A 112,988-nucleotide genomic window follows, 5' to 3' on the forward strand; every position below is an offset into this window, starting at 1 on the left:
AGCGCCACCCCCGTCCCGCCGGCCATGGGCTGACGGCCGGTGCTGGCCCGCCTGGGCTGGGTCCTGCGCGGATTCCAGCGACGCCTGTGGTTTCGCGCCACGCTGTTCTCGGTCGCCGGCGTGGCCACCGCCCTCCTCGCCCTGCTCCTGCGGGACCATATCCCGGCGACGCTGCCGGCCAAGGTCGGCGCCGATGCCGTCGACAAGATCCTCACCATCATCGCCAGCAGCATGCTGGCGGTGACCACCTTTTCGCTGAGCACCATGGTGACGGCCTACAACGCCGCCGCCAGCAGCGTGACGCCCCGTGCCTATCCGCTGCTGCTGGAAGACAGCACCACGCAGAACGCCCTGGCCACCTTTCTCGGCTCCTTCCTGTTCAGCCTGGTCGGCATCATCGCCTTGAGCACCGGCCTCTACGGCGACAACGGCCGGGTGGTGCTCTTTGCCGTGACCCTGGTGGTGATCCTGCTGATCGTCTTCACCCTGCTGCGCTGGATCGACCATCTGTCGCGACTGGGCCAACTGGATGCCACCAGCGACAGCATCGAAGACGCCGCCACACACAGTCTGCAGCGCTGGCTGACCCACCCCTACCTGGGCGGGGTGGCGGCGCCCGTCGATGAGCCCGCCAGTGGCCGCCCGGTCATGGCCGACCGCACCGGTTATCTGCAACGGGTGGACATGCCGCTGCTGGCGGACCTCTGCGGCGACCAGGGTCGCCTGCGCCTGGCCGCCCTGCCCGGGGCCTTCCTCGATCCGGCGCAGCCGTTGCTCTGGGTCGAGGGCTTGCCTGCGGAAAAGGACGAGCGCCTGCGCGCCGCCTTCACCCTGGATGCCCGCCGGGTACACGACCAGGATCCGCGCTTCGGCCTGACGGTACTGGGCGAGATCGCCACCGGGGCACTGGTGCCCTCCCGCAGCGACTCGGGTACCGCCATCGCCATCCTCGGTCGCGCGCAACGCCTGCTGACCGCCCTCACCGAAAGACGCGAGCCGGTCGAGCCCCGCTATCCGCGGATCGAAGTGCCGGACCTGTCGCTGGACGATCTGTTCGACGACTTCTTCCTGCCGGTGGGGCGCGATGCGGCGCCGCTGGTGGAAGTGGGCATGCGCCTGCAGAAAGCCCTCGCGCGCCTGGCGGTCCAGGGTGATGCGCGGATCAGGCGCGAGTGCCTGCGGCATTCACGCCTGGCATTGGCCCGGGCCGAGGCCACACTCGGGCAGGCCGAAGACCGCTTCATCCTCCAGCAACTGGCCGCGGACGTCGAACGCCTCTGCACAGCGCGCTAGCAGTACATGGCTAGCGCGACCAAGCCGGATCGGTGGTGAAGGCGATGGTCAGCCAGCGGTCCGGCCCCTCGCCGCCGATGGCCTCGCCGATCTGGTCACGGATGGCGTCCCATTCGTCCAGGGTCTTGGCCGGCCACCCCAGGGGCACGATGAAGTACAGCTCGATCTGCCGCGCCCGTCCGACCTTGGCCACATAGGCGCGATAGTCGAGAAAGCCGAAGCGCGTGACCATGCCCCGGGCGACTTCATCGACCTGCTGCTTGAGCGCCGGCGGGGTCACCATGAGGATCTCGCTGAAGGCCTGCCAGACCAGCTTCAGCGGTATCGGAATGATCAGCACGCAGATGATCGACAGCACCAGGGGATCGATGTAGGGCGTGATCCAGGCATAGGCCGTCCCCTGGGCCAGGGCGCCGACCAGGAAGGCCACCACCAGGGCGGCCGAGATGCTGCCCGACATGATCCAGCTCTTGATGTCGAGCCTGAGGAAGTCCGACTGGATGTCGCGGTTCAGCCGGTGCACGAGGGCGGCGAAACCGAAGCAGCTCAGGGCCGCGACCAGCGCATAGAGCAGCGCCATGCCGAACGCCAGGGCCTTGCCGCCACTCATCAGGCTGATGATCGAGTTGACCAGCGCATAACAGGCCACGATGCACAGCACGCTGCCGTTCAGGGCCAGGACCATGGGTTCGAGGTGCCAGAAACCCATGTTGAAGCGCTCGGCCAGCCGCCGATCGCCCTCCGGTTCCTGCGCATGCCGGTGGATCAGCATGGCCACCAGCAGCGCCACGCCGCTCATGAAGGCGTCGGTCAGTGAATAGAAGCCGTCGAAGACGATGGCATAGGAGCCGGACAGCACTCCGAAGGCGATACCCACGACCGCCAGCAGCACCGTGACGGCAATGGAAAAGCGCAGCACCGTGCGCTCGTTGCTCAGGCGTTTCAACATGCTCGACTCCGGTTGCCGATCGCCGCCAGGCATGGCGAAGAGGTTCAATTCAGGCCAAGGATAGAGGTCGCCAGGCCAACCTGCATGGGCGATCCGGCAAGGCCTCCATGCGCGGGCGCAATCAGAAGCCGGCAGGCTTCGGGTGTACACTGCACCGGTGCTTTTTTCTCCCGGGAGCTCTGGCAGCCGCCGCCCCCGGACCGCGGAATCCTCAACGGCGACCCACCATGATCGAAGTTACCGAACGCTCCATCGCCGAGTTGCGTCGCGCACTCGAAACCGGCCAGACCACTGCGGTGCAACTGGTCGAGGCCTACCTGGCCCGGATCGACGCCTACGACCCGCCCGCCAGCGCCACGGCGCTCAACGCCGTGGTGGTGCGCAACCCCGAGGCCCTGGCCGAAGCCGCCGCGTCCGACCGTCGCCGCGCCCGCGGCGAGACCCTGGGACCGCTGGACGGCATCCCCTACACCGCCAAGGACAGCTACCTGGTCAAGGGCCTCACTGCCGCCTCCGGCAGTCCGGCCTTCAAGGACCTGGTCGCCCAGCGCGACGCCTTCACCGTCGAACGGCTGCGCGCCGCCGGCGCCATCTGCCTGGGCAAGACCAACATGCCGCCCATGGCCAACGGCGGCATGCAGCGCGGCGTCTATGGCCGCGCGGAAAGTCCTTACAACGCCGGCTACCTGACCGCACCCTTCGCCTCCGGCTCCTCCAATGGCGCCGGCACCGCCACCGCGGCCAGCTTCGCCGCCTTCGGCCTGGCCGAGGAGACCTGGTCCAGCGGGCGCGGCCCCGCGTCCAACAACGGCCTGTGCGCCTACACCCCCTCGCGCGGGGTCATCTCGGTGCGTGGCAACTGGCCGCTGACACCGACCATGGACGTGGTGGTGCCCTATGCCCGCACCATGGCCGATCTGCTGGAAGTGCTCGACGTGGTGGTGGCGGACGATCCCGACACCTCCGGCGACCTCTGGCGCCTGCAACCCTGGGTGCCGCTGCCGCCGGCCTCGGCGGTACGCCCGGCGTCCTATCCGGCCCTGGCGGCCGGTCCCAATGCCCTGGCCGGCAAGCGCCTGGGCGTGCCGCGCATGTTCATCAACCAGGACCCGGACGCCGGCACCAGCGAGCATCCCGGCATCGGCGGTCCCACCGGTCAGCGCATCCAGACCCGCGACTCGGTCATTGCCCTCTGGGAACAGGCCCGCGCGGCGCTGGAAGCCGCCGGCGCCAGCGTGATCGAGGTGGACTTCCCGCTGGTCTCCAATTGCGAAGGCGACCGCCCCGGCGCGCCCACGGTGTTCAACCGCGGGATCGTCCCCAGCGAGTTTCTCCATGACGAACTCTGGGACCTGTCCGCCTGGGGCTTCGACACCTTCCTGCGCGACAACAACGATCCCAGGCTCAATCGCCTGGTGGACGTCGAAGGCGAGCTGATCTTTCCCCACGAGCCCGGCACCCTGCCCAATCGGGAAGGCGACCTGGCCGCCGGCATGGCCGAATACGTGCGCATGGCCGAACGGGGCCTCAAGACCCTGGAGCAGATCACCAGCCTCCCCGACGGCCTGCGCGGCCTGGAACGGACACGCCAGCTGGACCTAGAAGACTGGCTGCAGGCCCAGGGCCTGGACGCCGTGCTCTTTCCCACCGTGGCCGACGTGGCGCCGGCAGATGCCGAGATCAACCCGGCCTCGGCCGACATCGCCTGGAGCAATGGCGTCTGGGTAGCCAACGGCAACCTCGCCATCCGCCACCTGGGCGTACCGACCGTGACCGTGCCGATGGGCGTGATGGCCGACATCGGCATGCCGGTGGGCCTGACCTTCGCCGGTCGCGCCTATGACGACACCAACCTGCTCCGCCTGGCCGCCGCCTATGAGGCAACCGGCTCCAAGCGTCAAATACCACCGCGGACGCCACCGCTGGTGGGGTGAGCGGAGATGGCGTGGACGCTGACCGCCCGGCTTCATCCGGCGACCGTCCGGCTCGTGACCTCTAACGTCAAGGCGCGCTAACCGGAGTGTCCAATCGCGCGCCGGTTATGCGGCCGCTGGCAGACCTCTCGCCCGCCACGCCCACCGGTGAACGACAGGCCCCCTGATGCCACCCTGTGCGATCACGGCGCAAGACGCCTGGCTCAGGCGACGCCTCGGCCAGGCGGCCGCTGGCCGTCCCACAGCGTCATCGCCATTGCGATGGCGCCCTCGATGACCGGCAATGCCACGCCATCCCGCGCCATGGGTGAGATGCCCAGCAGAAAGCCTTCGAACAGCGTCGCCAGGGCATGAGCGTCGGTGCCTTGCGCAAGGTCGCCGCGGGCGATGCCGCGCCCGACGCAGGCCAGCAGACCGGCGCGGATCCGGGCGCGGGCCTCGCGCAGGGGCAGCGGCAGGCTGGAGTCTTCATCCGCATAGGAGCCCAGGGTGCCGAGCGCCACCAGGCAACCCTTGGGCAGGCGCTCATCGCATTGCATCCGCGCGGAGCGCGACAGGGCCGCGGCGATCGCCTCCCGCGGGGCCAGGGTCTCGTCGAACAGCGGATCGTTCACCCGGCCATGGGTTTCCATGTAGCGGGCGACCACCTCCTTGAACAGCGCCTCCTTCGAACCGAAGGCCGCATAGAAGCTGGGCGCGGTGATACCGCCGCCGATTGCCGCCTTGAGCCGACTCAGGGAGGTCGCCTCATAGCCATAGCGCCAGAACAGCAGCAGCGCGTCATCGATTGCCTGGGTCCGGTCGAAGGACCGCGGACGCCCTAGCTGAGCCACAGCCATACTCCTCGTCAGATTCGATTTTTATACTAGACGATACAGAATTAATTGACCAGCCAGAGCATCTGCTGCTTAGATATGTACCGATCGATACATATCTAAGGAGCCTACCCGTGACCGCGACCTCCGATCCTGAACGCCTGCCAGTCGCCGCGCTGCTGGCGCTGGCCATGACCGGTTTCATCTGCATCATGACCGAGACCCTGCCAGCCGGCCTGCTCCCCGAGATCGCCCAGGGGCTCCAGGTTTCCCCTGCCCTGGCCGGGCAGACGGTGACCGCCTATGCCGCCGGCTCGCTGACCGCCGCCATCCCCCTCACCCTGGCAACGGCGCGCTGGCGCCGCCGTCGGGTGCTGCTGGCGACCATCCTGGGCTTTCTGCTGTTCAACACCCTGACCGCACTCTCCTCCAGCTATGCGCTGACCCTGGTCGCCCGCTTCGCCGCCGGGGCCGCAGCCGGCCTGGCCTGGAGTCTGCTGGCCGGCTATGCCTGGCGTCTGGTAGTGCCGCGCCTGCAAGGCCGGGCGATGGCCATCGCCATGATCGGCACGCCGGTTGCCCTGTCACTGGGCGTACCCCTGGGGACCTGGCTCGGTGGTCTGCTGGGCTGGCGGCTGGCCTTCGCCTGCATGTCCGCCCTCACCCTGGGCCTGATCGTCTGGGTCCTGGCCAAGGTGCCCGACTATCCGGGGCAGACCGAAGGCCAGCGCCTGCCACTGCGCGAGGTATTCGCCACGCCCGGCATTCGCGCCATCCTCGGCGTGGTCTTTACCTGGATGCTGGCCCACAACCTGCTCTACACCTATATCGCGCCCTTCGTCGCCCAGGCCGGCCTGGGCGATCAGGTCGACCGGGTGCTGCTGACCTTCGGGGTGGCCTCGCTGGCGGGGATCTGGATCACCGGGCGGATCGTCGATCACAGCCTGCGGCGGGCCGTGCTGGTGAGTATTGCCGGCTTCGCCGCGATCGCGCTGCTGCTGGGGCTCAATCGTGACTCGTCGCTGCTGCAGTACCTGGGCGTCTTCGGTTGGGGCCTGACCTTTGGCGGCGCGGCCACCCTGCTGCAGACCGCCCTGGCGGATACCGCCGGGAGTGGTGCCGATGCGGCCCTGGCGATGAACGTGGTGACCTGGAACAGTGCCATCGCCGGGGGCGGCATCCTCGGCGGGCTGTTGCTGGACGGCATCGGCCCCCAGGCCCTGAGTTGGGCCGTGGTGGCGCTAGCCCTGGGCGCCCTGGCCATCGCCACCAGTGCCCGACGCCACGGCTTTCCCGCCGGCACCCGAGCGAGCGGTTCAGCGGTTATGGGTCACTGAGCCTGGGGCGGGTGCCCTGCCCGCTCCCATTCAGCCCTGGTGCGGGACCGCCTCCAGTGTCACGCCCTGGAAGAACGCCGGCGCACGCCAGCGGGCGAACAGCATCAGCGCCAGACCCAGCCCCAGGATCACCACGGCGATGATGAACACCAGGCCGATGCCGCCGAGGTGGGAGCCGCTGCCGAAGTCCGGCGACAGGCTGGCGAGGGCGGTCTGCCAGAAGATCACCGAAAGGATGAGGGCGCCGAGCAGCGGACAGAGGCCGCGCAGCAGTGCATGGCGCAGGCTGGCGAACAGGCTGCGGCGGAAATACCAGACGCAGGCGTAGGCGGTCAGCGAGTAGTAGAAGCAGATCATCATGCCCAGGGCGGTGATGGTGTCGGCCAGGACGTTGTCGCTGAGGATGCGCATGACCACATAGAAGCCGCCGGTGGCGATGCCGGCGGCAACGGTGGCATAGCGCGGCGTGCGCGATCTCGGGCAAATGTGGGCGAAGCGCCGCGACACCGCGCCGTAGTACCCCATCGCCAGCAGGGTGCGGGCCGGGGAGATGAAGGTGGACTGCAGCGAGGCGGCGGTACTGGCCAGCACCGCGATGGACATCAGGATCGCCAGCGGCCCCATCACCGGTCCGGCCAGGTGGGCGAAGACGTTTTCCTGGATCTCCGGATTGCCCAGGCCCAGGCCGGCTTCGCTGATGCCGGCGAATTGCAGGGTCGCCGCGGCGGTGAAGAGGTACAGCAGCAGGATCAAGAGCACCGTGACCGTGGCCGCCCGCCCTGGCACCTTCTGGCTGCCCACCGACTCTTCGCTCACCGTGAGGCAGACATCCCAGCCCCAGAAGATGAAGATCGACAGCGACAGCCCCGCGGCGAAGGCGGAAAAGGATTCGACGTTGAAGGGATTGAACCATTCCGGGTGGAAGACCACCGGCGCCGCCTCCGGCGCGGCGCTGAAGGCCGCCAGGGAAAAGCCGATCAGCACCAGCAGCTGCAGGGCGACCAGACCGTACTGGACGCTCATGGTCATGCCGATGCCGCGGCAGCTGATCCAGACCGCGATGGCGATGAACACGCAGCAGGTGACGATGTTCACCAGCAGGTGCTGCGACAGCGTGGCCAACTCCGCCCGCCCGCTGAGCTGGGCGAGGAACAGGTAGAAGAAGTCCACCGCCACGCCAGCGAGGTTGGAGAGGACGATGGTGGTGGCCGTCACCAGCCCCCAGCCACCGATCCAGCCGATCATGGGTCCGAAGGCGCGGGTGGACCAGGTAAAGGAGGTGCCGCTGTCCGGATCGACGGCGTTCAGCTCGCGATACCCCAGGGCCACCAGCAGCATCGGCAGGAAACCGACGATGAAGACGGCGGGCAGATAGACGCCCACCTCGCGCACGGTGGGCCCCAGGGCACCGGTCAGGGTGTAGACGGGGGCAATGGTGGAAATGCCCAGCACCACGCAGGCGAGCAAACCCAGGGAGCCGGCAGCCAGGCCCTTGGCGGACGGATCGGCCAGGGCTGCCGGCCCGGCGGTATCCGAGCCGCCGGCCGGCGTGCCCTTGCGCTGTTCAGTCATAGGTCTCTGCCCGGCGGTTGGAATTGTTATTCAGAGTCCGGCGTAGGCGGCAAGGTGCCTAGCGCGCGGCGGCATGGCGCTGGCAGGCGTCGCGAAAGGCGTCCAACAGCGCCAGGGATTCGGGGTTGTCGCGGAAATTCCACTCGGGATGCCACTGCACGCCGACGACGAAGCCCGGGGCGTCGGCCAGGGAGACCCCTTCCACCAGGCCATCCGGCGCCTGGGCCTCGATACGCAGCCCGGGCGCCAGGCGCGCGATGCCCTGGCTGTGCAGCGAATTCACCTGGAAGCTGGCCGGCAGGCCGAGGCGTTCGAACACCCCACCGGGCGGCACCGCGACCGGATGGGTGGGCGCGTACTGCTCGGCGAGCAGCTCGCTCTGGGGCTCGCGATGGTCGTCATGCCCGGGCAGGTCCTGCACCCGCTGGTGCAGGCTGCCGCCGAGGGCCACGTTCAGCTCCTGGAAGCCGCGGCAGATGCAGAACACCGGGATGCCGCGGTCGATGGCCAGGCGCAGCAGCGGCAGGGTGTAGGCGTCGCGGGCGGCATCGTGCTGGGTGCCGGCGAGACTCGCCGGTCCCTGGTAGTGATGGGGCTCGACGTTGGAAGGCGAGCCGGTGAACAGCAGGCCGTCCAGGTGCGCCAGCAGCGCCTGCGGGTCGCTCGGCACGCTGCGCGCCGGCAGCACCACCGGCACACCGGCATGACCCGCCGCCTCGACGTACTTGTCGCCAACGGTATGGGAATCGTATTTGCCGAGCGTCTGCCGGCACGCCGTCACGCCGATCAGGGGCATAGGGGACATGGCTTATCTCCAGAGAACCCGCCGGTACGCGGCGGGCGGACAGGGTCAGATACCGAGGCGATCGCGCAGCTGGTAGTAGGTCGCGCCCAGTGCGGTGAAGGGCACGCGCAGGAGCTGCCCGCCCGGGAAGGGATAGTGCGGCAGGCCGGCGAAGGCATCGAAGCGCTCGGCCTGGCCGCGCAGGGCCTCGGCCAGCACCTTGCCCGCCAGGTGGGTATAGGTGACGCCGTGACCGCTGCAGCCCTGGGAGTAGTAGATGTTGTTGCCGAGGCGGCCCACCTGGGGCAGGCGCGACAGCGTCAGCAGGAAGTTGCCGGTCCAGGTGAAGTCGATCTTCACGCCCTTGAGCTGCGGGAAGGTCTGCAGCATCTTCGGCCGGATGATCGCCTCGATGTCCGCCGGATCTCGCGCGCCATAGACCACGCCACCGCCGTAGATCAGCCGGCGATCGGCGCTGAGGCGGAAGTAGTCGAGCAGGTAGTTGCAGTCCTCCACGCAATAGTCCTGGGGCAGCAGGCTACGCGCCATGTCCTCGGACAGCGGCTCGGTGGTGAGCACCTGGGTGCCGCAGGGCATGGACTTGGCGGCCAGCTCCGGCACCAGTCCGCCCAGGTAGGCGTTGCCGGCCACCACCACGAAGCGCGCCTTCACCTGGCCATTGGCGGTATGCACCACCGGATTGGCGCCACGGTCGATACGGACTGCCGCGCTCTGCTCGTAAATCTTGCCGCCCAGGGACGCCACGGCCGCCGCCTCGCCCAGGGCCAGGTTGAGCGGATGGATATGGCCGCCGCTCATGTCCAGCAAGCCGCCCAGATAGCGATCGGTTCCGACCACCTTGCCGATGGCGGCCTTGTCGAGCAGTTGCAACTGGGTATGGCCGTAGCGCTCCCAGAGCCTCTGCTGGGCTTCCAGGTGACCGAGCTGCTTGCCGGTCAGGGCGGCGAACACGCCGCCGTCCTTGAGATCGCACTGGATGTCGTAGCGGGCGATGCGCTCGCGAATGATGCGCCCGCCTTCGAAGGCCATCTCGCCCAGCAGTTGCGCCTGCCTGGGCGGCAACTGGCGCTCGATGGTATCGATGTCGCGGCTGTAGCTGTTGACGATCTGGCCGCCATTGCGCCCGGAGGCGCCGAAGCCGACCCGCGCCGCTTCCAGCACCGTCACGCTGAAGCCGTGCTCCAGCAGGAACAGCGCGGTGGAAAGCCCGGTGTAACCGGCGCCGATGACGCAGACGTCGCTGTCGACACTGTCTTGCAGCGCCGGGTATTCGGTGTGGAGGTTGCGCGAAGCCGCGTAGTAACTGTCGACGTGTTGTTGCATGGTGAGAGTCCTCTGCCTGCGGCTCCGGCGCGAACGCCCGGGCCGCCTCGCCTGTTCAGAGCTTGATCCAGGTCGCCTTGAGTTCGGTGTATTTGTCGAAGGCGTGCAGCGACTTGTCGCGTCCGTTGCCGGATTGCTTGAAGCCACCGAAGGGCGCCGTCATGTCGCCGCCATCATACTGGTTGACCCAGACACTGCCCGCACGCAAGGCGCGGGCCACGCGATGGGCGCGGGAAAGGTCACTGGTCCAGACGGCGGCGGCCAGCCCATAGGGGGTGTCGTTGGCAATGCGCACGGCCTCTTCTTCGTCATCGAAGTCGATCACCGCGAGCACCGGGCCGAAGATCTCTTCCCGGGCGATGCGCATGACATTGTCCACCCCGTCGAAGATGGTCGGGGTCACGTAGCTGCCGCCGGTTTCGCTCAGGGCCCGCGCGCCGCCGCTCACCAGTCGCGCACCCTCGGCGCGGCCGGCTTCGATGAAGCCCAGCACGGTGCGCAGATGGCCCTCGTCCACCAGGGCGCCGACGCGGGTGTCGGGATTCAGGGCATGACCCGGCGCCCACGCCTGCAGCGCCTCCGCCACCAGTGCCAGGAAGCGCGCTTTAATCGAGCGCTCGACCAGCAGCCGCGACCCGGCGATGCACACCTCGCCCTGATTGAAGGCGATGGCTGCCGCGGCCGCTTCGGCCGCTGCCCTCAGGTCCGGGGCGTCGGCAAAGACGATGTTGGGACTCTTGCCGCCCGCCTCCAGCCAGACGCGCTTCATGTTCGACTCGCCGGCATAGACCAGCAGCTGCTTGGCGATGCGGGTGGAACCGGTAAAGACCAGGGTGTCGACGTCCGGATGCAGCGCCAGCGCCTGGCCGACGGTGTGACCGTAGCCGGGCAGCACGTTGAACACCCCCGCCGGGATGCCGGCCTCCAGCGCCAGGGCGGCGATACGGATGGCGGTCAGCGGCGATTTCTCGGACGGCTTGAGGACCACCGAATTGCCGGTGGCCAGCGCCGGCCCGAGCTTCCAGCAAGCCATCATCAGGGGGAAATTCCAGGGCACGATGGCCGCGACCACGCCTACCGGTTCGCGGGTCACCAGGCCCAGCTGGTCGCGCGGGGTGGGCGCCACCTCGTCATAGACCTTGTCAATGGCCTCGGCGCTCCAGCGCAGGGCGTTGGCTGCCGCCGGCACGTCGATGGCAAGCGAGTCGCTGATCGGCTTGCCCATGTCGAGGGTTTCCAGCAGGGCCAGCTCCTCGGCATGGGCCAGCAGTAGCTCGGCGAAGGCGATCAGCACCCGCTTGCGCTGCGCCGGCGCCTGATGTGCCCAGTCGCCCCGGGCGAAACTCGCCCGGGCGGCTCGTACGGCCAGTTCGGCATCCTCGGCCATGCAACTGGCCACCCGCGCCAGGTGGCGACCATCCACCGGACTCAGGTCGTCGAAGGTCGCACCGCCCAGGGCGGCCTGGTAGCGGCCGTCAATGAAGGCACGGGCTTCGACGGTCAATGCCTGGGTGCGTTGCTCCCAGTCCTGTTGCGTCAGCACGGTCATGATCACGCCTCCTAGACGGTATGCAGATACCAGTTGTATTCGAGATCGGAGATGGTGGTCTCGAACTCCTCCAGCTCGGCCTCCTTGCAGGCGACGAAGATGTCGATGTACTCGGGGCTGATGTACTGATTCATCACCGCGCTGTCGTCCAGCCGGCGCAAGGCATCGCGCAGGTTGTTCGGCAGGCTCTGTTCGAGCTGTTCGTAGGAGTTGCCGCTGACCGGAGCGCAGGGCTCCAGGCCCTGGGTCATGCCGTGATGAATGCCGGCGAGGATCGAGGCCATCATCAGATAGGGATTGGCATCGGCCCCGGCGACGCGGTGTTCGATGCGGATCGCCTCGCTACTGCCAGTGGGCACACGCACCGCCACGGTACGGTTGTCCAGGCCCCAGCTCGGGGCGTTGGGCACATAGAACTGGGCACCGAAGCGGCGGTAGGAATTGACGTTCGGACAGAGGAAGGCCATCGACGCCGGCAGGGTTTCCAGGATGCCGGCGATGGCATGGCGCAGCGGCGCATGGCGCTCGGGATCATCGGTGGCGAAAATATTCTGCCCGGTCTGCTTGTCCAGCAGCGAGATGTGTACGTGCAGACCGTTGCCGGCCTGACCGGGATAGGGCTTGGCCATGAAGGTGGAATCCATCTCATGGTCGTAGGCGATGTTCTTGATCAGCCGCTTCAGCAGCACCGCATGGTCGCAGGCCTTGATGGCGTCTTCGACGTGATGCAGGTTGACCTCGAATTGCGCCGGCGCGGATTCCTTGACGATGGCATCGGCCGGCAGCCCCTGCTCCTTGGCGCCTTCGAGCATGTCCTGCAGGCAATCCACATACTCGTCCAGGTCATCGATCAGATAGACCTGGGTGGAGACCGGTCGCTTGCCGGAGATCGGCGAGCGCGGCGGCTGCGGCCGGCCGTTCACGTTCTCCTGGTCGATCAGGTAGAACTCCAGTTCGAAGGCGGCGCAGATGGTCAGGCCCAGGTCGTCGAATTTCTTCACCACCCGCCGCAGCACCTCGCGCGGATCGGCGAAGAACGGCGAGCCGTCCTGCTCGTGCATGGTCATCAGCAGTTGCGCGGTCGGGCGCTTCTGCCAGGGCTCGTAGCTCAGGGTGCCGGGGATAGGAAAGCAGGTGCGATCGGCATCGCCGATGTGCAGGCCCAGGCCGGTGCTTTCCACCGTGGAGCCGTTGATGTCCAGGGCGAACAGCGAGGCCGGCAGATTGATGCCGCGCTCATAGACCTTGGACAGACTGGCCCGCTCGACGCGCTTGCCCCGGATGACGCCGTTCATGTCGGTGATCAACAGATCGACGTACTGGATTTCCGGGTGCTCCTTGAGAAAGCCGTTGGCTTCGGTGAGCTGGACGACGCGGGGGGATATCGAATTCATGGGAGGCATCCTTGACGCTGGCCCGCTTGGTTGTGCTTGCTCGTGCGGGTCTGGCAGCGTGGCTGTGGGCGGTGGTTGCTGCAGGCGCCGACCCTCTTTGCCAAGGTCCGCCCTTCCACCTGATTGCCCTCGACGGGCTGGGCCAGTATAAATTGGCATGAGCGCAACCCATATCGGCGAATCGGCAAAGGAAGAATGCACGGATGCAATATCAGATAGGCCATGCCGATCTCAAGCTGATCCTCGCCCTGGTGCGCGGCCGGACCCTGGCCAGGGCTGCCGAGCAGTTGCAGGTGGACGTCTCCACGGTCTTTCGCGCTATCCGCAAGCTCGAAGCCAATCTGCAGGTCGCGCTGTTCGACAAGACCCGCCGCGGCTACACCCCGACCCAGAGCGCCAAGGCCCTCGCCGAACAGGCCGAGCGCGCCGAACAGGCGCTGGAGGCGGCACGCATCGCCCTCACCCAGGGCGAGAACGTCATCAGCGGCACGGTCCGCCTGACCTGCACCGATGCCGTGCTGCGCAGCCTGCTCCTGCCGGGGCTCGCCGAGCTCATGCCGCGCTATCCGGCGGTCGCCCTGGAAGTCGCCACCTCCAACACCTTCGCCAGCCTGAGCCGGCGGGATGCGGACATCGCCCTGCGCCTGTCCAACGCCCCGCCGGAACACCTGATCGGCCGCCGGCTCGGTCGCAGCTCCTACTTCGTCTGCGGTCACGAGCGCTATCGCGCCGGTTACGGCCAGTTGGCCACCGAACTGCCCTGGATCGCCCCGGACGACTCCCTGGCCGATCACGTCTCGGTCACCTGGTTGCGCCAGGCCTACCCCAGCCTCACCCCGCGCTATCGCTGCAGCAGCATGTCCTCGGTCGGCAGCCTGGTCGGCGCCGGTCTCGGGGTGGCCGCCCTCCCCGACTTCATGATCAGCAGTCTGGACGGCGTCGAGCGCCTGGGTCCGGCGCTGCCCGGTTGCGACACCGATATCTGGCTGCTGACCCGCCCGGACAATCTGTCGCTGCGCTCGGTGCAGATCCTCTTCGATGAGCTGGCGAATCTGTTGAAAGCCCGGATAGCGGATGTTTGCCAGGCCTGACGCGAAGCGCTGGTTCGTTGATCGAAGAAGTCCTGCCCCTGAACCCTTCACCGTCTGGGTGCTATCAACGTCGAGCCTGGCTTGGGGTTTCGCCGAATCATTCACGATGGTTCCGCAGAAAGGGTGACTAGCACCCACCACCCTGTTCGCTGGCTATCCGCGGTGCTGCGTCAACCCCTGGAAGCAGCATTCTGACGCACGTCGTCGGCGACGAACCACCTCAACAAACCCGCTTGCCAGACGATATCGAGGGTCATGGTGGTCAGTTAACACGGAGACAAGGATGAGCAACCGCCTCGCCATACCCGACAATCCCGACCGCGATTGCCTGTTGAACATTCACCGGTTGCTGACGCGGAGAATCGATCAGCTCCGCGAAGTGGATATGGGCAGCCCGGAATTGCAGGACATCCTCTTTCAATTTGAAGCCCTGACGGCAGAAACCATCCAGCTGGTCGAGGAAGTCGCCGTAAGACTGGCGACCGAGCCGCATTAGCGGGCAGCGGCCGCAGTGTTCCAGGGCGACGAACTGTCCGGCGCGATCCCGGACAACCCGAGCGACGATAGCCGGCTCTGCCGCGCCCGAGTGTCAGCGGCCGCGGCAGACCCCGGTACTCCCCCGCACCACCAGTTCGAAGGGCAGCACCACCTCCCGGGTGGTGGGCGCCGCGCCGCTGAGGATCTCCAGCAGCAGGGCGACGGCACGCTGGCCGAAGGCCTCCGCCGGTTGGGCGATGGTGGTCAGCGGGGGATCGCTGTAGGCGGCGAAGGCGATGTCGTCGAAGCCCGCCAGCGACAGGTCCTCGGGCACTCGCAGGCCCGCGCCGCGAAGGCTTTGCAGGGCGCCGATCGCCATCTCGTCGCTGCAGCAGAACAGCGCGGTGGGCCGCTCCGGTAGCGCCAGCAGCGTCTTGGTCGCGGCGGCGCCGGCGGCCAGGGTGAAATCGCCCGGGTGCAGCAGATCCGGGTCCGGCGGGATGCCGGCCCGGGTGAGCGCCTCCTGGTAACCGGCCAGGCGCTCCAGGGTCAGCGGGCTGTCTTCCGGCCCCTTGATCAGGGCGATGCGTCTGTGACCGAGCGCCAGCAGGTGTTCGGTCAGGCTGCGGGCGGCGGCGCGATTGTCCAGCCGCACCTTGGGCCAGGTGTGCTCGGCGAGCACCTCGCAGGCATTCACCACCGGCGGTGCGTCGGCATCACCGGCGAAGGGATCGAAGGCGCGCAACTGGATCACCCCATCCGCCTGCCTCGCATAGACCAGTTCGGCGTACTCGCGCTCGCGGGCCTCGTCCCCCGCGGTATCGCACAGCAGCACCCGGTACCCCGCCGCCTGGGCCGCCTGCTGGATGCCGGCGATAACGCGGGCGAAGAAGCTGTTGGCGATCAGCGGCACCAGCACCACCAGGTTGCCAGTGCGGCGCGAGCGAAACTGCACCGCCATCCCGTTGGGCCGGTAGTTGGCCGCGGTCACGGCGGCCTGCACCCGTTCGCGGGTCGCTGGCGCCACCACCTCGGGATTCTTCAGGGTGCGCGACACGGTAGCGACCGATACCCCGGCCAGTTCGGCGACCCGGCGGATGTTGGACATGCGGCCTCGGTGAGCGTGGGAAAGGTTGTCACTGTGCGCAAAGCCCTGCGTGCGGGCAAGCCGTACGTCCGCCGGGCGCTTGACTAACGACCGCCACGGGCTCCAAATAACCGCAGATGTAACCGGTTACACTCAACACAACAATAAACCGAGGGTAAGAGGATGCAGGCGGAAACCGGCGGCAAGGTCCGCTACGGCATGATCGGGGGCGGCCAGGGCGCCTTCATCGGCGCGGCCCACCGGCGCGCAGCCGCCCTGGATGGCGCGCTCGAACTGGTCTGCGGCACCTTCAGTCGTGATCCCGCCAACAACGGCGCGACTGGACGGGAACTCGGTCTGGCGCCCGCGCGGGTCCATGCCTCCTGGCAGACCCTGCTGGCCGATGAAGCCCGGCTACCCCCCGAGCAGCGGGTCGAGTTGCTGGTGATCGTCACGCCCAACGACCTCCATGTGCCCATCGCCCAGGCAGCCCTGACCGCCGGCTTCCACGTCTTCTCGGAAAAACCCGCAGGCATCTCGCTGGCCGAGGTACAGCGCCTGGCGGACATGCTGGACGCCCTGCCCCTGCGCTACGCCCTGGCCCACAGCTACCTCGGCTATCCGCTGGTATGGGAGGCCCGCGAGCGGGTCGCCCGCGGAGAGCTGGGCGCCCTGCGCAAGATCCATGTGGAATACCCCCAGGGCTGGCTCGCCCAGGACCTGGCCGCCACCGGCAATCGGCAGGCGGCCTGGCGCGACGATCCGGCCGCCTCCGGCCCGGGCGGTTGCCTGGGCGACATCGGCACCCATGCCTTCAGCCTCGCCGAATTCATCGGCGGCCAGCCCATCACCCGTCTCAGTGCCCAGCTGCGCAGCCACCTGCCCGGTCGGCGGCTGGACGACGATGTCATGGTGCTGTTCGAAACCGCCGCGGGCGCCAGCGGCAGCCTGTTGGCCAGTCAGGTCTGCATCGGCGAGGAAAATGGCCTGCGCATCCGCCTCTACGGTGAGCGCGGCAGTCTGGAATGGCGGCAGCAGGAACCCAACAGCCTGCTGCAGCGCAGCCTCGACCAACCGCCACAGGACCTGCGCGCCGGCCTCGGTCTGCCCTGGCTGAGTGCCGGCACCCAGCAGCGCCTGCGCCTGCCCGCCGGGCACCCGGAGGGCTATCTCGAAGCCCTGGCCAATCTCTATCGCCAGCTGGCCGCGGCCATTCGCGATCCCGCCGATCCCGCGGCAGGCCTGCCTGGCATCCATACGGGCTGGCGCGGGCTGGCCTTTATCGAAACCGCCCTGGCCAGCCATCGGCGCCAGGGCGCCTGGACCCCCTTACCGACCCCAGGAGCCTGAACATGGCCGCCAACGCTCGTCCCGGCCTCAAGGGCCCGGCGATCTTTCTCGCCCAGTTTCTCGATGACCAGCCGCCTTTCGACACCCTGCCCAACCTGGCGCGCTGGGCGGCGGACCTCGGCTACCGGGGCATCCAGCTGCCGACGCTGGGCCCGCAGTGCCCGAATCTGGAGCGCGCCGCCGCCAGCCAGGACTACTGCGACGAACTGCTCGGGCAGTGCGCCGACGCCGGAGTGGCCATCAGCGAACTCTCCACCCACCTGCAGGGACAACTGGTCGCCGTGCATCCGGCCTTCAGCGAGGCTTTCGACGCCTTTGCCCCGCCGGCACTGCGCGGCCGCCCGGAAGAGCGCCAGGCCTGGGCAGTCAAGCAACTCAAGCTGGCCGCCAAGGCCAGCCGCCGCCTCGGTCTCAAGGCGGTGGCGAGCTTTTCCGGCGCCCTGCTCTGGCCCTATGTCTATCCCTGGCCGCAGCGTCCGGCGGGCCTGGTGGACGAAGGCTTCGCCGAGCTGGCCCGTCGCTGGCGCCCCATCCTCGACGTCTACGGCGAAGAAGGCATCGACCTCTGCTTCGAATTGCACCCCGGCGAGGACCTCCACGATGGCGCCACCTTCGAGCGCTTCCTGGCGGCGGTCAACGACCATCCCCGGGCGCGGATCCTCTATGACCCCAGCCATTTCGTCCTGCAGCGGCTGGACTACCTGGGCTTCATCGATCGCTATCACGCGCGCATCGGCATGTTCCATGTCAAGGATGCGGAATTCCGTCCCGATGCGCGCAGCGGCGTCTATGGCGGCTACCAGGACTGGGCCCAGCGGCCGGGGCGCTTCCGCTCCCTGGGCGACGGCCAGGTCGATTTCGGCGCCATCTTCAGCAAGCTCACCCAGTACGGCTTCGACGGCTGGGCGGTGCTGGAATGGGAGTGCTGCCTCAAGGACGCGGCCCAGGGCGCGGCCGAAGGGGCGCCCTTCATCCAGCGTCACCTGATCCAGCCGGCCACCCGCGCCTTCGACGACTTCGCCGGCAGCGAGGCCGATCCGGCGCGCAATCGGCGAATGCTCGGCCTGGAGTAAGGACCCCCTCGTTTTTTCGTCATATAACCCACAACAAGGAAACGACGATGAACGCACTTTCGCTACGCCTGAGCACCCTGATGTTCCTGCAGTTCTTCATCTGGGGCAGCTGGTTCGTCACCCTGGCGACCTTTCTCGGCAACACCCTGGGCGCCAATGGCGGCCAGATCGGCCAGGCCTTCGCCACCCAGTCCTGGGGCGCGATCCTGGCGCCCTTCGTGATCGGCCTGATCGCCGATCGCTACTTCAACGCCGAGCGTATCCTCGGCCTGCTGCACCTGGCCGGTGCGGTGCTGCTCTACCAGCTCTATGCGGCGGCCGATTTCACCACCTTCTATCCGCTGGTGCTGGCCTACATGCTCTGCTACATGCCGACCCTGGCGCTGGCCAATTCCGTGGCCTTCCGCCACCTGGCCGATCCGGCCCGGCAATTCGCCAGGATCCGCGTCTGGGGCACCCTGGGCTGGATCGCCGCGGGCCTCGCGATCAGCTTCGTCTTCGCCTGGGACAGCCGCAGCGGCATCGCCGCCGGCGCCCTGCGCAACACCTTCCTGCTCGGCGCCGCGGCCTCCCTCCTCCTCGGCCTCTACAGCTTCAGCCTGCCGCGCACCGCGCCGCTGCCGGCCACCCGCGGCGGACTCGGCGCGATGCTCGGCCTGGACGCCCTGCGCCTGCTCAAGGACCGCAGCTTCGCGGTGTTCTTTGCCGCCTCGGTGCTGATCTGCATTCCGCTCGCCTTCTACTACCAGAACGCCAACCTCTTTCTCGCCGAGCTGGGGGTGGCCAATCCCACCGGCATGATGACCCTCGGCCAGGTGTCCGAGGTGGGCTTCATGCTGCTCCTGCCGCTGTTCATCCGCCGCTTCGGCCTCAAGCGCACCCTGCTGGTGGGGATGCTGGCCTGGGCGGTGCGCTATGGCTGCTTCGCCCTGGGTGCCCAGGGTGATGCTCTCGCCTACCTGCTGCTGGGCATCGCCCTGCATGGGATCTGCTACGACTTCTTCTTCGTCTCCGGGCAGATCTATACCGACGCCAAGGCCGGCGCGGCAGACAAGAGTGCGGCCCAGGGCCTGATCACCCTGGCCACCTACGGCGTGGGCATGCTGGTCGGCTTTCGGGTGGCCGGGATGGTCTCGGATCACTATGCCAGCGCCGCCGGCCACGACTGGCAGGGCATCTGGCTGTTCCCGGCGGTGTTCTCCCTGGGCGTGCTGCTGGCCTTTCTAGTCAGCTTCCGCGACGCCCGCCCGGCGCGTGCCGGCGCGGCTGCGCCCGTGCGCTAGGACCTCTCGGTCGGTGGCCTGGCCTGGCCTGGCCTGGCCTGAATAGCGTCGGGCCACCCAAAGCGCCTTTCCCCAGATACTTCAGCTGGACCTATGGACCAGACGTTGCGCCTGTTGGTCTGCCCTTTCCGTTTCCCTCCCGCACCAGTCTCTCCACCAAGCCACGCCCTGCTGAACGCCTGGTCCGTCCGTCACCCATCACCGACCCTGCGCACTGACGTCTTTACCAACCCGTTCGGATATCTGGCAAGACCAATTCTAAAAAATCAAATTGGTCTTGCCAGGCATCCGAACGGGGGTGTAGCTTTCCCTGCCATGGATCTCACATAGGGCAACGACCCTAGAACAACAAAAAGAGAGAGCACCATGCTGGATACCCCATCGCCCCGCGGCGAAGGTGGCGGCCCCGTACCGGCCGCGCCCGCGCCCTGCCTGACGCTCGAAAACATTTCCAAGCGCTTTCCCGGCGTCGTGGCCCTCGACGACGTCAGCCTCAGCCTCTACCCGGGTGAAGTCCACGCCATCTGCGGCGAGAACGGCGCCGGCAAGTCCACCCTGATGAAGATCGTCAGCGGCCAGCAACCGCCGGACGAGGGGCGGATCCGCTATCTCGGCGAAGAGCGGCACTTCAAGTCCGTGTCGGAAGCCGAGCATGTCGGCATCGCCATCATTCACCAGGAACTCAACCTGGTGCCCCACCTCACGGTGGCGGAAAACATCTTCCTGGCCCGCGAGCCGGTGCGCTTCGGCCTGATCGACAGACGCAAGATGCAGGCGGACACCGAAGCCTGCCTGGCCCGCCTGGGCGTGGCCATCAGCCCCCGCGCCCCGGTGGCCAAGCTGTCGGTGGCCCAGCAGCAGATGGTGGAGATCGCCAAGGCGCTGTCGCTGGACGCCCGGGTGCTCATCCTCGACGAACCGACCTCCTCGCTGACCGAAAGCGAGACCCAGGCGCTGTTCAAGGTCATCCAGGACCTCAAGGCGCGCGGCGTCGGCATGCTCTACATCTCCCACCGGCTGGACGAGATGCGCCACATCGTCGACCGGGTGACCATCCTGCGCGACGGTCGCTACGTCTCCACCCAGCGCTTTGCCGACACCAGTGTCGACGCCATAGTGGCGGGCATGGTCGGGCGCTCCCTCGACGAGAAATTTCCGCCGCGCACCTCGGCGCCCACCGGCGAGGTGCTGCTGCGGGCGCAAGGCCTGAGCCGCAAGGGGGTCTTTCAGGACATCAGCTTCGAATTGCGCCGCGGTGAGATCCTCGGCTTCGCCGGCCTCATGGGCGCCGGGCGCACCGAGATCGCCCGGGCGATCTTTGGCGCCGATCGGCTGGATGCCGGCGAGGTGGAGATCAATGGCCGCGCGGTCACTATCCGCAGTCCGCGCGACGGCATCGACCAGGGCATCGCCTACCTGTCCGAAGACCGCAAGAAGGACGGCCTGGCGGTCAAGATGACCCTGGCGCACAACCTGACCCTGGCCAATCTGGATGCCCTCTGCGGGCCGCTGGGCTTCATCCGCTTCAAAGAGGAGGCGCGGGTCGCCCAGGACTACGTGCGGCGGCTGGACATCCGCACGCCCTCGATCGACAAGGTCACCCGCTACCTCTCGGGCGGCAACCAGCAAAAGATCATCATCGGCAAATGGCTGTTCCGGGACGCCCGGATCATGTTCTTCGACGAGCCCACCCGGGGCATCGACGTCGGCGCCAAGTACGCCATCTACGAAATGATGGACCAGTTGGCGGCCCAGGGCATCGGTGTCGTCCTGATCAGTTCGGAGTTGCCGGAATTGCTGGGCATGAGCGATCGGATCCTGGTCTTTCACGAAGGTCGCCTGACCGGTGACGTCGAGACCCGGGCCACCTCCCAGGACCAGATCATGCACTACGCCTCCGGCTGCACGTCGCACTGACGGCAGCTCGCCACGCGTGTCGAGCGAGACAGAGAAATGACCGAAAAACAAAAAGAATTTCTGCAGAAGTTTGGCGCCCTGGTCAGCCTGCTGGCCCTGATCGCGGTGTTTTCCTCCATGAGCAGTGCCTTCCTCAGCATGGGCAACGGCATGAGCGTGGCCTTGCAGGTCACCTCCATCGCCTTTCTCGGCCTCGGTGCGACGGCGGTGATCATCACCGGCGGCATCGACCTCTCGGTGGGCTCGGTGCTGGCCCTGGCCGGCGTGGCCAACGCCATGGCGGTCAAGGCCGGCGCGTCCATCGAGGTGGGCATCCTGGTCGGCCTGATCGTCGGCGGGATCTGCGGCGCGATCAACGGCCTGTTCGTGACCCTGGTCAAGCTGCCGCCCTTCATCGCCACCCTGGGCATGATGCTGGTGGCCCGCGGCCTGGCGCTGCGACTGACCGATGCCCAGCCCATCTCCGGCCTCGGCGCGGCCTTTGGCGTGCTCGGCAACGGTACCCTGGGCCGCATCGAACGCATCGGCGACGACGGCTTTCCCAACGTGATCTTTCCGGGCATCCCCTACCCGGTGATCATCATGATCGTCCTGGCCATCGCCCTGTGGCTGGTGCTCAGCCGCACCCGCCTGGGCCGCCACATCTATGCCGTGGGCTCGAACGCCGAAGCGGCCCGGCTCTCCGGGGTCAAGGTGCGTGCGGTCACTCTCTTCACCTATGTGCTGTCCGGCGTGCTGGCCGGCCTGACCGGCGCGGTGCTGATGTCGCGCCTGGTCACCGCCCAGCCGAACGAAGGGGTGATGTACGAACTGGATGCCATCGCCAGCGCGGTGATCGGCGGCACCTCGCTCTCCGGTGGCATCGGCAGCGTGTCGGGCACCCTGATCGGCGCCTTCACCATCGGCGTGCTGCGCAACGGCCTCAACATGCTCGGCGTCTCCAGCTTCACCCAGCAGATCATCATCGGCCTGGTGATCCTGCTGACCGTCTGTATCGACCAGCTCCGCAACCGCAAGAAGTGAACCCTCGATAACAACAACAAGGAACGACCGATGAAAAACTTCAAGAAAGTGGTCCTGGGTGTCGCCCTCTCCGCCGCGACCTCCCTGGCGCTGGCCGGTAACGGCGAGATCGCCGTCATCGTCAAGAGTGCCAACTCCAACTACTGGCAGAACGTGCAGAAGGGCGTGCAGGAGACGGCCAAGCAACACACCAGCTACAAGGTCACCTTCCAGGGACCGGCCTCGGAATCGGCGATCGCCGACGAGGTGAACATGGTGGTCAATGCCGTCAACCGCGGCGTCTCGGGCATCGTGCTGGCACCGTCCGACCCGGACGCCCTGGTGCCGGCCATCAAGCAGGCCTGGGAAGCCCATATCCCGGTGGTGCTGATCGACTCCTCGGTGGCGGAGAGCGGCGCGCCCTACTACCAGTCCTTTCTCTCCACCGACAACAACAAGGCCGGTGAGCTGTCCGCCCAGCGCATGATCGAGAAGGTCGGCAAGACCGGCAAGATCGCCATCATGTCCTATGTGCCGGGCACCGGCTCGGAAACGGGCCGGGTCGGCGGCTTCCGCAAATACCTGGAGCAGCATTCGCAGCTGACCGTGGTGGGCCCCTTCTATTCCCAGTCGCAGATGGCCAACGCCCTCAACCAGACCACCGACGTCCTGGCCTCCAATCCCGACCTCAAGGGCATCTACGGCGCCAACGAACCCACCGCGGTCGGCATGGCCCGGGCCATCGCCCAGTCCGGCAAGGCCGGCAAGGCCGGCAAGCTGCAGGCCATCGGCTTCGACGGCAACGAAGACCTGCAGGGCTTCGTGCGCGACGGCACCCTGGACGCCATCGTGGTGCAGAGTTCCTATCGCATGGGCCTGGAATCGGTCGCCACGGTGATCAAGGTCATCGAGAAGCAGAAGGTGCCCAAGTTCATCGATACCGGCGTCCTGCTCATCGACAAGGCCAACCTGGACAGCCCTGACGCACGCAACGTGCTCTATTGAGCGGAGGCCTGGCGATGAATCTCTCCGAACGGCGTCCCCTGGCGAAAAGCCCGCTGGCCCTGCCGGTGATCGGGCTCGGCTGCTCCCAGCTGGGCGGACTGTACCGGGACATGCCCCTGCAGCAGGCCGTCGACACCCTGGCCGGCGCCTGGCGGCAGGGCATCCGCTATTTCGATACGGCGCCCTTCTATGGCTATGGCCGCTCGGAGCATCGCCTCGGGGCCTTTCTCGACGAATTGCCGCGGGATGACGTCGTGCTCAGCAGCAAGGTGGGCCGGCTGCTCGCGCCCAACGGCAGCGAGCGCGCCAACGACGACGGCTGGGCCCGGCCACTGCCCTTCAAGCCGGTCTACGACTACAGCTACGACGCCATCCTCAGGTCCCATGAAGACAGCCTGCAGCGACTGGGGCTGGCGCGGATCGACATCCTCTATGTGCACGACATCGGCCGCCGCACCCATGGCGAGCGGCATGACCTGCACTGGCAGGCGCTGACCCGCGGCGGCGGTTTCCGCGCGCTGGAGGAGTTGCGCAGCGGAGGCCAGATCCAGGCCATCGGCCTGGGCGTCAACGAATGGGAGGTCGTGGTCGACAGCCTCGACGAGTGCCCGCTGGACTGCACCCTGCTGGCCGGTCGCTACACCCTGCTGGAGCAGGAGAGCCTGAGACCCCTGCTCGATCGCTGCCTGGCCCAGGGCCACGCCATCGTCGCCGGCGGGGTGTTCAACTCCGGGATCCTAGCCGGTGGCCAGCACTTCGACTATGGCGCCGCGCCGCCAGCGGTGGTGGCCAAGGTGCGGGCCCTGCAGGCTGTCTGCGCCGATTTCGCGATCCCGCTGGCCGCCGCGGCCCTGCAATTTCCCCTGGCGCATCCGGCGGTCGCCTCCGCGGTCATCGGCGCGCGCAGCGCCGAGCAGGTGGCCAGCAACCTGGCCTGGCTGCAGACGCCCATTCCGGCGGAATTCTGGAGCACCCTCAAGCAGCGCGGCCTGCTGGACGCCGATGCCCCCGTGGCAGGAGCCCCGGCATGAAATTGCACAGCCCTTGCCGCCCCGCTCCCGGGCGCCGGACGCTGACTGCCATTCCCGGCGCGCGCCGCACCATGAATCCAATGTGCATCCCGAGCGATGCGGAGTCTTCCTATGCTGACCGTCATCTGTGAAAAACCCGGCCTGCTGGTCTCCCGCGATACCCCCAAGCCCGCCCGTGGCGCAGGCGAAACCCTGATCCGTATCCGCCGGGTCGGCGTCTGCGGGACCGACCTGCACATCTACGAAGGCAACCAGCCCTATCTGGAATACCCACGGGTGATGGGCCACGAGATTTCCGGCGTCGTCGAGGAAACCGACGACAGCGGGCGCCTGCAGGCGGGGGACATCGTCTACGTGGTGCCCTATCTGTCCTGTGGCCAGTGCATCGCCTGCCGCCAGGGCAAGACCAACTGCTGCACCAAAATCGCGGTCCTGGGCGTGCATCGCGACGGCGCCCTGACCGAATACCTCAGTCTGCCCGACCGCTTCGTCTTCAAGGCCGAAGGCCTCACCCTCGACCAGGCGGCCATGGTGGAATTTCTCGCCATCGGCGCCCATGCCGTGCGCCGTTCGGGCCTGGGCCAGGCACAGCGCGTGCTGGTGGTGGGCGCCGGGCCCATCGGTATGGCGGCGGCGATCTTCGCCGGTATCGCCGGGGCCCAGGTCACCGTCCTGGACACCCGCAGCGATCGCCTGGAATTCTGTCGCCAGCACCTGCAGGTCGCGGCCACGGTCACCGTCGGTGACGGCGACAAGGACGAACTGGCGCGGCTGACCGATGGCGACTTCTTCGACGTGGTGTTCGACGCCACCGGCAACGCCCGCGCGATCGAGCGGGGTTTCGAATTCGTCGCCCATGCCGGCAGCTATGTGCTGATCTCGGTGGTCAAGGATCACATCCGCTTCGCCGATCCCGAGTTCCACAAGCGCGAGACCACCCTGCTGGGCAGTCGCAACGCCACCGCCGAGGATTTTCAGCACGTCGAGCGCTGCCTGCGCGAGGGCCTGATCCCGGACGCGGCACTCAATACCCACCGCCTGCAACTGGCCGAGCTGCCCAACCGTTTCGCCGAGCTGCTGGACCCGGCCCGGGGCGTTGTCAAAGCCATCGTCGAAATCTGAACGGTCTGATCGGCCGCCACCGGCCGAGGAGCGAGAACATGACACGCTACTGTCTGCTGCTGGACCTGCGGGACGACCCCGCGCTCATCGCCGAATACGAACGCCAGCACGCGGCGGTCTGGCCCGAGGTCATCGCCCACCTGCGCGAAGCCGGCGTCGCCAACATGACCATCTGGCGCCTCGGCTGTCGGCTGACCATGCTGCTCGAAGCCGGGCCGGGCTTCTCCTTCGACCGCCTGCACCAGCTGGAACAGCGCAATCCCAGAATCCAGGAATGGGAAACCCTGATGGCGCGCTATCAGCTGTCCTCGCCCGAGGCGGGATCGGAGAAATGGCAGCTGGCGACCCCGCTGTTCGAGCTGGCCGCCCTGCCCTGAGCCGCTGGCGCCGAACCGGGTAGCCCATGAGATACTGAAGCCCTTGAAGATGCAGGTTTCATCGATGACGCTGCCCACTGCCACCACCGAAAGAAAGCTCTACCAGAAGATCGCGGATCGCCTGCGCCAGCATATCCGCGAGGGCGCCATCGAAGCCGGTACCCGCCTGCCGCCGGAGCGCGACCTGGCGCTGTTGCTGGGCGTCTCCCGGCCGTCGCTGCGCGAAGCCCTGATCGCCCTGGAAATCGAAGGCAGCATCGAGGTCCGCCAGGGCTCCGGGATCTATGTGAACGCCGCGCTGCTGAACAATGGCGCCCGGACCTCCACCCTTGGCGAAAGTCCTTCGGAGTTGATGCACGCCCGGGCCATGATCGAGGGCGCGACCATCGTGCTGGCCTGTTCCCTGGGTGGCAAGGCCGATTACCGCTACCTGGCGAAGTGCATCCAGAACATGAGCGACAAGATCGCCCAGGGGCTTTCGCCCATGGAGGACGATCGCAAGTTCCACTGCCGCCTGGCCAGGATGAGCGGCAACTCCACCCTGGTGCGCATCATCACCTCGCTGTTCGACGAGCGTCACAGCCCCCTCTCCACCCACGTCGCCGAGCAGACCGAAAGCCAGAAGACCTGGGGCGTCGCCGTGGCCGAACACGAAGCCATCCTGCGTGCGGTGGAAGCCCGCGACCTGATCGGTGCCCAGACAGCCATGCGCCACCACCTGCTCTGTTCGGAAGCGCGCTGGCTCGAGGGCTTCGCCTCCAGCGAGGATTGAGGACCGTAGGCCGCCAGACATCCTCACCCCAGCAACAGCCGAATGGCCCGCTCGATCCGCTCCGCCGCCTGAGCCCGCAGTGCCCTGGGATCATCGCCCAGCAGCGCCCGCAACTGATGCGGCGCGAAGACCAGATCGATGAATCCCTCGAGCAGCCGCTCGACATCGTCCGGCTGATCCGGGCCCGCCTCGATGGCCTGTCGCACCCGCAGGCGACCCGCCTCCCAGCCGATCCGGGTCGCCTCGGCCGCTACTGCCGGAAAGCGATCGGCCGTGGCGATCACCAGGCGCATCATCGCCAGGGTTTCCGGCCGCGAGGCGTGCTCCAGCATGTCCTGACCGGCCAGCCGCAGACGCTCCGCGAGCGGCAGGCCGGAGGGCACGGGTTCGAGCTGCGGCAGGGTTGCCGAATGACGGCGGATCACCGCCTCGAACAGCTGATCCTTGTTGGCGAAGCGCGTATAGAGGCTGGCCTTGCCCGCACCGGCCAGCCGCGCCACCGCCTCGCAGGAGGTCCCGGCAAAGCCCTGGGCGAGGAAGAGTTCGAAGGCAGCGTCCAGCAGGCGGCGATCGACAGCGCCGGCCTCTTCGCGCCGGGGTCGCCCGCCGCGTGGTTTGGTCATTTCGGTCATGGGCGAACCTTAAGCGGATTGACAGCGCCTGTAAACTGAACGATAACGTTCAGTTATTCGACTGCGCCCTTCCTTGCGAGGCTCTCCATGACCGATCTCATCCAGCCCTTTCCCATCCACGTACCCCAAGCCCAGCTCGATGAGCTGGCGGCAAGACTCCGGCTTACACGCTGGCCCGACCGCGAGACCGTCCACGATGGCAGTCAGGGGCCGCAACGGGAGCGCCTGCAGGCCCTGGTGGAGCGCTGGCGCGGCGGGTACGACTGGCGGGCGGCCGAGACCCTGCTGAACGGCTGGGGCAGCAGCCGCACCGAGATCGACGGCCTCGGCATCCACTTTCTGCATGTGCGCTCTCCCGAACCGACGGCTACACCCCTGCTGCTCACCCACGGTTGGCCAGGCTCTGTGCTGGAGTTTCGCGACGTGATAGGGCCGCTGAGCGATCCAGTCGCCCATGGCGGTGAAGCCGCGGACGCCTTTCACCTGGTCATTCCCGCGCTACCCGGCTTCGGCTTCTCGAATCAGCCCAGCGAGCCCGGCTGGGGAGTGAGCCGCACCGCCCTGGCCTGGATCGAACTCATGCGCCGACTCGGCTACGGCGATCACTGGCTGGCCCAGGGCGGCGACTGGGGCGCCGCGGTGACCACCGCCCTGGCCCATATGCGCCCGGCGGGCCTGGCCGGCGTGCACCTGAACATGGTGATGTTCCAGCCCACTGCCGAGGAGGTCGCGGCGGCCACGCCGGACGAGCAGCGGATGCTCGCCGACGCCGCCCGCTACGAGCGTGAATACTCGGGCTACATGAAGGTGCAGACCACCCGCCCGCAATCGGTGGGCTTCGCCCTGGCCGATTCGCCGGTAGGCCTGGCGGCCTGGATCTACGCCCTGTTCCAGGACGTCTCGGACAGCGCGGGCGAACCGGAGTGCGTCCTGCCGCTGGATCATCTGCTCGATGACATCATGCTCTACTGGCTGCCCAATGCCGGCGCCAGTTCGGCGCGTTTCTACTGGGAGGCCAGGCGCGAGATGGCGAACGGCATGGCCAGCGCGTTGCTGCCCCTGCCCGCGGGCGTCAGCATGTTCCCTGGCGAGCAATTGCGGCTGTCGCGCCGCTGGGCCGAGCGGCGCTTCGCCGATCTGCGGTTCTTCGCGGAAGCCGATCGGGGTGGGCACTTCGCGGCGATGGAGAATCCGCGAGAATTCGTCGGTCACCTGCGGGAGGCCTTCCGGACGATGCGCTGAGGGCGCGCTCCATTGACTGCAAGCAGGGGATCTCGCGCATTGTCGCTACCTCACCCCAGGGGCACCGACAGACTCGATGCCCTTGAAGCCTAGGGCGCTGTCCTAAGGCTTTTCCTCTGCGCATGAAATGAGCACACCCGCGCTCAAGATCATCAACATTCCACCCCAGGTAAAGAGGTCTGGGATCTCCTGGAATAATAGATATCCCCATAGACAGGCGAAGACCAGATAGGCGTAGTCGAAGGTACCGACCAGCGCCGCCGGGGCGATCTGATAGGCTCTGGCGGTGGCCGTATTGATGAAGACCAAAGCCACGGCGTAGCAGACGATGAAGGCCATCTCCTCGCGACCAAGTGGCTGCCAGGGAGACAATAGAAAATCGGCCTGAGCAGCCACCGCCTTACTGACCGCGAGCGAGGCCAGACCTCCCAGGCAGGCCGCTACCAAAAAGGCGATATTCAATCCCAGGGCCAATACCAAAGGGTGTTCGTTGCGGCAGTGTCGACGCGTGACCACCATTGCGAGCGCGTAGAACAGCGCACCAATGACCGGTAGCAGCGTGGCAGGAGAAAAGGCGTCCGCGCCTGGGCGTAGTACCAGGGCCACGCCGGCAAAGCCGACGCCTACCGCAGACCAACCCAGCCTGGACAGGGACTCACCGCCATAGCAGGCCGCTAGAAGCGCGATGAAAATGGGGGTCGTATAGATAGCGACGGCCGCTACTGACAGAGGAATGAAAGGAAGCGCAGCGTAATAGCTGATCCACATCAGCAAGAGCAGAATACTTCTGGCCATCACCCAGCGGATCGAGCCTATCCCTAGGCGACCGGCCTTGAAGCGGCCGATCGCCCAGAAGCCAATCGCGGGCACCGAAAGGCAGGCTACTGCAAGAAAAAGCTGCCAAAGCGGTAGTCGAGCACTAAAGTATTTGACCGCAGCATCCACCAGGGACAGGACAAAAACCGCCGCGACGATCAGGCTGATTCCCTGGCGGACGCGGTCGTTGCCGACATCCTTTTGTGCCATCCGTAAGACCTCTCTCTGAAGCCGCGCCGCTAAGAAGCATCGCGTTCCAGAGATGCCTCATAGTGACTCGGGTCGCCCCTGGACACCATCAGTGGCGCACTATGAAAGTCCTTGTCTTTACCGTCGTTGCTGTCACAGCAAGGTACTTCCAGTGTATCCCGAGGGTGCCACGCCATGTTGGCGTGGGTGGCGGAGCGGTAGCTGCCGCGAGTGCTAGGCATTGCGCGCCATGACCGCATAGAGCCCACCCTGTTTCATCAACTCTTCATGGGTGCCCTGCTCCACCAGTTGCCCGGCCTGGATGACCAGAATCCGATCCGCCTGCCTGACGGTGCTGAGGCGATGGGCGATCGAAATCAGGGTCCGCGGCCCCTCCAGCGAGGCCAGGGCCGCGGCCATCGCCGCCTGGGTGCTGCTGTCCAGGGCGCTGGTCGCTTCATCCAGGAGAATGATCGGTGGATCACGCAGCAGCATACGCGCCAGGGACAGACGCTGGCGCTCGCCACCGGACAGCTGATAACCCCGGTCACCGACCCCGGCCCCCAGCCCCTCGGGAAGCCTGCGCACCGTGGCATCCAGTTGCGCCCTTTCCAGCGCCCACCAGAGTTCCGCCTCGCTCGCGTCGGGCCTGGCGAAGCGCAGGTTGGCCTCGATGCTGGCGTTGAGCAGGAATGTATCCTGGGTCACGATGCCGACCAGGCTGGCCAGCGTCGCGAAGCTCAGCTCGCGGCTATCGATGCCGTCGTAGCGGATACACCCCTGATCGGCGTCGTACAGGCGCGCGAGGAGATAGGAGATGGTGGTCTTGCCAGAGCCGGTGGGGCCGACCAGCGCCGTGTGCTTTCCGGCCGGTATCTCGAACGTCAGATCCTTGAGTACGGCGCGGTCGCCATAGGCGAAGCTGACGTTCTCGAAACGGATGCCCTGCTGGAAATCCTGCCGCGCAAGAGTCGTCGGTGAGCTCGCCTCGACGACCGTCGCCGGCGTATCCAGATAGCTGAACACCCGCGCCAGCAAGGCGCGTCCCTTGGCGAATTCGATCCGCGTCTCAAAGATCTCCAGCAGCGGCCAGAGCAATTGCTCCTGCAAGGCGATAAAGGCCACCAGGGTGCCAATGGACACCTGCAGCCCCAGGCCGATGAACAGACCGCCGCCCAGGAAGGTCAGCGCCGGCAGCAGATCCAGCGCCAGGAAGACGAGCGCGAATTCCCATTGTCCCGCCGTGCTGGCCTGGGTTTCCAGGCGCGCCAGCTGCGCGGAGTCACGCTGAAAGCGCTGCACGAGATAGTGCACGCGGCCCAGGGTACGCGACAGGATGATGCCGCCGGCCGACAGGGACTCGGCGATGTTGGCGGAAAGGTCCGCCACCTGCTCCTGTTGCCGGTAGGTCACCCGCTCCCGCAGCTGGGCGACGCGGCCATTGATCCAGACCAGCAAGGGAATGACGGCGAAGGAGACACCCGCCAGGCGCCAGTCCAGCAGCAGCATCGCCACCAGGGTCGCCGCCACGACGCTCAGGTGCTTCGCCAGATCCGTGGCGGAGTGGGTCAACAGCGTCTGCAGACCGGCGATGTCGCTGGACAGGCGCGCCTGCACTTCGCCCGCGCGGGTACCGGCGAAAAACGCCAGCGAGAGGTTTTGCAGGTGGCCGTACAGGCGGGTCCGCAGGTCGTGCATGACGCTCTGGCCCACCCGAATCGCGACATAGGTCTGGGTCAGGTTGGCGATGGCATTGAACAGCGCCACCCCGACCAGACCGGCGGCCAGATAGACCAGCAGCGTCAGGTCCTTCGCCGGCAAGGCATCGTCGACGATGCTGCGGATCAGGAAGGGACTGGTCACGCCGCTGATCCCGGCGACCGCGATCAGCAACACCACCAGCACCAGTGCGGCCCGGTGCGGAGCCAGTAGTTCGAGAATCCGCGCGAAGGTGACATGACGCCTGGCCAGGTCACCATAGTCGTCGAGGGTCTCGGTTTCAGCCGGCGATCGTGGGGAAGAAGAGGAACTGGACATTTGTTTGCTTTCAGGTCGGTCAGAGGAAGGAACGGACTCAGGTCCGCGTCATCGGGTGCCAAGGAGGCCTTGAGCTGCTGCTGGTCAGGACACGAGGGCGTCGGTCAGCCGGATGTCGAAGCGCGCACCGCCTCTTTCGCTTTGCGCCAGCGCCAGCTGCCCGCCCTGCTTCTCTATGGCGCGACGGCTGATCGACAGCCCCAGGCCAAAGCCGCCGGTGGCGCGATCCCGACTGCGATCCAGGCGATAGAAGGGCTCGAACACCCGCTCCCGCTCGCCCGGCGGAATACCCTCGCCATCGTCCTCGACGGTGATCAGCAGGGTGTCGGCGTCGCGGCCAACGGTCAGCCAGACCCCTCGCTGGCAATCGCGCAGAGCATTGCCAATCAGGTTCTGCAACGCGCGCGCCGTGAGTCTAGGTGCCAAGAGGGCTTGCTCGGGCGCAGCGGCCATGTCCAGGCTCAGAGTGACGCCACGCCGTTCCTGTTCCTCGCTGAAATCCGCCAGGACACTGTCCAAGAAGGCACCGAGCTTGAGCGCCTGACGCTCGGGTGCCTGCTGACTGGACTGCAGGCGGGCGTAGGAAAGCAGCTCGTTCACCAGCGCATCCAGTTCGCGCACGTGGCGAATCTGCTGCTCCAGCTGTCGCTGTGTTTCAGCGGGCAGCGGGTCGGCCTGCATTAGGGCCAGGCCGAATTCCAGACGGGACAGTGGCGTGCGCAGCTCATGGGAGACCGCATTGAGCAGGTCGCGCTGCTGGACAATCAGGGTTTCGAGATCCTGGGCCATGTCATCGAAGGCCCGCGCCAGCTGGCCGATGTCCGAGCGCGGCGAGATCGCGGTACGCTCCTGCAGATGCCCCTTGCCCAGGCGCGCCGCCGTGCGCCTGAGCCGCTCCAGATCACGCCAGTGCGGCCGCAGCCAGACATACAGACAGATGAGCAGCGCCGCACCGATCAGGGCGTTCATGGCCCAATAGGTCAGGGCTATGTCGGTCGGAACCTCGGCGAAGCCGACCCAGAGGACGTGCCCGCCCTGCAGGGGGATCAGGGCCACGCTGGGATCGCCATCGTCGGTCAGGCGGACGCGCCGTTCGCCTTTGGCCAGACGGTGGCGCTCGGCGCTCGTCAACTGGGGATCGCTCTGCAGCCCCAGTTGCAAGGTGACGGGCGCGATGTCGGCGTTCAGCTCAGCCAGCAGCGCCGGCCAGTGGGCGAATGGCGTTTCCACGAAGGTCCGCTCCACCAGCTTCAGCGGGCCATTCATCTGCTCCAGACTGACGCGGCTATAGCGATCACTGAACATCTGCTGCAGGGCTTCCGGGACCAGATAGCTGGCTGCGCCATAGGTCACCAGCAGCACGCAATAGAGCCTTATCAGGATCTTGAGCATCTAGCAGGACTCGACGCCGCGGCGCGGTCGTCCCTGCGGGTCACATCCGGACCGTTTTGCCAGCCTGAACGACGGCCAGCACGAGCCGTGGCCCGCGCCTTCCTGGCGCGGGCCAGGCAAGGTCACGAACGCGTATCGGCGACGCTGGTCGGTGGCCACCGGCGCGGCAGGGGTGATGACGTTTTCGACGCTGAAAAAGAGTTTCACAGATAGGTCCCGGGACAAGGAGGCGGCGAGCATAACGGAGCGCCAAGCCCTCAAGGTCAGCCCTTAACACTCTTTCACAAGAGACCTACAGACCTTTACAAGGCCGCCCAGGCGGGCCCTCTACCATGGCGTTCTCCACGAGGACGTCCGATGTTCCACTACCCACTCTTCCCTTCCTGCCAACCCGGAAAAAAGCGGATCCAGATGCCATCACGCACCTTGGCTCGGCCCCGCTGCCCATCCCTGTCCCTGGGCAAACGGCCCGCGGCAGGCAGGCTCGTCATGACAGGAGTGACCGTCATGGCCCTGAGTGTCCTGCTCGCGGGTTGCTCCCTGGCACCCCGCCATGAACGACCGCAGCCGCCGGTCCCGGAGCGCTATCCCGTGCTGACGGCGTCCGCGGACCTGTCGCCTCACCGCCAAAGCCTGTTCGCCGATCCGCACCTGCACGCCTTGATCGATCAGGCCCTGGACGGAAATCGGGATCTGCGGCTGGTCGCGCTGGATATCCAGGAAGCGCGCGCCCGCTATCGCATCAGCCGTGCCGACCTCATGTTCGAACTGGGTGCCACCGCCAGCCGGACGCGGGAACGGACCGGGAGCCTGGATAGCGCCTCGCGCACCGATCAGCAGCGAAGCGGCAGCCAGACGGCCAACAGATACAGCGTCGGGTTGGGTACGAATGCCTACGAACTCGATCTGTTCGGCCGGCTGGGGAATCTGCGCGATGCGGCCCTGGACGAGTACCTGGCCCAACGCGATACGCGCAGCGCGGTGGAGCTGTCACTGATCGCCGAGGTGGCGACGGCCTATCTGAATCAGCGCGCCCTGGATGAGAGACTGCTCGTGAGTCGCAGCACTCTGGAAAGTCGCCAGCGAGGCCTCGCCCTGATGGAACAGCGCCATGCCGCCGGGGTGAGTTCGGCGCTGGACCTGGCCCAGGCTCAAACGGCGCTAGAGACCACCGAAGCCGATCTCGCCGTCCTGGAACGGAATCGGGCACAGGCGGACAACAGCCTGCGCCTGCTGCTCGGCGGAGAGCCGCGCGGCGACCTGCCCGCGCCCTTGCCGCTCGCGCGCCAGGGTCTCGACCTGCCCGTCCCGGCGGGCTTGCCCTCTGACCTGCTGCAACGCCGTCCGGACATTCGCGCGGCCGAATACCGCCTGCGGGCGGCCAACGCCAACATCGGCGCCGCTCGGGCTGCCTTCTTCCCGCGCATCACCCTGACGGCCAGCGCCGGCTACCTGAGTTCCGACCTGAACGGCCTGTTCAACCCCGGCAATCAGGTGTGGAGCTTCGTCCCCCAATTGCAGGTACCGCTATTCGACGGCGGTCGTAACCGCGCCAACCTGGACCTGGCGGAGGTGCGGCGCGATCAGGATATCGCTCGCTACGAGAAGAGCATCCAGGTCGCCTTTCGCGAGGTGGCCGATCAACTCGTCGCCGAGGCGCCCCTGAGACGGCAGCTCGCGGCCCAGCAGCGCCTGCATGACATCACCGCGCGCAGTGTCGAGCTGGCGAGCGAGCGCTATCGGCAGGGGCTCGACAACTACCTGAATCTGCTCGACAGCCAGCGCAGCCTCTACCAGGCCGATAACGCCCTGATCGAAATCCGGCTGCAGCTGATGATCGCCCACGTCGACCTGTTCCGGGCACTGGGCGGCGAATGGGAGCGGAGCGGCGAAGCGGATCTTCCCGCTCCACCCGCTGCGACCCCGTCGCCCATGGCCTCGCGTTAACACTTGTTTACCGGCCTTCATGAGGTTTTACACGGGCCGTTCTACCGATCGATATCCTGATTCACAGGCGCCATCCACCGAGCGCGCGCACACAAGAGGAGACGCTAGTGAGGCACGTCGTAAAAAGCATCGGCTTCATCGCCATGATACTGGGCGTGGCGGCCGTACTCGTGGGGTGGCTCATAGACCCTACCGTCTCCTTGAACAACGGCATCAAGCTGGTTTCGATAAAGCGCGAGTTCCTGCAAACCGACTTCTTTCTCTGGGGCGCCATGTTGTTTGCCGCCGGCTTCAATGGCTATTCACTGCATACCGATCTCTGAGACCGACGCGACCTTTCCTTGCGTCGATCCACGGGAATACGTCTCCGCTCCCAGGACATTTCACGAGCCTTGGCCATGCGCTCCTTCAGCGTCTCGATGATTTTGCTGCTGGCCTGCCTGTCCACCGTGCTCGGCCTGGTCGACCTCGACGAGGCCGACGTGATACGGATCGCCATCTATAGAGGTCCGGCCACGTACGAGGGTTGTGCCGAGGCGGTAAAGGATGCCATCGAACGGCTTGGGTCGGCCTACCAGGTTGATTTCCTCGGCCCGGACGAACGCCTGGATGTTTCCAGCGCAAACCTGCAGCGCTACGAAGCCTACGTCCAGCCGGGGGGTGGTCAGGACATACCGGCCGCCCTGGCCAGTCTGGGCAAGGACAGGATCGCTGCCATACGCGCCTATGTCGCCCAGGGCGGTCAGTATCTCGGAATCTGCATGGGCGCCTACCTCGCGGATGCCGACAATCTCGGCCTGCTCGATGCCGAGCTGGATTCGGAGGTTGGCCGCCCGGGCTTTCCGGTCACCTCCATAGACGACAGCGTGGTGCTCCTGAGGTGGGGCGGTCGTGAAGATCAGGTGTTCTTCCAAGATGGCCCCTATCTACCGTCTGGATCGGGCGACGGTTTTCGCGTGATCGCCAGCTATGGCAATGGTGACATCGCTGCGGCGCGCTACCGGTTTGGCGCAGGCGTCGTGGTCTTGAGCGGCCCCCATCCCGAAGCCGATGAGTCCTGGTTTCAGGAGGCGCACCTGTCCATGAGCCGGTTTCCCAGAGGCGAGCCGTTCAGGACCCTGTTCGATGCCCTCGACTTCTGACAGCCACCACAGGCCCTCACGGGCAGGCTGAGCCAGGATTGCCAACAGTTGCCTTTCTGTCCGTCTCCCGGCACGGTGATCCGCCCACTCGATCGGGACGCTCACCTTGACCCCTACCCTGCACATCGCCGCCGCCATCCTCCTGAACGACCGCCAGCAGGTGCTGCTGGTGCGCAAGCGGGGCACCACCGCCTTCATGCAACCGGGCGGCAAGGTAGACCCGGGGGAGCAACCCCTGGAGGCGCTGATCCGCGAGCTGGAGGAAGAGCTTGGCCTGGTCATCACGACAGAGGCTGCGACCTTTCTCGGCAACTACCAGGCGCCGGCCGCCAATGAACCCGGTTTCAGGGTCGATTGCGCGCTGTATCAGGTAGCCATGGGCGCGGAAGTCCAGGCGGTGCCTGCCGCCGAAATCGAAGAGGCGGTGTGGGTAGCCGTAGACGAACCCGGCGATCTGCCGCTGGCGCCCCTGACCCGCGACGTGATTCTTCCACTGCTGGGGAGGCGACTGATGCACCCTTAGCGAGCAGCCCTGCGCCTTGGCCCCGAATTTCAGCTTTGCCAGGCCGGGCCAGGCCGCCTGAAGCATCGGGCGNGGCCCGGCCAGCGTCAGACCTTGGGCAAGGGCCGCCATCCCCCGCCCGTACACACCTCGAGGCAAGCCGGCAGGCCATCCAGACGCAGCAGGTGCAACCAGCCGTTGCGCACCAGATCGCGCACTACGGACTGGTTGGCGATCACCTGATCGATCATCGCGCGCGGCGCCTCGATCACCACGTGCAACCGTAGCGGACGATGCATCCACTGCTGGCCGTCGTGCAGCGACTGACGCGCCAGCCCGATGCGCAGGTCGCCGCCGTTGCCTTCGAACACGCCGATATGGCCGCCCACCACGTTGTGCAGCAACTTGTTGCCGCTGCCAAAGCGCAGGTTGTCGGTGGTCGAGGTGAAGTACTGCAGGTTGATCCAGTGCGCCACCACCATGGGCGCCGTCATGATCAGCTCCAGCACCCTGCCCTCCCGGTCTTGCCGCCAGTCGTAGTCGTGCAGGAAGACGCGACCCTCCAGGTCCACCGCGCGGGTGCGCGCCCGCGGCGCGGCGATGAAGGCGGCATTGCCGGCGAGGCCCCATTCCGGCCGGGTCTGCGCCCAGTCCCGAGCGCGCCGGCGCAGCTGCCCGAGCAATCTGTCCGGCTGTTCCGGCAGCGGTGCCAGGCCCAGTTTGCCAGCCCGCTGCCGCCGCACCTCGGCGCTGGCGCTGTCCAGCGCCAGCTGCAGGCGCTGCCAGCCGGGCTGGAGCTCTGCGGGAAGCCCCTCGTACCCGAAGACCCGGACCTCATCCGTCGTGGTGTTGTGCAGCCCGGCCAGCACCTGGGAGTGCGGCGGCAGGTCGAGGCCGCGCACCCGCAGCCCGTCACGCACCTCGGGTTCGTTGAGCAGGCCGGCAAGTAGCCGCGCATTGATCTCGCCGCTCTGGCCACAGCAGGCACCGCAGTCCAGACCCGCTGCCTGAGGATTATTGGCGCTCTGGCTGCCGTGGCCGAGCAGCACCAACAGGGACGGCACCGGCCCGTTGAGCCCCATGGCCCTGAGAATGCGCTCGGCCAGGTCGACCTGCTGCAGCCGGGACATCGCCGGTAGCTGTGGTTGCAGCTGTTGCCGTTCCTGACGGCGCCAGGCGCTGAGTTCAGGCGAAGGCGCGCCACCGGCCAGGCCATAGGTCCGTCCCAGCAGCGCCCCGGCGTAGCCCAGCCCGACGCTTTCCACCAGGGTGAAGGTCGAGGCCGGCAGCCGCTCGAACAGCCGCCAGCGGCCCTGCCGTGCCAGGCGCCCCTGACGCAGCTGTGCCAGCTGCCGATCCCGCGTGGCATCGCCACTGCCGTCACTGACCTGCAGCTGCGGCGCGAGCAGGCCCGGCAACTGCGGGCGCGTGGCATCGGTACCCAGCGGCGTATAGGCGATGGGCAGCCCGAAGAAGCCGGCGAAACCGCCAGTTTCCAGTGCCGGACACGTTTGCTCCAGGGCGCGCCTGAGGGGCTCGGAACGTACGTCGATACAGAAGAACAGCTTGGCCAGCGGCGCCGGTGGCAAGGCTGCCGGGATGCTCTGGCACAGCGCCTGCTGCAGGTGTTCCTGCCAGGCCAGCTCGTCCGCGCGCTGCCAGAGCTGCAGGGCCTGCCAGTTGGCCGAAGGCATCCGCTGCAAGCCCTTCTCCCAGGCCGCCCGCCAAATGTTCCAGCGGCTCTCGGCATCGCGCCGGCGATCATCCACCAGCCATTCCCAGGCCGCGCGGATAGCCAGCAGCTCCAGCAACGTCTGGTCGTCCTCGCCCTGCAGCCGGGCCTGCCAGCGCCGATAGGCGCACCAGGAGGCCCAGCCCAAATTGCGCAGCAGCAGGCAGTCGAACCAGGCCGCCCATTCTGGCGCTGGCAGTCCCAGGTGTTCGACCGCTGCCTCCAGGGCCGCTTCGGGTTGCGCCGGCAACGCTGCGATCCGCTGATGCAGATCCCGGCAGCCACTGAGGACGCTCAGGCCCTGGTCGGCCAGCAGGCTGGCGCGCCAGGTCTGATAGAGCCCGCCACCCTCTGCCGGACGCCAATCCGCCTGCTCGTGATCGAACCAGGCAGCGCAGCTCTGACCGATCTGGTGGGTGATCAGCGCCGGCCAGCCCGGAAGCGGGATCCCCGGCTCTGCCAAGTCTTCCAGCAGCGGCAGACCGTGGCCGACCTCCACGGGGGCGTCCAGTACCTCCAGCAGCCTTACCGGCTTGCAGGATTCCCCCTGCTCGGCCAGCGCCTGCTGCAGATGGCGCTCGGCGATGCGACCGTCCTGCCAGGCCTGGCGATAGTCGGCGGCGTCCAGGGTCAGGCGGCTGCCGGCGCGCTGCCAGAGCTGCGCGGCCACGCTCTGCCAGGCCTGATCGCGCCGCTCCCACAGCGGGTTGACGGCGATCATGCGATCCAGCGGCCAGGTCGGCGCGATGCGCGCGCAGGCCTGGCGGGCCGCCTCGTGCAGCGCCTGGTGCTTGGGGCTGGAAAGCGTTTCGAAGGCAGTCATGGGCGGTCTCCAAGGGTTGCGCTCAGGGGCTGGGGCACACGCGCCGGCCACAGGCGAAAGGTCAGGCGGGTGAAGTGCTCATCCAGGTAGAAGCCGGCAAAGGCCAGCGGGTAGAGCCGTTGCGCCAGGGCGCCGCGCGGCCGGGCCAGCAGCAGGCCCTGCAGCAGGTAGAGCCCGACCAGCATGACCATCGCCACCAGGGCCAGCGGCAGCGGCGCCGCAGCGAGGTGCTGGCCGAGGATCCAGCCGGCCGCCTGATGCCACAGCAGGTAAGCGCCGAGCAGCAGGCCGAACATGAGCAAGCCATGGGCTGGCTGGTCGCGGCGCAGGATCCAGGGCGCCAGGCCGATCGCCAGCAGCGTCAGGGCCACCAGGGGCAACGCATGACCGGGCAGCAGCCAGGCGCAAAGCCCTTGCAGCAGCGCCAGCATCAGCGCGGCCACCAGCAGTGCGCGCAACAGCCCGCCCGGGTCGAGCGCCGCGGCCTGCGGCTGCAGGGCATGCTGGCGGGCGTGGGCGACCGTTTCACCCGCGGCCAGGAAGGCATGGGCCTTGTAGAGCGAGTGGGCCAGCAGGTGCACCAGCGCCAGTTCGTACAACCCCAGCCCGCATTCCAGCAGCATCAGGCCCATCTGCGCGCAGGTCGACCAGGCCAGGCGGACCTTGATGCTGATCCGGGTCATCATCACCAGGGCCGCGAGGACCGCGGTCAGGCCGCCGACCAGCACCAGCAGGCTCTGCGCCGGAACCGCGGCGGAAAACAGCGGTGCGAAGCGCAGCAGCACGAAGCCGCCCAGGTTGACCACCCCGGCATGCAGCAGGGCCGAGACCGGCGTGGGAGCCTCCATCACCTGGATCAGCCAGCCATGCACCGGCAACTGGGCCGATTTCAGGATCACCGTCAGCGCCAGCAGCAGCGCCGCGCCCTGCAGCTCCCAACCGAGCGCACCCCCCGCCTGCACCTGGGCGTTCACGGCGGCAAGGATCAGCGCGAGCTGGCTGCTACCGCCGGCCTGCACCAGCAGCAGGGTCGCCAGCAGCAGGCTGACATCGGCGAGGCGGCTGGCGAGGAATTTCTTGTGGGCCGCGACGACGGCCTGCGGGCGCTCGCGGTAGAAGGTCAGCAGCTGGTGCAGGCACAGGCTGGAGAGGATCCAGGCCCCGGTAATCAACAGCAGGTTACCGCTGGTGACCACCGTCGCCACCGCCGCCAGGGTGGCCAGCAGGGCGAGCACGTAGCGCCGCTGCCCTGCTTCCCCCTCCAGATAGCGCCGGGAATACTCGATGATCACCAGCGCCAGCAGGCTGATGATTCCGGCCATCGCCAGGCCGAGGCGATCAGGATCCTGGGTGCCGACGAGCGCCTGTAGCCAGGCCGCCAGCACCAGCAAGACACCCAGATAACCCGCGACCCGCGCAGGTATCCAGAGTTGGCTCGGTGAAGCGAGGAACACCGCGGGCAACAGCGCCAGGGCATAGACCCAGGGCAATAGTGGGGCGAGGGAAAACAGCAGGCCAGACATCGTGCACACTCCATGAACACCAGATAGCGACAGTGTCCGGATGTGTACGAATTATTTAAAATAGATTGATCAGAACCTAACGTTCACTTTTGAAGAACGAAGCATGCGCCGACTCAATTTCCATCACCTGCACTACTTCTGGGCCGTCGCCAAGGAAGGCAATCTCACCCGCGCCGCCGAGGCGCTGCATGTCTCCCAGTCCGCCCTCTCCACCCAGATCCGCGTGCTGGAAGACCAGCTTGGCCATCCCCTGTTCATCCGCTCCGGACGGAGCCTGCGGCTGACCGAAGCAGGGCAGCTGGTGCTGGACTACGCCGACACGATCTTCGCCCTGGGCAGCGAGTTGCAGGACACCTTGCAGAACACCCAGGAAGCCAACCAGACACTGCGCATCGGCTCCGTGGCGACCCTCTCGCGCAACTTCCAGGAAAACCTGCTGCGCCCCTTCCTCGGTCGTGAAGACCTGGTGCTGACCCTCGAATCCGGCAGCGTGGACGAATTACTGGAGCGCCTGGCCCTGCACAAGCTGGACGTGGTGCTGACCAACCAGGCGGTGAGCGCCGACAGCCAGCGCACCTGGCAATGCCGCCTGCTCCATCGCCAGCCGGTGTGCCTGATCGGCCCGCCGCGCCAGGACAGTCGCCCCTTCGACCTCCACCGGGACCTGCAACAGGCCCGCCTGATCGTGCCCGGGCGCAGCAGCGACGTGCGCAGCCAGTTCGACGTCTATTGCAGCGGCCAGGGGCTGACGCCGCGCATCTGCGCCGAGGTCGACGACATGGCCCTGCTGCGTCTGCTGGCCCGCGACTCCGGCGACCTGGCCCTGCTGCCCGCCGTGGTGGTGCAGGACGAACTGCGCAGCGGCGCCCTGCAGCTCTACGCCGAAGTCCCCGAGATCGCCGAACGCTTCTATGCGGTGACGCTGCAGCGGCAATTTCGCCTGAGTATTCTGGAGGAGTTGCTGGGGCGGGCGGCGGTGACGGATGCCGTCTTGGCGCCGGAGCCGCTGGAAGCTGCGCCAGGAGACCCTGCCTGACCCCGCCATTGCGGCGGAGTCAGTCAGCTGTGCAAAGCGGAAGCACTAGCCGCATTGGGCGTTGAAGCCCTGCCTCATGCGCGACGCCGTCGCGCTCGCAAGCCCGGCATCAGCCCAGCGTGACGGGCCGCGGTGCCAGTACCGACTGCCGTTTGGTATTGGCGACCGCAGGCGCCGTTTCCGGCATTCGCAGCGCACAGAAGGTGGAAATGACGCCAAGCGAACTGAACAGGAGCGCAGGTCCCATCCAGCCCACCACCGCGAACAGCCCGGTCGCGAGGAACGGCAGCAGGCCTGCGATCATGGAGGCCCCGTTGTAGCCCAGGGAAATACCCGAGGTACGCACATTGGGCGGGAATTGCTCGGTGAACCAGCTGGCTTCGACGGCGAAGATCGGATCGTGACTAAGCAGCAGGGACAGCGCCACTGCCACGATTACCATGACGAAGACTCCACTGTTGATCAGCAGGAACAGGGGTATGCCGAATGCAATGGTGAACAGCGATCCCAGCAGGAACACCGGCTTGCGCCCGATCCGATCGCTCAGGGCACCAAACAGCAGGTGGCTGAGCAGGCCGAGTGCCGACCCGATCATGGTCCCCCAGAGCACGTTTTCCTTGGTCGCGACCCCCGCTAGCAAGACGTAGGAGAGCATGAAGCTGGTCGCCAGGTAGTAGCCCCCGGTCTCGGCGAGCCGCAGGCCGATGATCTGCAGGATCTTTCTCCAGTCGCTGCGGATAACTTCGAGCGCTGGCTGTTTCACCAGCTTGTTCTCCGCCTTCATCTTTTCGAATTCCGGGGATTCGCTGACCCCCATGCGGATGTACATGCCCACGCCGACCATCACCACCGACGCCAGGAACGGCGCACGCCAGACCCAGTCGCCCTCGAACAGCGCGCCGGATGCCAGGAAGGCGCCATTGGCCATCAACAGGCCCAGCGGAATACCGATCTGCGGTACGGCGCCAAAGAAGCCTCTCCGGTGCGGCGGGGCATGCTCGCAGGCCATCAGCACCGCCCCGCCCCACTCGGCACCGAAGCCGATTCCCTGGATCATCCGGAGCAGGATCAGCAGCAACGGCGCGACCAGCCCGGCCTGCTCGTAGGTCGGCAGGGCGCCGATCAAAACCGTGGCACCGCCCATGGCGAGGAGCGACCAGAGCAGAATGGCCTTGCGTCCGATGCGGTCTCCGTAGTGGCCGGCCAGGTAACCCCCTAGGGGTCGCATGAAGAAGCCCACCGCCATGGTGGCGAAGGCCGCTAGGATGCCGACGATGGGTTCGGTCGTATGGAAGAACACGCTGCCGAACCAACCGGCAGCGGCCGTCCCGTAGATGAAGAAGTCATAGCTCTCCACCGCCGATCCGATCATGGAGGCGAAAGACACTTTTCCGGCACTGTCCCGAGCCGGCATGGCCTTGCTATCTGAAGGGTGCATGGATAACTCCGCTACCTATTGTTGTTGTAATGAGGCAGGTGTCTGCCTCTGGTGGTGAGGCCGAGAAACGGTGAACCGTCGGCGCTAGCGCCAAGTCTCGATGACGCGACTGTCATCCCGCTGACCAAGTCCCGCGGCGGCCGCTGCCTGGAAACGGACATGGGCGGTGTCGAGCAGCGGTACCGCGGCCTGGCAGGCCTGGGCGGCCTCGGCTACCAGCCCACTGTCTTTCACGAAGATGTCCACCATGCTGGTCACACGGGTGTCCGTGCCTTCCAGCATGCGCGGGCCCCGGTCGCTAAGCATCCAGGAGCCGCCTGCGCCCTTCTCGACCAGTGCCAGCACCTGCTCCGGCTGCAGTCCCAGGGCGCGTGCCAGACTCAGCGCCTCGGCGGCCGCCACCAGGTGCACGGAGCACAGGTGCTGGTTGACCACCTTGATCGCCTGGCCATCGCCCACCTGGACGCCGGCAGTCTTGACCTCGCCCATTGCCTGCAAGACCGGCTCGCAACGGGCTACCGCTGCAGGCGCCCCCGAGGCGAAGATCAGCAGGCTTCCAGTAAGGGCGCGGGCTACTCCGCCGGTGACCGGTGCATCCACGACCTGAACACCTAGCGCCTGAAGACGGCTCGCCTGCTCACGGACGGACGCCGGTCCCACGGTGCTCATGATTATCCAGTGCTGGTCGGAACGCAGCCCACTGCACTGGCTGACGAGGGAGGCCAACTGCGCTGGCGTTGCCACCATCACTACCACGACGTCGGCATCGATCAGCGCCTGCCACTCGGCGACCGCTTCCAGCCCTTCCGCTGCCGCCCGCTCACGCGACGCCTCCGACAGTTCGATGCCGATGATGCGGTGCCCGGCGCGCTGAATCTGTACCGCCATGGGCAAGCCGATGGCGCCCAGCCCTACGAAAGCTACGTTCATACTGCCTCCTAACCCAACCAGCTCTGAATGCGGGCGACCATGGCGGCCGTAGAAATGCCGTAGCGATCGTGCAGTGTCGGCAAGGCGCCGGCGTCGAGGAATTGATCAGGGAGGGCGATCTGCCGAAACTCCGGGTGCACGCGGGCGCGCAACAACGTCAGCGCGACCGCCTCGCTCAAGCCACCCACGGTGCTGTGATTCTCGGCCACTATGACCAGCCGTCCACTCCGGCGGCATTGCTCGATGAGGGTGGCCTCATCCAGCGGCTTGATGGTGGGTACATGCAACACCGCTACGTCGGCACTGCCATCCGCCATGGCTTCAGCGACTTCCAGCGCCCGCATGGTCATGATGCCGCTGGACACGATCAGCACATCGCGCCCGTCACGCAGCAACTTGGCCTTGCCCAGCTCGAACTGGTAGTCGTATTGGTCCAGGACCATCGGCACCTTGCCCCGCAGCAGGCGCATGTAGACCGGCCCCTGGTGAGCGGCGATGGCCGCGACCGCCTGGGTGGTATCCAGCGCGTCGCAGGGATCGACCACGGTCAGACCGGGTATCGCGCGCATCAGCGCAAGATCGTCGGTGGCCTGGTGGCTCGGGCCATACCCGGTGGTAAGCCCCGGCAGGGCCGCGCAGATCTTGACGTTCAGATGCTCTTCGGCGATGACCTGATGGATGAAGTCATACGCCCGGCGGGTGGCGAATACCGCGTAGGTCGTGGCGAACGGCACCAGGCCTTCCTTCGCCAGACCACCAGCCGCTGCCATCAAGAGCTGCTCCGCCATGCCCATCTGCAGGTAACGCTCGGGAAACTCCCGGGCGAAGATGTGCAGATCCGTGTACTTGGAAAGATCTGCGGTCATCCCGACGATACGCGAATCCCGTGCGGCTGCCGCGATGAGCGCCTGTCCGAAGGGCGCCGCCTCGGTACGCTGCCCCTCGCTGGCAATCGAGGCGATCATCGCCGAGGTGGTGAGACGTGGCTTTTTGAGAGTATCGACGCTCATGTCACTGCGCTCCCTGCTGGTAGTGGCGATCGAGCACTTCGAGCGCCTGCTGCCATTCATGGGGCTCGACGCGAATGAAGTGGTTCTTTTCCCGAGCTTCGAGAAAGTCCACGCCCTTGCCCATCAGGGTGTCGAACAGGATGACCCGGGGCTTGGACTCGGTCAGCGCCATGGCGCTATCGAACGCCGCGAGCACGGCGGCCAGATCATTGCCGTCCACGCGCTGGACGTGCCAGCCGAAGGCCTGCCACTTGTCCACCAGCGGTTCGAATCCAAGGATGTCGTTCGAATCGCCGTCAGCCTGCTGTCTGTTCAAGTCCACCAGGGCAATGAGATTACTCAACCCATGGTGCGCAGCCGACATTGCGGCCTCCCAGGTCGCTCCTTCGTCGAGTTCCCCATCGGACATGGAGTTGAAGACCCTCGCCGGGTTGTTCTTCAGCCGCAGTCCCAGCGCCATGCCAACTCCAATCGCCAACCCTTGGCCAAGCGATCCACCGGAGATCTCCATGCCTGGCGTGTAGGTGGCCATTCCCGACATCGGCAGCCGACTGTCATCCGCGCCATAGCTCTCCAGCTCACTTTCGGGAATCACCTGCGCCTCCAGCAAGGCGGCATAGAGCGCTATCGCGTAATGGCCATGGGAGAGCAGAAACCGATCTCGACCCTCCCACTCAGGATCGCTGGGGTCGAGATCCATGGCGTGGCAATAGGCAACGGCCAGGACGTCAGCCCAACCGAGGGCCTGGCCCACATAACCCTGGCCCTGGACTTCACCCATACGCAAGGCAAAACGGCGGATGCGCCAGGCGTGATAGGCCAGACGCTCGAGCGGCTCCACTGCCGGAGCAGTGGCTACAGATCTTATTGTCATTATGGATTCCTCGATGTGCAGATCCACTCACGACAGGTGCTTAGAATTCATGCTGAGCACGGCGAGTGGCCTGAAAACCAAGCTAACATCGAAAAAACACGACCGACAAAGGAGTTTTTAACAGCAATGGATGAATTCAGCTCACGCATGAATCGGCTTAGACGCGTGCCCTTGACGACCTTCAGAGTCTTCGAAGCCGCTGGCAGAACCGAATCCTTTGCCATGGCCTCCCAGGAGCTGGGCATCACCTCCAGCGCGGTCAGCCACTCCGTTCGCAAACTCGAGGAAAGCATCGAACTCACGCTGTTCGAACGCAGCACGCGCGAAGTCCGCCTCACCATCAAGGGCCGCCTGTTGCTCGAACACGTTCAGCGCGGGCTGGGCGAGATGCATCGAGGACTTTCGCTCATTCAGACGGATGAACCGCCGCCGCTACGGCTGCACACCGCGCCCAGCTTCGCGACCCAGTGGCTATTGCCCAGGCTGCCGGATTTCGTGAACAAACATCCCCACATCGATCTGCGCTTCTCGGCGAGTACCGACTATGCACGCTTCGAGAATGACGACTTCGACCTCGACATCGTCTATGGCGAACCGCGGCAGGATTTCTGCGAACACGTGCCCCTGGCCGTCGAGCACCTCACCCCGCTTTGCAGCCCCACGCTGGCCGCAGCCATCAAGGCGCCGCAAGACCTGCACCAGCACACCCTGATCCAGTGCGATGTGCAGATGCTGCAGTGGAAGGGCTGGTTCGAGGCCAACCACCTGCTCCCCGCCCACCACTATGCTCTGCGCTTCGACCGCAGTGCCATGGCGATTGCCGCCGCGGTCAATGGCATGGGCGTGGTCCTGGAATCCACGCTGCTGGCCGAACGGGAACTGCAGGAGGGTCGCCTGGTAGCCCCCTTGCGCAGCCTGACCCACGACATCCAGTACGTAGGCCACTTTCTCGCCTACCCCAAGAGCCGGACCCGCAAAGAAGCGGCGGAAGTCTTCAAGAAATGGCTGCTGGATGAGTTGGGTGTTCGTTGACCCGGCATAAGGCTCGCCTAGGTCGGCAAGAGCGCCGAGCGATGAGCTTCGCTCGGCGCTGCACCGCTACCTCACCACGCCATTGGCCTTGAACAGCCAGGCAAAGGCCTGGTCGAGAGTCGGCGATGCCGTGTCGACAGGCTCGTGTGCGAGCTGAGCGGCTGTCCGTGCAAACACTTCCCTGACCCCGGGCAGCACCGCCACCGGCAGCTCGGCAGCCCGCAGTTGGCGTTCGGCCTCTTCCACTTCCTTGAGACGGCGCGGAGCGTGGACGACATGCGTCCTGATCAGGGCGCCGAGAAAGTCCCTGAGCGAAGCCTGGTCGATATCGCCCAGAGCATCGTGGAGCTGTTCCGTGACGCCCTGCTTCTCGGCCGCCATGAAGCACTCGATGGTCAGGGCTTCCAGGCCCTTGGTGAACACGCTGCGCAGGATTTTCAGGGCGGCCGCATCGCCCGCGGCGCCTCCCTCGACCGGCTTGAGCGGTGCACCGGCTTCGGCGAAGAGCGCAACAGCGCGCTCCAGGCCGATGCCGGCGCCCAGCAGGTTGGTCTTCGCGTGCGTCAACGCGATGGCCCCCAGGATGGCCACGTCCACATAGGGGATCGAGCGCTCGGCCGCGATGGCCGCGGCTCGCCTGATCTGCTCCGGATCCGCGGTGGTCATGTCGATGAACAGCGCACCCGCCTGCATAAGGGCAAGCGCCTGCTCGGCGACCGGGAGCGAGACGGTGCCGAAAACGCAGGAGACGACGACGTCACAAGCGGCCACCGCGTCCTCTATCGAGGTGACGAGTGCCAGATCATGTTCTTTCGCGAAGGCCTGGGCTCTGGGTGAGGGCCTGAGGTCACACAAGAGGATCTCGTGGCCCGCGGCCACCCAGGGGTGCGCATAGGTAAGACCCACTTCGCCTGCGCCGATAATCGCTAGCTTCATTTGCTTCTTCCGTAATCAATGGGCCGCGTAGGCGCCCCGGTAGGTTCCAGCGGCAATCTGCGCGAGCATCTCCGCTTCCTTGCGCTCGGTCGCCAGACAACGGTCGAGCAACTCCGCCGCCTGGGCGATGGGAAAGGCGACAATGCCGTCATGGTCACCCACGACGAGGTCTCCTGGTGACACGATCATGTCGCCAATGCTCACCGGCACGTTGATCTCGCCCGGGCCGTTCTTGTAGGGACCCCGGTGATAGCCCCCACGCGCAAAGATGGGAAAGCTGCCCTTGCTGATCGTCGCCAGGTCGCGGATCGCCCCATCGACGACGACCCCCGCGGCACCGCGCTTTTCCGCGATAGCCGCCATGATGTCGCCCATCAGGGCGCGACTCAGGTCGCCGCCGCCATCGACCACCAGCACCTGGCCAGGGACGAGGAGCTCCAGCGCCTGGTGGATCGCCCGATTGTCGCCGGCCGGTACTCTGACGGTGAGCGCAAGGCCCGCCATGGTGCCTTCGATCCGGTGGAAGGGTCGCAGCCGAGCGCCTGGAAGCCGGTCGAGACAGTCGCTGATGATCGAGGTGGAGGTGCGGGCGAAGGCTTCGACCAGCGCGGTCGGACGGGAAGCGATGACGTTCATGGGGGCTCCTCTTGTTGGATGACGTCGAGGATAGGCCGGTGGCCAAATAGAAAAAGCGATATTAAGGTATGACCACTCATGCCCTGAAGGAATGCCAATGGTCACGCTACGGCAATTGCTGGCGCTGCACTGGATCGAACGTCTGGGTACCTTCGAAAGGGCTGCGGAACACCTCAACACCACCCAGTCGGCCATCTCGAAACGGGTGCAGGAGCTGGAGTCCTCCACCGGCCTGCAATTGTTCGATCGCTCGCAGCGGGGTGCCCGCTTCACCGCCGAGGGCGAGGAGCTGCTGGTCATCGCGCGGGAGATGCTCGATCTGAACGAACGCATCACCTCGCTCAAGGATGGCAAGCACGTCACCACCCGCCGCCTGCGACTGGGCGTTACCGAACTCACCGCCTGGACCTGGCTACCGCGCCTGGTCACGCGACTGGTCGCGGACTTCCCCGGGCTGACCGTGGAACCCGAGGTCGACATGAGTCGCAACCTGCACGAGCGGCTGATGGACGACCTGGTCGACCTCATCGTGATCCCGGACACCTTCACGGCCCCCGAGGTCACCAGCGTGCCCCTGGCGACCGTGGAGAATGCCTGGATGGCTGCGCCGGGACTGGTGCGGAGTTCAGGCGTGGTGAGCCTGGCCGAGCTGGCCAAGTATCCCATGCTGATGCAGGGCAAGAAGTCAGGGTCCGGCCTGTTCGTGAACCGCTGGCTGCATGCACGCGGCATAGAGCTACCGAGGATCCTCTCCTCCGACAGCCTTACCGCCATGCTCGGCCTGGCCTCGGCGGGCCTGGGCGTCACCTATCTGCCGCGCGAGTGTTTCTGCCCGCTGGTGGACGAAGGCAAGCTCGTCATCGTCGAGACCGATCCCGAGCTGCCACCGGTTCCCTACATGGCGATGTACCGCAACGACCGGCCCTCGACCTTCGTCGCCGAGATTGCCACGCTGGCGACGCAACTCTGCGACTTCACGAAACAGTTGCAGCGTTAGTCAGGGACCGCTGCATCGCCCCGCGCGTAACTTTCGCGGGGCAATGGTCAAGACCTTGCCGGGCTACTCGACCCGCTAGGCACCCGACTCGCCGACAGGCGCGGTAGCCGGCTCGGAAATGGTCAGCACGAAGGCCAGCGCGGCCAGGGAGCAGACGCCGAGGAAGATGAACACTGCCGTCCAGCTGTAGCTGTCCAGCAGGAAGCCGGTGATCAGCGGCGCCATGGCACCCCCTGCCTGACCCGCGCTGTTGACCACGGATGCAGCCACCGGATAGGTCGTTCTGGTCGTCAGTCCCATCGAATAGACCGAGAACGACGAGTAGCCGATATTGAGCAGAAAGCCGGTACCGAACAGCAACAGACCGACCGCGAGCAGCCCATTGGGCGCGTAAACCAGCGCGACCATCATCACGCAGGTCGCTACCGCGCTGATCATCATGGTCGGTTTGCGACGGCGGTCCAGGATTCGATCCGACAGCCAGCCGCCGACGATATTGCCAAGCACCCCGCCAACGAAGGGCAAGGACGCCACGAAGCCGACCTGCATCAGTTCGAAGTGCTTCACCTCACCCAGGTACTTGGGGAGCCAGGCCAGGAGCACGTTCACCACACCGGTCATGAGCAGGTAGCCCAGACCACACCCCCAGATGTTCCAGGATCTGAACACGGAGCGGGACGTATCCAGGACGGGGGTGCGCTCATAGCGCAGCGCGCGGTCGAGCCTGCCGAAATCCCGGTGCTTACGGACCGACTCGCTGTGCGCAGTCGTCTGGTCCTCGATGTGCTCGGCTTCGGCGTCACTGACCTGCTTGCAGGCCCGCGGGTCATTGGGGACGAGCCACCACCAGAGCAAGGCCAGCAGCACGCCTGGCAGGGCGAAGGCAATGAACATGGTGCGCCAGCCATCGAGCAGAATCAGCGCCGCCCCCAGTGGCGGTGCGATCACCGCACCCATCTTCGCGGCGGACAGGAACGCCCCGGTAGCCGTGCCCTTTTCCCGCGGCGGAAACCAGCGGTTGATGGTGCTCAGCATCGACAGCGGCAAGGCAGCTTCTGCCACGCCCAGGGCCGAGCGATAGAGCTTGAGCATGCCGATGCTGTGGGAGGTGCCGATCAGCAGCGTCACCAGCGACGTCAGCCCAATCGCTGCGGGAGCGACCACGCGTACGCTGACCTTGCTCAGCAGGAAGCCTGCCGGTATCTGACCCAGCGAGTAGAACAGGAAGAAGGCACTGACCAGCAGACCCACCTCGGCATTGGTCGCGCCGAACTCCTTCTGGATATAGGGCAGGGCGATGCCGATATTGGCCCGGTCGGCTGCAGCGAGCATGTACACGACCACGATGACCGCCAGTACCACCCAGCGATAGCGGGTCCTGGACCGCGTCTGTAGCGCTGACCGTTCCGCTACTGCCGGCGCCGGCTTTGAAGCCAGGGATTCGGTCATGAGTCCTCCGATTTTTATGTTTATTAAAGGTGACGGAGGTTTTACGACGACCCATTAATGGAAAAAAGCGATAAAGAGGAACAGGCATTCATTCTCCTTTGGAATGCGCTTACGCCATATCCGGTGGAATGTCGGTGCTTGAGCCCCTGGCAGCCGCAACTCCGTCTGCCCCGCTGCGCTCCCCCCACCGGGATGCCGGCCGGAAACACGGATAACCCTTAATCGGCAGACGAGTCTGTAGATCCTCTTTCCAGTTGATGGACTGCCGTCAACCACCCAGCACCCCGGGCGTGCCCTCCTCCCCCTCGCCCGCTACAATGCGCGCCTTGCCGTGCCACGCCTGATCGAGAAGAACTGCCATGTCCCTGCCCAAGCACCATCTGGAATTGCTCAGCCCGGCCCGCGATGTCGGTATCGCGCGAGAGGCCATCCTGCATGGGGCCGATGCCATCTACATTGGCGGGCCGAGCTTCGGGGCGCGGCACAATGCCTGCAACGAGGTCAGCGAGATCGCCGAGCTGGTGACATTCGCCCGGCGCTATCACGCGCGCGTGTTCACCACCATCAACACCATCCTGCATGACGACGAGCTGGAGCCGGCGCGCAAGCTGATCCACCAGCTGTACGACGCCGGCGTGGATGCGCTGATCGTGCAGGATTTGGGCGTGCTGGAACTGGACATCCCGCCGATCGAGCTGCATGCCAGCACCCAGACCGACATCCGCACCCTGGCGCGGGCCAAGTTTCTCGATCAGGCCGGCTTTTCCCAGCTGGTGCTGGCGCGCGAGCTGAATCTGCAGGAGATCGCGGCCATCGCCGCCGAGACCGACGCGGCCGTCGAATTCTTCATCCATGGCGCCCTGTGCGTGGCCTTCTCCGGCCAGTGCAACATCTCCCATGCCCAGACCGGCCGCAGCGCCAACCGGGGCGACTGCTCCCAGGCCTGCCGCCTGCCCTACACCCTGAAGGACGACCAGGGTCGGGTGGTGGCCTTCGAGAAGCACCTGCTGTCGATGAAGGACAACAACCAGAGCGCCAACCTGCGTGCCCTGGTCGAGGCCGGCGTGCGCTCCTTCAAGATCGAGGGGCGCTACAAGGACATGGGCTACGTGAAGAACATCACCGCCTACTACCGCCAGTTGCTCGACGAGATCCTCGAAGACCGCACCGACCTGGCGCGCGCCTCCAGCGGCCGCACGGCGCACTTCTTCGTGCCCGATCCGGACAAGACCTTCCACCGCGGCAGCACCGACTACTTCGTCACCGACCGCAAGGTGGACATCGGCGCCTTCGACTCGCCGACCTTTACCGGGCTGCCGGTGGGGCAGGTGGAAAAGGTCAGCAAGCGCGACTTCATCGCCGTGACCGAAGAGCCGCTGTCCAACGGCGACGGGCTTAACGTGCTGGTCAAGCGCGAGGTGGTGGGCTTCCGCGCCAACGTTGCCGAACTGAAAGGTGAATTCGAAGAAGACGGGGCGAAGCGCTATCGCTATCGCGTCGAACCCAACGAGATGCCCGAGGGGCTGTTCCGCCTGCGACCGAATCATCCGCTGTCGCGCAACCTTGACCACAACTGGCAGCAGGCCCTGCTCAAGACCAGCGCCGAGCGCCGCATCGGCGTGCGCTGGCAGGCCGAGCTGCGCGAGCAGCGATTGCAGCTGACCGCCATCAGCGAGGAAGGCGTGAGCGTCATCGTTGCCCTGGACGGTCCCTTCGGCATGGCCAACAAGCCGGAGCAGGCGCTGGAGGGTCTGCGCGATCTGCTGACCCAGCTGGGCACCACCGAGTACCACGCGCTGAACGTGACCCTGGATGCCCCCCAGGCCTTCTTCGTACCCAATTCGCAACTCAAGGCGTTGCGCCGCGAGGCCATCGAGCAGCTGACCGCGGCGCGCATCGCCGCCTACCCACGCGGCCGCCGCAAGGCCGAGACCAGTCCGCCGCCGGTGTATCCCGAGTCGCACCTGTCGTTTCTCTACAACGTCTACAACCAGAAGGCCCGCGACTTCTACCACCGCCATGGCGTGCAACTGATCGACGCCGCCTACGAGGCCCACGAAGAGCCTGGCGAGGTGCCGGTGATGATCACCAAGCACTGCCTGCGCTTCTCCTTCAACCTCTGCCCCAAGCAGGCCAAGGGCGTCACCGGCGTGCGCACCAAGGTCGCGCCCATGCAACTGGTCCACGGCGACGAGGTGCTAACCCTGAAGTTCGACTGCAAGCCTTGCGAGATGCATGTGGTGGGCAAGATGAAGGGCCATATCCTCGACCTGCCGCTGCCGGGCAGCCAGGCCGCGGCCAAGGCACTGGCCAGCATCAGCCCGGAAGACCTGCTCAAGACCATCCGCAACAACCCGACCGGATACAGTCACTGAGCCCGGCAAGGCGCTCGGGACTGATCTGCACCAAGGTCTCGCACACCAGGTAATCACCCCCGGGGGCCCAGCCGGCCGGAACGCTGTCGGTCACCCGGTCGGGCCGCCACTTGCTGCTTCCCTGAGCGCGACCGGCGCTCGATCCTCCCGCCTGTCCCTTTTCTTTAGCACCTGCCGTCGAGGGTGGGCGAGCCCACTTTTTGTCAACTTGGCACCGGCCGCCGCAACCACCGGGCCAGAGGCGCTCGCGCTTGATAGCCGATTGATCGGCACGCGCCGAACGGTCCCGGACCCGGAAAAAAAGTGCACGGCACCGCCGCAATGGACTCCAACCTGGCTGATGCCTGCCGCGGTTTCCTGGCTGAATGGCCGAGCCGGCGGACGGCGTCCTGTGTTCCAGTTGACCAAGAGCGCGCTGGGATAAAACGAGTCGCGACCGCGCCTGCGCGGCCGAGTCGTGGCGATTTCTGAACCGGCTAGAAGACCCCCTGCTTTATGGATCTCGGATTTTTCAACACCCTGCTATCGACCAGTCTGCTCGGCATCTCGCTGGCCAACTGGCTCGCCATGCTGTGCATCATCCTGCTCAGCTTCACCCTCGCCCGCACCATCATCGGCTTCGTCCTGAGAAATCTGCGGACCCGCGCCGAGAAACCGGGTGCCCATGTCAGCCATATCGCCATCCAGGTGCTCTCCAGCACCAGCAATACCCTGCTATTGCTGGCCGCCATCCTGATCGGCGTGGGGATACTGGATCTCCCCGAGCGCTGGCTGACGCGGGTCAGCAGCCTCTGGTTCGTGGTGGCGGCCTTGCAGGCCGGGCTGTGGGCCAACCGGGCGGTGGCCCTGGCGGTGCACCACTACTTCGTCAAGCACAGCCAGGCCGACGTCTACCAGGGCAGCGCCCTGGCCACCCTGTCACTCTGGGGCGCCAAGGTGCTGCTCTGGGCCGTGGTCGGCCTGGCGATGCTGTCCAATCTCGGCGTCAACATCACCGCCTTTGTCGCCAGCCTCGGCGTGGGCGGCATCGCCATCGCCCTGGCAGTGCAGAACATCCTGGGTGATGTGTTTGCCTCCCTCTCCATCGCGGTGGACAAGCCCTTCGAGGTGGGCGACTTCATTGTCGTCGGCTCGCTGGCGGGCACCGTCGAGCACGTGGGCCTGAAGACCACCCGGATCAGAAGTCTGGGCGGCGAACAGATCGTCATGGCGAACGCCGAGATGATCGGCAGCACCATCCAGAACTACAAGAAGCTGCAGGAGCGTCGCATCGTCTTCAAGTTCGGCCTGACCTATGCCAGCCAGCCGAAGCAGATCAGACAGGTTACTGCCGCCCTGAAAGACATCATTCAGCGGCAGGACAAGACGCGCTTCGACCGGGCCCATCTGCTGGCCTTCGGCGACAGCTCGCTGGACTTCGAGGTCGTCTACATCGTCCTGGATGCCAGCTACAACCTGTACATGGACATCCAGCAGGCGATCAATCTGGAGATGATGGAAGCCTTCGCCAAGATCGGCGTGCGCTTTGCCCTCTCCAGCAGAAGCCTGTACGTCGAATCCCTGCCCGGGGACTTCATGGCCGAGCGGGATCGGCAGGAAGAGAATGAGTCGGTTGGCCAGCACCGGCCAGTGATCCAGTAGCATTCCGCCAGGAACCCAGGGGTGCCGGCGCTGCCGTCGGGGCGTTCGTTATGGTGGACGCCTCGACGGCTGGCCCGGGCGAGCCGCCGGCTCAGGCGCGGCGGCGAACTACCGTTCGGCTGCCGCGGGTGTGTGGCGCGCAACGCCAGCGTAGGCGTCGAGCATCCGCTCGCACCAGGCGGTGATGGGATCGTCCTGAGCCAGCAACGCCTGGGCACTGACGATCCGCGCCCACTGAAAGGCGCCGAAGACGATGTGATCGGCATAGGCCGGGGCTTCGCCGGCCAGGTAATCCTGCACCGCCAGGGTGCTGCGCAGGGGTTTCAGGACGTCGCGGAAGGTTTGCAGCGAGGTTTCGCGTTGCCCAGCCAGGGCCTCCAGCGACACGCCGAATGCCGCCTCGCGCGTCCGCTTGAAGTAGTCCTGGTCGGCTTCAGCCAGCACCCCATGGACGTCGGGCAGGATCAACCGTGCCAGCGCCGGATGGACACTGTCCGCGACCCATTGGTTGATGAAGCGCGTCGTTGCCTTGAGCGCGGCATCGCCCAACAGGGCAGGCCGCTCAGGGTACTGGCGATCCAGATACTCGGCGATGGTCCAGCTGTCACTGACGCACTGGTCGCCGTCGACCAGCACCGGCACCTTGCCCTGGCCGGAAAAGGCGATGGCCTCCTTCTCGTGGAAGCGCCAGGCCACGGTCTCCACCGGCAACCCCTTGTGCGCCAGTGCCAGCCGTATGCGCCAGCAATAGGGGCTGAAGCGGCAGCTGTCGTCGGCGCCGGTCAGTTCGTACAGGCGTAAGGGTTGGGTCATCAGGAGGTTCCTCTTAGTCAGCCAATGGGGGGGTTCGTGGGCGACTGTTGGAACAGGTACAGGCGCCGATCAGGTCTTCTGGGACAGCGGCAGACCGCTATAAGTACCCAGCCGCTTGCGCTTTCTTTGGGTCGCTATGGCGAAGACCCCTAGCCAAGCGACGCTCGCGGGAACCTGCCCACCGACCGGGCTCTGCTCCACCGTATCGGCTACAGTTCAGCCAACCCTTCGCCTGTCGCGAACGTTTGGCACCGGAAGAGCCACGCGTGAGAAGGCGCGCAGAGCACCTCAAACCAGGAGTCTTACATGGAGCAGGACAACCAGGAACAGGACTACATCACCTCGCTGGAATCGCTGGAAAGTCTCTACGGCGAGGTCGCGGCACCCTCGATCCTCAAGGAAACAGACCACATTCACCCTGCCTACCAGCCCTTCATCGAGGCGGCGTCCTTCGTGGTATTGGCCTCCTCCGGGCCCCAGGGACTGGATGCCTCGCCGCGCGGCGATGCGCCCGGCTTCGTGCAGGTCGAGGACGCCAGGACGCTCTACCTGCCGGATCGCCGGGGCAACAACCGCCTGGATACGCTGCGCAACATCCTCCAGGATCCCCAGGTAGCGCTGCTGTTCCTGATTCCCGGCATTGGCGAGACGCTACGGATCAATGGCACCGCCCGTATAGCCGTCGACCCGGCGCTGCTGGCGCGCTTCGAGGTCAAGGGCCAGCGCCCGCGGACGGTACTGGAGATCAAAGTCAGCAGTGTCTACTTCCAGTGCAGCCGCGCGGTGATCAGGGCCGGCTTGTGGGATGCCACCAGGCACCTGCCGCGCAGTGCCCTGCCCTCTCCCGGGTCGATCCTCAAGCAGCTATGTCCGACCCAGATAGACGGCGATGCCTACGACCAGGCCCTGCCGCAGCGGATCGCCAACACCCTCTACTAGACCGACCCACCCTGCTTCAGACCCAGCAAGGACCTGCCATGACCTTCACGGATATCCTCGTTCCCACCTACAGGAATCTGCTTGGCGCCCTGTCGGCCTGGCTCGGCAAGGCCGAGGCCCAACGGCCGGATGGCACGGCCGAGACGCTGCTGACCGCCCGCCTGGCGCCCGACATGTTTCCCCTCGCCACCCAGATCCGCTTCGCCTGCGTCCAGGCCCAGGAAGGAATGTTGAGACTGCACGACCAGGCCTTTCCGCCCGAGCTGACAGACTTGCTCAACGAAGGCCGCAACGCCGGCGAACAACCAGGCACCCTCGCCCAGGCTCAGACCCGCATCTGCGAAACCCTGGACAGGATAGAGGCGATCGCAGGCCCAGGCCGTCCCATCCAGGAAGGCGCACCGGTCGCCCACGAACTGCCCCAGGGCCTGGTATTCGACTTCACGACCGAACAGTACGTCCGCGACTGGGCCCTGCCGCAGTTCTACTTCCACGTGATGACCGCCTACGCCATCCTGCGCGCCCAAGGCGTGGAGCTGGGCAAGGCCGACTATGTCGCCCATGTGCTGCCCTGCCTGCGCCCCGGGGCGTTGTCCTAGCCGCCAGGCGGCGAACGCCCGAGGTAGCCTTGGCGATCAGCTGATCGCCAGGCGCGGCATGAGCCTCAGGGCCGCGTACTGCAGCAGCATGATGGTCTTGCCGTCGCGCAGGATCCCGGCATCGATCATCGCCAGCGCCTCCTCCAGCTCGACCTCGAGCACGGCGATGTCCTCGCCTTCCGCGACATTGCCACCTCCGGCGGACTTGCGATCGCCCGGGGCGTATTCGCCGACGAAGAAATGCAGCCGCTCGGTCACCGAACCGGGGCTCATGAAGGCATCGAACACCTGCCGCACTTCCCGCACCTGAAAGCCCGTCTCCTCCTCGACCTCGGCGCGGATGCGCACCTCGGGTTCGGCGGCGTCGAGCAGGCCGGCGGGTGCCTCGATCAGCAGGTCGTCGTGCCCGTTGACGAAAGCCGGATAGCGCAGCTGGCGCGTCAGCACCACGGTGCGCCGCTGGGGATCGTAGAGCAGGATGGTCGCGCCATTGCCGCGATCGTAGGTCTCTCGCGATTGCCGCTGCCAGGTGCCGTCACTGCGCAGGAAGGCGAAGGTGGTCTTCTTCAGCACGAACCAGTCGTCAGATAAAACCTCGACCTCTTCGACACGAATACGCGGGGCGATGCTCATGGCAGTCCTCTGGGTTGGCGAGCGGTGTTTACCGCCCTGGGGCTTCACGTTAGAATTCGTGCAGTTTCGTGCAACGTCAAGAATTTTCGTGCAGGAGTCCCGGATGCTCACCCGTGAACGCAAGGCGCTTATCCAGCAGGTACTGCGCCAGGAAGGACGGCTGGTCGCCAAGACCTTCAGCCAGCAGCTGGGGGTCTCGGAAGACACCATTCGCCGCGATCTGCGGGAGCTGGCGGCTGACGGTGTGCTGCAACGCGTGCATGGCGGTGCCTTGCCTGCTTCGGCGGCGGTCGCGGACTACGCCAAGCGCGAAGAGGCTTCCACGGCCAGCAAGATGGCCCTCGGCCGGGCGGGTGCGCGCTTGATCCAGCCAGGGCAGATCGTTTTTCTCGATGGCGGCACGACCAATGTCCAACTCGTCCGCCAGTTGCCCAAGGATCTTGCGATCACGGTGGTGACCCATAGCCCGAACATCGCGGTGGCGCTGGTCGAGCATCCGCTGATCGACGTCGAGCTCATTGGCGGCCGCCTGTTCAAGCATTCCATCGTCACCCTGGGGGCGGCCTGCGCGGAGGCCATCGCCCGGGTGCGCGTGGATAGCTACTTCATGGGCGTGACCGGCCTGCATCCGGAAACGGGCGCCACTACGGGCAATGGCGAAGAAGCCGCGATCAAGCGGATCATCAGCCGCCAGGCGGCGGAGACCTTCGTTCTGGCGACGCGGGAAAAGCTCGGCGCGGCCTCGCCCTACGGCATCATCCCGCTGGCCGACGTCAGTACGCTGATAACGGATGCAGCGCCTGACGCTGAGGTGCTCGGCGCGCTGAGCGCTGCAATGTCCGTGATTCATGCCTGATGCCCGACTACCGGAAGTGGCGACTCGCCCCTCCATCGCCGTCCCCCACTGGACCCAATACCGGAGTCGCTTATGGCCAAGGCCGTGACCACCCTTCCGTCTGAAGGCGTGTTGGTGCCGCAATGCATCGTGCCCTTTCCCACCTCGATCAGCGCGCCGGCGAGGGCTGCGCTGCAACGCCTGGTCACTGCCCAGGGTCTTCCGGTCAATGCGCTTCAGCCGCTACCGCCGTTAGCGGACAGGGCAGCCTGGCAAGCGCTCAAGGACCAGGTGAACGACCACTATGCGGTGGCGGTGAAAGGCATGGCGAGCCACCCCCGCGCCAGTGTCGACACCCTGATCCTCGGTGAAACCGAAATCCATGTCGCCACGCCTGAAGGATCGGCACACCCCCAGCGAGCCTGTATCGACCTGCACGGTGGTGCCCTGTTGTTCGGCGGTGGCGAGGCCTGCCGCGTCGGCGCGCAGCAACAGGCCGACCGCTATGGCGTTCGGTGCTTCGGCGTGGATTATCGCCTGCCGCCTGACTTTCCCTATCCTGCCGCGCTGGATGACTGCCTTGTGGCCTATCGGCATGTGCTGAGCCAGTACTCCCCCGCCGATATCGTTCTCATCGGACGTTCGGCCGGTGGCAACCTGGCGCTGGCGACACTCTTGCGCGGTCGCGACGAAGGTCTGCCGATGCCCGCCGGGCTGGTGCTGCTGTCACCCGAGGTCGACCTGACCGAGTCCGGCGACAGTTTCCACACCAACCGCCACGTGGATGTGATGCTGCCCCTCCCCCTGATGCCCATCAATCAACTCTATGCAGGCGACGCCGATCTCGCCCACCCCTACCTTTCGCCCTTGTTCGGCCAGCTTGAGGGATTGCCGCCTACCTTCCTGCAAACGGGTACCCGCGACCTGTTCCTGTCCAACGCGGCGCGCTTGCATCGTGGGCTGCGCCGCGCCCGGGTGCCTGTCGAGTTCTACCTCGGCGAAGGCATGCCCCACGGCGGTTTCATGGGCGGAACAGCAGAGGATGACGACCTGGCCCAAGAGATTCGCGGCTTCATCGAGGCCCTGTGGCAACACCAGGCATAAAGCCAGGTGCTGCCATCGCCGTCTGGCGCACGCGCCAAGGCTCACCGGCCAAGGCGGTTTTGGACGAGGCGCGAGTGAGCCGTTTGGGTGCGAAGACGAATGATCAGGCCAGCTGATCGATGAGTTCTCAGATCGCCGTCGCTACATTTACCGCCTCCGGAAAAGCTATTGCAACAACGTTTATTGGCCAAACTTCAGGAAAGTTCGGCGAATTGGCTGCCATTTGTAAAAGCGGCAAAGAGCCACCATAAACTTCCAGATATTCGCACCGAAAGCCTGACTATTGACGTCACTATCCCGTCGTCGCTTGCAGCTAGCTGTGACCGCTAGTCCTTCTCCGAGGAGCTTTCAGATGTTCAAGAATTTCCGGATTGGCACCCGCCTCATCGTGTCCTTCATCGCCGTGGCGTCCATCAGCCTGGTGGTGGGATTGGCGGGCCTCAGCAACAGCAGCCAGATCAATGATCTGGCCACTCAGCTTTATCAGAACGAATTGCTCGGGCTTTCCTACATCAAGGAGGCCAATATGAATCTGGTCTTCATCGGCCGCGCGCGCAGCAACTACCTGCTGGCAACCTCCGAAGAGGATCGCACTCGTGCCCAGGCGGAGGTCAAGCTGGGGCTGGCCAATGTGCGGGACAATCTCGCCAAGGCCCGCCCTCTCTTTAGCAGCGAGGCATCGGCCGCCAATTTCCGGCAGATCGACGAGTTGCTCGGCAGCTATACCTCTCAGCTGGACCAGGCCATGGCGATCGCCGGCAAGCGGACGCTGCGTGATGCCGATCCTGAGCTGGACAGTCAGCTGGTCAGTGTTCGCCGTTTTGGCGACCAGGTAGGTGTGCTGATGACCGAACTGTCCAAGCGCAAGGAGCAGAACGCCAGCGACGCCAACGACCTCACCGACCAGATCTATGCCCGCAGCCGGGTCATGCTGATCGGCATCATCGCGGTGGGCGTGGCCTTTGGCATCCTGCTCGGCTTCCTGATGAGTCGCAGCATCACCCGCCCCTTGCGCGCGGCCGTCGCGATCGCCGATCGCCTGGCGGCAGGCGACCTCACCCAGCGCATCGACGCCGAAGGCCGGGACGAGACCGCCGCGCTGCTGCGCGCCATGGACGGCATGAACCAGCGCCTGTCGCAGATCATCAGCGACGTCCGCAGCGCCTCCGATGGCCTGGCCAGCGCCTCGGAGGAGATCTCCGCCACCGCCCAGAGCATCAGCCAGGCGAGCACCGAACAGGCCGCCTCGGTCGAAGAAACCAGCGCCAGCGTCGAGCAGATGTCGGCGTCCATCGCCCAGAACACCGAGAACGCCAAGGTCACCGACGGCATGGCCGGCAAGGCCAACCGCGAGGCGAACGAAGGCGGCCAGGCCGTCAGGGACACCCTGGTGGCCATGAAGACCATCGCGGCCAAGATCAGCATCATCGACGACATCGCCTACCAGACCAACCTGCTGGCCCTCAACGCCGCCATCGAGGCGGCGCGCGCCGGCGAGCATGGCAAGGGCTTCGCCGTGGTGGCTTCCGAGGTGCGCAAGCTGGCGGAGCGCAGCCAGGTCGCCGCCCAGGAGATCAGCAACGTCGCCCAGGGCAGCGTGGCCCTGGCCGAGCGTGCCGGCGCGCTGCTGGACGAGATGGTGCCCTCCATCAGCAAGACCTCCGACCTGGTGCAGGAGATCACCGCCGCCTCGGAAGAGCAGACCTCCGGCGTCGAGCAGATCAACGGCGCCATGCTGCAGCTCAGTCAGGTCACCCAGCAGAACGCCTCGGCGTCCGAGGAACTGGCCGCCACTGCCGAAGAGATGAGCAGCCAGGCCGAGTTGCTCCAGCAACTGATGGAGTTCTTCACCCTGAACAGCGTCTTGGGCGGGCCGGACCTGACGCGCCCCGCTCCCAAACGCTCGGGACCGGGGCTGGCCAAGCGCGCCGCTGCGCTGGTCGACAGCTCGCGGCATGCCACCCAAGGCGGCATACCCGTGGGCTATGCCCGTTTCGAAGAGCCGGCCTGAGATCGTTCCGGCAATACGTTGCCCTTCGACGAAGGTGTTCATACCCGGATGAGCACCTTCGCTGCCAGGACGGCCGGCGGACGCATTCAGGATCCCTGGCCGCGCTATCGGCCTGAAAGTCTCAGCTGCGTACGCCAAGAAAGGCTTTCAGCTGAAGCACGAGAGGCGTGACCTCTTCTTTCGTGGTGAAGCCGATCCGCGGCCAGTCATAGCGAGTGTCGCGTTCGGTGGCGTGGCCACTGTCGACTTTCAACTGCCTGAAGAACTGGCGGGTTTCGACGATCCGTCGGCCCGCGCGCCTGGCGTGGGATTCGACCTCGAAGGCAATCTCGCCCAGATTGCCCTCGGCCAACCCGGCGACCGGTCGATACAGGAAGATCTGGCCGCGCTCGGCCTTTACGCACCTGAAGCCATGCCCGCTTTCCAGCTCGTACAGCGATCCGTAGACCTCCGTCAGCAATCTTCTGCGGTCTCGAATACATAGCTATCCATCTCTTCCGCCCCCAGTTTTCGGCACAGGCTCACCGCAACCCCTGCTTGAGCGCAGATGAATAGGAAACCCTAGCAGTCGCCCGGGAATTAACTCCCGCCGGAAACATCGCTTCACAGTTGCGCGACCTGGACCAAGAGGAACGGCCGTTCGTGCTGGCCCTGACTACAGGGTTTTCAGCATCTCCTGAGAGGGGAATCGGTTTTCGCCGGACGCGCCGATGCGCTGCGCGCTGATCCAGCATCCGGCACAGACCCTCAGCGAGTAGCGGCAGGTATTAATACGGAGCGGACGATCAGCCCGGCGGGCCAGCGAACAGGCCCGCGCCGGCGGCAAGGGCTAGAGCTGGCCCTTGAAACCCTTGCCCACCAGATAGACCTCGCGCGAGCGGGGACGCGAGGCTTCGGGCTTGCGGATCGACACCTTCTCGAAGGAGGTGCGTACGTCTTTCAGGAAGACATCGGAGCCTTCGCCCTGGAACACCTTGACCACGTAGTTGCCGCCGGGCTTGAGCACCTGGCGCACCATGTCCAGGGTCAGCTCCACCAGGTACATGGCGGCGGCCTGGTCGGCGGCTGCGACGCCGCTGATGTTGGGCGCGATGTCGGAGACGATCAGGTCGGGCTGGCGGCCCTCGAGCATGCCGAGAATCTTCTGGAAGACGGCATCGTCGGTGAAGTCGCCCTGGACGAAGTCGACGTTGTCGAGGGCCCCCATCGGCAGGATGTCGGTGGCCACCACGCGGCCCTTCTCGCCGACGATGCCGCCCGCCACCTGCGACCAGCCGCCCGGGGCCGAGCCCAGGTCCATGACCAGCATGCCGGGACGGATCAGCTTGTCCTTCTCGTTGAGCTCGATCAGCTTGTAGCTGGAGCGCGAGCGCAGGCCGTCTTTCTGAGCGCGTTTGACGTAGGGATCGTTGACGTGTTCATCCAGCCAGCGACGGCTGCTTTTGGATCTTTTCATGTTGGAACTACCACGGGAAAGCGGGTGAGAAGCGGCCGTTCGCCAGGTCTGGCCGGCCGCGAAGTGGCGGCGATTATAAGCCGATAACGCGGCTGGACGAATCGGCGATCGCCCGAGCGTCCGTCAGACCGCCCAAAGGAGCGCCCATCGTCCCGGCCTGACAGCGCCGGGGCCGCCGGGTACAATCGCCGCCCTACCCCTCCTCGTCCCTTCCTTTGCCGGAGTCACCGGCCAGGATTATTGCCATGATTCGCCTCAACGAACTGCAGCTGCCGCTTGACCACACCCCCGCCGAATTGCGCCAGGCCATCCTCCAGCGCCTGAAGCTGAGCGACGCCGACCTGCTCGATTTCACCGTGTTCAAGCGCAGCTACGATGCGCGCAAGAAGAACAGCGTCATCCTGTTCATCTACATCATCGACCTGGAGGTGCGCGACGAGGCGGCGGTGCTGGCGCGCCTGGCCAATGACCTGCACGTGCGCCCGGCACCGGACACCGGCTACTACCAGGTCGGCCAGGCCCCGGCGAATCTGGCCGAGCGCCCGCTGGTGGTGGGCTTCGGTCCCTGTGGCCTGTTCGCCGCCCTGCTGCTCGCCCAGATGGGCTTCAAGCCCATCGTGCTGGAGCGCGGTAAGGAGGTGCGCAGCCGCACCAAGGACACCTGGGCGCTGTGGCGCAAGAAGGTGCTGAGCCCCGAATCCAACGTGCAATTCGGCGAAGGCGGAGCGGGCCTGTTTTCCGATGGCAAGCTCTACAGCCAGATCAAGGATCCGAAGTTCTACGCCCGCAAGGTGATGCACGAATTCGTCCGCGCCGGCGCGCCGGAAGAGATCCTCTACGTCAGCAAGCCGCACATCGGCACCTTCCGCCTGACCGGCGTGGTGGCGGCCATGCGCGAGGAAATCATCGCCCTCGGCGGCGAAGTCCGCTTCGAAACCAAGGTGACGGATCTGCTGATCAACGACGGTCAGCTCGAAGGCGTGGTGCTGGCCAATGGCGAGACCCTGCACAGCCGCCACGTGGTGCTCGCCCTGGGCCACAGCTCGCGCGACACCTTCCGCATGCTGCATCGCCAGGGCGTGTACATCGAAGCCAAGCCCTTCGCCGTCGGCTTCCGCATCGAACACCCCCAGGGCATGATCGACCAGGCCCGCCTGGGCAAGTACGCCGGTCACCCGGAACTGGGCGCCGCCGACTACAAGTTGGTGCATCACGCCAAGAACGGCCGCGCGGTCTACAGCTTCTGCATGTGCCCGGGCGGCACCGTGGTGGCGGCCACCTCCGAGCCGGGCCGCGTGGTCACCAACGGCATGAGCCAGTACTCGCGCAACGAACGCAATGCCAATTCCGGCATCGTGGTGGGCATCAATCCCGAGCAGGACTTCCCCGGTGATCCGCTGGCCGGCGTCGAACTCCAGGAGCGCCTGGAATCGCGCGCCTACGAATTGGGCGGCAGCGACTATTCGGCGCCTGGCCAACTGGTCGGCGACTTCATTCGCGGCGTGTCCTCCACCGCCTTCGGTGAAGTCGAGCCCTCCTACAAGCCCGGCGTGCGCCTGGGCGACCTGGCGCCGTCGCTGCCCGACTACGCCATCGACGCCATCCGCGAAGCCCTGCCCGCCTTCGGCAGGCAGATCCGCGGCTTCGACCGCCATGACGCCATCCTGACCGGGATCGAGACCCGCACCTCCTCGCCGGTGCGCATCACCCGCGACAACGACAGCCTGCAGAGTCTGAATCTGCGCGGCCTGTATCCGGCCGGGGAAGGCGCTGGCTACGCAGGCGGTATCCTGTCCGCCGGCGTGGACGGCATCAAGGTGGCCGAAGCCCTGGCCAAGGCGATGCTCGCGGAAGGCGACGCGCAGGCCGCACCGCTGGTTCGGGCCGCTGGCTGATGAAGCTCGACGACATCAGGAAGCTCCACCAGAAGAAGTACCGTGCCGAGTTCGGTCACTTCCTGGTGGAGGGCGAGCACCTGGCGCTGGAACTGCAAAAGGCTGCGCTGGGGAATCCCCAGCTGCAGCGGGCCGAACTCTATGTGACGGGCGCCTACGAGCACTGGCAGAGTCCGTTCCGAACGCACCCGATCAGCGACCGGCAGATGGCGCAGCTTGCCGATACCAAGACCCCACAGGGTATCCTTGCGGTGGTGCCAATGCCCCGGGAGCCTGTGGCAGCAGCGGTCGAGGGCGAGCGCGCCGTCTATCTGCACGAGATCCAGGACCCGGGCAATCTGGGCACCATCCTGCGCACCCTGGCCTGGTTCGGAGGTTTTCGCTGCCTGCTCAGCCCGGGCAGCGTCGACCCCTACAATCCCAAGGTGGTCCGCGCCAGCATGGGCGCCATCTTCCACACCCCGCTGGAGCTGGACGTCGACCTCGACGGCCTGCAGGAGCGCTTCCCCCGCCTCGCCTGCCTCGACATGCAGGGCATGCCGGTGCAGTCCGCCGCTTTCGCAGCCTTCGACTGCTACCTGTTCGGCAACGAAGCCCGCGGCGTTCCCCGTGAGCACCTCGCGGCCCTGAACGCCCAGCCCTTCACCATCGCCGGCTCGGGCGCCATCGAGTCCCTGAATCTGGCGGCCACGGTGAACATGTGCGCCTATGAGTTGAGTCGGTAGCGATCAGCCACGAGTACCGGGCGCATTGGCGCCTGGACGGCAGAGGACGAGCCGCCAGTCCCCTTGCTGAGGTGAACGCGGCCGGATGGCCATCCCGTCGGCAGTACCGACCTCTCGACTCGGCGCCACCTGGTGCACGCGGCAACAGGCCTCCGCTCAGACCGATGTCCCGACTACCAGGAAACCGGCTTTCAGACATGCACTTTCCGGGTAGCCGCGCAGGACTGGTCTTGCGCCCTCCAGCCAGGCACAATCGCATAGTCATACGATGACAGACAAGACTGTGTGATCTGTGGCTCTCGCCACCTGGCATTTCCGACAACTACAACAAAAGGATCCGAGCATGAAAAAGTTGAAACTAGCGGTAGGCTTCCTCTGCCTGTTCAGTGGCTATGTCGCAGCAGCAACAAGTGATGAAAAGGACGTCGCCTCCGCCGTCGACCAGCTGACCCAGGCCATGTGGCACAAGGATATTGCGCAGCTCAAGGCGCTGACCGCAGACAGCCTGACCTATGGACATTCGAGCGGCAACATCCAGGACAAGCACGCGTTCATCGCCGACATCGAGACGGGCAAAAGCGCATTCAACGAGCTGAAGATGCTCAACCAGAAGATCACCCTATCCGGGGACGTCGCGCTGGTGCGCAACCACTTTTCAGCTCAGGCCGTAAACAGTGGCAAGGTAGTGCCGACCGAGATCGAGAACTTTCAGATCTGGCAGAAACAGAAAGGCCACTGGCTGTTGATCGGGCGCCAGGCATTCCGCTTCTGATCGACCCAGGCGTCAGTCGTTGTAGCGCCAACGTTGACTGAACGTCGCCAGGCCTCGGCGGCGTTCCTGCAACGTCACGCACGAGCCGCGAATGTCTGCGGACCCGGTAATCTGAACAGGCCCGCACACACCCGGTCCGTATTGGTATGACTACCGGGAGAATCGACCATGACGACAGCCAGCAATCTCTTGTGGGGCGCCTTGGCCATTGGTGTGGTGACAGGCATGCGCAGCATGCTGGCGCCGACCCTGGTCAGCGCGGCGCTGGCGGGGCGTGAGGATATCGCGAGCGCTGACGAACCCGCACCTACCCTCGCGTCGTCTCGAGTACGGCAGTACGGGATACCCCTGGCTGCGGCGGAGCTCCTGGGCGACAAACTGCCCTTCGCGCCGGACCGCACCATTGCGCCCTCAATGCTGGTCCGTGCCCTGTCCGGTGGCATCAGTGCCGCGGCACTCGCCGGTGCGCAGCGGCAACCGCGACTGCTGCCTGCACTGATCGGGGCAACCGCTGCCTGTGTCGCCGCCAAGGTAGCGATCGATCTGCGCAAGGGCTACGCCCGCAACGCCTGGCTCAATGCCGGCCTCGGCCTGGCCGAAGACTGCCTGGCTTTCTCGCTGGCCAGGGCCGGGTTGCGTCGAGCACTGCGGGATAGCTAGGCGAGGACCAAAGCATCGCGCACAAGCCACGGGACGCAACAGGGTGCTTGGAGCCGGGCGGTAGCCGCCGCAGGCCTGTCGGAGTTCGCGCCGTTCGAGAGCATCAGCGGAGAGCACTTCGACCGGACCTTCGCGCTCAACGTGCGCGCTCTGCTCTTCGCCACCCAGGCAGCGACGGCGAGCATGCCCAATGGCGGCGCCATCGTATTGATCGACTCCATCGCCGCGGCGATCGGCACCCACGGCTATGGCGTCTATGGCGCAAGCAAGGCCGCAGTGCGCTCCTTCGTGCACCTGGGCCAATGAACTGGCACCCCGCAACATCCGCATCAACGTCGTTGCGCCGCGACCTCGGCGGAAGTATGGGAGCAGCTGAACAGGCTGATCCCGCTCGGCCGTATGGCACGTGTCGACGGTGGCAAGGCGTAGGTCTGAAAGGCATTGCCCCTGCATCCCAGGCAAAGGATCAATGCGTTGCTCCTGCACATCCGGGTAGAGGGTAGGTGCTCGGAAACAGGCATGGCATCAGGAGGGAGATCCAAGCCGCTTCACTGGCTTCCTGACCGCTCGTCTAGACAGGACCAAGCCAGCGGATCAATTATTGCGATATTCAAACGGACGAATCATAGTGGCCTTATGACCTCTGCCTGATCGAAGCCCGACGCCCTATGCACCCTGATCCCCAGAGCCACGCCCGCGAGGCGCTGCTTGGCCTGCATCGCCAGCTACAGGAAAACGCCAGGCGGCTGGGCACGGTGGACTGCGACGATCCGGACGTCCGCGCTGTCCTGCAGGCCGTGCAGGATCTCAATGAGCGGGTTGCCGACATGGTGGCCGAGACGGCCCTGCTGGCGCCCCTGCCGCTGGACCCGGTCGCAGGAAGCAGCGCTCACGACGCCACCGATCAGCGCTGATCCGCCGGACCTTTCTGCCTGAACGCGCCGCCGCCCTGCCCGGTGTTCGAGACACCATGCGGTGCGGCGCAGGGCAATCGACAGAGAGTGTCGGCAGACCAGGACGGCTGGCTGCCGAAACCGGGCCAGCGCGCAGACGCCTAGCGGCCGGCGTCCTTACCCGGCAGGCGCTGGAAGGCACGGGCCCATTCGAGCAGGGAATTTTCCTCGTCGGTACGATCGTCCACCCCACACTCTTCCAGCACGGTCACCACGCGATTCATGAAGTCTCGATCAACGCGCGCCTGCTCCATGATCCGGTCCAGATTCAGCTGACCGAGTTGCTGGAGGGTGGTCTGAAATTCCTTGTCTTCCATGCCCATGACGTCTGTCCCTGTAAGCACGGCTGCCGATCGCCGGCTGGCCTAGTGCTATCATCTTTCGCGCGGGCGTTATTCACATAACGGTTATCGCATGAAGTGTCGATAATGATGACTGAGCGGCAGTTGGCAGCGCTCCGAGCTCGTCGACTCAGGGCTTCCGGTCGGCCCGCTCCTGGCGGCACTGGCGCTCAACCGAGCACCAGCGGCAGCACCAGAGCGGTAACGATCCCGAGCAGGATCATGCCCAGCGCCGAGAACGCCGCCGTCTCCTGGCTTTCCCGCAAGGCATGGGCGGTGCCTATGGCATGGCCGTTCATGCCGAGGGTCAGACCGCGGGCCGCGGGATCCTCGACCTTGAAGACCTTGAGCAGTGGCAGCGCCAGCGTGGTGCTGATGACGCCGGTCAGCATCACGATCACCGCGGTCAGCGGCGCGACGCCACCGAAATGATCCGCCAGGGGCAAGGCGATCGGCATGGTCACCGACTTCGGCAGCAGACTCATCAGCAGTGTCTCCGGCAGGCCGAACAGCCAGCCCAGGGCCAGGGTCAGGGAAGCACCTACCACGCCGCCAACCGTGAGGGTTATCAGCAGCGGCGTGCAAAGTGCCGTCACGCGCTGGACGTTCTTGTAGAGCGGAACGGCGAGGCCCACGGTGGTGGGTCCGAGCAGCATCGAGAGCAGGCCGCTGGCGCTTCGATACCTGTCGTAGGGAATCCCGCCGATCAAGAGCACGGTCGCGACGATGGCGGTGGTGATCAGCACCGGTTGCAGCATGACCAGGCGCAGGCGCTGTTGCAGCACGAGCGCCAGCTGATAGGCCGCGAGCGTCAGGGACAGGGCCAACAGGGAAGCGAGGGCCGGGTCAGACATGGTCTTTGTTTCTACCGATCAGGTACTGCAGCAGCCAGCCACACAGGGGCACGGTGACCAGCAGGGACAGGGCGATGACCAGCACCAGGCGCAACCACACCGAGGTCTCGAGGCCGCTGAAATCGACGATGCCAACCGCCGGCACCACGAGCATCAGGGGAAGATAGCCAAGCAGATTGCCCGCCATCTTCTCCACCCCTTCGGGCACCCTGCGCAGCAGGATCAGCAGGGCGAAAAGCACGATGATCCCTATGACACTGGCCGGAATGCCGCCGATGAAATTCGTCATATAGGTGCCAAGCAGGTAGCAACCCACCAGTGTCAGGAAGCCCGTTACGTTCATAACCACCCCGAATGCCTTGTTATTCCAAACAGTCCGCACTATGCGCCCGCGCAGCCATGCCGGGCCCGCGCCAGCCGGACCGGTCCGTTGGCTGTCGCCCCTTCCGCAAGAGCGGTGATCACTGCCGGTCAGGCTGTCTGACGTTCCCCTGCTACGCGCGGCCTCACTATAGGCGCATCTGAAAATGGCTGGGCAAATCCATGCCGAGCTCAGCGAAAGATACCCATCCTGTTCGGCTCACTGCTGGGTTGGCGCCGCGATCCGCCTCGCCTTTCCCTGACCTCGCAATCGGCTCGCCGGATATCCCGTCACGTTCCCTGAGCGAGACCTGTCGAGACGCCAGCCGGTCCGGGAAGACAACCAAGGCTGATGCAGCCACTAGCGCCTCACGCCGGTACCGCGCGCATGCCTTCGAAGATCAGGCGCGTGGTGTTGCGCACGGTGGCCGCGTGGCCTTTGCGATCCATCTCGTCACTGGCCGTCAGGCGCAGCAATTGCAGATGCGAGTAGTCGTTGAGCAGGAAGGCCGCCAGCTCCACGTCCAGATCGGCGCGCAGCTTGCCGGCGGTCTGCAGCTCGCGCAGCACCTTGGCGATCTCTTCCTGCAGGCCGCGGTTCATCTGCCGGTAGGCCTGGGGCAGACCGCTGTCGCCCCCCACCAGCACCAGCGGCAGCAATTCGCGCCAGAGGGCAGCGGGCAGGACGTCCAGTGCGTAGCTGACGAGCAGGTGTTCCAGGTGGCAGAGCGCATCGACGGGATCCGCGACGTCGCGAAGGTGCCGGCGCACGTCGATCAGCGCCCGGCGATCGGACTCCTTGATCATCTCCAGGATGATCTCGTGCTTGCTGCCGAAATACTTGAACACCGTGGGCGCCGAGACGCCGGCCTCGCGGGCGATCTGCTCGACGGTGGTCTCGCGAAAGCCCTGACGCTGGAACAGCATGACCGCCGCGGCCGAGATGGCGGTGCGGCGTAATTCCTTCTGACGTTCGCGTAGGCCGCTCACCGTCGCTCCTGATTCCCTTGGGGTGCGATGGAGAATAGCTGGCGGGGCTTGGGTATGAAAAATATTTTATTGACTAAAGAAATTAACAGGGTTAATTATTTTCCCGTACCTGCTCTACGCAGGGCCACTGCCAGGATGAGTCTGATGAACCAGAGCCTCGACCGCTCCCTGGTTTCCCGGAATCGGGGAGTCAGCGAGATGTACGACCAACAAGAACAAGAGCCCGTACTGATGCAGGGTTTTCCGGCCGAGCCGGACCAGCGCGTGACCTGGGCCAACTGGATGTCACCGCCGTTCAATCGCTGGGGCTTTCGCAACCTGGCGCGCCTGCGCCCCACCATCGAGGTGGCTGCCGGGCCGCGACCGGACAGGGTGCTGGCCCATGCGCCCGTGGCCCTCGAAGCGCTGAGATTCCAGAGCAGCTGCGGCCGCAGCGTCAGCGCCCTCGACCATCTGCAGGCCAGCAAGACCGACGGCTTTCTGGTGCTGCACCAGGGCCGCGTGGTGTACGAGCGCTACTTCAACGGCCAGGTCGCCACCGACCGTCACATCATGTTCTCGGTCACCAAGTCGCTGATCGGGGTGCTCGGCGAGCAACTCATCCACGACGGCGTGCTCGATGCCCAGGCGCCGACCCAGCATTACGTGCCGGAACTGGCCGGCAGCGCCTTCGGCGACGCCAGTGTCCGCCAGTTGCTCGACATGGCCGTGGGCGTCCACTACACCGAGCTCTACGACGATCCCACCTCGGCAAGCTCGCAATATGGCTATGCCTGTGGCTTCAAACCGGCCCTGCCCGACTACGCCCAGTACGAATCCCTGTACCAGTACCTGCCGTCATTGCGCAAAAGGTGCGAGCACGGCGGCCTCTTCCATTACGTGACCGCCACCACCGAGGTCCTGGCCTGGGTGATGGAGCGCGCCAGCGGCCTGGGCTGCGCCGAACAGCTGCAGCGGATCTGGCAGCAACTCGGCTGCGAGCGCGACGCCTACTTCATGGCCGATCCCTGGGGTCGCAGCGTCGCCGGTGCCGGCTTCAACGCCACCTTGCGCGACATGGGCCGCTTCGGCCTGATGCTGGCCAACGGCGGGCGGGTCGACGGCCAGCAGGTCATCGACCAGGCGGTAGTCGAGGCCATCGCGGCGGGCGGGGATCCGGCCCTCTATGGCGTGCACCAGGACTTCGCCGACTGGACCCCGGGCGCCTCCTACCGCAGCCAGTGGTATGTCTTCAACGACGAAAGTCCGGCCATCATGGCCAGCGGTATCCACGGCCAGTACCTGTTCGTCGACCGCGCCGCCGAGGTGGTGATCGTCAAGCAATCCTCGCTACCCGAAGCGGTCACCGAACTGGACATCGATACCGTACGGCTGCTGCGCGCCATTGCCGCCCGACTGCGCGGCTGATCCATCCCTAACGAGATCGACGAGCGCCGGCCCGCCAGCGCTCCCACCTGCTGCGCCAGGTATTTGGTGGTCGCCTTGGCCACCCTTCACTGCCCTGTAATACAAGAAAAATAGTCAGGAGCTCTATATGTGCACAACCAAGCGCCTTCCCGGCGTGCTGCTGGCGCTCGGCCTGCCGCTGGCCGGCCAGCCGGCCCTGGCGGGCTATCCATTCGAAAACGAACACCTCAAAGGCGAGTTCAACCTGACGGCGGGCGCCGGTTCCATCACCACCCGGGGCGTCAATTTCGGCGCCGGTCGCGTGGATGCCCGCAGCGGCAGGAACGACGGCAGCCGCATTGCCTGGCAGGAGTTCTACGTCAAACCTGGCGTCACCCTCGACTATTCGCTCAGCGACAGGCTCCACCTGCTCGCCGGCGGCTCGGTGGTCGGCGCTGCCACCCTTGGCGACGGCGATGCCGGTGGCTTCACCCGCAGCTCCGACGGCCGCTTCGCCCCGGAAGAAGGCTACGCCGGGGTACAGGCGGGTGACTGGAAATTCACCGCTGGCCGCCAGAACTTCATGGTCGGCACCGGCTTCATCGTCATGGACGGCAATCTCGATCTGTTCGGCGATGGCGCCTACTGGCTCGGTCCGCGCACCGCCTTCCGCGACTCGGCGATCCTGGCGTGGGGGCATGGCCCGGCCCAGGCACAGGCCTTCACCCTGCGCACCGACGATCACTATGGCGATTTCCGCCTGAGCGGCGCCAACCTGGATTACGACCTCGACGGCCAGGTGACCCTCGGCGCCCTGGCCATGACGGTCGATACCCTGGCCAGCAACAACAGCGCCGCAGCGCGCCGCGACGGCATGCGGGTGTACAACCTGCGAGCCCTGCGCGGTCACCTGCCGGGCCTGCCGAATCTCACCTTGAATGGCGAATACGCGGTACAACGTGGTGGTGACGGCGCCCTCAGCTACGACGCCAGGGCCTGGTACGCCCAGGCCGACTACCAGTTCCAGGACCTGCCCCTCACGCCCACCCTCGGCTATCGCTACGCCGTCTTTTCCGGCGACGACAACCCGACCGACAACCGCCAGAAGGCCTGGGACCCGCTGAGCAAGGGTTTCACCGACTGGAGTACCTGGCTGATCGGCGACGTGGTGGGCAACTACCTGCTGTTCAACAGCAACGAGCGCGTCCAGCAGTTCTCGCTGAAGAACCGGCTCAGCGACGCCCTCACCCTGGGCGTCATCCACTACCAGTTCTGGCTCGACCAGGCCAACTTCCGCGGCGCCGCGGTCAGCGATAGGCGCTTCGCCGACGAGACCGCGGTGTACCTCGACTGGACGCCCAACCGGCAGTTCTATGGCTCGCTCTCGTACAACTGGGTGCAGGCCAGGTCGGCCGCCCGCCAGGCGTTCGGCGACAACGATCGCTTCAGCGCCCTCGAGCTGTATTTCACCTATCGCTACTGACCACCAGTCACCACAGCCCCCGTGGGGCACAGGAGAGCGTGATGAATACCAAGACACCAACCGGGATCGCCGTGCCGACGCTGGAATGGGCGCTGAGCCTGCAGGTGCTCATCGACCCGGCCGATGGCCTGGGCCCCTGCACGGATGGCCAGCGCAGCAACTATCGAATCACCGGCGGGCATTTCGAGGGCGTGAACGTACGCGGCGAAGTGGTCGCCGGCGGCGCGGACTTCTATCTGCTGCGCAGCGACGGCGTGGGCGAGCTGGACGCACGCTACAGCCTGCGCAGCGACCAGGGCGAGTGGATCAACATCCACAACACCGGCCTCATCACCCTCAGCGACAGGGGGCAGGCGCAGGTCGCCCAGGGCCTTTGGCCGATCGCCGAGGAGGACTATCACTGCAGTTGCACACCGCGCTTCCAGGTGGCGAGCGGCAGACTCGACTGGCTGACCTGCAGCGTGATGATCGGCAAGGTGGGCTATCCCGCCGCCGACCAGGTGGTCATCCACTGCTATCGCCTCACCTGACCGGCCACCCCTCTTACAGCCAGGCTTTCTACTGAAGCGGCAGGCCACGTGGTGGCCGAGCCGGCAGGTAAACGACCATGACCATCGCCAAGCAAACCCTGGTGCGCACCGCGTGCATCGCCATCGCCGCCGCCTCGATTCTCGTCATCGGCGTGCAGCCGATCTTCATCGGACTGCTGACCGAACGCCTCGACCTGACCCTGGCGCAGCAGAGCTGGACCCTGTCCGTCGAGATGTGCGGCTCCATCGTCGGGACGCTGCTGTACCTGCCGATGATCCGCTTCCTCGGGCCGCGCACCCTGGCCCTGAGCACGGCCCTGCTGCTGCTGTTCGCCAACGCCGCGACCGCCAGCGTCACCGCCCTCGATCCGCTACTGGCCTTGCGCGGCCTCTCGGGACTCTGCTCGGGGGTGCTCTACTCCTATGCCATCTACTGCCTGGGCAGCATGCCGGGCCAGGACAGGTCCTTCGGCATCCTGCTGTTCGTGCAGACAGCCCTGTTCGCCAGCAGCGCGGTGCTCATGCCGATGATCGCCGAGTGGCAGGGTTTCGCGGGGGCGATCTATTACCTGGCCGCCTGGTTCGCCCTGGTCTGCCTGCTGAGCCTATGCCTGCCGGCCAGGCAGAGCCCGGAAGAGCGACAGGTCTCCTCCGCACCGCTGCGGTCCGGGCTGACGGTGATCGGCGTCTGCTCGCTGCTCGGCATGCTGTTCCTGCAGCTGTCGATCTACTCGCTGTGGGGCTTCGTCGAAGGCATCGCCCGCGACGCCGGGGTGGCACCGGTGGACATCGGCTGGGCGATCAGCATCGGCCTGCTCGGCGGCTTGCCCGGTGCGGCCCTGCCCAGCGTGGCCGGGCGCCATCTGGGCCGCGTGCCGATGATCCTCACCGGCTCCCTGGCCGTGCTCGGCGCCATCTATCTGCTGGCCACGCGCATCCACACGGCGGCGGATCTCATGCTCGCGGTGTTCCTGATGAACTTCGGCTGGAACCTGGCGTTGTCCTACTACATGTCATCGGTCGTGACCCATGATCCGAGCGGGCGCCTGACCAAGCTGGTTGGCGTGGTGCAGGTCGCCTCGGCCGCCGCGGCGCCGACCCTGCTGAGTCTGCTCATCGAAGGCAACGACCGGCGCAGTCTCTTCGTGCTGTCGGCGGGCGCCATCCTGATCGGCTGCGCCCTGGTGCTCGTCATGCTGTCCTGGGGACGCCGCCAGGTGCCGGGCAAGGCGCTGGACTGCTCTGTGTGAGCGGTGCGCGCACGCAGGGGCCGCGCGAATATCACGGCCGGCCGTGCGGCCAGGCGACAACCTCCATGACCGATTTGTCATCACCCGGTCAGCCTGGCGCCCCCCCTGTCCTCCTAGAGTGGTCCGGTCAGCGACTCGCTACCCACCCCTTCAAGAGGACTCTCCATGAAAGCGCTCCTGCTCGGTCTTTTCGGTCTGCTCGCCACCGGCTCCGCCCTGGCCGCTCCCGACCATCCCGCCCTGATCCATGACCAGCCCGGTTTCTTCGTCCCGCTCGACATCGCCAAGGTCGTCAGCCAGACCGACCTGGACGCCCAGTGCGGGATCGTGCCGGCCCGCCTCGACTATCTGGATCACGCCGGCCGGGAGCATGAGCTGGACTATCTGGTGTCTGGCAATGGCTGCTACAACCAGAATTGAGGCGGTGTTAGCCACCCGTGCCACCGCCGCGCTGGCACGGGGACGCCTGCATCGGCCCCTTCCGCCACCAAAATCCAAGGCTATTGGGGCAGTAGCGCACGCAACGGGTAGGCGCGGACCGCTAGAAAAACCGATAGGCCTTGGCCAGTGCCCGCTCCAGCACGGCGATGCAGGCGTGGTCGTCCGCATAGGACAGGAACTGGCGCTGAACATCGGCCTGGGCCTCGGCCAGCCGCGTCTTGCGCTCGGCCAGCTCATCTTCCAGCACCAAGGTGCTCATACCGCCCAGATCACAGCAGGGGGTGGGGCCATTCATAGAAAACTCCGGACAGAAGTGCAGACTGCGTCATCAGACAAGTTTTTGAGATTTGGTTCACAAATCTTAGCGAATCTCATTGTTGCTGAAAGGTGCGTTTCGACCTGAGGTTGTCCAGCCCCCGAGCTAGAGCGTCTGCCCTGAGACTTCCGCACCCTGCACCCGCTATCAGCGAGGCAAAAGCTATACAATTCGGCGCCCTAATCGAGCTGTGAAGATACATGCGCCTTTTGCTTTCGCTCCTCCTGGCCACACTGGTGGCCTCCTCCGCGCTCGCCGCAGCGCCCGATACCTTTGTCGAGGCCAAGGTAATCGCCAGACAAAAAGTCTATTTCGATCAGAACACCAGCGCCCAGGGCGACCTCTATTGCGGCTGCAAGTGGGAGTGGGTCGGCAAGTCCGGGGGACGGCTCGATGCCGCCTCCTGCGGCTTCCAGGCGCGCAAGCAGGAAAACCGCGGCGAACGCACCGAGTGGGAGCACATCGTGCCGGCCTGGACCTTCGGTCATCAGCGCCAGTGCTGGCAGAACGGCGGACGGGAACACTGCGTGGCGGATGACCCGGTGTTCCGCGCCATGGAGGCCGACCTCTTCAACCTCTACCCCGCCGTGGGCGAGGTGAATGGTGACCGGGCCAATTTCAACTACGGCATGGCCCAGGGCGTGCAGCCGCAATACGGCCGGTGCACGACCAAGGTCGACTTCCAGGAACGCGCCGCCGAACCGCGCGACGAGGTCAAGGGCCTGGTCGCCCGGGTCACCTTCTATATGTTCGATCGCTACGGCCTGAACATGTCGCGCCAGCAGCAACAACTGCTGATGGCCTGGGACAAGCAGCAACCTGTCACCGCCTGGGAGCGCGAACGGGACAGCCGCATCGCCGCGGTGATGGGCCACGGCAACCCCTTCGTGTCCGGCGAGCGGCACTGGACGCTGGGCTACCAGCCGGTTGGCGACGGCATCGTCAGCCCCCTGCCGGTAGCCAAGCCAGCGCCGTCAGCGCCCTCAGCACCGGCCAAGACCGATAGCCCCGCCGCGGCCGGCCAGGGCGCGATCATCGGCAACCGCAACAGTCACGTCTATCACCTGCCGCAAGGCTGCCCGAGCTACGCCCAGGTGGCGCCGAAGAACCAGGTCAAGTTCGCCTCCGAAGCCGAGGCGAAGGCGGCGGGCTTCACCAAGGCGGGCAACTGCGCGCCCTGATCGCCAGCCCCGGGCGCTGACCGGCAGCACCCAGGGGTCCTGAGCCGCTTCGGCAGTTACTGCCCCTTGGACAGCTCCACCAGCATCCGCGTGAGCAGATAGATGCGCGGCGTCACGCTGTCCAGTTCCACGTATTCCTCGGGCGTGTGCAGCTTGCCGCCGACGATGCCGAAGCCGTCCAGGGTGGGCACGCCGGCACCAGCGGCGATGCTGGCATCCGCGGCGCCACCGCTGCCTTCGACGGTCAGGGTGCGGCCCAGTTCGCCATAGATGCCCTGGGCCATGGCCAGCAGCCGATCGCTCGCCGCGGTCTGCGGCATCGGTGGCAGGCCACGCTCCAGCCGCGTGGTCACCTCGGTGTCGGGGATCTGCTTGTTGGCAGAGATCCGCGCCAGGTCCTTTTCCACCCGGTCGAATTCCTCGGGCAGCGCAGCGCGGACGTCGGCCTTGGCGACGGCGTGATCGGGAATCACGTTGATGCGCTCGCCCGCCTCGATCACGGTGAAGTTGACCGAGGTCTTCTTCTCCGCATCGCCCAGGTCGCCCAGCTGCAGCACCTGGTGCGCGACCTCGGTGGCGGCGTTACGCCCCAGCTCCGGAGACACGCCGGCATGGGACGATTTGCCCTTGACCTCCACCACGGCGGTGGCGCTGCCCTTGCGCCACACCACCAGGCCATCAGCCGGCCGACCCGGCTCCAGATTCAGCGTCACATCATGCTGCTTGGCGGTACTGGCGATCAGCTCGGTGGCGGCCTGGGAGCCGGTTTCCTCGCTGGCGTCCAGCAACAGGGTGATCTGCCCATAGTCCTTGAAGTCGAGCTTCTTGAGGATCTCCAGCGCCGCCAGGGCGACCACGATGCCGCCCTTGTCGTCGGACACGCCCGGACCATAGGCGCGTTTTTCATCGGTGCGATAAGGCCGGGCCTTGGCCGTGCCCTCCTTGAACACCGTGTCCATGTGCGCCAGCAGGAGAATCTTCGCCTTGCCGCTGCCCTTGAGCGTGGCGACCAGGTGCCGGCTCTGGTCCGGTGCGGTGTTGGGCACCTCTTGCACCGTGGCGCCGAGTTTCTGCAATTCCGCGCTGACGAGCTTGCCCACTTCGGTCAGGCCGGGCGCGTAGCCGGACCCCGAGTCGATGTTCACCAGTTGCTCCAGCAACGTGAGCGTCGGCGCCTTGGCCTGTTCCGCGGCGGTCTGGATGCGCGCGTCGAGCGCGGCACTGGCGGGCAGGGCGATACAGCAGGTGAGAACGGCAGCGAGGGTGGTGCGCAAGAACGGAGCGGACATCGGACTTTCCTTGTTGGCCTTGTTGGATTAGTCAGACAACTGTAGTCGCAACAAGGACATAGGGGAAACCGGAGCTTTTTCCCGGCCGTCCCGGGTAGACGATCGAGCCGTTGTCGCGGAAGGACCTGGCCGGTCCCGGGCTTCGTCAGCTACCTGGTGGCCCCGCGGACCAGCGGGTTGCGCCTTCTATCCGCCGCCGCAAAGCCAGCCGCCGGACGGCATGCCCAGCGCCCCGGCGCGGCCCCGAGCCGGAGGCCCCGTGCCTCATTTTCAGGCACGGACTGCCGCGCGGGCCCAAGGCGTCTGGCGCCGACCTTTCCCCGGCTTCCCCGCCGTGCAGCCCCGTCCGCAACCCTGCCAAGGTGGCTTCGGCAGCAATCCTTCGCACGTTTTTGGAGCAAAAAATCCAATAACATTTACCATTGAATAAAATAATTCACTGCCTTACTCTCGATTCGACGTTGTAAGGAAAAGCCACTGACAGCACCGGAAAATAGGGAGTGAAGATGAAAGCGAAGATAGCGTTGGGCTTGCTCATGACCGCCGCAGTAGCCCTGCCCGCCTGGTCAGCCGACTGGACGGTGGGGGCCAACCTCGGCAACGTGCCCTGGGAGTTTCAGGACGCCAAGGGCGACTTCGTCGGCTTCGAAGTCGATGTGGTAAAGGAAGTGGCGAAGCGGGCCGGCAAGAGCGTGGATTTCGTCAACATTCCCTTCAACGGGCTGTTCAGCGCGGTGCAATCGAAACGCGTCGACATCGCGATCTCGTCCATCACCATCACCCCCAAGCGCCTGGAATCGGTCGCCTTCGCTCAACCCTACTTCGACAGCGACCAGTCGCTGACCGCCCTGACCAAATCCAAGGTGAAGAGCCTTGAGGACATGAAGGGCAAGGTCGTCGGTGTCGATACCGGCTCCACCGGCGACATGTGGATCGGCCAGCACCAGAACGAGTACAGGTTCGCCGACGTCTCGCGCTACGAGGGGCTGTCACCGGCCATGCTGGACCTGGGCTCCGGGCGCATCGATGGCTACCTGAGCGATATCCCCGCCGTCCTCTACTACATCAAGGACAAGCCGCAATTCACCATCGTCGCCCGCATTCCCACAGGTGAACGCTATTCGCTGATGCACGCCAAGGGCTGGCCCATGAGCGATCAGGTCAACGACATCATCAGCAAGATGAAGGAAGACGGCACCCTGGGCGCCATCCACAAACAGTGGTTCGGTACCGAGGCAGCCAAGGAGTCGAGCACCCTGAAGGTCTCCGCCGCGCCCAAGTAAGCCCTGCCGCTGCTGCAGGCCCGGGGCGAGGTTCGTTCGCCCTGGGCCGTGACCGAGGTATCCCATGGATCTTCTGCAAACCTTCTTCAACTGGAACGTGCTGGTCGAATCGCTGCCCCTGATGATCCGGGGCCTGGGCGTGACCGTTCTGCTGGGCCTCGTGAGTATCGTCCTGGGTCTGGTCGGCGGGCTGTTGCTGGCCCTGCTGCGTCTGTATTCCTACGCGCCGGTGCGGCTGCTGGCGCGGATCTACATCGACATCATGAGGTCCATCCCGCTGCTGGTCCTGCTGGTCCTGATCTATTACGCGCTGCCCTTCGTCGGGATCCGCCTGTCTTCCTTCGCGGCAGCGGCCAGCGCGCTTTCCCTCGTGTCCTGCGCCTACAGCGCCGAGATCTTTCGCTCGGGCATCGAAGCCATTCCCCGCGGTCAGTTCGAGGCGTCGGCCGCCCAGGGCATGAGCTTCTTCAACACCATGCGCGACGTCGTGTTGCCCCAGGCGATCCGCATCGTGCTGCCGCCCATGACCAGCAACTGCATCAACGTCATGAAGGACACCGCCCTCGCCTCGGTGGTGGCGATGCCCGACCTGCTCAAGCAGGCGACCCAGGCCCAGGCCCTGGCGGCCAACCCGACCCCGCTGGTGGGCGCCGCCCTGCTCTATCTGCTGCTGCTGTTGCCCATGGTGCAACTGGTCAGTTGGGTCGAAAGACGCAATGGCGCGGGAGGCAAGACCGCATGAGCACCCTGATCGACATCGAACACCTCGACAAGTACTACGGCAATTTCCAGGCGCTGAGCGACATCAACCTGCAGGTCGAGGAAGGCGAGGTGGTGGTCATCCTCGGCCCGTCCGGCTCCGGCAAGTCGACGCTGATCCGCTGCATCAACCTGCTGGAAAATTACCAGCAGGGCCATATCCGCGTGGCGGGCGAACGGGTCGAGAACGGACCGCGCCTCGCCGGTATCCGCAGCGAAGTGGGCATGGTCTTCCAGAGCTTCAACCTCTATCCGCACCTGAGCGTCCTCGACAACGTGTCGCTGGCGCCGATCCGGGTACGCGGCCTGCACCGGCGCGAGGTCCATGCCCGCGCGCGGGATCTGCTGGTCAAGGTCGGCATGGGCGATCACGCCCACAAGTACCCGAGCCAGTTGTCCGGTGGCCAGCAGCAACGGGTCGCCATCGCCCGCACCATGGCCATGGAGCCGCGCGCCATCCTCTTCGACGAGCCCACCTCGGCGCTGGACCCGGAGATGGTCGGCGAGGTGCTCGACGTCATGCAGAACCTGGCCCGCTCCGGCGTCACCATGGTCGTGGTGACCCATGAGATGGGCTTCGCCCGGCGCGTCGCCGATCGGGTGATCTTCATGGAAAGCGGTCGCATCGTCGAACAGAACACCCCGGAACCCTTCTTTACCGCCCCTCAGGAACCCCGCACCCGGGCCTTCCTGCAGGCCATCCTGCACCACTGATCCTGGCTGGAGAGAGTCGCGTGAATTCCCTCGATATCGCATACGTTCGCAAGCAGTTTCCCGGTCTGGCCGACGACTACGTCTTCATGGACAACGCCGGCGGTTCCCTGGTGTTGCAAGGGGTCGCCGAGCGGGTGGCCGACTATCTGCTCAACAGCAGCGTCCAGCTGGGCGCCTCCTACCCGCCCTCGGTCGCGGCCGGCGAACGGGTGATGCAGGCGCGCCGTTCGGTCATGCAGCTGATCAACGCGGCCCATCCCGACGAAGTCATCATGGGCGGCTCGACCACCCACCTGCTGCAGATACTCTGCCGCGCCATCGCACCCTCGATCGCGCCCGGTGATGAAATCATCGTCACCAACTGCGACCACGAAGCCAACATCGGCCCCTGGGTCCGGCTCTGCGAAGACCGCGGCGCCACCCTGCGCGTCTGGCAGGTCGATCCCGACAGCCTCGAACTGGAACTGGACGACCTGCAGGCGCTGCTCGGCGACAAGACCCGCTATGTGGCCGTGACCCACGCCTCCAACATCCTCGGCTCGATCAATCCCGTCGCCGAGATCGCGCGCCGCGTCCATGCGGTGGGCGCGCAGCTGTGCGTGGACGCGGTGGCCTATGCGCCGCACCGGCTGGTCGATGTGCAGGCCAGCGGCGCCGACTTCTATGTCTACAGCTTCTACAAGACCTTCGGCCCGCACTTCGCCGTGCTCTGGGGCCGTCGCGACCTGCTGCTGGAATTTCCCAGCCTCAACCACTTCTTCATCGGCCAGGACGTGGTGCCCTACAAACTGCAGCCCGGCAACGTCAACTACGAGCTGTCCTTCGGCTGCATCGGCATCTCCGACTATCTGCTCGACATCGGCGACCGACTGGGCGTCCAGGGTAGCGAGCGCGAGCGGATGCAGGCAGCATTCGACGCCTTCGAGATCCAGGAAGATGCCCTGGCCGAGCGACTGCTGGGCTTTCTGCGCCAGCGCCCCGGGGTTCGGGTCATCGGCAAGACCGGCGTCCAGGCGCGTGTACCCACCATCAGCTTCGTGGTGGAAGGGGTGCGCTCGGAAGCCGTGGTGCTCAAGGTCGACGAGCAGCGCATCGGCATCCGCTTCGGCGACTTCTATGCGCGGCGCCTGATCGAGGCCCTTGGCCTGGCGCCCCTGGGTGGGGTGGTGCGGGTGTCCCTGGCGCACTACAACACGCTCGAAGAGATCGATCGCCTCATCACCGCGCTGGATCAGGCAATCACCGAATTGCGCTGACCGGCGCCTCTCCCTTCCCTCTGCCGAGCGTTTTTCATGGCCTTACCGGAAACCCTTGCGGAGCTGCGCGACTGCCTAGCTGCCCAGCACGAGCACCTGTCGGAGCGGCTGCGCGACGCGGCCCGCTTCCTCATCGACAATCCGCACGAGATCGCCCTCAGCACGGTCGCCGAGCTGGGCCGGCGCTCCAACATCGCCCCGACGGCCTACATCCGCCTGGCCCAGGCGCTGGGCTTCGCCGGCTTCAAAGATCTGCAGCGGCTGTTTCGCGCGCCGCTGCAACAGGCCGCCGATACCCATAGCGAGCGCATCCGGCATTACGGCGGGGAAAAGCTGCTGGACGATCCCAGCGACGTCGGCGCCATCCTGCGGGAATTCAGCCAGGCCAATATCGTGTCCCTGGAACACCTGGCGGAAGGCGACCAGCAGGCCAACATCGAAGCCGCCATCGCCCACCTGCAGGTCGCGCGCACCACCTTCGTCATCGGCCTGCGCCGGGCCTTCCCGGTGGCCGCCTACCTGAGCTACGCCCTGAGCCGGGTGGGCCGCCGCGCCGTACAGATCAGCGGCGGTGGCGGCACCCTGCCGGAACAGGTCAGCGCCATCGCCCATGACGATCTGCTGATCGCCGTGAGTTTTCCGCCCTACGCCAGGGATACCGTCGAGGCCTGCCGGCAGGCGCGCGAGGCGGGTGTGACGCTGGTGGCCATCACCGACACCGTGCTGAGCCCGATCGGCAAAATGGCGGAGACGGTCATAGAGGTCAACGATGCGGAGCTGCTCGGCTTTCGCTCCCTCACCGCCTCCTTCTGCATCGCCCAGACCCTGGCCATGGGACTCGCCTTCAGCCAGGGCGATACCGATGGCACCTTCGATCATGAACGACTGAAGGACATCGACTGCTGAGCCCCTGCGCTCACCTTGTAGTTCACAACTAGCACTTCAGGAGTAGACCCCGATGCTGTCACCTGCACGCGATTTGGTGGGTTATGGAAGACAACGCCCGCAAGGTACCTGGCCCAACGGCGCCCGTCTGGCCATCAGCCTGGTGATCAACTACGAGGAAGGCTCCGAGCGCTCGCTCGCCATGGGCGATCCGGACCAGGAGTCGATGACCGAATGGGGCAGCTACGCCATCCCCGCCGGCACCCGCAACCTGGCCATGGAATCCATGTATGAATACGGCTCCCGCGTCGGCATCTGGCGGATCCTCGATATCCTCGACGAACAGGCGGTGCGCGCGACCTTCCATGCCTGTGCGGTGGCCTTCGAACAAAATCCCGAGGTCGCCAAGGCGGCCGTCGCCGGTGGCCACGAGATCTGCAGCCATGGTTATCGCTGGGAAGAAGTCTTTCGCCTGAGCGAAGAAGAAGAGCGCGAGCACATCCGCCTCGCCGTCGAATCCTTCGAACGCACCTGTGGCAAGCGGCCGGTCGGCTGGTATTGCCGCTATGGCGCCAGCATCCACACCCGCCGGCTGGTGGCCGAGGAAGGCGGCTTCCTCTACGACTCCGACGCCTACAACGACGACGTTCCCTATTTCGTCGAGGTCGAGGGCAGGCGCCATCTCGTCGTGCCCTACACCGCCGACGTCAACGACTTCCGCTACTGGAACTCGCCCGGCCTGTCCCAGGCCTCGGACTTCTTCGAATACATGAAGGAAAGCTTCGAGGTCCTCTACGAGGACTCCGCGACCGGACCACGCATGATGTCGATCGGCCTGCACCCGCGCATGGTCGGCCGCCCCGGCCGGGTCCGGGCGATCAAGAGATTCATCGAATACGCCAGGCAGTCCGAGGGGGTGTGGTTCGCGACCCGCGAAGAGATCGCCCGCGCCTGGCTGGAAAGGGCTGACGGCTAGGCTGATCCCAGCGCGTCTGGAGGCGCCTTGGCGGTCCCCGCGCTGTCGTCACCGTCCGGACGCGATGACGACAGCCGTCCCGGGGACAAGGGGACCGCCGCGTGCCGGCGACTAGCTGGGTGCCGCTTCAGAACCGCGCGATCAGGACGACCCCGGCGATCATCAGGAGCGCGCCCAGCAGCCGCCAGCCGTTGACCGCATGCTGTTCCATGGAAAACAGGCCGAAATGATCGATGGCCAGGCTGGCGATGAGGTTGGCGGTGATGGTGACGCCGTTCACCGGCGCCGCGCCGAGGCGCTGGATGAACAGCAGACCGGCGAATACCGCCACCGCGCCGGCGATGCCACCCAGGGGCGCCCACCAGGGCATGTCGCCGAGCTGGCTCACCGAGGGCAGCGGCCTGGGCATGCAGATGAACAGCCCGATCGCGACGAAGGTGACCATCACGAAGGACACCGAGGTCGCCAGCCAGGGATTGACCAGCGCCTTGTTGAGCGAGCCGTTCATGGCCGCACCGGCAGCCTGCAGGAATCCGGCAACGACGATAAGGATATAAGCCCAGTTCGCAGTATTCATCAGGAGTCGTCTCGGAGCGGAGCATGGAGGAGGCGCGGGGCCGATTCAGTGGCCGGGCGAGGCCTGAGTTACGACTAGACACATCTTGTAAAAGTGCCGTCTCGCTCGTGCCTGAAGGCTCTACCCCGGGATATTGGCCGCTTTTTCGACCAGCGGGCCTGACCCGCCGCCTGGATCGATGCCGGTTCCGTAAGGCGACTCGCGCGAGTCCTGGTGCGGTCCTGCGCCCTCCTCCGCCAGGACCGATGGCGGCGTCAGGCCTATTTCACGATGGCCTTGACCGCCTCCAACACATCCCGGGTGGCCTGGCGGGTCGCCTCCGCATCAGGCCCGACCCTGGGACCCAGCACGACGCAGCTGTCCCGGTAGGAAAAGACCTTGCCGGTCTGCTGGTTGATCAACTCGCCCCTGGCGTTCTCGGCGATCCGGCAGTCACGCACGGTCTGGCTGCCCTTCGTGACCACCACCGGACTCCAGGCATAGGGGCTGTCGAAGCCATGCTCGGCATGGGGATAGGTATGCACCCCGAGGTCGGCCCCCTGCTGCTTGAGCGTCGCGAAATAGCCCTCGCAGCGGGAATAGGGATCGTAGTTGTCGGCCAGGCCGTGGTAGACCCGCAGCGGCTTGGCGACGACCTGGTCCTGCTCGCGAAAGGTGATCGAGCAGTCGGGGTAGAACGACAGGTAGCCGGCGAACTGGAAATCCTGGCTTTTCCAGCGCTTGTCGAAGCGCTCCAGGGCAGCATAGAGCGAAGCCTGCCCGCCGCGGGAAAAGCCCATGAGCAGGATCTTGCCCGGATCGATCCGCGCGTGCCGCGCGAGCAGGGCGCCGGCGCGATAGTCATCCAGGACGAAATTGAGCCGCCCCAGCTGGGCCTGATCGGTGGCGGTGCTGGTGATGCCCCGGCCCGAGAAGCCATCCACGGCGAAGGTGGCGATGCCGACCTGATTGAACTGCCGCTGCCAGTAGGTGATGTTGGCACCCACCCCGCCCGAGCCATGCTGGAGAATGACCACCGGCACTTTGCCCGCGCCTGGCGGCAGCGACAGCACGCCACCGAGCAGCACCTCGGTGCCGCCCTTGTCCCCCGTCAGGAATTGCTGATCGCTCAGGGTCAGCGAGGTGAAGGTCAGCACCTCTTGCCGAGCGGGGATATCGGTTGCCGGCGAGGTGGCGGCGAAGGCCGTGGCACGGGTGAGGCACACCAAGGCGACAAGCAAACCTGAGGCGGAGCGAAGACGAGACTTGTTGACCAGGTAACGCATCGGGTTCAGTCCTTTTTCGTGGGCGATAGGAGTCACCGCTGCTCTCGCATGGCGGGGCACACTTCAAGGTAGGCGACAGCACTGAAAAGCGCCTGCAAGACACCCGGGACGTAACGCTATGGGCTGACGGCTTGGCTGAGTAACCAGATCCGCTCTGAGCCTCGCAGGTCAGGTGGTAAACGACCCGAGGCCGTGCGACAGGTGCGCGAGGTCCGGTGGCAACGAGATGGCACCTCCAACAGCAGTGCCCAGGTGTCTTGGCAGGACAACCCAGGCACCGCTGGAGACTAGCGGGTCGACTCGCCGCCTGGAGCGACACGGTTTGATGCCAGCAGCGGTCGATAGTGCTGCGGCAACCGCATTCGCACCAGATCCTTGGCGCGTACGGTACTGGTGGGGTAATCGCTGGCCAGATTGGCCGTGCTTACTGGTACCACCACTACGCCCTCCTCGTCGGTCAGCAGCCTTTCCTGGCGAGGAAAGGCGAAGGTGTCAGGGCCGAACACTCCGCTAGGCAGGCCATTCCCACCGTTGGCAAAAGCCAGGTAGAGGTTGTTCTCGCCAGCTCGCACGCGCGCCAGGTGCCAATGATAGAGATCTGCGCCTGTGGGAATGGCACCTGGATGGCGTACGTCGGTGCCAAGGTGGCTGCCGGCAGAGGGACTTGCCAGCAGCGCTGGGCAACCGATCAGATCACAGCCCTGCAAGGCCAACACCCGGGCAGCTTCTGGCACCAGGCAATCTTCCCCTATCAGCAGCCCAAGGCGACCGAATGGAAGATCGAAACAGGCCCAGCTGTCGCCCGCACGGGCCCAGGTCCGGTCGGTACTGCTCAGATGCTGCTTGCGATACACCCCCACCAAACCTTCGGGTCCGAGCAACAGGGCGCTGTTGTAGCAACCTTCCTGAGCCTGCTCGGCGAAGCCCACGACCAGGTGCAGTCGCAGCTGAGCGGCAAGCCGCATAAGCGCCTTGACTGGTGCGCTGGCCAAACTCAGGGCCCTGGCTACGCCTGGGCCTGTGAGAGCCAACTCCGGGCACACCAGCAACTCGGCACCCTCCTCCCGCGCCTGACGGGCAAGGACTTCCAGCGCCACCAGATTACCGTTCACGTCGTTGCCCACTTTCAGCCGGCAGATTGCGATTAGCGAAGCCTTGCCCGGCGGCAGGCTCTGTAAGCCGTACAGGCCAAAGAATGCCAGGGGATTCCAAGCATAGCTGTGCATGGCGAGGATCTTGTATTGCTCCGGACGGCGCAGGGCCAGGCGTTCAGCCTGCGTCTGACGGGCAAGCTGTAGATCAAGATCGGCCAGCAGGATACCGTCGCCGCTGTCCAGCATTGCCTGGACATTCCCTTCCGGATCAATCACACAACTCCCGCCGCTGAACTGCACCCCTCGCTCCAGCCCCCAGCGATTGCTTTCGATCAGGTAACACCCGTTTTCATAAGCCCTATTGATCCAGTAAGGCGCTGGCGTACGTTCGGCCAACCAGTTGCTTAGATGGCAGATCACTTCCGCGCCGGCGACCCCGGCAAGGCGCGCGGTTTCGATGAAGTGGATGTCCATGCAAATCAAAAGCGCGATGCGGCCGATGGGCGTATCGAAAACGCTATGCCCATCCCCTGCCGCCGCCCAGCGCGGCTCTGAGATGTAGGGGTGGCTTTTACGGTGAACGCCGATCAAACCGTCCGGGCCGATGAGGACGGCTGAGTTGTAGTAGAGCTCATCGAGCGGATCGACCTCAGGCATCCCGATGACTACGTAGCACTGGTGCTCGCGTGCCATCTCGGCGAATCGCTCTACGGTCGGACCCGGCACAGGCTCGACATAGGGAGACACCTCTTCGCGGCTGGCCCAGCAATAGCCGGTGGTAGCCATTTCCGGAGTGACGATCAGGCGTGCGCCGGCAAAGGCAGCTTCGCGGACCAGAGATTCGAGTCGCTGCAGGTTGCCGTGGTGGTCGAACTGAGTGGGCTCGAATTGGATGGTAGCGATCTTCAGGGTCGTCATGGTTCAGACTCCGGGCGCACGGATTGCAGGACGCGGGCCTTCGTAGCGTGCCGCGGGGCGCCAGGAAGTAGGGGTATCGGCGGGAAAGTCCGAGAAGTAATAGCGACCACGACTCGCCAGGCTGAACGCCACATGCAGTACCGGACCGACAAGCATGGCGATGAACGAGGCGTAATACATGGGGTACAGGCCCAGGATGCCCGCTGCCCCTATGGCCACCGCGATCAACAAGCTGCCTACACCGCACGGATTCCATCGGCGAAGGTGCTCCCGGCGAAATTCGACGAAATCGCTCGGCGCCAATTTGAACACTCGGCGGCAAATGAAGTAATCGGCGAGGATGATGAACACCCAGGTATTGGTGAGGATGCCGGTGATGGCTAGAAAGGTGCCGGTGTACTGAAGAATGTTGCACAGATAGAACAATACCCCCAGGGCCCAGACCGTGAGCATCCACCACTGCCGACCGGGTCGATAGTCGAGCGCCATATCCATGGTGTTGGACAGCGCGATCGAACCCGAATAGAGATTCATCACATTGATCCGGATCTGGGTTATCACGGTGAAGAGCACGCCAATGGCAGCGATCACGGTGGGAAAGACAAAGCCCGGATCCATGGCCAGGGCGAATGCATCCCCCTTGGCTATGTGCGGCATGAGGGTATAGGCCAGCAAGGCACCGCACAGCATGACCGCAACGATGGGTACCAGCATGCCAAGCATGATGGTTGCAGTCCCCCTATTACTGATATCGGGTTTGGCGAAGCGTCCGTAGTCAGTTCCCAGCAACCCCTGGAAGACGATCTGCCCATTGGCCATGTTCATCACCACCCACAGGGCACTGGCGCTGCCCGCCTCGCGAGGCAACCATCCGCTCGGCCCCACCACCTCATAATTTTGGTGGAGCTGATACAGGCAAAAGGCGAACAGCCCGATGAAGATCGGCACGCCCCAGGTCTGCAGAAACTGCATCGACGACATACCCTTCCAGGCAAACCAGATGGTTACCGCACCGATACCAGCAAAGATCGCCACCCCGCTCAGGGATCCCACCTCGATGCCGGCGTAATGGGCAATTGCGTGGGAAACGATGGTGCCTTCAAACAGGAAATAGAAGATGAAGTTCACCGCGTAGATGAGCGAGGTGAACGCCGAACCCATGTAGCCAAAACCCAGCCCTCGTGTGAGCAGACTCAGCGACAAACCTTCCTTGGCGGCGATCTTCATCACGCAGGCACCGATCACCGTAGCCAGAACCACCATATAGAGAATGGGCCAGAGCATGCCCGGCCAGCCCACCTGGAAACTCATGTCAGCGCCCAAACTGAACCAGAACATTGCGGTGGAATTGCCCAGCAGCACCAGGATGATGGCCGGGATCGGCCAGCGGTAGCGGCTGGGTACCCGCCCTACCGCGTAATCCTCGATAGCCTCGGCTTCAGAAATGTCTTGCGGTCCTTGGAACCATTTTTTCAACAGCCTCATAGCGAACGTCTCCTTTTGCGGGGCATGCAGAGGCCCCTCACGGCAACAATGCCGTGACCTGAACGGGTTAGCGTTAAGTGGAACGACAGGGTGTGCGGTCAGGGGGGGCCGCGTGGGACGGGTTCATGCTCGATGATGGCGCGCGCCACGACTTCCACCGAGCTGCGCTGCGCCATGGCTTGCCGCTGGATGCGTTTGTGCGCTTCGTCCTCGCTGATGCCATGGCGGGCGATCAGCAGCATCTTTGCCATGGCTACCCGGCCGACCGCCGACTGTCGGACCTCGAGTTTGCGCAGCTGCTTAAGCAGCTCCATACGGCGCCGCCAGGTGGCACGGGCCATGATCAATTGAGTGAGCAGGCCGAAGGGTTTCAGCGGACGCTCGATCACGGCCGCCGGCTGGGCGCTAAGCACCAGTTCGAGCATGCTCGGGCTTTCATAACCGACAATGGCAATCACCGGCGGCGCCTGCTCGTCAAGGCCAGCAACCAGCACATCGATAGCGGCGCGCTGATCCAGCTCGATCGACAACAAGACCACATCAGTCTCACCAGGAAGCGCCGTCGGCACTGGCCAAACCTGTTGGACCTTGCAACCTATGCGCTGCAACTGCCCGACCACCAGCCGCGCCTCGGCATCCTGCGGGTGCAGTACCAGCACCCGCAGATCCTTGAGTTCACTCAGAAGCGAAGCGGCTGTCATAAGCAGCCCTGCAAGTCATAGTCGAGCAGATAGGGACAAGGACGCAGCGCTCGGGCCGTCCCCTCGACGATGACGAAACGACCTTGGCTATCAAGTTTTGCTACCCGGGGCCATAGCCAGCAGTGCTGGGTTTCACCGTCGAGGTGTACCTGCCCTTGAGGCGCCTCTATCCGTACCTGGGTCAGGGCCTCGCGCAGGGCACCCGGTTCGCTGCTACCGGCGACCTCTACCGCCTTGGCATAGAGGTGCACCTGGAAGTACGCCGCTTCAGCCGCAGCGGTGATAGGCGCGTTGGCACCATGGCGCGCCCGATAGGCACCCACGAACGCCAGACTGGCAGGGGTTTGCACCGTATCGAACCAGGGTGCGGCACAGAGGTGCCCAGCAGCGTGGGCGGGCGGCATCTGCGCGACCTCCGCCTCGTTGGTCGACAGGCTGATGATGGGCATCCGCGCTGGATCCAGTCCCGCCTGGTAGTAGGCGCCGTAAAGCGTGGGGATGTCTGCACCCACCACCGTGGAATAGATAGCGTCCGGTGCGAGCGCGACGACTCGGTCCATGACCTGCTGATAGCGCTCGACGGAGGCACCGAACGGCAGATAGATTTCGTCGAGCACCTCACCGCCGGCCTGCTGAAACAATTCGCGCATCACCCGGTTCGATTCCACCGGATAGATGTAGGGCACTCCAACGAACAGTACGCGCTTGCCGTACTGGGCCATCACATAGCGGGCAAGGGCAAAGGCGTTCTGATTCGGTGTCGCTCCGGTATACCAGCACAGTGGCGAAAACTCGAAGCCCTCATAGAGCGTGGGATAGAACAACGGAACCCGGCGGCTTTCGATGACCGGCAGCACCGCCTTACGGGTGCTCGACATGTGAGTGCCGAACAGCGCTTGTACGGAATGGTCGTCACAGAGCCGCAAAGCTGCCAGACGGTAATGGTCGGGACTTGCCCCGATGTCGGGCAGCAGAGCCGAGATAGGCTGTCCCAGAATCCCGCCCTGTTGATTGATCTCGTCAATGGCAAGAGCGCTGGCCTGGGCCTGCGTCGTCTCGACGGCAGCGGTCATGCTGTGACGTGAGAACAAAAGGCCAACGTTATGGCCGTGCGTCTGGGTAACAATGGGCATAACTGTGCTCCGGATACCGCAATCGTCCGCCTCTAAGGCAGCGTAAGGGGTACAGGACAGAACGTCGCTGGGGCGAGGTCCGAGCCGGCAGCACTGGCGGCGGAAACGATAAGGCGGTGTCGGCGGAATCGCTTGCATCTTTGGAAGCGAGGCCGGCGCAGAGGCGTTACACCTGCCAGGAGCAAAGCAAATTGTACGCCAGCATTTGCCGGCCTGGTTTTGCGAGGGTCGCTGCGACGACTTCGCGCCAACCTGGTGCAAACATCGGAGGTAGTTGCACTTTATACGTTCGCTCAAGCCACTATCGGACCCTTTGGCAGCCTGGCTTTGCTCGCGCACCCAGGAAAAGCGCGATAGCCAGCTGGCGGATCGACCACCAGCCCGTCCCAAGGACTCTCCCATAGCGGGGATAGAACGGCGGTCTGCCAATAGCCAAATTTGGCACCTTTGTCGCGTAAACCGGCCTTGAGGTACGAAACTTGTAGCTCCCGCGCCAACGGCCCTTTGCGACCCAAAAGGTTTCCCAAATGCACCAAGACGGCTCCCTCGCGTTACCGCCGCGCGTCCGGCATCGGTATACCGGTGACATCGACGAGCATGCGCTATGCGTCGAGGGCTGGCACATGCAATACGATCAGCTGTCGTCGGGTCGTTTTCAGGGCGAGCTCAGCGACCTCTGGCTGGACGACCTCAGCCTGCTGCGGGATCGCTCCAACCAGGCCATGCTCAAGAGCGGCGAGGCCCAGGGGAACACCCTGACCTTCAGCCTGCCCATGCGTGACGCCGGCGCCCTGCACTGCGGCGGCCATACCTTGCACGAGGCCCAGCTACTGGTGGCGCGTGGCGACAATCTGCCGGAGCTGCGTACCCCGGCCAATCTCGATCTGCTCTGCATCAATCTGCAGGAAGCCGAGATGGCGCGCCTGCTGGCCTGCCAGCACAGCACTCTCGACGTGCGCGACCTGTCCGGCTGCTATCGCCTCCCTACCGGCTGTGCCCATGGGCAGCTGGCCGCCCTGGCCCATCAACTCTTCGCCCCGGAAGCGGAAATCCAGACCTGGCTGGACCATCCGCGCACCCGCGCGACCCTGCGCGACACCGTGCTGCTGCACCTGCTCGATCTGCTCGACACCAGCGAACCCCATGAGCTGGCACCTAGCGCGCGGCTGCGCATGGTGCGGCGGGCGCGGGAATACGCCCTGGCCCATCCGGACCAGCCGCCCAGTATCCTGGAGCTGTGCAATCGCGTCGGTGCCAGCCGCCGCAAGCTGCAGTACTGCTTCCAGGAGACGCTGGGCATCAATCCGGTCGCCTACCTGCGCACCCTGCGTCTTAATGCGGCCCATCGCGCGCTGCGCCGGGGAGCAGGCGAATCGGTGCAGGACGTCGCCGCCCGGTGGGGTTTCTGTCACCTCAGCCGCTTCGCTCGCGACTACCGGAGGCTGTTCGGCCAGTTGCCCTCCACCACCCTCAAGACCGCCACGCAGAAGTGCTGAATCTGGCTAACGGCGGATAACGGCTTTCCCTCAGGCTCGAGTGGCCAATAAGAAGAGGGAACTCCATGAACGTTACCCGTCCGCTCCACGCCCTTGCCGTCGGCCTCGCCGTCCTGGGGCTGACCGCCGCGACCCACGCCACCGAAAGCGGCTCGCCCACCACCGCCTTCGGCGTCTACGATTTCGGCGCCGGCTTCACCCCGCCGCCGACGCCCCACGGCACCCTGGGTCTGCGCAGCAACTTCTATCGCGCCACCTCCATCCGCGACAGCCACGGTCGCGACAACGGCAATGACTTTTCCATCGACGTCCTCTCCCTGGGCCTGGCCTACCTGAAGATGACCGATACCCGCGTCCTGGGCGCTCGCTATGGTTTCGGTGGGGTCCAGCCCTTCTTCAGGATGGACGCGGACCTCACCGTCAAGGCCAACGGCGTTCCGGTGTTTGCCGACAGCGCCACGCTCTTCCGCCAGGCCGACATCCAGGTCATTCCGCTGATCCTGCAGTGGGAGCCCTCGCGCAATCTGGGGGTGAACTTCTGGTTTCAGGTGCAGGCGCCCACCGGGGATTACGACAAGAATCGACTGGTAAATCCGGGCACCAACCACTGGACCGTCTCGCCGATGCTGAACCTGAGCTACATCAGCGATTCGGGATTCGAGGTGTCGTCCAGCTTCCAGACCGACTTCAACAGCCGTAACCCCGCCACCGACTACCGCAGCGGCACGGAATACCGCCACGAATTCGCCGTGGGTCAGCACTTCGGCCCCTGGACCGCGGGCCTGGGCGGCTACTACTACCGCCAGCTCACCGACGACGACGCCCCCGGCCTCACCCGCGGCAATCGCGCCCGGGTACTGGCGCTGGGACCGGCGCTGAGCTTCTTCCAACCTGGCCTGCCAGCGGTCTGGGTGCACCTCTACAAGGAGGTCGACGCCCGCAACCGCGCCGAAGGCTACGCCTTCGCCGTGCGGCTCTCCCACAGCTTCTGAGGATCCGTCCATGACCGCCACCGCCTCCCCCCGCCCCACCCCCGGCCGGCGCCAGGGTGCCGTGCTCCTGCTCGGCAGCAGCCTGACCATCATGGGTTCGGTAATGGTCGCCCCGATCATCCCCAAGCTGGGCGCCGAATTCGGTCCCGTCGAACCCCGCGCCGATCTGCTGATCCCCCTGGCGATGACCGGGCCGGCCCTGGCCATCGCCCTCTTCGCGCCCCTGGCCGGCTGGCTGGCCGACCGCCTGGGTCGCAAGCGGCTGCTGATCATCGCCACCTTCTGCTACGCCCTGCTCGGCATGCTGCCGGCGCTGCTGCAATCATTGCCGGCCATCACCCTCACCCGCCTGGTCTTCGGTTTGGCCGAGGCCGCAGTGATGACCTGTTGCGTGACCCTGATCGCCGACTACTGGCAGGGCAGCCGGCGGCTGGCCTACGTCAATGGCCAGGTCATCGCCATCAGCCTGGTGGGCTCGCTGTTCTATGTGGTTGGCGGCGCCCTGGGCGAGCACTCCTGGCGCACGCCCTTCTACCTCTATCTGCTACCGCTGCTGCTGGTGCCCTTCATGCTGCGGCTGCTGTGGGAACCAATCCGCGCCCAGGTCACCAGCGGCGCCGACGAAGGCCCCCAGCACAGTGCGCCGCTGCCCCTGATCGTCAACTACCTGCTGGTCTTCGCCGGCATGGTGCTCAGCGTGGTAGTGCCCATCCAGAGTCCGCTGCTGCTGGTGCAACTGGGCATCACCTCCAGCACCCTGATCGGCGCCTCGGCGGGCCTTGGCCTGCTGGCGACCCTGGGCGGCCCGCTGCTCTGGCCGCTGCTGCGCCGCCGGTGGGGCCTGGCCGGCTGCAACGCCGTGCTGCTGGCCTGCATGGGCAGCGGCCTCTGGCTGCTGGTGAACGCCCGCAGCTACGAAGCCGTGCTGGTGGCGGTGACCGTCCACGGCCTGGGCGTCGGCATGCTGGTGCCCAACACCATGGCACCGGTGATGGGCGCCCTGAGCGCCCGGGCCCGGGGCCGCGGCATGGGCGGCTACACCGGCTGCCTCTACCTGGGTCAGTTCGCCAGTCCCCTGGTGGTGGCAGTGCTCCTGCCCTTCACCGGCGATCTGCACCTGGCCATCCGTACCCTCGCCAGCGCCGCTTTGGTCGCCGCACTGGTCTGGGCGGCCGTCGCCCTGCTGCGGCGCAAGGCCGCCCTGCCCGCTCCGTCGCGCTCTTCCTGAATTCTGATCGAGGATTTTTCCATGCACAGCCTGCAATCCCTGCTGGACACCCAGGACGGCCACGGCCTGGCGACGCTGCTGCGGCAGCGCGAGATCACGGCGAGCGAATTGCTCGAAGCGGTCATCGAGCGCCTGGACACCGTTGAGCCCGGTCTCAACGCCGTGAGCGAACGACTCTATGACCAGGCCCGCGCCGCGGCCCGGGCGCCGCTCGATGTCGAGGCCCCCTTCGCCGGAGTCCCGACCCTGGTCAAGGACCTCTTCACCCCCCTGGCCGGCGCCCGCATGACCAATGGCTCCCTGGCCCTGGGCGAAGCCCGCCCGGATTTCGACTGTGAATTGGTCAGCCGCCTGCGCCAAGCCGGCTGCCTATTCGTCGGCACCACCACCTCGCCGGAATTCGGTACCTCCTACAGCACCGAATCGCGGCGCTTCGGCGCCACCGCCAATCCCTGGAATCCGGCCCACAGCGCCGGTGGCTCCAGTGGCGGCGCGGCTGCCCTGGTCGCCGCGCGGGTGGTGCCCTTCGCCCATGGCAACGATGGCGGCGGCTCGCTGCGGGTGCCGGCGTCCTGCTGCGGGATCTTCGGCCTCAAGCCCAGCCGCGGGCGGATGCCTTCCGGGCCCATGGTCGGTGAAGGCTGGGCCGGCATGGGCACGCCCCACGCCATGAGCCTGTCGGTGCGCGACAACGCCCTGCTGCTGGATGCCACCGCTGGCGCCGACCTGGGCGCGCCCTATGCGGCACCGGCCCACGACGTACCCTTCGCCAGCCTGCTGGAGCGCGATCCCCGCCCGCTGCGCATCGCCCTGGTCGAGCATCTGGCACCCTGGCCGAGCGGACCCGAGGCCCTGGCCGCGGTGCGCCACACCGCCCGACTGTGCGAAAGCCTTGGCCACCACGTCGAGCCGGCGACCCTGCCGGTGGACCTGCCCCGCTTTCTCGACCAGGTGTTCGACATCATCGGTCCCAGCACCCGTCACTACCTGCAGGTGCTCGGCAAGATGCGCGGTGCCCCGGTCAGCGACGAGGAGCTGGACGCCCGTACCCGGGTGATCCTGCGCGAACGGGGCGACATCCCCGCCCATCGCTACGCTGCCGCGGTGGAAGGCCTGCATGCCCTGGGCCGGACCCTGGCACGCTTTCTCACCGACCATGACGTCATCCTCACCCCCACCCTGACCCGCGAACCGCCGCGGCTGGGCGAGCTGGATGGCGACCACCAGGAACGCTCGCTGGCCGAGGCCATCGCCGCCTTCCACAGCTATTCGCCCTTCACCGCCCTGTTCAACGCCAGTGGCCAGCCAGCCATGTCGGTGCCGCTCTGGTGGACCGCCAATGGCCTGCCACTGGGCAGCCACTTCGCCGCGCGCTTTGGCGAGGAAGGCACCCTGCTGGCGCTGGCCGCCCAGCTGGAGCGCGCGCAACCCTGGGCGGGACGGCGGCCGCCGCTGGCGGGCAGTCGCTGAGGCCCGGGGCGCACGGCAAGGCCCGCCACGGTCTCAGGTGAGAGACGGAGATGCCCATCGCAAACTGGCGGGCATCCCGTCACCCGCTTCGCTTGGATGCTCGCTATACTGGCCGCGCACGGCCTGTGACGAATCCCTCTGGCATCCGTGCCGGAGGCTTCAGACTGTCGCTCGCCATCTTCCCCGTTGCCCGGGCAGGGCACCGTACGAGCGACCCGATGAGCATCCTCACCTCGACTCCAGTCCCCTCGTATGGCCTGACCCAGGAAATCGATCTCATCGCCGAGATCGCCGCGGTACCCAAGATCCTGGATGTCGTCTGCCGGATGACCGGCATGGGCTTCGCCGCCGTCGCCCGGGTGACCGATGATCGCTGGATCGCCTGCAGCACCCTCGACCTGATCGGCTTCGGCCTCGAGTCCGGTGGCGAGCTGGAGCTCAAGTCGACCATCTGCGAAGAGATCCGCGATCATCGCCAGCCCGTGGTGATCGACGACGTGGCGCAGGACGACTGCTATCGCGACCATCACACGCCGCTGCGCTACGGCCTGCGCAGCTATATCTCGGTCCCCATCGTGCTGGACGATGGCAGTTTCTTCGGCACCCTCTGCGCCATCGACCCCAAGCCGGCCAAACCCAGTAGCCCCGAGATCCTCTCCGCCTTCGAACTCTTCGCTGGCATGATCGCGCTGGAGATCGGCGCCCAGCGCCGCTTTGTTGCCGCCCGCAACGTCCTGCACAGCGAGGGCTTTTCCCGCAGCCTGCTCCAGGCCAGCCTGGACTGCGTCAAGGTCCTCTCCGCCGGGGGTCATATCGAATTCATGAACGCCCAGGGCCTGGAGCTCAACCAGCTGCAGTCCGTCGATCAGGTGATGGGCCGCGAGTACGCCGCGCTCTGGCCCGACTTGGAGGTCGCGAAGATCCGCCACGCCGTCGCGCGTGCCGCTACCGGCCAGACCACCCGGGTCGAAGGTTTCTGCCCCACCGCCCGCGGCGAGCCGCGCTGGTGGGAGGTCTCCTGCTCACCCTTCGTGGTGGCCGGCACCGGCGAGGTGAAGATCGTCTGCATCTCCCGCGACATCAGCAGTCGCATCCTCGCCCAGCAGGCCCAGCAGGCCCGGGCCGAAGCCATCGCGGCGCTCAACGACGAGCTGGAGCGACGCATCTCGGAGCGCACCGCCGAACGTGATCAGATCTGGAACCGCTCCACCGATCCACTGTGCGTGGCTGACCTCGAGGGCTTCTTCGTCAACCTCAACCCGGCCTGGACGGCGACCCTGGGCTGGTCGCTCGAAGCGCTCAAGGCCCGCCCCTTCCTGACCTTCGTCCACGATGACGATCTCGTCGCCACGCGCCAGGCGTTCCGGGATATCAAGCAGGGCATCGCGCTAGCCAACTTCGAAAACCGCTATCGCCACCGCGACGGGTCCTACCGCTGGTTTTCCTGGAATGCCACGCGCAATGGCGACCTCATCTACGCCACCGTGCGCGACGTGACCCAGCAACGCCAGCAGACGCTGGATCTCGCAGCCGCCGAGGATGCCCTGCGCCAGGCGCAGAAGATGGAAGCCATCGGCCAGCTCACCGGTGGCGTGGCCCATGACTTCAACAACCTGCTCACCGTCGCCCGCACCTCCTGCGACCTGCTCAAGCGCCCCAACCTCAGCGACGCCCGCCGCGAACGCTATCTGGAGGCGATCTCCACCACCGTGGATCGCGCCGCCAGATTGACCGGGCAACTCCTGGCCTTCGCCCGCCGCCAGACGCTGGCTCCCGAAGTGTTTTCCGCCCGGGACAATGTCCTGGCCATGAGCGACATGCTGGAAACCCTGCTCGGCTCGCAGGTCGGCATCGCACTCGAGGTCAGCGACGACCCCTGCCTGGTCTATGCCGACCCCAGCCAGTTCGATACCGCCCTGGTGAACATCGCGGTGAACGCCCGGGACGCCATGAGCGATGCGGGGCGCCTGACCATCAGCGTCGGCACCGTCGCCAGCATTCCGGCCACTGCCACCCAGCCGGCCCTGGCCCTCCCAGCCGTGGCCGTCGCCCTGACGGATAACGGCAGCGGCATCGTCCGGGAGCACCTGGAACAGATCTTCGAACCCTTCTTCACCACCAAGAGAGTCGGCCAGGGCACCGGTCTCGGCCTGAGTCAGGTGTTCGGCTTCATCAAGCAGTCCGGTGGCGAGGTGCGGGTCACCAGCGAGGTCGGTCGCGGCACGACCTTCCACCTCTATCTGCCGATCGCGCCGGCAACCGGACAGCCACCGCCCCTGGATGATGCCGTGGCAACCGCCGATGGCGGCGGGGTCACCGTCCTGGTGGTCGAAGACAATCTCGAGGTCGGCAGCTTCGCCGTCGACCTGCTGAGCGATCTCGGCTACCACGCAGTGCTGGCCGCCAATGCCGAGCGCGCCCTCGCCCTGCTCGCCGACCAGCCTGGCCGGTTCGATGTGGTCTTCTCGGATGTCGTCATGCCCGGCATTAGCGGGCTAGAACTGGCCATCGAGATCAGACGCCTCTATCGCAGCCTGCCGATCCTGCTGACCTCGGGCTACAGCCACGTGCTGGCGACCCATGGCGCCCAGGGCTTCGAGCTGATCCAAAAGCCCTACTCGGCGGACGCCCTGTCTCGCCGGCTGCAGGAGATCCTCGCCGAGCGCGAGACGCACCTGACCACCTAGCGCGCGGCTGGCTGACCGCTACGCCCCGGGGGGGTCGGGCGCGACGGCGTACCGGAACGCGCCGACAGCGGCCCCCCACCCCGCCCTGGCGATCGGGTAACATGCGCCGCCGCGGGCCAGTGGCCCTCTTTCTATCGGTAAGGAGTCGCAGTGTTCGATACCCAGGTCATCATCATCGGTGCCGGCGCGGCCGGTTTGATGTGCGCCCTGAGCGCCGCCGCGCGCGGGCGCCGGGTCCTGGTGCTCGACCACGCCAACAAGGCCGGCAAGAAGATCCTCATGTCCGGCGGCGGCCGCTGCAACTTCACCAACCTCTATTGCGAGCCCGCCAACTTCCTCTCGCAGAACGCGCATTTCTGCAAGTCGGCCCTGGCCCGCTATACCCAGTGGGACTTTATCGCCCTGGTGGCCAAGCACGGCGTGCCCTATCACGAGAAGAAGCTCGGCCAGCTGTTCTGCGACAACAAGGCCAGCGACATCCTCGCCCTGCTGCTGGACGAATGCGAGCGCGGCGGCGTCGACATCCGCCTGGAGACCTCGGTGCAGGAGATCACCCGCCTCGACCCGGGCGGCTATCAGCTGCAGACCAGCCTGGGCCCGGTGCGCGGCGAATCCCTGGTGATCGCCACCGGTGGCCTGTCGATCCCGACCCTGGGCGCCACCGGCTTCGGTTATCAGGTCGCCCGCCAGTTCGGCCATCAGCTGCTGCCGACCCGTGCCGGCCTGGTGCCCTTCACCATCACCGATCCGCAGCTCAAGGAATTCTGCAGCGCCCTGTCCGGCACGGCGGTGGAAGATTGCCGGATCAGCTGCAACGGCCAGAGCTTCGTCGAGAATCTGCTGTTCACCCACCGCGGCCTCAGCGGTCCGGCGATCCTGCAGATCTCCTCCTACTGGCAACCCGGCGATAGCCTCAGCATCGACCTGCTGCCGCACCTCGACCTGGCCCTATGGCTCGCCGAACAGCGCCAGGCGCGCCCCAACAGCGAACTCAAGACGCTGCTCGGCGAGCTGTTCACCAAGAAGATGGCCACCCTGCTCGCCGACAGCTGGTTCCAGTCCAAGCCCCTGAAGCAGTACACCCCCGACGAACTCAAGGCCATCGCCGCACGGCTGCACGACTGGCAACTGGTTCCGGCGGGCACCGAGGGCTATCGCACCGCCGAGGTCACCCTGGGCGGCGTCGACACTCGCGAGGTCTCGTCCAAGACCCTGGAGTCGCTCAAGTCGCCCGGCCTGTACTTCATCGGCGAGGTGCTGGACGTCACCGGCCACCTGGGCGGTTTCAACTTCCAGTGGGCCTGGGCTTCGGGTTATGCGGCGGCGCAGTACGTCTAGGCCAGGGAAAGCGCCTCGCGACTGGATTCAGGTAGCCGCAGACGGCCAGGTCTGGCTCGCGATGCGCAGGAAATTCCCGCCCAGGATGGCGTCGATGTCAGCGGAGGTGTAGCCCCGACCCGTCAGTTGGCTGACCAGTTCAGGCAGCGCCTCGGGTTGCAGCTGGGTATGACCGTGCGGCTGTCCATAGTGGCGTGCCGGCCACCAGTCTTCAGCGTCGACACCAGCGGGAAGGTCATGGTCGGCCGGGCACAGCTCGGTATCCAGTCCGATGCCGATATGCCGGGTCCCGACCCGCTCCGCCAGGTAGTCGATCTGGCGGACATAGCTGGCCACCGAGGCCGAGGGATCGCCCAGAAAGATGCCTAGCCCGGTCAGGCCGATCACCCCATCCTGGTCGGCACAGGCGCGGATCTGCCGATCACTGATCGTCCGGGGATGGTCGTGGAGAGCCTTGATGTTGGTGTGGGAAAAGACCACTGGCCGCGTCGAGACCGCCATGATCTCCAGGCTGGCGCGCTCGCTGGCGTGGGCGCAGTCGAGGGTGATGCCCGCCGCATTGCCGGCCGCCACCACCGCGCGACCCAGCGCCGTCAGACCGCCGCCTGCGCCGTGGCAACCCCCGGCGCAGGCGTTATCGCGGTTGTAGGCGAGCAGCATCTGGCGCACCCCCAGGGAGGCATAGAGCCCGACCATCGCCGGGTCGTCGAGCAGCATGGTCGAGCCTTCGAGATCGAAGGAAACCGCCAGCTTGCCTTGCTCGCGCGCACGCTGCAGGTCGGCCACCGTGCCGACGGGACAGAAGTGCGCGTCGTGCCGGGCCAGCCAGGCGCGAAAGCCGGCGAGGGTGCGCAGCACCGTCGCGAAAGGCGTCATGTCCATGCCGACGTTGAGCGACACGTGATGGAAGCCGGCCTCGTGGTAGCGACTCAAGCCGGACATATCCTGCCCCGGCACCAGTGGCAGGCAGGCATGCGCCTCCCAGCGTAGCGGCTTGAGTCCCGCTTCCCCGGCTGCGACCGTCTGCATCTTCGTCCCCTCTCCACCCGTCTCGAGGGATTCAACATAGCATGCAGACTGGGCCGCTAGCCGAAGGTCACGCCCCGCAACAGCGCCGGATCGACCGCCCGCGCCTGATAGCGCACCGCGGCCTGGCCATAGGCCTGGGGATCGAGCACCTGATCCCAGCGCGCCGGTGCCTGCTGCTGAACCGCCACGACTTCGGCTTGCGCCGGCTTGGGCTGCAGCGCGGCCTGGGCGCGTCTTTCGTTGATCTCGGCAGCCATGGCGGTGTAGCTGGCGGTGCTGAGCAGGGCGAGTGCGGCCATCTTGTTGAAGACGTTCATGGTGGATTCTCCTGTCTTGAACACGGGGGCTGGCGTCGCCGCGGCAGGCGGTCCGGCGTCAGTCACGGTTCCACCTTGCGCCCAGGCGTCTTAACGCTGTCTTAACCCCTCTGAACCCGACCTGAACGGCTGCGACAACCTGCCCCAGGCGCTGGCCACTGGCCAATTGATCTGGATCAGTTTTGCCCAGGGCCAGCAGGCGCATCCTGCAGGCAGTCGCCACTCCGCCCCGGAGCGGCGCCACGGCTCACGAGGTCGCCATGAACGGACGCCTGGTCAAAGAACTCTTGGTCATCCTGCTGATCAAGCTGGCGCTGCTGATGGTGATCAGGAGCCTCTGGTTCAGCGCCCCCACGGTCCCGCCCGACGCCACCCAGGCGGTCAGCGCCCACCTGCTGGACTAGCACCCCTTCCTTTAGCTTGAGGAGATTGCCGGGATGATCTCGGAATCCGTCGTGGACCTGTCACGCCTGCAATTCGGCATGACCGCGCTGTATCACTTCATCTTCGTGCCCCTGACCCTGGGGCTGGTGGTGATCCTGGGGATCATGGAGTCGGTCTATGTGATGACCGGCAGACAGGTCTACAAGGACATGACCCAGTTCTGGGGCAAGCTGTTCGGCATCAACTTCGCCCTGGGCGTCACCACCGGCCTGACCATGGAGTTCCAGTTCGGCACCAACTGGGCCTACTACTCCCACTACGTCGGCGACATCTTCGGCGCGCCCCTGGCGATCGAGGGCCTGATGGCCTTCTTTCTGGAATCCACCCTGATCGGGCTGTTCTTCTTTGGCTGGGATCGCCTGTCCAAGGGTCAGCACTTGCTGGTCACCTGGCTGGTGGCCCTGGGCTCGAATCTATCCGCCCTGTGGATCCTGGTGGCCAACGGCTGGATGCAGAATCCGGTCGGCGCCGAATTCAACTACGTGACCATGCGCATGGAGCTGGTCGACTTCGGCGCCCTGCTGCTCAACCCCGTGGCCCAGGTGAAGTTCGTCCACACCGTGGCCTCGGGCTACGTCACCGGCGCCATCTTCGTGCTGGCGATCTCCAGCTACTACCTGCTCAAGGGTCGCGACATCGGCTTTGCCCGGCGCTCCTTTGCCGTGGCCGCCGCCTTCGGTACTGCCGCGGTCATCTCGGTGATCGTGCTGGGCGACGAATCCGGCTATCGCGTGGGCGAGGTCCAGAAGGTCAAGCTGGCCGCCATCGAAGCCGAGTGGAACACCGAGGCAGCCCCGGCCTCCTTCACCCTGTTCGGCATCCCCAATCAACAGGAGATGCGCACCGACTATGCGGTGAAGATCCCCTATCTGATGGGCCTGATCGCCACCCGCTCCACCACCGAACAGGTCACCGGCATCAAGGACCTGGTCACTCAATACGAGGCCCGCGTCCGCAATGGCGCCCAGGCCTACGCCCTGCTGGAGCGACTGCGCGCCGGCGATGACTCCGCCGCCACCCGCGCCGCCTTCGACGCGCGCAGGCACGACCTGGGCTATGGCCTGCTGTTGAAGAAATACGTCAACGATCCCGTCACCGCCACCCCCGACCAGGTCCGCCAGGCCGCGCGGGACACCATTCCCGGCGTCGCCAGCCTGTTCTGGACCTTTCGCCTCATGGTCGCCAGCGGCGTGCTGATGCTGGCGCTGTTCATCTGCGCCTTCTGGGCCTCGACCCGGCGCAACGAGCTGAAGAAGCCCTGGCTGCTGAAGTGGGCCCTGTTCAGCCTGCCGCTGCCCTGGATCGCCACCCAGACCGGCTGGTGGGTCGCCGAGCATGGCCGCCAGCCCTGGACCATCAGCGAGGTGCTGCCTACCCATCTGTCGGCCTCGACCCTGGCCGCGGGCGATCTGCTCGGTTCCATCGGCGCCCTGGTGATCTTCTACACCCTGCTGCTGATCGTGGAGATGTACCTGATGATCCGCTTCGCCCGCCTCGGCCCGAGCAGCCTGCACAGTGGTCGCTACTACCACGAACGCGCTGCCCAGGTCGGCGACGCCCTGCGCCAGGCCGCCGTGGCCAGGCCCGCCGCTCCGGCCAACGTCTGAGGAGACCGCCATGTTCGACTATGAAGTGCTCAAGCTCACCTGGTGGGTGCTGATCGGCGTGCTGCTGATCGGCTTCGCCCTCACCGACGGTTTCGACATGGGTGCCATGATCCTGATGCCCCTGATCGGCAAGACCGACAAGGAGCGCCGCGCCGCCATCAACAGCATCGCGCCGCACTGGGACGGCAACCAGGTCTGGTTCATCACCGCCGGTGGCGCCCTCTTCGCCGCCTGGCCGCTGGTCTATGCCACGGCCTTCTCCGGCCTCTACTGGGCGCTGCTGCTGGTGCTCTTCGCGCTGTTCCTGCGCCCGGTGGGCTTCGACTACCGCAGCAAGCTGGACAACACCCGCTGGCGCAGCGCCTGGGACTGGGGCCTGTTCACCGGCAGCCTGGTCCCGGCACTGGTGTTCGGCGTGGCCTTCGGCAACCTCTTCCAGGGTGTACCCTTCCAGCTCGACGACACCCTGAGATCCACCTACAGCGGCAGCTTCTTCGCCCTGCTCAACCCCTTCGCCCTGCTCAGCGGCCTGGTCAGCCTGGCCATGCTCTGCGCCCATGGCGGCAGTTGGCTGATGCTGCGCACCCACCAGGCGCTGGGCGAGCGCGCCCGTCGCGCCACCGGCCTGAGCGCCCTGCTCCACCTCGTCACCTTCGGTCTGGCCGGTGTCTGGCTGGCCTATGGCTTCGACGGCTACGTGCTGGTCAGCCAGGGTGATCCGGGCAGCGCCCTGAATCCCCTGCACAAGGTGGTGACCGCCGGCAATCCGGGCTGGCTGGCCAACTACCATACCCAGCCGCTGACCCTGCTCGCCCCGGTGCTGGCGGCGCTCGGCAGCGTCCTGGCCCTGCTCGGCAGCAGCTGGCGCCAGGCCGGCCTGGCCTTCACCGGCACGTCCCTGGCCATCGTCGGTACCCTCGCCACCGCCGGCTGCGCGCTGTTTCCCTTCGTGCTGCCGTCGAGCCTGCACCCGGCCTCCAGCCTGACGGTCTGGGACGCCGTCTCCAGCCACAAGACCTTGGGCATCATGTTCGTCGCCGCGGCCATTTTCGTGCCGCTCATCCTGGCCTACACCCTGTGGAGCTACGTGCGCATGTGGGGCAAGGTCGATGACCGCTTCATCGACGCCAACCCCCACGGCCTCTACTGATCACCGATCTCAAGGAGACTCCTTCATGTGGTACTTCACCTGGATCCTCGGTGTCCTGCTCGCCGCGAGCTTCGGCATCATCAACGCCCTCTGGCTGGAAAGCACCCGGGAGCTCGATGTCCATGACGATGCCGAGTGCTGAGGCCCTGCCCCGCGTCCACCCACTAGGACGGACGCTGTCCCTGCTGCTGGCGGCGCCCCTGGCGCTGCTGCTGATGATTCACCCGGGCTTGATGCTCGACGCCAGCGGCCACTACAGCCATCCACTGCTGATGGGGGTCATGCTGGGTGTCTCCGCCGGCCTGGTCCATGGCGTCGGTTTCGTGCCGCGGCTCTGGCTGTGGCGCCTGGTGTTCGGGCCGGTGCTGGGCTGGCCGCTGCTGATGCTCGGCTACGTTCTGCTCTTCCAGGCGCAACTGGGCTGATTGACGTCTGACGATAGCGCCCGGCCTTCCCGGGCGCCTTCTTCATCAGCCGCCGTACCGCCTGGCCGCGCTACTCGCGCCGCCTCACTCCCGTGGATGAATAATCTGACTATCAAGGTTCGTCTGCGGGTGCCGACATAACCGGAATCGATCTTGCCCGTGCCGGCTCCTCGCTTGCCGCCGGCGTACCCGCTGAACGCCTCAGAGAATGCCACGATGCTCAGGAATGCCCCCTTAAGTACCAAGCTGCTGCTGATCCTGCTCCTGCCGCTGGCTGGATTCCTGGTGATCTCCGGACTCTACACCGCCGACCGCTACGAAACCTTCAAGGATATGGAGCACACCGTTACCGCCAGCGCCACGGCGCAGCGCATCAGCGCCGTGGTCACCAGCCTGCAGCGTGAGCGGGGCGCCAGCGGCGTCTTCCTGGGCAGCGGCGGCAAGTCGATGCAGGACAAGCTCAAGGCCTTCCGCCAGGACAGCGACCAGGCCCATGGCGCGCTCAAGGCGGTGGCCAGCGGTAGCGATGCCGCTATCCAGAGCCTGCTGCGCGCCCTGGATGGTCTGGCCGATCTGCGCACCAGGGTCGACGCCCTGGCGCTCAACAGCACCCAGTCCGGTGCGGCCTATACCGAGCTGATCAAGACACTGATCGGCTACACCCATTCGCTGGAAGCCGGTGTCGACGATCCGGCCATCCTGCGCGCCCTGGGCGCCCTCAACCTGTTCGTCGAGATGAAGGAACGCGCCGGCCGCGAGCGCGTGCTGCTGGGCCTGGCCTTCAACCAGAATCGCTTCGACGCCGGTCTGCTGTCGCGCTTCGCCCGCAACCTGGGCGAATTCTCCGCCTATGCCGACGCCTTCGAGCGCAAGGCCACGCCCGATTTCATCCGCCAGCTCGACGACACCTTCAAGCAACCCAGCGCCCAGGAAGTCAGCCGCCTCCAGCAACTGGCCTTCACCGTCCCCCTGGGCGACGCCCTGGGCGTCAAGCCGGAAGACTGGTTCAACCTGGCCACCCAGCGCATCGATCTGATGGGCAAGGTCGAGGCGGACCTCGGCGCCAGCGTCGGCGCCCAGGCCGAGCAGGCCCGCGCCAAGGCCAGTCGCGACCTCTGGATCACCCTCGGCCTGGTGCTGCTGGTGCTGGTGGCCGTCTCGGCCCTGGCCTGGGTGATCATCCGCAACATCAAGCAGGCGGTCGAGCAGGTCAACGCGACCCTCACCCGCCTCGCCACCCGCGACCTCACCGCCCGCTGCGCCTATCAGGGCCGGGACGAGTTCGGCACCATCACTGGCAACCTCAACCTGATGAGCCAGGAGCTGGGCCAGGTGATCCAGGAGATCGGCGCGGCTACCGTGCAGATCGCCACCGCCGCGGAAGAGGCCTCGGCGGTCGCCCTCCAGACCAGCCAGAACGTCGCCCAGCAGCGTCTGGGCACCGACCAGGTGGCCACTGCCATCGCCGAGATGAGCGCAACGGTCAAGGACGTCGCCCGCAGCACCACCGAAGCCGCCGAAGGCTCGCGCCAGGTAGAGGGCAACACCAGCCAGGGTCGCCGCGAATTGCAGGCCACCATCGGCCTGGTGCAGGGGCTGTCGGTGCAGGCCGAGCGGACCTCGGAGATCATCGGCGAACTCAAGCACGAGAGCGACGCCATCTCCTCGGTGCTGGACGTGATCCGCGGCATTGCCGAGCAGACCAACCTGCTGGCCCTCAACGCCGCCATCGAAGCCGCCCGCGCCGGTGAAGCCGGTCGAGGCTTCGCCGTGGTGGCCGACGAGGTGCGCTCCCTGGCGCAGAAGACCCAGCAATCCACCGGCAGCATCCAGCAGATGATCAGCAATCTGCAGAGCGGCTCCGACCGCGCCACCCAGGCCATGCAGGAGACCCTCGGCCAGGTACAGACCGGTGCCAGCAACGTGGTCCGCGCCGGCGAGCTGCTGGGTGAGATCGCCGAGGGCGTGACCCTGATCAACGACCGCAACATCCAGGTCGCCTCGGCCGCCGAGCAGCAGAGCCAGGTCGCCGAAGAGATCAGCCGCAACGTCAACGACATCAATGACCTGGTGATCCAGGTCAGCGCCGGTGCCGAGCAGACCGCCGTCACCAGTCGCGAACTGGCGCGTCTCGCCGAACAGCAGCAGGCGCTGGTCGGCCGCTTCCGGGTGGCCTGAACCCCCTCCCGGCGCTCGACCGCCAGAGCGGAGGACCGATCCAGGTCCTCCCCGCCATCCCTGCGCTGCAGCCGGCCGTTCCCGTTCTGCGACATCCTCTCCGCGCAGCCCAGTCGCCTGCCGCTGGGCGTCCGCTGCCTTCCTGCCCGTCACTGCCCCGCCTCGCTCACCGCGACCCATCCGGACGTCAGTCGTCTGCGGCGGCCCAGCAGCCGTTCGCGCCGGCACCCGAAGCCTTCTACCGCTCTAGCACGCTACTTGCAGGCGTTTTGAGTGGACCTCCGCAGGCCGCTGCGACCCGGGTATTTCTGCCGTCGATAGCCCACCTTGATCACCTGATCCTTTCGGCCGGCGATGCCTGCGTGGTGACCGCTTCTAGAACTGAACCGTCGCGTCCCAGCAGGCGCGATGGTCCTCTCTCAAAGGACTGACCGATGCTGAAGAACGCCGCCCTGAGTACCAAGCTGCTGCTGATCCTGCTCCTGCCCCTGACGGGTTTCCTGCTGATCTGCGGTCTCTTCCTAACGGAGCGCTACCAGATACTGGAGAACCTGGATCACACCGTGACCGCCAGCGCCACGGCGCAAGGCGTCAGCGCCCTGATCACCCGCCTGCAGCGTGAACGGGGTGCCAGCGGCATCTTTCTCAGCAGTGGCGGCACGGCCCTGCGCGACGACCTGCGGACCTATCGCCAGGACAGCGACCAGGCCCAAGGCGCCTTGCGCGCACTCGCGGCCGGCGACGATGCCGCCCTGCAACCCGTGCTGAAGCTCCTCGACGGCCTGCCCGGTGTGCGCACCACCGTGGACGGCCTGACGATCAGCGGGACCCAGTCCAGTGCCGCCTATACCGAGATGATCCAGGCATTGATCGGCTACAACAGCAAGCTCGAAGCCGAGGTGGCGGATCCGGCGATCAAGCGCGCCCTGAATGCCCTGAATCTGTTCGTCGAGATGAAGGAACGGGCTGGCCGCGAGCGCGCGCTGCTGGGCATAGCCTTCAGCAGGAATCGGCTGGATTTGCCGATACTGGTGCAGATCGCGCGCACGCTCGGCGAATTCACCGCCTATGCCGACGCCTTCAGGCAGAGGTCCGCACCCGAGGTCGTCCAGCGGTTCGACAACATCCTCCAGCAGCCCGCTGCCCTGGAGCTGGCGCAATTGCAGCGGCGTGCGCTCTACACGACGCCGGGCAGACCGCTGAATGTGCAGCCGGACAGCTGGTTCGACCTGGCCACCCGGCGCATCGATCAGTTGGGCACGCTGGAAACGCAACTGGGCGCAGACATCATCGCCACCACCGAGCTGACACGCGCCGGCGCCAGCCGCGATCTCCGCACCACCCTCGGCCTGATGCTGGTATTGCTGCTGGCCGTCTCGGTGCTGGCGTGGTTGGTCATCCGCACCATCAGGCAGGCGGTCGAACAGGTCAACGGCACCCTCACCCGCCTGGCGACCCGCGACCTCAGCGCCCGTTGCGGCTACCAGGGCCGGGACGAATTCGGCACCATCACCGGCAACCTCAATCTGATGAGCCAGGAACTCGGCCAGCTCATCCAGGAGATCGGGGCGGCAACCCTGCAGGTTGCCACCGCCGCCGAAGAGGCCTCGACCGTGGCCATCCAGACCAGCCAGAACGTCGCCCAGCAGCGCCTGGGCACCGATCAGGTGGTCACCGCCATCGCCGAGATGAGCGCCACGGTCAAGGACGTCGCCCGCAGTACCAGCGAAGCCGCCGAGGGCTCGCGCCAGGTCGAGGCCAACGCCCGTCAGGGTCGCCGCGAATTGCAGGCCACCATCGGCCTGGTGCAGGGACTGTCGAGCCAGGCCGAGCGCACCGCGCAGATCATCGTCCAACTCAAGCAGGAGAGCGACGCCATTTCCCTGGTGCTGGACGTGATCAATGGCATCGCCGGGCAGACCAATCTGCTCGCTTTGAACGCGGCCATCGAGGCGGCGCGCGCCGGTGAGACCGGTCGCGGCTTTGCCGTGGTGGCCGACGAGGTGCGCTCCCTGGCGCAAAAGACCCAGCAATCCACCGGCAGCATCCAGCAGATGATCAGCCACCTGCAGAGCGGCGCCGACCGCGCCGCCGAGGCCATGCAGGAGACCCTGGGCCTGGTGCAGACCGGCGCCGGCAACATGCTCCGCGCCGGTGAGTTGCTGAGCGAGATCGCCGAGGGCGTGACCCTGATCAACGACCGCACCATCCAGGTCGCCTCGGCCACCGAGCAGCAGAGCCAGGTCGCCGAAGACATCAGCCGCAACGTCAGCGACATCCATGAACGGGTCATCCAGGTCAGCGCCGGCGCCGAGCAGACCGCCGTCACCAGCCGCGAACTGGCCCGCCTGGCCGAACAGCAGCAAGCACTGGTGGGTCGCTTTCACGTGACCTGATGCAGCCAGCGAGCGGCAGGCCGGGACGCGCTCGCCAGAACCTGGCTCGCTGCGGTCGGCCGCTGCCGGACTTCAGCGTCCTGGCCGGAAATCCGCCGGATTCAAGGCGTAGCGGCGCAGCTTCACATAAAGCCCGGCGCGCGAGATCCCGAGCCGGGTCGCGGTTTGACGAAGGTTGCCGCGGGTCTGCTGCAAGGTGGCACGGATCAGGTCCCGCTGCCCCGTTTCAAGGGGGGTGAGGCGCTCGCCCTCGGTATCCGTGGACAGCGTGTTGGCGACCAACGAAGGAGGCAGGTCTCCCGGCTGTATGAGCGGCCCCTGGGCCAGATTGACCGCCCGCTCGATGACGTTCTCCAGCTCCCGCACGTTGCCGGGCCAGCTATGGGCCAGCAGCAACGTCAGCGCTTCGTCTGCGATGGCCGGCGGCGGCCGTTCCAGATGACGGCTCAGCGCCTTGAGCAGAGTAGCCACCAGCAGCGGAATGTCTTCGCGGCGCTCCCGCAATGGCGGTACCTGCAAGGGAAGCACATTGAGGCGGTAGAAGACATCCCCACGGAAGCTCCCGCCGGTCACGGCCTGGGCCAGGTCGCGATGGGTCGCGGCGATGACGCGGACGTCCACCGCCTGGGCCTTCTTGGCACCGATCCGGGTCACCTCGCCCTCCTGCAGCACCCGGAGCAGGCTCGCCTGGGCCTCAAGGGGCATATCGCCGATCTCGTCGAGAAACAGCGTGCCGCCATCGGCCAGCTCGAACTTTCCCGCCGCACCGCCACGAGCAGCCCCGGTGAAGGCCCCCTCGACATGGCCGAACAGCTCGCTCTGCACCAGGTCGCGTGGAATGGCGCCACAGTTCACCGCAACGAAGGGGCCATGGCGACGGACACTGGCGTTGTGGATCGCCTGGGCGAATAGCTCCTTGCCTACCCCGCTTTCTCCCAGTACCAGCACCGTGGCTTCGCTGTGGCTGGCTGCCTGAGCCACGCGCAAGGCGTTCTGCAAGGCTGGCGAGCGACCCTGGATATCGTTGAAGCTGTAACGCGCCCGGGTGCCCAGCAGTTGGCGGGTGATCTCGCGGATGCGGCGGTTCTCTCGCAGCGACAGCACCCAGCCGCCCTGGGCGATGGGCGCGGCGGAGGCCAGGCACGGCAAACCGCTGCCGTCTGGTAGCAACAGGGTGAGGTCGCGGTCCTGGCGTTCCCAGCGACGATCCAGCCAGAGGTCGAGGTCAGTGTCCTGGGTGATGAGGCTGGCGAAGGGGCGCCCCCGCTGTGGATCGTCGAGCTGCAGCAGGCGCCGCGCATAGCCGTTCAGGCTACGGATGCAGCGGTCGTCGTCGAGCAGGATGACGCCTTCGTTGAGGACCTCCAGCACCCGCTGCTGCTCGTCCAGCAGCGCGGTGAGCGCCAGCTGGCGGGAGATCGCATCGGCCGCGGCCTGGACCGTGCCCAGGGTATGGCAGTGGAAGTTGCCCACCGCCGCGGTGAGGGTCAGGGCGCCGAGCAGCCGTCCCTGGGTGTCGCGGACCGGTGCCGAGGCGCAGTGCATCCGCCGTTCGCGCAGCCCGCGCTTGAAATTCTCGCCCGCCAGGACGAACACCAGCCGCTGCTCGCGCAGGGCCAGGCCGGTGCAGTTGGTGCCCTGCACCGACTCCAGCAGACGACTGCCCAGCGGGGTGAGATCCAGCCCGCAGGCGGCCAGGGTCACGCCCTCGGCATCTGCCAGGTTGAGGTGCCCGTCCGGGTTGTAGCGCAACAGCTCGGCCATGACCGGCGCGGCGATGTCCAGCAGCTCGCGCTGCCGCTGCAGCCGGCGGGCCAGTTCCTGCGACTCGACGAATTCGTAGTGGAATTCCTCCGCGACGATGCCCGCCGCGCGGCTGCGCAGCCAGGACGCCCGGATCACCGGCCGCACCGGGACCAGTTCCGTGGCCCCCGCCAGGCAGTCGGTCCAGGCGGCATCCAGCTCGCGCTGGACACCTTCGGCGACCGACGACCGCTGCAGCTCGCTGACGAACTGCAATTCCCGCGTCAGCTCGCTCGGGGCGACCTTCTCCTGCATCTTCGGCTCCTCGTCCAATCTTTGGACATGTCCAGCTGGACATGTCTTTTTTATAGACATAAAGGCGGACTGGCAAGTCCCGTAGGCCGCGACCTGGCTGCCTTTCCTGCCCTGGCATGGCGGTTGCTCCCTCCGCGTCGGGTACATCGCCCACGCCTATAACAACCACAAGAGAACGCCTCATGCCCCAGACGAACACCCCCCTCGCCCTCGGCCTCATCGGTACCGGTCGCATGGGTACCTTCCATGCCACCGCCCTCGCCCGGCACCTGCATGGCGCGCGGCTGGTCGCCCTGGCCGATCCGGCGCCCGGCGCCGCTGCCCGGCTTGGCGAGACCCTGGACGTCGCCCATATCCACACCGACCCCCAGGCGTTGATCGAAGACCCCGCCGTCGAGGCCGTGGTCATCGTCGCCCCGGCC

102 protein-coding genes and 1 pseudogene (2 of these 103 running past the window's edge) are annotated in these 112,988 nt (G+C 66.0%); 63 read left to right on the forward strand and 40 right to left on the reverse strand.

Annotated elements, in window-relative coordinates; all coding sequences use genetic code 11:
* Together PVZ72_RS13315 and PVZ72_RS13320 are read left to right on the forward strand one after the other, a co-directional pair.
* A protein-coding gene (locus tag PVZ72_RS13315; protein ID WP_133860885.1) for a cyclodeaminase/cyclohydrolase family protein crosses the window boundary here: on the forward strand, window positions 1-33 show its 3' portion. The gene continues 600 nt to the left of window position 1, outside the view; the window shows 33 of its 633 coding nt (coding positions 601-633); its start codon lies off the left edge, out of view; its stop codon occupies window positions 31-33.
* Between the two features lie 6 nt (window positions 34-39).
* Entirely contained in the window at window positions 40-1,293 is a 1,254-nt protein-coding gene (locus tag PVZ72_RS13320) for a DUF2254 domain-containing protein (protein ID WP_273862149.1), read from the forward strand.
* A 10-nt stretch (window positions 1,294-1,303) separates the two neighbouring features.
* Here the strand turns inward: PVZ72_RS13320 and PVZ72_RS13325 are convergent, their stop codons facing one another.
* Window positions 1,304-2,242 (reverse strand): cation diffusion facilitator family transporter, encoded by a 939-nt coding sequence (locus PVZ72_RS13325; protein WP_133860887.1) that lies wholly within the window; start codon window positions 2,240-2,242, stop codon window positions 1,304-1,306.
* Between the two features lie 227 nt (window positions 2,243-2,469).
* Between PVZ72_RS13325 and PVZ72_RS13330 the strand changes: the two genes are divergently transcribed.
* Window positions 2,470-4,176 carry an amidase gene (locus tag PVZ72_RS13330; protein WP_133860888.1) on the forward strand — a complete coding sequence of 569 codons (1,707 nt, stop codon included), beginning with the start codon at window positions 2,470-2,472 and terminating at the stop codon, window positions 4,174-4,176.
* Window positions 4,177-4,379: 203 nt separating this feature from the next.
* On the opposite strand, the gene PVZ72_RS13335 is transcribed toward PVZ72_RS13330, so the two are convergent.
* Window positions 4,380-5,009: a TetR/AcrR family transcriptional regulator gene (locus PVZ72_RS13335; protein WP_133860889.1), complete on the reverse strand. Its 630-nt coding sequence runs from the start codon at window positions 5,007-5,009 to the stop codon at window positions 4,380-4,382.
* 173 nt (window positions 5,010-5,182) lie between these two features.
* On the opposite strand from PVZ72_RS13335, the gene PVZ72_RS13340 reads away from it, so the two are divergent.
* Window positions 5,183-6,328, forward strand: a complete 1,146-nt coding sequence (locus PVZ72_RS13340; protein WP_273862339.1) for an MFS transporter — start codon at window positions 5,183-5,185, stop codon at window positions 6,326-6,328.
* A gap of 30 nt (window positions 6,329-6,358) precedes the next feature.
* On the opposite strand, the gene PVZ72_RS13345 is transcribed toward PVZ72_RS13340, so the two are convergent.
* The 5 genes from PVZ72_RS13345 to PVZ72_RS13365 are packed head-to-tail and all read right to left on the reverse strand — an operon-like array spanning window position 6,359 to window position 12,971.
* Window positions 6,359-7,900 (reverse strand): APC family permease, encoded by a 1,542-nt coding sequence (locus PVZ72_RS13345; RefSeq protein WP_133860891.1) that lies wholly within the window; start codon window positions 7,898-7,900, stop codon window positions 6,359-6,361.
* A gap of 58 nt (window positions 7,901-7,958) precedes the next feature.
* Window positions 7,959-8,705 (reverse strand): gamma-glutamyl-gamma-aminobutyrate hydrolase family protein, encoded by a 747-nt coding sequence (locus PVZ72_RS13350; RefSeq protein ID WP_133860892.1) that lies wholly within the window; start codon window positions 8,703-8,705, stop codon window positions 7,959-7,961.
* 45 nt (window positions 8,706-8,750) lie between these two features.
* The gene (locus PVZ72_RS13355) at window positions 8,751-10,028 is read right to left on the reverse strand and encodes an NAD(P)/FAD-dependent oxidoreductase (RefSeq protein WP_273862151.1); all 1,278 of its coding nucleotides are present in this window, start codon (window positions 10,026-10,028) and stop codon (window positions 8,751-8,753) included.
* A 55-nt stretch (window positions 10,029-10,083) separates the two neighbouring features.
* The gene (locus PVZ72_RS13360; protein ID WP_273862152.1) at window positions 10,084-11,577 is read right to left on the reverse strand and encodes an aldehyde dehydrogenase; all 1,494 of its coding nucleotides are present in this window, start codon (window positions 11,575-11,577) and stop codon (window positions 10,084-10,086) included.
* A gap of 11 nt (window positions 11,578-11,588) precedes the next feature.
* The gene (locus PVZ72_RS13365; RefSeq protein ID WP_273862153.1) at window positions 11,589-12,971 is read right to left on the reverse strand and encodes a glutamine synthetase family protein; all 1,383 of its coding nucleotides are present in this window, start codon (window positions 12,969-12,971) and stop codon (window positions 11,589-11,591) included.
* Between the two features lie 203 nt (window positions 12,972-13,174).
* Here PVZ72_RS13365 and PVZ72_RS13370 point away from each other — a divergent pair, with 203 nt between their 5' ends.
* Complete coding sequence (locus tag PVZ72_RS13370; RefSeq protein WP_133860896.1) at window positions 13,175-14,062, forward strand: LysR family transcriptional regulator; 888 nt, start codon at window positions 13,175-13,177, stop codon at window positions 14,060-14,062.
* 283 nt (window positions 14,063-14,345) lie between these two features.
* On the forward strand, window positions 14,346-14,558 hold the full coding sequence (locus PVZ72_RS13375) for a hypothetical protein (protein WP_133860897.1): 213 nt from the start codon (window positions 14,346-14,348) through the stop codon (window positions 14,556-14,558).
* A gap of 93 nt (window positions 14,559-14,651) precedes the next feature.
* Here the strand turns inward: PVZ72_RS13375 and PVZ72_RS13380 are convergent, their stop codons facing one another.
* Window positions 14,652-15,647: a LacI family DNA-binding transcriptional regulator gene (locus PVZ72_RS13380; RefSeq protein ID WP_273862154.1), complete on the reverse strand. Its 996-nt coding sequence runs from the start codon at window positions 15,645-15,647 to the stop codon at window positions 14,652-14,654.
* Between the two features lie 162 nt (window positions 15,648-15,809).
* Between PVZ72_RS13380 and PVZ72_RS13385 the strand changes: the two genes are divergently transcribed.
* The 10 genes from PVZ72_RS13385 to PVZ72_RS13430 all read left to right on the forward strand — a co-directional run bounded on the left by PVZ72_RS13385 (window position 15,810) and on the right by PVZ72_RS13430 (window position 26,558).
* Window positions 15,810-16,976 carry a Gfo/Idh/MocA family protein gene (locus tag PVZ72_RS13385; protein ID WP_273862155.1) on the forward strand — a complete coding sequence of 389 codons (1,167 nt, stop codon included), beginning with the start codon at window positions 15,810-15,812 and terminating at the stop codon, window positions 16,974-16,976.
* Window positions 16,977-16,978: 2 nt separating this feature from the next.
* Window positions 16,979-18,049: a sugar phosphate isomerase/epimerase family protein gene (locus PVZ72_RS13390; RefSeq protein ID WP_273862156.1), complete on the forward strand. Its 1,071-nt coding sequence runs from the start codon at window positions 16,979-16,981 to the stop codon at window positions 18,047-18,049.
* Window positions 18,050-18,096: 47 nt separating this feature from the next.
* Window positions 18,097-19,332 (forward strand): MFS transporter, encoded by a 1,236-nt coding sequence (locus PVZ72_RS13395; RefSeq protein WP_273862157.1) that lies wholly within the window; start codon window positions 18,097-18,099, stop codon window positions 19,330-19,332.
* A 366-nt stretch (window positions 19,333-19,698) separates the two neighbouring features.
* Complete coding sequence (locus PVZ72_RS13400; protein WP_273862158.1) at window positions 19,699-21,249, forward strand: sugar ABC transporter ATP-binding protein; 1,551 nt, start codon at window positions 19,699-19,701, stop codon at window positions 21,247-21,249.
* A gap of 36 nt (window positions 21,250-21,285) precedes the next feature.
* Window positions 21,286-22,272, forward strand: a complete 987-nt coding sequence (locus tag PVZ72_RS13405) for an ABC transporter permease (protein WP_273862159.1) — start codon at window positions 21,286-21,288, stop codon at window positions 22,270-22,272.
* Window positions 22,273-22,302: 30 nt separating this feature from the next.
* Window positions 22,303-23,256: an ABC transporter substrate-binding protein gene (locus PVZ72_RS13410; protein ID WP_273862160.1), complete on the forward strand. Its 954-nt coding sequence runs from the start codon at window positions 22,303-22,305 to the stop codon at window positions 23,254-23,256.
* A gap of 14 nt (window positions 23,257-23,270) precedes the next feature.
* Entirely contained in the window at window positions 23,271-24,287 is a 1,017-nt protein-coding gene (locus PVZ72_RS13415) for an aldo/keto reductase (RefSeq protein ID WP_273862161.1), read from the forward strand.
* A 111-nt stretch (window positions 24,288-24,398) separates the two neighbouring features.
* Window positions 24,399-25,409, forward strand: coding sequence for a zinc-binding alcohol dehydrogenase family protein (locus PVZ72_RS13420; protein ID WP_273862162.1), 1,011 nt, complete (start codon window positions 24,399-24,401; stop codon window positions 25,407-25,409).
* Between the two features lie 38 nt (window positions 25,410-25,447).
* Window positions 25,448-25,786 (forward strand): L-rhamnose mutarotase, encoded by a 339-nt coding sequence (locus PVZ72_RS13425; protein ID WP_187979547.1) that lies wholly within the window; start codon window positions 25,448-25,450, stop codon window positions 25,784-25,786.
* A gap of 64 nt (window positions 25,787-25,850) precedes the next feature.
* Window positions 25,851-26,558, forward strand: coding sequence for a FadR/GntR family transcriptional regulator (locus PVZ72_RS13430; protein WP_158897078.1), 708 nt, complete (start codon window positions 25,851-25,853; stop codon window positions 26,556-26,558).
* 23 nt (window positions 26,559-26,581) lie between these two features.
* Here the strand turns inward: PVZ72_RS13430 and PVZ72_RS13435 are convergent, their stop codons facing one another.
* A complete protein-coding gene (locus tag PVZ72_RS13435) occupies window positions 26,582-27,190 on the reverse strand; it encodes a TetR/AcrR family transcriptional regulator (RefSeq protein ID WP_273862163.1) in 609 nt (202 codons plus the stop codon).
* An 87-nt stretch (window positions 27,191-27,277) separates the two neighbouring features.
* On the opposite strand from PVZ72_RS13435, the gene PVZ72_RS13440 reads away from it, so the two are divergent.
* A complete protein-coding gene (locus tag PVZ72_RS13440) occupies window positions 27,278-28,432 on the forward strand; it encodes an epoxide hydrolase family protein (RefSeq protein ID WP_187979549.1) in 1,155 nt (384 codons plus the stop codon).
* A gap of 102 nt (window positions 28,433-28,534) precedes the next feature.
* Here the strand turns inward: PVZ72_RS13440 and PVZ72_RS13445 are convergent, their stop codons facing one another.
* The 3 genes from PVZ72_RS13445 to PVZ72_RS13455 all read right to left on the reverse strand — a co-directional run bounded on the left by PVZ72_RS13445 (window position 28,535) and on the right by PVZ72_RS13455 (window position 32,866).
* Entirely contained in the window at window positions 28,535-29,458 is a 924-nt protein-coding gene (locus tag PVZ72_RS13445) for a DMT family transporter (protein WP_187979550.1), read from the reverse strand.
* Window positions 29,459-29,671: 213 nt separating this feature from the next.
* On the reverse strand, window positions 29,672-31,474 hold the full coding sequence (locus PVZ72_RS13450; RefSeq protein WP_273862164.1) for an ABC transporter ATP-binding protein: 1,803 nt from the start codon (window positions 31,472-31,474) through the stop codon (window positions 29,672-29,674).
* 84 nt (window positions 31,475-31,558) lie between these two features.
* The gene (locus PVZ72_RS13455; protein ID WP_273862166.1) at window positions 31,559-32,866 is read right to left on the reverse strand and encodes an ATP-binding protein; all 1,308 of its coding nucleotides are present in this window, start codon (window positions 32,864-32,866) and stop codon (window positions 31,559-31,561) included.
* A 507-nt stretch (window positions 32,867-33,373) separates the two neighbouring features.
* Here PVZ72_RS13455 and PVZ72_RS13460 point away from each other — a divergent pair.
* The 4 genes from PVZ72_RS13460 to PVZ72_RS13475 all read left to right on the forward strand — a co-directional run bounded on the left by PVZ72_RS13460 (window position 33,374) and on the right by PVZ72_RS13475 (window position 36,478).
* A complete protein-coding gene (locus PVZ72_RS13460; protein ID WP_252977144.1) occupies window positions 33,374-34,813 on the forward strand; it encodes an efflux transporter outer membrane subunit in 1,440 nt (479 codons plus the stop codon).
* A gap of 107 nt (window positions 34,814-34,920) precedes the next feature.
* Complete coding sequence (locus tag PVZ72_RS13465) at window positions 34,921-35,136, forward strand: hypothetical protein (protein ID WP_133860929.1); 216 nt, start codon at window positions 34,921-34,923, stop codon at window positions 35,134-35,136.
* Window positions 35,137-35,211: 75 nt separating this feature from the next.
* On the forward strand, window positions 35,212-35,955 hold the full coding sequence (locus PVZ72_RS13470) for a BPL-N domain-containing protein (protein ID WP_187979553.1): 744 nt from the start codon (window positions 35,212-35,214) through the stop codon (window positions 35,953-35,955).
* Window positions 35,956-36,061: 106 nt separating this feature from the next.
* Complete coding sequence (locus tag PVZ72_RS13475) at window positions 36,062-36,478, forward strand: NUDIX hydrolase (protein WP_273862168.1); 417 nt, start codon at window positions 36,062-36,064, stop codon at window positions 36,476-36,478.
* 86 nt (window positions 36,479-36,564) lie between these two features.
* Here the strand turns inward: PVZ72_RS13475 and PVZ72_RS13480 are convergent, their stop codons facing one another.
* Together PVZ72_RS13480 and PVZ72_RS13485 are read right to left on the reverse strand one after the other, a co-directional pair.
* Complete coding sequence (locus tag PVZ72_RS13480; RefSeq protein WP_273862169.1) at window positions 36,565-39,012, reverse strand: YbcC family protein; 2,448 nt, start codon at window positions 39,010-39,012, stop codon at window positions 36,565-36,567.
* Complete coding sequence (locus PVZ72_RS13485; RefSeq protein ID WP_273862170.1) at window positions 39,009-40,535, reverse strand: NADH-quinone oxidoreductase subunit L; 1,527 nt, start codon at window positions 40,533-40,535, stop codon at window positions 39,009-39,011. Before PVZ72_RS13485 ends, PVZ72_RS13480 begins: the two co-directional genes overlap by 4 nt.
* 103 nt (window positions 40,536-40,638) lie before the next feature.
* On the opposite strand from PVZ72_RS13485, the gene PVZ72_RS13490 reads away from it, so the two are divergent.
* Entirely contained in the window at window positions 40,639-41,571 is a 933-nt protein-coding gene (locus PVZ72_RS13490; RefSeq protein ID WP_273862171.1) for a LysR family transcriptional regulator, read from the forward strand.
* Between the two features lie 109 nt (window positions 41,572-41,680).
* Here the strand turns inward: PVZ72_RS13490 and PVZ72_RS13495 are convergent, their stop codons facing one another.
* From PVZ72_RS13495 to PVZ72_RS13510, 4 genes are all read right to left on the reverse strand, one after another.
* On the reverse strand, window positions 41,681-42,985 hold the full coding sequence (locus tag PVZ72_RS13495; RefSeq protein ID WP_273862172.1) for an MFS transporter: 1,305 nt from the start codon (window positions 42,983-42,985) through the stop codon (window positions 41,681-41,683).
* 108 nt (window positions 42,986-43,093) lie between these two features.
* Window positions 43,094-43,939: an NAD(P)-dependent oxidoreductase gene (locus PVZ72_RS13500; protein ID WP_273862173.1), complete on the reverse strand. Its 846-nt coding sequence runs from the start codon at window positions 43,937-43,939 to the stop codon at window positions 43,094-43,096.
* Between the two features lie 8 nt (window positions 43,940-43,947).
* A complete protein-coding gene (locus PVZ72_RS13505) occupies window positions 43,948-44,949 on the reverse strand; it encodes a transketolase family protein (protein WP_133860936.1) in 1,002 nt (333 codons plus the stop codon).
* 1 nt (window position 44,950) lies between these two features.
* A complete protein-coding gene (locus PVZ72_RS13510) occupies window positions 44,951-45,823 on the reverse strand; it encodes a transketolase (protein ID WP_273862174.1) in 873 nt (290 codons plus the stop codon).
* Between the two features lie 147 nt (window positions 45,824-45,970).
* Here PVZ72_RS13510 and PVZ72_RS13515 point away from each other — a divergent pair, with 147 nt between their 5' ends.
* Window positions 45,971-46,855: a LysR substrate-binding domain-containing protein gene (locus tag PVZ72_RS13515; protein WP_273862340.1), complete on the forward strand. Its 885-nt coding sequence runs from the start codon at window positions 45,971-45,973 to the stop codon at window positions 46,853-46,855.
* Window positions 46,856-46,921: 66 nt separating this feature from the next.
* Here PVZ72_RS13515 and PVZ72_RS13520 read toward each other — a convergent pair whose 3' ends face one another.
* The gene (locus PVZ72_RS13520; protein ID WP_273862175.1) at window positions 46,922-47,791 is read right to left on the reverse strand and encodes an NAD(P)-dependent oxidoreductase; all 870 of its coding nucleotides are present in this window, start codon (window positions 47,789-47,791) and stop codon (window positions 46,922-46,924) included.
* 15 nt (window positions 47,792-47,806) lie between these two features.
* Entirely contained in the window at window positions 47,807-48,427 is a 621-nt protein-coding gene (locus tag PVZ72_RS13525; RefSeq protein WP_273862176.1) for an RraA family protein, read from the reverse strand.
* Window positions 48,428-48,524: 97 nt separating this feature from the next.
* Between PVZ72_RS13525 and PVZ72_RS13530 the strand changes: the two genes are divergently transcribed.
* Window positions 48,525-49,424 (forward strand): LysR family transcriptional regulator, encoded by a 900-nt coding sequence (locus PVZ72_RS13530; RefSeq protein ID WP_273862177.1) that lies wholly within the window; start codon window positions 48,525-48,527, stop codon window positions 49,422-49,424.
* A 75-nt stretch (window positions 49,425-49,499) separates the two neighbouring features.
* On the opposite strand, the gene PVZ72_RS13535 is transcribed toward PVZ72_RS13530, so the two are convergent.
* The gene (locus tag PVZ72_RS13535) at window positions 49,500-50,873 is read right to left on the reverse strand and encodes an MFS transporter (RefSeq protein WP_273862178.1); all 1,374 of its coding nucleotides are present in this window, start codon (window positions 50,871-50,873) and stop codon (window positions 49,500-49,502) included.
* Window positions 50,874-51,232: 359 nt separating this feature from the next.
* Between PVZ72_RS13535 and PVZ72_RS13540 the strand changes: the two genes are divergently transcribed.
* Both PVZ72_RS13540 and PVZ72_RS13545 read left to right on the forward strand, forming a co-directional pair.
* Window positions 51,233-53,248, forward strand: a complete 2,016-nt coding sequence (locus tag PVZ72_RS13540; RefSeq protein ID WP_273862179.1) for a peptidase U32 family protein — start codon at window positions 51,233-51,235, stop codon at window positions 53,246-53,248.
* Between the two features lie 495 nt (window positions 53,249-53,743).
* Complete coding sequence (locus PVZ72_RS13545; protein WP_273862180.1) at window positions 53,744-54,889, forward strand: mechanosensitive ion channel family protein; 1,146 nt, start codon at window positions 53,744-53,746, stop codon at window positions 54,887-54,889.
* A 108-nt stretch (window positions 54,890-54,997) separates the two neighbouring features.
* Here the strand turns inward: PVZ72_RS13545 and PVZ72_RS13550 are convergent, their stop codons facing one another.
* Window positions 54,998-55,702 carry a glutathione S-transferase family protein gene (locus PVZ72_RS13550; protein ID WP_273862181.1) on the reverse strand — a complete coding sequence of 235 codons (705 nt, stop codon included), beginning with the start codon at window positions 55,700-55,702 and terminating at the stop codon, window positions 54,998-55,000.
* A 306-nt stretch (window positions 55,703-56,008) separates the two neighbouring features.
* Here PVZ72_RS13550 and PVZ72_RS13555 point away from each other — a divergent pair, with 306 nt between their 5' ends.
* Together PVZ72_RS13555 and PVZ72_RS13560 are read left to right on the forward strand one after the other, a co-directional pair.
* The gene (locus PVZ72_RS13555) at window positions 56,009-56,641 is read left to right on the forward strand and encodes a pyridoxamine 5'-phosphate oxidase family protein (RefSeq protein WP_273862182.1); all 633 of its coding nucleotides are present in this window, start codon (window positions 56,009-56,011) and stop codon (window positions 56,639-56,641) included.
* A 38-nt stretch (window positions 56,642-56,679) separates the two neighbouring features.
* Window positions 56,680-57,240: a DUF1993 domain-containing protein gene (locus PVZ72_RS13560; RefSeq protein WP_273862183.1), complete on the forward strand. Its 561-nt coding sequence runs from the start codon at window positions 56,680-56,682 to the stop codon at window positions 57,238-57,240.
* A gap of 36 nt (window positions 57,241-57,276) precedes the next feature.
* On the opposite strand, the gene PVZ72_RS13565 is transcribed toward PVZ72_RS13560, so the two are convergent.
* Complete coding sequence (locus tag PVZ72_RS13565; RefSeq protein ID WP_273862184.1) at window positions 57,277-57,873, reverse strand: NUDIX domain-containing protein; 597 nt, start codon at window positions 57,871-57,873, stop codon at window positions 57,277-57,279.
* Between PVZ72_RS13565 and PVZ72_RS13570 the strand changes: the two genes are divergently transcribed.
* From PVZ72_RS13570 to PVZ72_RS13580, 3 genes are all read left to right on the forward strand, one after another.
* Window positions 57,872-58,729, forward strand: a complete 858-nt coding sequence (locus PVZ72_RS13570) for a DeoR/GlpR family DNA-binding transcription regulator (RefSeq protein WP_273862185.1) — start codon at window positions 57,872-57,874, stop codon at window positions 58,727-58,729. The two genes, PVZ72_RS13565 and PVZ72_RS13570, sit on opposite strands and share 2 nt — an antisense overlap.
* A gap of 72 nt (window positions 58,730-58,801) precedes the next feature.
* On the forward strand, window positions 58,802-59,812 hold the full coding sequence (locus tag PVZ72_RS13575; protein ID WP_273862186.1) for an alpha/beta hydrolase: 1,011 nt from the start codon (window positions 58,802-58,804) through the stop codon (window positions 59,810-59,812).
* Window positions 59,813-60,164: 352 nt separating this feature from the next.
* A complete protein-coding gene (locus PVZ72_RS13580) occupies window positions 60,165-61,823 on the forward strand; it encodes a methyl-accepting chemotaxis protein (protein ID WP_273862187.1) in 1,659 nt (552 codons plus the stop codon).
* Window positions 61,824-61,944: 121 nt separating this feature from the next.
* Here PVZ72_RS13580 and PVZ72_RS13585 read toward each other — a convergent pair whose 3' ends face one another.
* Both PVZ72_RS13585 and rlmE read right to left on the reverse strand, forming a co-directional pair.
* Window positions 61,945-62,283, reverse strand: a complete 339-nt coding sequence (locus tag PVZ72_RS13585) for a hypothetical protein (RefSeq protein ID WP_273862188.1) — start codon at window positions 62,281-62,283, stop codon at window positions 61,945-61,947.
* 369 nt (window positions 62,284-62,652) lie between these two features.
* A complete protein-coding gene (gene rlmE, locus PVZ72_RS13590) occupies window positions 62,653-63,279 on the reverse strand; it encodes a 23S rRNA (uridine(2552)-2'-O)-methyltransferase RlmE (RefSeq protein ID WP_187979574.1) in 627 nt (208 codons plus the stop codon).
* 245 nt (window positions 63,280-63,524) lie between these two features.
* Between rlmE and PVZ72_RS13595 the strand changes: the two genes are divergently transcribed.
* The 6 genes and pseudogenes from PVZ72_RS13595 to PVZ72_RS13620 all read left to right on the forward strand — a co-directional run bounded on the left by PVZ72_RS13595 (window position 63,525) and on the right by PVZ72_RS13620 (window position 68,245).
* Window positions 63,525-65,174: an NAD(P)/FAD-dependent oxidoreductase gene (locus PVZ72_RS13595; RefSeq protein ID WP_273862189.1), complete on the forward strand. Its 1,650-nt coding sequence runs from the start codon at window positions 63,525-63,527 to the stop codon at window positions 65,172-65,174.
* Window positions 65,174-65,899, forward strand: a complete 726-nt coding sequence (locus PVZ72_RS13600; protein ID WP_273862190.1) for a TrmH family RNA methyltransferase — start codon at window positions 65,174-65,176, stop codon at window positions 65,897-65,899. Before PVZ72_RS13595 ends, PVZ72_RS13600 begins: the two co-directional genes overlap by 1 nt.
* A gap of 343 nt (window positions 65,900-66,242) precedes the next feature.
* Complete coding sequence (locus PVZ72_RS13605) at window positions 66,243-66,671, forward strand: nuclear transport factor 2 family protein (protein WP_273862191.1); 429 nt, start codon at window positions 66,243-66,245, stop codon at window positions 66,669-66,671.
* Between the two features lie 168 nt (window positions 66,672-66,839).
* Window positions 66,840-67,331, forward strand: coding sequence for a DUF4126 domain-containing protein (locus tag PVZ72_RS13610; RefSeq protein WP_273862192.1), 492 nt, complete (start codon window positions 66,840-66,842; stop codon window positions 67,329-67,331).
* A 69-nt stretch (window positions 67,332-67,400) separates the two neighbouring features.
* Window positions 67,401-67,637 (forward strand): annotated as a pseudogene (locus tag PVZ72_RS13615) (SDR family NAD(P)-dependent oxidoreductase); the annotation flags it as partial.
* Window positions 67,638-67,999: 362 nt separating this feature from the next.
* Complete coding sequence (locus PVZ72_RS13620) at window positions 68,000-68,245, forward strand: hypothetical protein (protein WP_208691586.1); 246 nt, start codon at window positions 68,000-68,002, stop codon at window positions 68,243-68,245.
* A gap of 140 nt (window positions 68,246-68,385) precedes the next feature.
* On the opposite strand, the gene PVZ72_RS13625 is transcribed toward PVZ72_RS13620, so the two are convergent.
* The 4 genes from PVZ72_RS13625 to PVZ72_RS13640 form a co-directional block, all read right to left on the reverse strand.
* Window positions 68,386-68,607, reverse strand: coding sequence for a hypothetical protein (locus PVZ72_RS13625; RefSeq protein WP_133860976.1), 222 nt, complete (start codon window positions 68,605-68,607; stop codon window positions 68,386-68,388).
* A 188-nt stretch (window positions 68,608-68,795) separates the two neighbouring features.
* Window positions 68,796-69,479, reverse strand: coding sequence for an LrgB family protein (locus tag PVZ72_RS13630; RefSeq protein ID WP_273862193.1), 684 nt, complete (start codon window positions 69,477-69,479; stop codon window positions 68,796-68,798).
* Entirely contained in the window at window positions 69,472-69,822 is a 351-nt protein-coding gene (locus PVZ72_RS13635) for a CidA/LrgA family protein (RefSeq protein ID WP_273862194.1), read from the reverse strand. The genes PVZ72_RS13630 and PVZ72_RS13635 overlap by 8 nt, the downstream gene beginning before the upstream one ends.
* Window positions 69,823-70,208: 386 nt before the next feature.
* Window positions 70,209-70,829 (reverse strand): TetR/AcrR family transcriptional regulator, encoded by a 621-nt coding sequence (locus tag PVZ72_RS13640; protein ID WP_273862195.1) that lies wholly within the window; start codon window positions 70,827-70,829, stop codon window positions 70,209-70,211.
* 144 nt (window positions 70,830-70,973) lie between these two features.
* Between PVZ72_RS13640 and PVZ72_RS13645 the strand changes: the two genes are divergently transcribed.
* The 5 genes from PVZ72_RS13645 (at window position 70,974) to PVZ72_RS13665 (ending at window position 75,898) form a co-directional block, all read left to right on the forward strand.
* Entirely contained in the window at window positions 70,974-72,236 is a 1,263-nt protein-coding gene (locus PVZ72_RS13645) for a serine hydrolase domain-containing protein (RefSeq protein ID WP_443218250.1), read from the forward strand.
* A gap of 127 nt (window positions 72,237-72,363) precedes the next feature.
* The gene (locus PVZ72_RS13650; RefSeq protein WP_273862197.1) at window positions 72,364-73,698 is read left to right on the forward strand and encodes an alginate export family protein; all 1,335 of its coding nucleotides are present in this window, start codon (window positions 72,364-72,366) and stop codon (window positions 73,696-73,698) included.
* Window positions 73,699-73,739: 41 nt separating this feature from the next.
* Entirely contained in the window at window positions 73,740-74,228 is a 489-nt protein-coding gene (locus tag PVZ72_RS13655) for a DUF3237 domain-containing protein (protein WP_273862198.1), read from the forward strand.
* Between the two features lie 77 nt (window positions 74,229-74,305).
* The gene (locus PVZ72_RS13660; protein WP_273862199.1) at window positions 74,306-75,478 is read left to right on the forward strand and encodes an MFS transporter; all 1,173 of its coding nucleotides are present in this window, start codon (window positions 74,306-74,308) and stop codon (window positions 75,476-75,478) included.
* Between the two features lie 165 nt (window positions 75,479-75,643).
* Window positions 75,644-75,898, forward strand: coding sequence for a DUF2790 domain-containing protein (locus tag PVZ72_RS13665; protein ID WP_273862200.1), 255 nt, complete (start codon window positions 75,644-75,646; stop codon window positions 75,896-75,898).
* A 121-nt stretch (window positions 75,899-76,019) separates the two neighbouring features.
* Here the strand turns inward: PVZ72_RS13665 and PVZ72_RS13670 are convergent, their stop codons facing one another.
* A complete protein-coding gene (locus PVZ72_RS13670) occupies window positions 76,020-76,214 on the reverse strand; it encodes a hypothetical protein (RefSeq protein ID WP_187979588.1) in 195 nt (64 codons plus the stop codon).
* A gap of 230 nt (window positions 76,215-76,444) precedes the next feature.
* Between PVZ72_RS13670 and PVZ72_RS13675 the strand changes: the two genes are divergently transcribed.
* Entirely contained in the window at window positions 76,445-77,416 is a 972-nt protein-coding gene (locus PVZ72_RS13675; RefSeq protein WP_280306766.1) for an endonuclease, read from the forward strand.
* Window positions 77,417-77,472: 56 nt separating this feature from the next.
* Here PVZ72_RS13675 and PVZ72_RS13680 read toward each other — a convergent pair whose 3' ends face one another.
* Window positions 77,473-78,705, reverse strand: a complete 1,233-nt coding sequence (locus PVZ72_RS13680; RefSeq protein ID WP_273862202.1) for a glutamate carboxypeptidase — start codon at window positions 78,703-78,705, stop codon at window positions 77,473-77,475.
* Window positions 78,706-79,211: 506 nt separating this feature from the next.
* Between PVZ72_RS13680 and PVZ72_RS13685 the strand changes: the two genes are divergently transcribed.
* The 6 genes from PVZ72_RS13685 (at window position 79,212) to PVZ72_RS13710 (ending at window position 84,578) form a co-directional block, all read left to right on the forward strand.
* Complete coding sequence (locus PVZ72_RS13685; protein ID WP_273862203.1) at window positions 79,212-79,988, forward strand: transporter substrate-binding domain-containing protein; 777 nt, start codon at window positions 79,212-79,214, stop codon at window positions 79,986-79,988.
* Between the two features lie 64 nt (window positions 79,989-80,052).
* Window positions 80,053-80,730, forward strand: coding sequence for an amino acid ABC transporter permease (locus PVZ72_RS13690; RefSeq protein WP_133860989.1), 678 nt, complete (start codon window positions 80,053-80,055; stop codon window positions 80,728-80,730).
* On the forward strand, window positions 80,727-81,461 hold the full coding sequence (locus tag PVZ72_RS13695) for an amino acid ABC transporter ATP-binding protein (RefSeq protein ID WP_133860990.1): 735 nt from the start codon (window positions 80,727-80,729) through the stop codon (window positions 81,459-81,461). Before PVZ72_RS13690 ends, PVZ72_RS13695 begins: the two co-directional genes overlap by 4 nt.
* Before the next feature lie 20 nt (window positions 81,462-81,481).
* Window positions 81,482-82,717: a cysteine desulfurase-like protein gene (locus PVZ72_RS13700; protein WP_187979592.1), complete on the forward strand. Its 1,236-nt coding sequence runs from the start codon at window positions 81,482-81,484 to the stop codon at window positions 82,715-82,717.
* 36 nt (window positions 82,718-82,753) lie between these two features.
* Window positions 82,754-83,623, forward strand: coding sequence for a MurR/RpiR family transcriptional regulator (locus PVZ72_RS13705; RefSeq protein WP_158890436.1), 870 nt, complete (start codon window positions 82,754-82,756; stop codon window positions 83,621-83,623).
* A 52-nt stretch (window positions 83,624-83,675) separates the two neighbouring features.
* The gene (locus tag PVZ72_RS13710; protein WP_187979593.1) at window positions 83,676-84,578 is read left to right on the forward strand and encodes an allantoinase PuuE; all 903 of its coding nucleotides are present in this window, start codon (window positions 83,676-83,678) and stop codon (window positions 84,576-84,578) included.
* 127 nt (window positions 84,579-84,705) lie between these two features.
* Here the strand turns inward: PVZ72_RS13710 and PVZ72_RS13715 are convergent, their stop codons facing one another.
* The 6 genes from PVZ72_RS13715 to PVZ72_RS13740 form a co-directional block, all read right to left on the reverse strand.
* Window positions 84,706-85,155 carry a DMT family transporter gene (locus PVZ72_RS13715; RefSeq protein WP_133860994.1) on the reverse strand — a complete coding sequence of 150 codons (450 nt, stop codon included), beginning with the start codon at window positions 85,153-85,155 and terminating at the stop codon, window positions 84,706-84,708.
* Window positions 85,156-85,415: 260 nt separating this feature from the next.
* On the reverse strand, window positions 85,416-86,360 hold the full coding sequence (locus PVZ72_RS13720; RefSeq protein ID WP_273862341.1) for a dienelactone hydrolase family protein: 945 nt from the start codon (window positions 86,358-86,360) through the stop codon (window positions 85,416-85,418).
* Window positions 86,361-86,707: 347 nt separating this feature from the next.
* Window positions 86,708-88,432, reverse strand: coding sequence for a nitrilase-related carbon-nitrogen hydrolase (locus PVZ72_RS13725; protein WP_273862204.1), 1,725 nt, complete (start codon window positions 88,430-88,432; stop codon window positions 86,708-86,710).
* A gap of 3 nt (window positions 88,433-88,435) precedes the next feature.
* Window positions 88,436-89,917, reverse strand: a complete 1,482-nt coding sequence (locus PVZ72_RS13730; protein ID WP_273862205.1) for a purine-cytosine permease family protein — start codon at window positions 89,915-89,917, stop codon at window positions 88,436-88,438.
* A 98-nt stretch (window positions 89,918-90,015) separates the two neighbouring features.
* Window positions 90,016-90,576, reverse strand: coding sequence for an ANTAR domain-containing response regulator (locus PVZ72_RS13735; protein ID WP_273862206.1), 561 nt, complete (start codon window positions 90,574-90,576; stop codon window positions 90,016-90,018).
* Window positions 90,577-90,614: 38 nt separating this feature from the next.
* Window positions 90,615-91,751: a transporter substrate-binding domain-containing protein gene (locus PVZ72_RS13740; protein WP_273862207.1), complete on the reverse strand. Its 1,137-nt coding sequence runs from the start codon at window positions 91,749-91,751 to the stop codon at window positions 90,615-90,617.
* 527 nt (window positions 91,752-92,278) lie between these two features.
* Between PVZ72_RS13740 and PVZ72_RS13745 the strand changes: the two genes are divergently transcribed.
* The 6 genes from PVZ72_RS13745 to PVZ72_RS13770 all read left to right on the forward strand — a co-directional run bounded on the left by PVZ72_RS13745 (window position 92,279) and on the right by PVZ72_RS13770 (window position 100,962).
* Window positions 92,279-93,247 (forward strand): helix-turn-helix domain-containing protein, encoded by a 969-nt coding sequence (locus PVZ72_RS13745; protein ID WP_273862208.1) that lies wholly within the window; start codon window positions 92,279-92,281, stop codon window positions 93,245-93,247.
* A gap of 65 nt (window positions 93,248-93,312) precedes the next feature.
* Window positions 93,313-94,239: a SphA family protein gene (locus tag PVZ72_RS13750; protein WP_187979595.1), complete on the forward strand. Its 927-nt coding sequence runs from the start codon at window positions 93,313-93,315 to the stop codon at window positions 94,237-94,239.
* A 10-nt stretch (window positions 94,240-94,249) separates the two neighbouring features.
* A complete protein-coding gene (locus tag PVZ72_RS13755) occupies window positions 94,250-95,467 on the forward strand; it encodes an MFS transporter (protein WP_187979596.1) in 1,218 nt (405 codons plus the stop codon).
* Window positions 95,468-95,488: 21 nt separating this feature from the next.
* Window positions 95,489-96,937: an amidase gene (locus PVZ72_RS13760; RefSeq protein ID WP_187979597.1), complete on the forward strand. Its 1,449-nt coding sequence runs from the start codon at window positions 95,489-95,491 to the stop codon at window positions 96,935-96,937.
* Window positions 96,938-97,155: 218 nt separating this feature from the next.
* Entirely contained in the window at window positions 97,156-99,624 is a 2,469-nt protein-coding gene (locus PVZ72_RS13765; RefSeq protein WP_273862209.1) for a PAS domain-containing protein, read from the forward strand.
* Between the two features lie 150 nt (window positions 99,625-99,774).
* Window positions 99,775-100,962 (forward strand): NAD(P)/FAD-dependent oxidoreductase, encoded by a 1,188-nt coding sequence (locus PVZ72_RS13770; RefSeq protein ID WP_273862210.1) that lies wholly within the window; start codon window positions 99,775-99,777, stop codon window positions 100,960-100,962.
* Between the two features lie 27 nt (window positions 100,963-100,989).
* On the opposite strand, the gene PVZ72_RS13775 is transcribed toward PVZ72_RS13770, so the two are convergent.
* Window positions 100,990-101,991, reverse strand: a complete 1,002-nt coding sequence (locus tag PVZ72_RS13775; protein ID WP_273862211.1) for a dipeptidase — start codon at window positions 101,989-101,991, stop codon at window positions 100,990-100,992.
* Between the two features lie 56 nt (window positions 101,992-102,047).
* Window positions 102,048-102,308 (reverse strand): hypothetical protein, encoded by a 261-nt coding sequence (locus tag PVZ72_RS13780; RefSeq protein WP_273862212.1) that lies wholly within the window; start codon window positions 102,306-102,308, stop codon window positions 102,048-102,050.
* Window positions 102,309-102,568: 260 nt separating this feature from the next.
* Here PVZ72_RS13780 and cydP point away from each other — a divergent pair, with 260 nt between their 5' ends.
* From cydP to PVZ72_RS13815, 7 genes are all read left to right on the forward strand, one after another.
* Window positions 102,569-102,712: a cytochrome oxidase putative small subunit CydP gene (gene cydP / locus PVZ72_RS13785; protein ID WP_166655895.1), complete on the forward strand. Its 144-nt coding sequence runs from the start codon at window positions 102,569-102,571 to the stop codon at window positions 102,710-102,712.
* Window positions 102,713-102,745: 33 nt separating this feature from the next.
* Window positions 102,746-104,359, forward strand: a complete 1,614-nt coding sequence (locus PVZ72_RS13790; protein ID WP_273862213.1) for a cytochrome ubiquinol oxidase subunit I — start codon at window positions 102,746-102,748, stop codon at window positions 104,357-104,359.
* A gap of 10 nt (window positions 104,360-104,369) precedes the next feature.
* Complete coding sequence (gene cydB, locus PVZ72_RS13795) at window positions 104,370-105,509, forward strand: cytochrome d ubiquinol oxidase subunit II (RefSeq protein WP_273862214.1); 1,140 nt, start codon at window positions 104,370-104,372, stop codon at window positions 105,507-105,509.
* Between the two features lie 25 nt (window positions 105,510-105,534).
* On the forward strand, window positions 105,535-105,651 hold the full coding sequence (gene cydX / locus PVZ72_RS13800) for a cytochrome bd-I oxidase subunit CydX (protein ID WP_007158843.1): 117 nt from the start codon (window positions 105,535-105,537) through the stop codon (window positions 105,649-105,651).
* Entirely contained in the window at window positions 105,638-105,934 is a 297-nt protein-coding gene (locus PVZ72_RS13805) for a cyd operon YbgE family protein (RefSeq protein WP_133861251.1), read from the forward strand. Before cydX ends, PVZ72_RS13805 begins: the two co-directional genes overlap by 14 nt.
* A 216-nt stretch (window positions 105,935-106,150) precedes the next feature.
* Window positions 106,151-108,112: a methyl-accepting chemotaxis protein gene (locus tag PVZ72_RS13810; protein ID WP_273862215.1), complete on the forward strand. Its 1,962-nt coding sequence runs from the start codon at window positions 106,151-106,153 to the stop codon at window positions 108,110-108,112.
* Between the two features lie 434 nt (window positions 108,113-108,546).
* Complete coding sequence (locus PVZ72_RS13815) at window positions 108,547-110,508, forward strand: methyl-accepting chemotaxis protein (RefSeq protein WP_273862216.1); 1,962 nt, start codon at window positions 108,547-108,549, stop codon at window positions 110,506-110,508.
* A gap of 72 nt (window positions 110,509-110,580) precedes the next feature.
* Here PVZ72_RS13815 and PVZ72_RS13820 read toward each other — a convergent pair whose 3' ends face one another.
* Window positions 110,581-112,566 carry a sigma-54-dependent Fis family transcriptional regulator gene (locus PVZ72_RS13820; RefSeq protein ID WP_273862217.1) on the reverse strand — a complete coding sequence of 662 codons (1,986 nt, stop codon included), beginning with the start codon at window positions 112,564-112,566 and terminating at the stop codon, window positions 110,581-110,583.
* Between the two features lie 182 nt (window positions 112,567-112,748).
* Between PVZ72_RS13820 and PVZ72_RS13825 the strand changes: the two genes are divergently transcribed.
* Window positions 112,749-112,988 carry the start of a Gfo/Idh/MocA family oxidoreductase gene (locus PVZ72_RS13825; protein ID WP_273862218.1) on the forward strand. 777 nt of this gene lie beyond the right edge of the window, so the window shows 240 of its 1,017 coding nt (coding positions 1-240); its start codon is at window positions 112,749-112,751; the stop codon falls past the right edge of the window.

The organism is Pseudomonas sp. LA5 (assembly GCF_028640825.1).
GTDB lineage: Bacteria > Pseudomonadota > Gammaproteobacteria > Pseudomonadales > Pseudomonadaceae > Chryseomonas > Chryseomonas aestiva.

Bases quoted from the DNA above. Each gene is read 5' to 3' on its own strand.
- PVZ72_RS13325 (WP_133860887.1), bottom strand. From the start codon at position 2,242: ATGTTGAAACGCCTGAGCAACGAGCGCACGGTGCTGCGCTTTTCCATT.
- PVZ72_RS13330 (WP_133860888.1), top strand. From the start codon at position 2,470: ATGATCGAAGTTACCGAACGCTCCATCGCCGAGTTGCGTCGCGCACTC.
- PVZ72_RS13340 (WP_273862339.1), top strand. From the start codon at position 5,183: ATGACCGGTTTCATCTGCATCATGACCGAGACCCTGCCAGCCGGCCTG.
- PVZ72_RS13345 (WP_133860891.1), bottom strand. From the start codon at position 7,900: ATGACTGAACAGCGCAAGGGCACGCCGGCCGGCGGCTCGGATACCGCC.
- PVZ72_RS13350 (WP_133860892.1), bottom strand. From the start codon at position 8,705: ATGTCCCCTATGCCCCTGATCGGCGTGACGGCGTGCCGGCAGACGCTC.
- PVZ72_RS13355 (WP_273862151.1), bottom strand. From the start codon at position 10,028: ATGCAACAACACGTCGACAGTTACTACGCGGCTTCGCGCAACCTCCAC.
- PVZ72_RS13360 (WP_273862152.1), bottom strand. From the start codon at position 11,577: ATGACCGTGCTGACGCAACAGGACTGGGAGCAACGCACCCAGGCATTG.
- PVZ72_RS13365 (WP_273862153.1), bottom strand. From the start codon at position 12,971: ATGAATTCGATATCCCCCCGCGTCGTCCAGCTCACCGAAGCCAACGGC.
- PVZ72_RS13370 (WP_133860896.1), top strand. From the start codon at position 13,175: ATGCAATATCAGATAGGCCATGCCGATCTCAAGCTGATCCTCGCCCTG.
- PVZ72_RS13375 (WP_133860897.1), top strand. From the start codon at position 14,346: ATGAGCAACCGCCTCGCCATACCCGACAATCCCGACCGCGATTGCCTG.
- PVZ72_RS13380 (WP_273862154.1), bottom strand. From the start codon at position 15,647: ATGTCCAACATCCGCCGGGTCGCCGAACTGGCCGGGGTATCGGTCGCT.
- PVZ72_RS13385 (WP_273862155.1), top strand. From the start codon at position 15,810: ATGCAGGCGGAAACCGGCGGCAAGGTCCGCTACGGCATGATCGGGGGC.
- PVZ72_RS13390 (WP_273862156.1), top strand. From the start codon at position 16,979: ATGGCCGCCAACGCTCGTCCCGGCCTCAAGGGCCCGGCGATCTTTCTC.
- PVZ72_RS13395 (WP_273862157.1), top strand. From the start codon at position 18,097: ATGAACGCACTTTCGCTACGCCTGAGCACCCTGATGTTCCTGCAGTTC.
- PVZ72_RS13400 (WP_273862158.1), top strand. From the start codon at position 19,699: ATGCTGGATACCCCATCGCCCCGCGGCGAAGGTGGCGGCCCCGTACCG.
- PVZ72_RS13405 (WP_273862159.1), top strand. From the start codon at position 21,286: ATGACCGAAAAACAAAAAGAATTTCTGCAGAAGTTTGGCGCCCTGGTC.
- PVZ72_RS13410 (WP_273862160.1), top strand. From the start codon at position 22,303: ATGAAAAACTTCAAGAAAGTGGTCCTGGGTGTCGCCCTCTCCGCCGCG.
- PVZ72_RS13415 (WP_273862161.1), top strand. From the start codon at position 23,271: ATGAATCTCTCCGAACGGCGTCCCCTGGCGAAAAGCCCGCTGGCCCTG.
- PVZ72_RS13420 (WP_273862162.1), top strand. From the start codon at position 24,399: ATGCTGACCGTCATCTGTGAAAAACCCGGCCTGCTGGTCTCCCGCGAT.
- PVZ72_RS13425 (WP_187979547.1), top strand. From the start codon at position 25,448: ATGACACGCTACTGTCTGCTGCTGGACCTGCGGGACGACCCCGCGCTC.
- PVZ72_RS13430 (WP_158897078.1), top strand. From the start codon at position 25,851: ATGACGCTGCCCACTGCCACCACCGAAAGAAAGCTCTACCAGAAGATC.
- PVZ72_RS13435 (WP_273862163.1), bottom strand. From the start codon at position 27,190: ATGACCGAAATGACCAAACCACGCGGCGGGCGACCCCGGCGCGAAGAG.
- PVZ72_RS13440 (WP_187979549.1), top strand. From the start codon at position 27,278: ATGACCGATCTCATCCAGCCCTTTCCCATCCACGTACCCCAAGCCCAG.
- PVZ72_RS13445 (WP_187979550.1), bottom strand. From the start codon at position 29,458: ATGGCACAAAAGGATGTCGGCAACGACCGCGTCCGCCAGGGAATCAGC.
- PVZ72_RS13450 (WP_273862164.1), bottom strand. From the start codon at position 31,474: ATGTCCAGTTCCTCTTCTTCCCCACGATCGCCGGCTGAAACCGAGACC.
- PVZ72_RS13455 (WP_273862166.1), bottom strand. From the start codon at position 32,866: ATGCTCAAGATCCTGATAAGGCTCTATTGCGTGCTGCTGGTGACCTAT.
- PVZ72_RS13460 (WP_252977144.1), top strand. From the start codon at position 33,374: ATGGCCCTGAGTGTCCTGCTCGCGGGTTGCTCCCTGGCACCCCGCCAT.
- PVZ72_RS13470 (WP_187979553.1), top strand. From the start codon at position 35,212: ATGCGCTCCTTCAGCGTCTCGATGATTTTGCTGCTGGCCTGCCTGTCC.
- PVZ72_RS13480 (WP_273862169.1), bottom strand. From the start codon at position 39,012: ATGACTGCCTTCGAAACGCTTTCCAGCCCCAAGCACCAGGCGCTGCAC.
- PVZ72_RS13485 (WP_273862170.1), bottom strand. From the start codon at position 40,535: ATGTCTGGCCTGCTGTTTTCCCTCGCCCCACTATTGCCCTGGGTCTAT.
- PVZ72_RS13490 (WP_273862171.1), top strand. From the start codon at position 40,639: ATGCGCCGACTCAATTTCCATCACCTGCACTACTTCTGGGCCGTCGCC.
- PVZ72_RS13495 (WP_273862172.1), bottom strand. From the start codon at position 42,985: ATGCCGGCTCGGGACAGTGCCGGAAAAGTGTCTTTCGCCTCCATGATC.
- PVZ72_RS13500 (WP_273862173.1), bottom strand. From the start codon at position 43,939: ATGAACGTAGCTTTCGTAGGGCTGGGCGCCATCGGCTTGCCCATGGCG.
- PVZ72_RS13505 (WP_133860936.1), bottom strand. From the start codon at position 44,949: ATGAGCGTCGATACTCTCAAAAAGCCACGTCTCACCACCTCGGCGATG.
- PVZ72_RS13510 (WP_273862174.1), bottom strand. From the start codon at position 45,823: ATGACAATAAGATCTGTAGCCACTGCTCCGGCAGTGGAGCCGCTCGAG.
- PVZ72_RS13515 (WP_273862340.1), top strand. From the start codon at position 45,971: ATGAATCGGCTTAGACGCGTGCCCTTGACGACCTTCAGAGTCTTCGAA.
- PVZ72_RS13520 (WP_273862175.1), bottom strand. From the start codon at position 47,791: ATGAAGCTAGCGATTATCGGCGCAGGCGAAGTGGGTCTTACCTATGCG.
- PVZ72_RS13525 (WP_273862176.1), bottom strand. From the start codon at position 48,427: ATGAACGTCATCGCTTCCCGTCCGACCGCGCTGGTCGAAGCCTTCGCC.
- PVZ72_RS13530 (WP_273862177.1), top strand. From the start codon at position 48,525: ATGGTCACGCTACGGCAATTGCTGGCGCTGCACTGGATCGAACGTCTG.
- PVZ72_RS13535 (WP_273862178.1), bottom strand. From the start codon at position 50,873: ATGACCGAATCCCTGGCTTCAAAGCCGGCGCCGGCAGTAGCGGAACGG.
- PVZ72_RS13540 (WP_273862179.1), top strand. From the start codon at position 51,233: ATGTCCCTGCCCAAGCACCATCTGGAATTGCTCAGCCCGGCCCGCGAT.
- PVZ72_RS13545 (WP_273862180.1), top strand. From the start codon at position 53,744: ATGGATCTCGGATTTTTCAACACCCTGCTATCGACCAGTCTGCTCGGC.
- PVZ72_RS13550 (WP_273862181.1), bottom strand. From the start codon at position 55,702: ATGACCCAACCCTTACGCCTGTACGAACTGACCGGCGCCGACGACAGC.
- PVZ72_RS13555 (WP_273862182.1), top strand. From the start codon at position 56,009: ATGGAGCAGGACAACCAGGAACAGGACTACATCACCTCGCTGGAATCG.
- PVZ72_RS13560 (WP_273862183.1), top strand. From the start codon at position 56,680: ATGACCTTCACGGATATCCTCGTTCCCACCTACAGGAATCTGCTTGGC.
- PVZ72_RS13570 (WP_273862185.1), top strand. From the start codon at position 57,872: ATGGCAGTCCTCTGGGTTGGCGAGCGGTGTTTACCGCCCTGGGGCTTC.
- PVZ72_RS13565 (WP_273862184.1), bottom strand. From the start codon at position 57,873: ATGAGCATCGCCCCGCGTATTCGTGTCGAAGAGGTCGAGGTTTTATCT.
- PVZ72_RS13575 (WP_273862186.1), top strand. From the start codon at position 58,802: ATGGCCAAGGCCGTGACCACCCTTCCGTCTGAAGGCGTGTTGGTGCCG.
- PVZ72_RS13580 (WP_273862187.1), top strand. From the start codon at position 60,165: ATGTTCAAGAATTTCCGGATTGGCACCCGCCTCATCGTGTCCTTCATC.
- rlmE (WP_187979574.1), bottom strand. From the start codon at position 63,279: ATGAAAAGATCCAAAAGCAGCCGTCGCTGGCTGGATGAACACGTCAAC.
- PVZ72_RS13595 (WP_273862189.1), top strand. From the start codon at position 63,525: ATGATTCGCCTCAACGAACTGCAGCTGCCGCTTGACCACACCCCCGCC.
- PVZ72_RS13600 (WP_273862190.1), top strand. From the start codon at position 65,174: ATGAAGCTCGACGACATCAGGAAGCTCCACCAGAAGAAGTACCGTGCC.
- PVZ72_RS13605 (WP_273862191.1), top strand. From the start codon at position 66,243: ATGAAAAAGTTGAAACTAGCGGTAGGCTTCCTCTGCCTGTTCAGTGGC.
- PVZ72_RS13610 (WP_273862192.1), top strand. From the start codon at position 66,840: ATGACGACAGCCAGCAATCTCTTGTGGGGCGCCTTGGCCATTGGTGTG.
- PVZ72_RS13620 (WP_208691586.1), top strand. From the start codon at position 68,000: ATGCACCCTGATCCCCAGAGCCACGCCCGCGAGGCGCTGCTTGGCCTG.
- PVZ72_RS13625 (WP_133860976.1), bottom strand. From the start codon at position 68,607: ATGGGCATGGAAGACAAGGAATTTCAGACCACCCTCCAGCAACTCGGT.
- PVZ72_RS13630 (WP_273862193.1), bottom strand. From the start codon at position 69,479: ATGTCTGACCCGGCCCTCGCTTCCCTGTTGGCCCTGTCCCTGACGCTC.
- PVZ72_RS13635 (WP_273862194.1), bottom strand. From the start codon at position 69,822: ATGAACGTAACGGGCTTCCTGACACTGGTGGGTTGCTACCTGCTTGGC.
- PVZ72_RS13645 (WP_443218250.1), top strand. From the start codon at position 70,974: ATGAACCAGAGCCTCGACCGCTCCCTGGTTTCCCGGAATCGGGGAGTC.
- PVZ72_RS13650 (WP_273862197.1), top strand. From the start codon at position 72,364: ATGTGCACAACCAAGCGCCTTCCCGGCGTGCTGCTGGCGCTCGGCCTG.
- PVZ72_RS13655 (WP_273862198.1), top strand. From the start codon at position 73,740: ATGAATACCAAGACACCAACCGGGATCGCCGTGCCGACGCTGGAATGG.
- PVZ72_RS13660 (WP_273862199.1), top strand. From the start codon at position 74,306: ATGACCATCGCCAAGCAAACCCTGGTGCGCACCGCGTGCATCGCCATC.
- PVZ72_RS13665 (WP_273862200.1), top strand. From the start codon at position 75,644: ATGAAAGCGCTCCTGCTCGGTCTTTTCGGTCTGCTCGCCACCGGCTCC.
- PVZ72_RS13670 (WP_187979588.1), bottom strand. From the start codon at position 76,214: ATGAATGGCCCCACCCCCTGCTGTGATCTGGGCGGTATGAGCACCTTG.
- PVZ72_RS13680 (WP_273862202.1), bottom strand. From the start codon at position 78,705: ATGTCCGCTCCGTTCTTGCGCACCACCCTCGCTGCCGTTCTCACCTGC.
- PVZ72_RS13685 (WP_273862203.1), top strand. From the start codon at position 79,212: ATGAAAGCGAAGATAGCGTTGGGCTTGCTCATGACCGCCGCAGTAGCC.
- PVZ72_RS13690 (WP_133860989.1), top strand. From the start codon at position 80,053: ATGGATCTTCTGCAAACCTTCTTCAACTGGAACGTGCTGGTCGAATCG.
- PVZ72_RS13695 (WP_133860990.1), top strand. From the start codon at position 80,727: ATGAGCACCCTGATCGACATCGAACACCTCGACAAGTACTACGGCAAT.
- PVZ72_RS13705 (WP_158890436.1), top strand. From the start codon at position 82,754: ATGGCCTTACCGGAAACCCTTGCGGAGCTGCGCGACTGCCTAGCTGCC.
- PVZ72_RS13710 (WP_187979593.1), top strand. From the start codon at position 83,676: ATGCTGTCACCTGCACGCGATTTGGTGGGTTATGGAAGACAACGCCCG.
- PVZ72_RS13715 (WP_133860994.1), bottom strand. From the start codon at position 85,155: ATGAATACTGCGAACTGGGCTTATATCCTTATCGTCGTTGCCGGATTC.
- PVZ72_RS13725 (WP_273862204.1), bottom strand. From the start codon at position 88,432: ATGACGACCCTGAAGATCGCTACCATCCAATTCGAGCCCACTCAGTTC.
- PVZ72_RS13730 (WP_273862205.1), bottom strand. From the start codon at position 89,917: ATGAGGCTGTTGAAAAAATGGTTCCAAGGACCGCAAGACATTTCTGAA.
- PVZ72_RS13740 (WP_273862207.1), bottom strand. From the start codon at position 91,751: ATGCCCATTGTTACCCAGACGCACGGCCATAACGTTGGCCTTTTGTTC.
- PVZ72_RS13745 (WP_273862208.1), top strand. From the start codon at position 92,279: ATGCACCAAGACGGCTCCCTCGCGTTACCGCCGCGCGTCCGGCATCGG.
- PVZ72_RS13750 (WP_187979595.1), top strand. From the start codon at position 93,313: ATGAACGTTACCCGTCCGCTCCACGCCCTTGCCGTCGGCCTCGCCGTC.
- PVZ72_RS13755 (WP_187979596.1), top strand. From the start codon at position 94,250: ATGACCGCCACCGCCTCCCCCCGCCCCACCCCCGGCCGGCGCCAGGGT.
- PVZ72_RS13760 (WP_187979597.1), top strand. From the start codon at position 95,489: ATGCACAGCCTGCAATCCCTGCTGGACACCCAGGACGGCCACGGCCTG.
- PVZ72_RS13765 (WP_273862209.1), top strand. From the start codon at position 97,156: ATGAGCATCCTCACCTCGACTCCAGTCCCCTCGTATGGCCTGACCCAG.
- PVZ72_RS13775 (WP_273862211.1), bottom strand. From the start codon at position 101,991: ATGCAGACGGTCGCAGCCGGGGAAGCGGGACTCAAGCCGCTACGCTGG.
- PVZ72_RS13780 (WP_273862212.1), bottom strand. From the start codon at position 102,308: ATGAACGTCTTCAACAAGATGGCCGCACTCGCCCTGCTCAGCACCGCC.
- cydP (WP_166655895.1), top strand. From the start codon at position 102,569: ATGAACGGACGCCTGGTCAAAGAACTCTTGGTCATCCTGCTGATCAAG.
- PVZ72_RS13790 (WP_273862213.1), top strand. From the start codon at position 102,746: ATGATCTCGGAATCCGTCGTGGACCTGTCACGCCTGCAATTCGGCATG.
- cydB (WP_273862214.1), top strand. From the start codon at position 104,370: ATGTTCGACTATGAAGTGCTCAAGCTCACCTGGTGGGTGCTGATCGGC.
- cydX (WP_007158843.1), top strand. From the start codon at position 105,535: ATGTGGTACTTCACCTGGATCCTCGGTGTCCTGCTCGCCGCGAGCTTC.
- PVZ72_RS13805 (WP_133861251.1), top strand. From the start codon at position 105,638: ATGCCGAGTGCTGAGGCCCTGCCCCGCGTCCACCCACTAGGACGGACG.
- PVZ72_RS13810 (WP_273862215.1), top strand. From the start codon at position 106,151: ATGCTCAGGAATGCCCCCTTAAGTACCAAGCTGCTGCTGATCCTGCTC.
- PVZ72_RS13815 (WP_273862216.1), top strand. From the start codon at position 108,547: ATGCTGAAGAACGCCGCCCTGAGTACCAAGCTGCTGCTGATCCTGCTC.
- PVZ72_RS13820 (WP_273862217.1), bottom strand. From the start codon at position 112,566: ATGCAGGAGAAGGTCGCCCCGAGCGAGCTGACGCGGGAATTGCAGTTC.